Source organism: Massilia sp. 01N417 (genome assembly GCF_056399645.1).
In genome coordinates this window covers 1-89278 of record NZ_JBFTRS010000027.1, presented here as the reverse complement: position 1 = coordinate 89278, position 89278 = coordinate 1, and the positions used below count along the sequence as shown (strand labels likewise).

The following is an 89278-nucleotide window of genomic DNA, read 5'->3' as shown; positions in this document are numbered from 1 at the left end:
GCGCAGCTCCACGATGGTCAGCGCTTTTGCTGCGTCGATGGCACGTGGGCTGCAAGCTGGACGGGACGACCGGTCGACCAGCGCAGTGCGTCCTTCGGCCAGAAAACGGCCAACCCACTTGCGAACTGTGGCGCTACTGACGCCATACAACTGGGCGGCTTGAGCGGCCACCAGCCCACCTTTGAGGACGTCTTCGACCATTTCGACTCGACGGATGAAAGTCAATCGGGCATTCTTATGGATGTTCATTCGGTTGGTCACTTTGAAAACTGGGGGTTTGGCGATTTCCAGTTTCTCAAATCCAATCCGAATGAACCAGAACAACCTATTGAAACATCACACCTAGGCCATCGCCGAAGGCTGGCTGAAATGCTCGACCAGGAAATCAATGAACACCCTGCTCCGCGCCGCCTGGTTCCGCCGGTTCAGGTAATACACGAACAGATCCGCCGACGGCAGCCGGTACGCCGGCAGCACGATCTTCAGCCGCCCGCTCTCCACATAGCGCGCGAGGTCCCACTCCGAGCGCACCAGGATGCCGTGCCCGTCCAGCGCCCAGCCCAGCACGATGTCGCCGTCGTTGCTCGACAGCGCGCCTTGCACCTTCACCACCTCGCTCTGCTCCTCCCCTTCGCCTGAATAAAAGCGCCAGACGCCGTGCGCCTCGTCGTTCTGGCGGTGCACGATGCAGCGGTGCCGCGTCAGGTCGCCCAGGCAGGTCGGCACGCCATGCCGCTGCAGGTAGAGCGGCGAGGCGCACAGGAAACGCCGGTTGCTCATCACGCGGCGCGCGTTCAGGCGCTTGTCCGGCAGCGCGCCGAAGCGGATCGCCAGGTCGTAGCCACTCTCGACCAGGTCGACCGGGCGGTCGGTCACTTCCATCTGCACCTCGACCTGCGGGTAGCGCTTCGCGAATTCCGAGACGATCGGTGCGATCGTGGTGCGGCCGAAGCCCAGGGTCGCGTTCACGCGCAGCAGGCCCTTGGGCGCCGCGCGGCCGCTCGACACCGCATCCTCCATCTCGCGGATGCTGGCGAGGATGCGGCCGGCGTGCGCCAGGTAGGTCTCGCCTTCGCTGGTCAGGCTGATGCGGCGCGTGGTGCGGTTCACCAGCCGCACGCCGAGGCGCGCCTCCAGCTGCGCCAGGCGCTTGGTGGCAGCGGGGGGCGTCAGGTCGAGGGCGCGCGCGGCCGCGGCCAGGCTGCCGTGGCGCGCCACCAGCGTGAAGAATTCCATGTCGGCCGTGTGGTCGGGTTTCATCCGGCATTCACCTCAAGTTAATAATCAATTCGGCGCGGGGAAATTATAGACGGCCCGGCAAGAGCTAAGCTGGGGACTTCATTGACACACACCCAGGCAGCCATCATGAGAATCGTCGAGATCCGCGAACAGACCCTCCCCATCAGCTCTTCCATCCGCAACGCCTACATCGATTTCAGCAAGATGACGCTGAGCCTGGTGGCGGTGATCACCGATGTGATCCGCGACGGCAAGCCGGTGGTCGGCTACGGCTTCAATTCGAACGGCCGCTACGGCCAGGGCAAGCTGATGCGCGAGCGCTTCATCCCGCGCATCCTCGAAGCCGACCCGGCATCCCTCGTCAACGACAAGGGCGACAACCTCGATCCGCACAAGATCTGGGACTGCATGTTCACCAACGAGAAACCGGGCGGCCACGGCGAGCGCTCGGTGGCGATCGGTACCATCGACATGGCGGTGTGGGATGCGGTCGCCAAGATCGAAGGCGTGCCGCTGTTCCAGCTGCTCGCGGACCGCTACGGCAACGCCCAGCCCGACCGCAAGGTCTTCGTCTACGCGGCCGGCGGCTACTACCATCCGGGCCAGGATCATGAGGCGCTGAAGAACGAGATGCGCAGCTACATCGACCGCGGCTACACGGTGGTCAAGAAGAAGATCGGCGGCGCCTCGCTCGACGAAGACCTGCGCCGCATCGACTCCATCCTGTCGGTGCTGCAGGACGGCCAGAAGCTGGCGGTGGACGCCAACGGCCGCTTCGACCTCGACACCGCGATCGCCTACGCCAAGGCGCTGTCGCAGTACGACCTGTTCTGGTACGAGGAAGCCGGCGACCCGCTCGACTTCGAGCTGCAGGCGACCCTGCGCAACTACTACGACAAGCCGATGGCCACCGGCGAGAACCTGTTCTCGATGCAGGATGCGCGCAACCTGATCCGCTACGGCGGCATGCGCCCGGACCGCGACTGGCTGCAGTTTGACTGCGCCCTGTCCTACGGCCTGGTCGAGTACCTGCGCACGCTGGACATGCTGCACCAGCATGGCTGGTCGCGCACCCGCTGCATCCCGCACGGCGGCCACCAGATGTCGCTGAACATCGCGGCCGGCCTGGGCCTGGGCGGCAACGAGTCCTATCCGGACCTGTTCCAGCCGTTCGGCGGCTTCCCGGATGGCGTGAAGGTGGAGAACGGCTATGTGACGATGCCGGACCTGCCGGGCATCGGCTTCGAGGGCAAGGCGGACCTGTTCCGCGAGATGCAGAAACTCTCGGATTGAGTCGTCCCGCCGGCCTCATTCCCCGACGTCGGCATCCTCGTCCAGCGCGAATTCTCCGCGCTGGAAAGCCTCCAGCACGGCCTGGGCTTCCTGCACGTGTTCCTGCGGCACCAGGATGCGCACCCCACCCAGCGCCGGCGCCAGCAGCATGTGGGCCTGCATCAGGTGGGCGTCGGCCAGTACCGCCGGGATGCCGGCGGCGACCAGGCAGCCCTGGGCCAGGCTGGCGTCCATCGGAACCAGGTAGCGCGCGACCTCGAACAGGTCGCGGCCCGGCAGGAGTTCCGCTTCGGGTACGCCGGCCAGCAAGATATTCGATGCCTGTGTCATGACGTCTCCCATCGGTGAATCGATCGGACTGCTCTGCCGCTCATCTTAACGCTGATCCAGGTGAACATGCCGCCGGGTTCGCCGCCCTACACTGGTCCATGGTCGACCACATATGGAGGTGACGATGGCCCAGCTGCAGAAAATCGCCATACTCGGCGGCGGCGCAGGTTCGCTGGCGGCGGCGTTCTACCTGAGCGCCCGGCCCGGATGGCGCGAGCGTTACGAGATCACAGTCTACCAGCAGGGCTGGCGCCTGGGCGGCAAGGGGGCGAGCGGGCGCAACGCCGCGCTGGCCCAGCGCATCGAGGAACACGGCCTGCATATCTGGTTCGGCTTCTATGCGAACGCCTTCGCGCTGATCCGCGCCGTCTACGACGAACTCGACCGCCCGCCGGAGGCGCCGCTGGCGCGCTGGGACCAGGCATTCAAGCCGCATGACTACGTAGTGCTGGCCGAGCAGGCCGGCGCCGAATGGCGGCCCTGGAACCTGGTACTGCCGCGCCGTCCGGGCGAGCCGGGCACCGGCATCGATCCGGTGTCGCCGTGGCGCATGACGCTCGAGGCCCTCATCTGGCTGCGCCGCTGGCACAGCGAACTGCGTACCCAGGCGCCCCCAGCGCTTTCCCTGGACGGCGACCCGTTCGGCGAGCTGCAGGCGCTGGCAAGCGCGCTCCCGCCGGACCCGCAATTTCACACTGAAGCCGACCATGCGCGCCTGCGCGATGCGCTGCGGCGCGCCGAGCTGGATGTGCGCACCCTACCCGCCGCCCTCGTCGACGACGACCGCACGCGCCGCATCCTGGTCGCGCTGAACATCGGCATCACCGTGCTGCGCGGGATGCTGGCCGACGGCGTGTTCGCGCGCGGCTTCGACGCCGTCAACAGCGAGGACCTTCGCGCCTGGCTGCGCCGGCATGGCGGCGATCCCGAGCTGTGCGTGGACGCTGCGCCGACCCGCGCCATGTACGCCCAGCTGTTCGCCTTCGAGGACGGCGATCCCGAAAAACCCAACCTCGAAGCCGGCACCGCGCTGCGCTGGATCTTCAGGATGTCCTTCGCCTACCGCGGCGCCCTGATGTACCGGATGCAGGCCGGCATGGGCGACGCCGTGTTCGCGCCGATGTACGAGGTGCTGGCGCGGCGCGGGGTGCGCTTCGCCTTCTTCCACCGGGTCGAGGAGATCACGGCCGGCGCCGGCGGCGTCGATGCGGTCAGGATGTCGGTGCAGGCCGGGGTGCCCGGAGGCGCCTACCGGCCGCTGGTGACGGTGAAGGGCCTGTCCTGCTGGCCGAACGTACCGGACTACAGCCAGCTCGATCCGGCCCAGGCGGCCCTGCTGCAGGCCCACGCGGTCGACCTGGAATCCTGGTGGAGCGACTGGCCGGCGCTGTACCGGCAAGCCTTCGGCAAGGAACTGCCGCAGCGCGTGCTGCAGCGTGGACGCGATTTCGACCAGGTGGTGCTCGGCCTTCCGGTCGGCACCCTGCCCTTGCTGGCGCCCAGCCTGCTGGCCGCCAGTCCGCCGCTGCGGGCGAGCAGCGATGCGCTGCGCAGCGTCGTCACCCAGGCCTGCCAGGTCTGGCTCAACCGCGACACCCATGGGCTGGGCTGGAACACCCTGCCGGGGGGCGAGGAGCCGATCCTGACCGGCTTCAGCCAGCCCTACGACACCTGGGCCGCGATGAGCCAGGTCTTGCCGGCCGAGGACTGGGCGCCGGCCTCGGCGCCGAAGAGCGTTCAGTACTTCTGCGGCGCGATGGCGCTGGCCGGGCTGCCGCCTCCTGCCGATACCGGCTTCCCCGCGCGCGCCGCCGCGCAGGCCAAGGCCAACGCCGTCGAGCTGCTGGGCGTCCGCATCAAGGCGCTGTGGAAGGAAGCGTGCAGCGGCTTTCCCTGGCAGTGGCTGGTCGATCCGCTCGGCGCCGAGGGCGAGGCGCGCATCAACCGCCAGTACTGGCGCGCGAACGTCGACCCGTCGGAACGCTATGTGCTGTCGGTGGCCGGCAGTAGCGCGCAGCGCCTGGGCAGCAAAGGCAGCGGCCTGGCCAACCTGTTCCTGGCCGGCGACTGGCTGCGCACCGGCCTGGACTCCGGCTGCGTCGAGGCGGCGGTGATGGGCGGCATGCAGGCCGCGCGCGCCATCGGCGGCTACCCGGCGGTCATCCTGGGAGACAACGACGTTGACTAAAGGAAGGGCAAGGTCGACAGCAGGTACAGGACCACGCCGATCAGGCCGCCGACCACCGTACCGTTGATGCGGATGTACTGCAGGTCCTTGCCGATGTTGAGCTCGACCTGCTCGGACATCTCGCGGCTGTCCCAGTTCTTGACGGTGTCGGCGATGTGGCGCGTCAGGAAGCCCGCGAACTCGGGCGCCGCGCCGCGCGCCGCCAGCTCCAGGTTCTCGTTGAGCGAGGCACGTAGCAGCGGATCCTCGGCCAGCGTGCGCCCGACCCAGGCGCCGGTCGCTTCCAGGCGCCGGCGCAGCACCGAATCCTCCTTCTCGAGGTCGGCCTTGATCCAGGCTTTCAGGTCGCTCCACAGCGAGCCGAGATAGCCGTTCAGGGTCTCGTCGCCGATCAGGTAGCGCTTGATGTCCTCGCCCTTTTCCTGGAAGGCGGGGTCGTCCTGCAGGCGCGCGATGAAGTCGGCCGTGAAGGCGTCGAAGCGCTGGCGCAGCGGATGTTGCGGATCCTCGCTGACGCGCTTGAGGATGCCGGCCGCCAGCTTGACCGTGAGGTCCGCGCCCTTCCTACCGATGAGTTCCGAGGGCAGCATCTTTTCCATGAAGGCGTATTCCTCGCGCAGCCAGTCGACGATGCCCTGGCCGATGACGGCCTGGGTCTCCTCGTTGGCCAGCAGTTTCGCCAGCTGGAGGATGCCTTCGTCGAGCAGCTCCTGGTGGCGGCCGTCGCGGGTCACGCTCTCGAGGATGGTGCCGGCGGTCTTCGACAGGTCGACGCCCTGGATCATGCCGTGCACGGCGCGGCGCACGAAGTTCTGCACCGCGGCGTCCTCGATGAAGTCGAGCGCCCAGCCGGCCGTCCGGACCAGGTAGCGTCCCAGCTGCCGGGTGTTCTCGGGATGCGTGAGCCAGTCGGCCACCTTCTGCGCCGGGTCGTGGCGCTGGATCAGGCGCACGATGGAATCGGTGTCGAGGAATTTCTCGTGCACGAAGGCGGCCAGGTTGTCGGCGATGCGGTGCTTGTTGGCGGGGATGATCTCGGTGTGGCGCGAGACGAAGGGAATCGGGATGCGCCGGAACAGCGCGGCGACCGCGAACCAGTCGGCCAGCGCGCCCACCATCGCGGCTTCGGCGAAGGCTTTCAGCAGGCCGGTCCACCAGTTCTGCGGAAGGAACAAGGACAGCACGAACAGCGCGGCCGCGCCGCCGAAGAAGGACAGCGCCAGCCGCTTCGACTGGCGAAGTTCCGCACTCTTTGTATTCATGCCCCCATGTTAGCTCAGCCTACACGACGCCGGCGCGCCGCAGGGCCTCGACGCTGGCCGCGCTCCAGCCCCAGTCGGCCAGCACGGCGGCGCCATCCTGGCCGGGGCCGGACGGCGCCGCACCGAGCTCCGCGGGGGTGCGCGAAAAACGCGGCGCCGGCGCCGGCTGGGTCACGCCGTCGCGCTCGACGAAGGTGGCGCGCGCCGCATTGTGCGGGTGGCGCGGCGCCTCGTCCATGTCGAGCACGGGGGCGAAGCAGACGTCGGTTCCTTCCAGCAGCGCGCACCATTCGTCGCGGGTGCGGGTGGCGAACAGCGCGGCGAAGCTGCGCTTCAGCTCGGGCCAGCCGGCCTGCCGCCATTGCTTGCGGAATTGCGGATCGTCGGCGCCGCTCAGCTCCAGCAGCCGGGCATAGAACTGCGGCTCGATCGCGCCGATCGAGATGAATCTGCCGTCGGCGCAGGCATAGCAGTCGTAGAAGGGCGCGCCGCCGTCGAGCAGGTTGGCTTCGCGCTCATCGCTCCAGGAACCGAAGGCGCGCAGGCCGTACATCATGGAACCCAGCAGCGCGGCGCCGTCCGTCATGGCGGCATCGACCACCTGGCCCCGGCCCGAACTCTTCGCTTCGAAGGCGGCGCAGATCACGCCGAAGGCCAGCATCATGGCGCCGCCGCCGAAGTCGCCGACCAGGTTCAATGGCGGCGACGGCGGACTGTCCGCGCGCCCCATCGCATGCAGCATGCCGGACAGCGCCACATAGTTGAGGTCATGCCCGGCCGCCTGCGCCAGCGGCCCGGTCTGGCCCCAGCCGGTGACGCGGCCATACACCAGCCGCGGGTTGCGGTCCATGCAGGGGTCGGGGCCGAGCCCCAGCCTCTCCATCACGCCGGGGCGGAAGCCTTCGACCAGAACGTCGGCCTTCGCCACCAGGTCGAGCAGCAGCTGGCGGGCGCGCGGATCCTTCAGGTCCAGCGCCAGCGAGCGCCGGCCGCGCGCCATCACGTCGAACTTCGTGCCCAGCACCGGATAAGGGTTCGGCGCCGCCGGATCGGGCTTGCGGTCGATGCGGATCACGTCGGCGCCCATATCGGCCAGCATCATGGCGGCGAAGGGGCATGGGCCGATGCCGACCATTTCGATGACTTTCAATCCTTTCAGGGGTCCTGGCATGTATGTCTCACTTCACAAAGATCGGGCGATGATCTCTTTCATGATCTCGTTGGCGCCGCCGTAGATGCGCTGCACGCGGGCGTCGACATACATCTGCGCGATCGGGTACTCGAGCATGTAGCCGTAGCCGCCGAACAGCTGCACGCACTGGTCCACGATCTTGCACTGCAGGTCGGTGATCCAGTACTTGGCCATCGAGGCCTGCACCGAGTCCATGCGGCCGGCAATCACATCCTGGATGCAGCGGTCGACGAATACGCGCGCAACGAAGGCCTCGGTCTTCGCCTCGGCCAGCACGAAGCGGGTGTTCTGCATCTCGATCAGGGCCTGGCCGAAGGCCTTGCGCTCCTTCGCATGCTCGACCGTCAACCTGATGGCGCGCTCGATCGAGGCCACGCCGCACACGCCGACGATGGTGCGCTCGTAGGGCAGCTCGGTCATCAGCTGGGCGAAGCCGTGGCCTTCCTCCCCGCCCAGCACGTTCTGCAGCGGCACGTGGGCGTCGTCGAAGAACAGCTCGCAGGTGTCCTGGCCCTTCTGCCCCACTTTCTCCAGGATGCGGCCGACGCGGAACCCGGGATTGTCCCGCGTCTCCAGCAGCATCAGCGACACGCCCTTGGCGCCGGCCGCCGGGTCGGTCTTGGCGACCACCAGGACCAGGTCGGCCATGTAGCCGTTCGAGATGAAGGTCTTGGAACCGTTGAGGCGATAGCCATCCTCGCTGCGGACGGCCGTGGTGCGGATACCCTTCAGGTCGGAGCCGGCGCCCGGTTCGGACATGGCGATGGCCGCGATCATCTCGCCGCGCGCCAGGCGCGGCAGGTATTTGACTTTCTGCTCTTCCGTGCCCTGGTTCAGCAGGTAGTGCGCGACGATGGCATGCACGTGCAGGCCGAATGCGGTGTCGCCGGCGTAGCAGAGTTCTTCGAACACCACGCACTGGTGGGCGAAGCTGCCGCCCGAGCCGCCGTATTCCTCGGGGATGTCGGCCAGCAGCAGGCCCATCGCGCCGGCCTTTTGCCAGACTTCGCGGTCGACGTGCTGCTGCTCGCGCCAGCGCTGCTGGTGCGGAACGATTTCATGGTCGGCGAAGCGGCGCACGGCATCGCGAAAGCCGTCTAGCTCGGCGTCCATCCAGGGAGAGACGTAGTCCATGCGCCCTCCTTACACGCGGTACATGGTGACGACGCAGGCGCCGCCCAGGCCCAGGTTGTGCTGCAGCGCGACCCGTGCGCCCTCCACCTGGCGCGCGCCCGCGCTGCCGCGCAGCTGGTGGGTCAGCTCGAAGCATTGGGCCAGGCCGGTGGCGCCCAGCGGGTGGCCCTTCGACAGCAGCCCGCCGGACGGATTGGTGACGATCTTGCCGCCGTAGGTGTTGTCGCCGTCGCGGATGAATTTGTCGGCGCCGCCTTCCGGGCACAGGCCCAGGGCTTCATAGGTGATCAGTTCGTTGTGGGCGAAGCAGTCGTGCAGCTCGACCACGTCGAGGTCTTCGGGCCCGAGGCCGGCCTGGGCATACACCTTTTGCGCGGCTTCCCTGCTCATGTCGTAGCCGACCAGGCGCATCATGTCGTCCGCATCGAAGGTGCCCGGGCGGTCGGTGGTCATGGCCTGGGCGGCGATGTGGACGTCGGCGCGCAGGCCGTGCCTCTTTGCGAAGGCTTCCGACACCAGCACGGCGGCGGCCGCGCCGCAGGTCGGCGGGCAGGCCATCAGGCGGGTCATCACGCCGGGCCAGATCTCCGGTGCGTCCAGTACGTCCTGTTCCGTCACCTCCTTGCGGAACAGGGCCAGCGGGTTGTTGACGGCGTGGCGGCTGGCCTTGGCGCGGATGCGGGCGAAGGCGTTCAGGGGCGTGCCGTATTTTTTCATATGGGCCAGGCCGGCGCCGCCGAAGTAGCGCAGCGCCAGCGGAAGGTTAAGCGACCGAGCGGGCTCGCCGACCAGGCGGTCGGTGACGGCGTCGAAATCGTCGAAGGGCGTCGGGCGGTCGGTGAATACCGAGGCCAGCGCGCCGGGGCTCATCTGCTCGAAGCCCAGCACCAGCACGCAGTCCGCCGCGCCGCTCTGCACCGCCTGGCGCGCCAGGTACAGCGCCGTCGACCCGGTCGAGCAGTTGTTGTTGACGTTGACGATCGGGATGCCGGTCATGCCGACGCCGTACAGGGCCTTCTGGCCGCAGGTCGAATCGCCATACACATAGCCGACATAGGCTTGCTCGACGTCTTCGTAGGCGATGCCGGCGTCTTGCAGCGCGGCGCGGGCCGCCAGGGCGCCCATCTCGTGATACGGGCTGCTTCCGCCCGGCTTGGCGAAAGGGATCATGCCCACCCCGCTGACGAATACTTTCTGGCTCATCGCTGTCTCCTCCTTATTCTCGGTCAGGCGACCGGTTTTGGACGATTATAGGTCAACTGTACTATTCCATAAAGTATAATCGCGACATGGAAACGACACTCGACAGCACGCTGAAGAACAAGGTCTCGGGCACCACCGAGAAGGGCCTGGGCCGGGCGCAGGACATCCTGCAGGCGGCGCGCTCCCTGCTCGCCGCCGAAGGCTATGCCGGGCTGTCGATGCGGCGGGTGGCGGCGGAAGCCGGCATGAGCCTGTCGAACGTGCAGCACTACTACGGCAGCAAGGACCTGCTGCTGGAAGCCCTGCTGCTCACCACCATGGACCTGGTGCAGGGCAAGATGGACGCCATCGCCGCCGCCATGAGCGAGCGCTCGCAGCTGGAGCGCTTCCTGACCACGGTCGACATGTTCCTCGAAGAGATCACCGATCCGGTCACCCACGCGCTGTTCTTCGAGATCTGGGCGCTGGCCTCGCGCAACCCCTTCGCCTCGAAGCTGATGGACAAGATGCTGGGACGCGAGCGCAAGACCGTCTACAACCTGATCCGCGGCCTGAACCCCGCCATTTCCGACGACGAGACGATGCGGCGCGCGGTGCTGATGGTGGCCCAGATCGAGGGCCTGATGCTGTTCAGGCTCGACAAGCGCCGCCGCCGCGCCCAGTTCGACGAGGTGCGCGCCGCCTTGCGCCAGGCCCTGCTGACGCTGGCAACCATGCCCTAACACGCCGTCATTTGCCGCGTTCGCATCGGATCGCCCCTTCATCCGCAGTTATTTTTTTCATCCCCGCGGCCGGATGCAGGCCCATCGTCGCTTATACTGGACAGGTTTAACTTTACAAGGAGGGCCTCGTCCGCATGCACCACAACATCAGTCTGATCACCACCATCGCCGCCGCTCTCGGCTTCGGCTTGCTGTTCGGGATGCTCGCCGTCCGCATGCGGCTGCCGGCCCTGGTCGGCTATCTCGCTGCCGGCGTCCTGATCGGCCCCGCCACGCCCGGCTTCGTGGCCGACGTCGCGCTCGCTTCCCAGCTGGCCGAGATCGGCGTGATGCTGCTGATGTTCGGGGTCGGCCTCCACTTCTCGCTCGACGACCTGCTGGAAGTGAAGGGCATCGCCCTGCCCGGCGCGGTCCTGCAGATCACGGTGGCGACGCTGATGGGCATCGGGGTCAGCCATCTGTGGGGCTGGGGCCTGGGCGCGGGACTGGTGTTCGGCCTGGCGCTGTCGGTGGCCAGTACCGTGGTGCTGCTGCGGGCGCTCGAAGACCGCGGGCAGCTCGATTCCTTCAACGGCCGCATCGCGGTCGGCTGGCTGGTGGTCGAAGACCTGGTCACGGTGTTGGTGCTGGTGCTGCTGCCGGCGCTGGCCGGTCCGCTGGGCGGCAACGCCGGCGGCGACGGCCATGGCGCCGGCGATTCGCTGTGGCTGGCGCTCGGCAAGACCCTGCTGTCGGTGGGCGCCTTCGTCGCCTTCATGCTGGTGGTGGGCCGCAAGCTCTTCCCCTGGTTCCTGTGGCGCGTGGCCAAGACCGGCTCGCGCGAGCTGTTCACCCTGTCCGTGATCGCGGCCGCGGTCGGCATCGCCTACGGCTCGTCGGAGCTGTTCGGCGTCTCGTTCGCGCTGGGCGCCTTCTTCGCCGGCATGGTACTGCGCGAATCGGCGCTCTCCCACCGCGCGGCCGAGGAGACCCTGCCGCTGCGCGACGCGTTCTCCGTGCTGTTCTTCGTCTCGGTCGGCATGCTGTTCGATCCGCGCGTGCTGGTCGAGCATCCGTTCGAGCTGCTGGCGGTGGTCGCCATCATCCTGTTCGGCAAATCGCTGGCCGCCTTCGTGCTGGTGCTGGCGCTGCGCTATCCGCTCAACACGGCGATTACCGTCTCGGCCAGCCTGGCCCAGATCGGCGAGTTCTCCTTCATCCTGGCGGCGCTGGGCATGTCGCTGGGACTGCTGCCGGACCTCGGCCAGAACCTGATCCTGGCCGGCGCCATCATCTCGATCGCGGTGAACCCGCTGATGTTCAAGGCGATCAACCCGCTGCAGGACTGGCTGCGTTCGAAATCGGATCTCGCGCGCCGGCTGGAGCGCTCGACCGACCCGCTGGCCGAACTGCCGATGACGGTCACCCACGAACACCTGACCGGCCAGGTGGTGCTGGTCGGCTATGGCCGCGTGGGCCGCCGCATCGCCCAGGAGCTGAGCAAACAGGGCATCCATTACGTGGTGGCGGAACAGAACCGCGAAGTGGTGGAAGACCTGCGCCGCAAGGACCAGCCGGCGGTGGCCGGCAACGCGGCCGACCCGGCAGTGCTGATCCAGGCCCACATCGCCCGCGCGTCGATGCTGGTGATCGCGACGCCGGACACCTTCCACGTGCGCGCCATGGTCGAGACGGCGAAGGCCCTGAACCCGGGCATCCGCTGCGTGGTGCGCAGCCACAACGAAGAGGAAGCGCGCCTGCTGCGCGAAGACACCGGCGGCACCGTCTTCATCGGCGAGCACGAACTGGCGGCCAGCATGTCGCGCTACGTGCTGCAGGGCCTGGCCGAAGCGCCGGTCGCGGCGCACTGAGGCATCGTCCAGCGCACGCTTGTCCGGGCGGCAAGCGTGCGTGCCGGGCTCTTGTCATCTTGTACAGTAGCTGCTCGGCCACTGCCGGGCTTCGCCTTTCGAGATGCATCGCGCCCATTATCTGATCGCTTATTTACTCGACCTCTTCCTCGCCTCCGATCCAGCCCTGGAACGGCTGCGCAGCGGACTGCGCGCCCTGCTCACCGCCGGCATCCTCGCTGTCCTGTTCCTCCTCGTCCCCCGCCTGCTGGGTCTTGAATACAAGCTGACACTGGCCGGCATCCTGGTGGCGGCGATCGCCGCCGTCGCCCTGCAGGACCCCGGACGCAAGCAGCAACAGCAGACGATGGCCTGGACGCCCTTCCTCGCCAGCGCCGTCCTCGTCCTCGGCAGCCTGGTGGGCGACCGTCCGTGGCTGAGCGGCGGCTGCTTCCTCCTCATCATCTTCGCCGCCTTCCAGGCGCGCCGCTTCGGGCCGCGCGGCAGCGGCCTTGGCGCCCTCGCCTACCAGTCCTATTTCTACGCGCTGCTGCTGAAGACGCCACCGGACAAGGCGCAGTGGCTGCCCCTGTTCGTGTTCGTCGGCTGCGCCGTCGCCTATGCGGTCCGCTTCTGGCTGGTGCCCGAGCATCCGGGCCGCATGCTGCGCAGCGAGCTGCGGGCCTGGCGCGCCCGCATCAGGGCCCTGCTGCACGGCCTGGCGGGCCAGCTGGAGCAGGGCAAGGAAGCCGGCCGCAAGCGGATCGACGCCCACCTCGAGCGCCTGAACGCCCAGTCGCTTGGACTGGAAACGCGGCTCGCCGACTTCGCCTGCGACGCCGACCGCGACGGCAGCCCGGCCGACCGGCTGCGCGGACAGGTGCTGCGCGGCGAACTGGCCGCGGAAGCCCTGGCGGCGGTCGTGCGTGCGGCCGCCGGGGCCGGCGTCGGCGAGCGGCAAGTGCTGGCGAAGCGCCTGCGGACGCTGGAACGCGATCCGGGAGGACAAGCCGCTGCCGATGCGGACGACAGGGCCGAAGCCGGCCCGGCCTTGCCGCCTGCGCTGCGCTGGCGGCTGGCGCAGGCGCTGCGGGTGCTGGCCTGCCTGCCCTCGCCGCGCGAGGCCTTGCCGCCGATGCGCGACGAGCGCAAGCCGCCGCCCGCCGAAGGCGCCGGCAAGAAGGCGAACGACAAGGACGGGAAGCCGTCCCGGTTCGACGACACCACCCGCCGCGCGCTGCAGGCTTGCGCGGCCGCCCTCGGCGCCATCGTGGCCGGGCGTGCCCTGTCGCCCTCGCACTGGTACTGGGCGGTGTTCGCCGCCTTCGTCGTCTTCACGCGCACCGTCACCATCGGACAGACGCTGTCCGGCGCGTGGCGCCAGGTGCTGGCCACGGTGGTGGGCGTCTGCGTGGGGATCGCCGCCGCGGAGCTCGTGCACGGCAACCGCGCGCTCGAACTGGCCCTGCTGTTCGTCTTCGTGGGAACCGGCTTCTATGCGTTCCGCGGCCTGCAGAACGTCTATGTGGTGCTGCTGAGCGCAATGCTGGCGATGCTGTACGAATTGATGGGGATGAACAGCCCGGGCCTGCTGATACTCAGGCTCGAGGAAACCCTGATCGGCGCGGCCACCGCCGTCCTCAGCGCCAGCCTGGTGCTGCCGGTCCACACCCGCGACGCTTCGCGCGGCAAGAGCGCCGAACTGCTGCGCGCCGCCGGCCGCCTGCTGGATGCGGCATGGGCGGATCCGGATTCGCCGCCGCGGCGCGAGGAGATCCGCGCCCTGGACCGCAAGCTCCAGGCGCTGCGCCAGACGCTCGGTCCGGTCACCGGCGCCGAGTATCCGGGATCGAAAAAGCATCGCCGGCAGCATTTGCGGCGGCTGTCGCGCATTGCCTATTGCGTGCGCCACTGCTGCGACCTGGTCGTGAATTTCGCACCGCAGCTGACGCGGTCGCCGGCATTGCACGCGGCTGCCTGCGCCCTGGCGCCCAGGATGGAACGGACGGCCGCACTGTTCGAAGAGCCGGCGCGGCGCGATCCGCCGGATGCCGAAGAAGCGATCCGGCCCGCGGCCGACGATACCATCCCATCCCTGCTTGCCGCGCGCTGGCTGGCGGACATCGACGACACCCTGAGCGCACTGCGGGCCGAGACCGCGAGGCCGGACAAACCATAAAAAAAGGCGGACATCGCTGTCCGCCTTTCCAGCCGGGCCGGGCCCGGGATCCATCAGCTATCGTTTGCTCAGGCCACCGCTTCGCCGGTCTCCCCGCACAGCTTCAGGCTGGCGTGGCGCTGGGCCTTCAGGCCGGCCATCAGCGCATCCTTGTGCTCTTCCAGCAGGGCGAACACGGCATCCTTGGACAGCACGTACTGCTCGAGCAGGGTGTCCTTGATGGCGACGATCACCTTTTCGTAGTCGCGGATCGCGTCCAGGGTATAGCTGTACAGCTCATCGGATTTCTCCTCGACCTGGCGCAGGGTGTGCTCGCCGGAAGCGTCGTTGGCAAGCTGGCTGTAGTCGATCTTGGCGCGCGAGTACATCGACAGGCGGCCGACCATCAGGTTCAGCATCTTGGTGATCTTCTCGATGTCGTTCTGGCTACCGACCGAGATGCCGCGGGCGCCGTAGAACAGCTCTTCCGCCGCCACGCCGCCGTACAGGCCGATCACGTCGCGCTCCAGCTCTTCCAGGGTGCGCAGCGACATGTCGTCGCCCGACTGCAGCACGTAGCCCAGGGCGCCGATCTTCGACACGGCCTCGGTGCTGATCTTCAGCAGGTGCGATTTGTCCTTTACTTCGTCCAGGCTCATGCCGGCGCGCAGGAAGGGGTCGATCTGCATGAAGAAGTGGCCCAGCTCGTGCACGGCGATGCGCTCGCGCTGCTTGTGCTTCTCGGCGGTCGTGGCGCGGTCGGTCAGGCCGATGGTGGCGCGCTCATACGCACGGAACAGCAGGTCGGTGTTGATGATGACCTTTTCCTGGATCGACAGCATCGATGCGCGCTCGACCACGGATTCCAGCAGCGCCGGGCTCAGGTTCTGGGTGATCTCGGCCACCTGTTCCAGGTCGAGGTCGTTCCAGTCGACCAGGCCTTCCTTCTTGCGCGACAGGAAGCTCTTCAGCAGTTCGCGGCGCTCGCCCTTGTTCGGCAGGCGGAAGTTGATCTTCACCGAGAAACGGCGCAGCATCGCTTCGTCCATCTCGGTCGAGGCATCGTCGAAGTTCGAGGCGACCACCCAGATCACGCCCTGGCCCTTGTCGCTCTTCACGCCGTCCAGCAGGCCCAGCAGGGTGTTGGCGGTATCGTCTTCCCATTTCTTTTCGCTGCGGCCGCGCGGCATGAACAGGCTCTGCGCTTCATCCAGGAAGATGATGCAGCGGCCCTTGCTCGAGGCCTTGCGGTAGAGGGCGTTCAGCGCCTTCGAACCGCCGCCGACGTACCCCGATTCCAGCGCCGAACCCGACGCCTGGATCAGCGGGATGTCCAGGCGCTTGGCCAGGTAGCCGACCAGCTTGGTCTTGCCGGTACCGGCAGGACCGGTCAGCATGACATTGAAGGGCTTGTCGATGTTGTGCTCTTTGTACAACTCGCGGTTGCGGATCATGTCTTCCAGGTGCAGCACTTCCTGCTTGATGTCTTCCATGCCGATCAGGTCGTCCATCGAGCCTTTCAGCTTGTCCGGCGAGATCAGCTGGGCGTTGCCGTTCATGCCCGGGATGCCGAACTTCAGGGCGTACAGGATCAGCACCAGCACGGTCAGGTCGAGCGCATGGCGCTTCATGAAGGAGACGACGTCGGAGAACAAGCCTTCGTTCTCGTCCTGCAGCACGGCTTTATGGGAAGCCAGGTAGTCGTCCTTGGCGATCGAATACGGGATCGCGTTCTTCAGCAGGACTTCGCGCTCGAGCGACAGGTGGGAGGTGCTCGGCACCTTCACCACGTGCAGCTGCGGCGCGCCCTTGAACTTGTAGATATAGCGCGGCGCATCGGACAAGGGATTGGCCACCAGCAGGTAGTCCAGGCGGTCCTTCTGGGAAGCCAGCTGGGTGATCTCGGAGATGTTCTGCGAATAGACCACCGGCGACGGGTCTTGCGGGACGTCGGACTTGTAAATGCCCCAACCGACCAGCATGCCTAGCGCAACGGCAGTCAGAATACGGACATAAACATTCTTGAAGGCAATTTGAAGTCGAGCAAAATTGGGCATATATCAGTACTCTTTAATCTGAAGGTGCTTCACGACATTGATAGTGCGTGCCTTCCGAAGTGCCGAGTGGACGCGAAAGGCGGCGGTGCATTGCGACCGCTATGGGATGCAAACGTATGCGTCTGCTATTGTTTTGATGCCCGAAGGCAATGGGGATATGGAGACTATACCCCCAAAGAAAAGAGAGGTGTATACCGTGCGGTGAAAAAACTTTGGAGCGCAACACAACTGATCAACTTGATATCGATTTTCTTTGTGATTTCAATAAGTTAGCCAATCAAATCGCAAAGTTTCGATGATTATTTGCCTGTTAAATAAGTAATTGAGGAATCACCGATTCTATTTCCTCAATTAAAAATTATTTAATTTTCAATTGCAGAGTTATTCCGGCTTGATTCGTTTTTTTATTGCTGAGTAACAGGTAACAAGACGTAACGAGCGCTTTTCCCACTGTGTTTTTGTTATGCTGGATAGGTACCCGGATGCGCTGTCCGAGGTGGACATTTGGAAGGAATGACCGTGAAACGAATCTTTCTTGCCGCAGCATTCAGTTCAGCCCTCAGCCTGCTCTTCGCCGGCGCCGCCCAGGCGGCTGCCATCGACCTCGACTCCCACGCCATCCGCTCCAATCGCATTGCCGATGTCTCGGCGGTCGCGCGTACCGAAGTGGTGTCACCGCCCTCGCCTTCCATGTCCGAATTGCCGGAACCCGAAGTGTTTGCGATGATGCTGGTGGGACTGATCCTGATCGGCTACCGCGCGAGCCGCGACAGCAGCGAAAAATTCAAGAAATAGGTTCAAGAAGCAGGTCGAGAAACACGCCTGGCCGGAAGGCCGGGAGAAGAAACGGCGCCTGCGGGGCGCCGTTGTCGTTTGGGCGGCAGCGCGCCCAGCTTCCATCCATGGGGATGGGATCGGTAATTACAGGGGTCCGGCGCACAGGGCGTGCAGCTTGAGCAGCGTCCCCCAGTTGCGCGAGGTGGTCGCATCGCCCAGCTGTTTGCCGAGCGCGGCTGCGGCGGCACTGTCGAGAATGCCTTCCGGGCACCATACATAGGCGGCACGCTCGCCCAGCGCGACGGCGCCGGGTTGCCAGTCGCGGCCGCACAGGTCTTCGAGCGCCTCGCGCGCCTGCGGCGTGGCATGTGGACTGGACAGGACGAAGGTGAGCAGGCGCGAGTGGTCGTCGGCCTGGCCGAGCAGGGGATTGCCGGCGACGATGGCCGCCAGCTCGCCGGCATCGAGTACCAGCACACGGGCGGCCACGCCCAGTTTCAGCACCAGGGCCTCCTCGATCTCGCTGGCGACCTGGTCCTGCGGCTTGGCCGGGCCGCTGAAGACCAGGTTGCCGCTGTTGAGGACGCTGCGTACCTCGTCGTAACCCAGCTCGCCGGCCAGCTTGCGCAGGTCGGCCATGGCGACGCGTTTCGCGCGGCCGACATTCACGCCCCTCAGCAGGGCAACGTAGCGTTTGCTTTTCATGGCGCGCATGGTACCGTGGCCGCGCCGTCGACGGCGCAGCGCACGGTCCTTATCGGATTACTTGAGCAGGCCTTCGTCGCGCAGCGCCTGCTGCACCGCCGGACGCGCGGCGACGCGCTGCGTGTAACCGGCAAACACCGGCCACGGCGACAGGTCGAAGTGCACGAAGCCAGCCCAGCCCAGTACCGTGAACAGGTAGGCATCGGCCACCGTGAACTGCGAACCCATCAGGTAGTCGCGGCCTTCCAGCTGGCTGGCCAGCCAGCCGAGGCGGTTGCCCAGGTGGGCGCGCGCCGCTTCCTTCATGTCCTCGGTCGAGGTCGGGCGGAACAGCGGGCTAAAGGTCTTGTGCAGCTCGGTCGAGATGAAGTTCAGCCATTCGACCAGGCGGTAGCGCTCCAGGGTGCCGTTGGCGGGCGCCAGCTGGCGGTCCGGGACCAGGTCGGCGATGAACTGGACGATGGCCGGGCCTTCGGTCAGCACGGCGCCATCCTTCAGCTCCAGGGCGGGCACATAGCCCTTCGGGTTGATCGCCAGGAAATCGGCGCCGCTGGCGGTCTGCCTGGCGCGGATGTCGACTTTTTCGGTCGTGAAGTCCAGTCCTGCCTCGAGCAGTGCGATGTGGGGAGCGAGCGAGCAGGCGCCGGGGCTGAAATACAGTTTCATGCTTGTCCTATCAAATTCAAACCGGTCGAGAATACAACAGTTTGTCGCATCTTGCCGGCTGGCACGGGACCTTGGTCCGTGCCGGATGGTAATATAAATACGTTAACAAAAGGCAAGAGGGAAGAATGAGCGGGGCTTACCAGCTGACACCTCTCGCAGAGGCCACGCCGGGCATGGTCCTGGCAGAGGTGCTGCGTGACGAAAAAGGGAATGTGCTGCTGGCGCAGGGCGTGGTGCTGACCGAAGGCATGCTGGCCTCGCTGGCACGCCACGGGATCGAGTTGCTGCCCATCCTCGGCGCCGGGCGCGCCGAAGCGCCCGTCGACCCGGTCCTGGGCCGGGAAAGGCTGGACCGGGTGTTCCGCAAGCACGAGCGCGGCAACCATGGCGACTGGGCAACCGGCATCCTGCGCCAGTACATCGAGGATTTCCGCCTGGGCCGCGAGGTGGGACCATGAGCATGCTGTCTCCGGAACAACTGGCCTCGAGCGTACAAGACCTGCCTTCCCTGCCAGCGGTCGTGATGGAACTGCTGGGCAGCATCGAGCAGGAAAACATCGATATCTCGGTGCTGGCGAAAAAAGTGTCCTACGACCAGGCGCTGACGGCCAAGACCCTGCGCCTGGCGAATTCCTCGTCCTATGCCTTGCAAGTCAAGGTGGCGACGATCCAGCAGGCGATCACCTTCCTGGGCTTCCAGACCACGCGTAACCTGATCACGGCGGCGGCCGTCACCGGCTGTTTCCCGAATGGCAAGTGCCCCGGCTTCAACGACAAAGCCTTTTGGCGCCATTCGATCGCCACCGCCGTCTGCGCCCGTTCGCTGGCGCGGCGCCTGCGCTTCAACCAGGATGTCGCCTTCACGGCGGGATTGCTGCACGACATAGGCCGCCTGGTACTGGTGACCGGCCATCCCGAGGCGTATGGCGAAGTGCTGGCCTGGCACCGCAGGCATGATGGCGAATGGCTGGAGGCCGAGCGCGCCGTACTGGGCATCGACCATGTGGACGCCGGCGTGGCGCTGGCGGAGCACTGGAATTTTTCGGACACGATGCGCCAGGCGATCGCGTTTCACCACAGCCCCGAGACCCCGGGCGCGGGATTTCTTGCCGCCATCGTTCACGTCGCCAACGCGGTCGTCCATGCGCTCGACCTGGCGGGCGAGGAAGATGAACTGGTACCGGCGCTGTCCAGCATCGCCTGGGACGCAATGGGCTTGAACGAAGACGCTTATCTGGATCTGTTCCGCGAGACGGAACAGCAACTGGAAGAGATGTCGGCCATCCTGATGGCGTGAGGGTTTTCACCCTCCAGGCTCAGGACGGCCTGTAAGTGACGGCAACGGAGGCGTTCCTGACGGACGCGAACCCGCTGCCGGGTCGAGCCGGAGGCATGACAGGACCGGCCGTCATGCCTGCGGCATCAGTGCGCATAATTACCGGACTTGGATGCGTCGCTCTGCTCTTGCGGCTGAGCTTGTTGCTGTTGGGCGGCAGCTTGCTGTGCAGCGGCCTCTTTCGCAGCTTTTTCTTCAGGCTTCGGGCGGCCTTGGGCATCCGACAGGCGATATTTGGTGCGGCGATCGCCCATCAGGTCGCGCAGGTCGCGAATGCTCATGCCGGTCACTTCGTGCATACGGATCAGCAGCGACGCGCCGACCGGCAGGCGATGGTGACGGATCTTGCTGATCACCGGTGGAGCGACTTCCAGCATGCGCGACAGCGCGGCGTCGTTCTTCAGCTGCATCTTGCCGAGCAGGATGTCCAGCAAGTGGTTCGGGTTGTAGCTTTCCTGTGAAGACAGAGCGTGATGTGCCATGATTACCTCGTGAGTGGTTAAAATAGTTCTCTTACGAACTTTGTTAAAGACTTCGTTTCGTCAACATAAGTTCCCGGACACGTTACCGAACGATCAATCGACTGCGCGTCGACAACGTCACCGGACCCCGTGCGCTCCCTAACTCGCTTCCGTTACACACTTGTATTTCGAACAAATTATCAAACTCATACGTCGCGTTCACACTCGACCTGAGCACTGAAATCATTGGCCGAAATCAAGCTATCGTCGGGAAAGCTTGTCATACAGTCATTTCAGCACATGGTGACAGATTGTGGCGCACGCAAGAGTTTTCTTGAACTAATTTTGCAATTTCCGAAACACAGGAACTATTTGATTTACAAGAAGAAATAAAAAAATCGTTCCGACAATCACAAACATAACAGTTAGCAACCAGAAATCAAGATTTAACAATGTAACTGACTGTATCAGAAATTTTAGTTTGGAAATTAACCATTCCCAGCAGCACCAAAACCAGGCGCACACGCCCTTTTCCGGGCATGTTTCCGATTTGCGGTAAACTGGAATTCACTTGTCAAAGCATCAGCCATGCAGAAAAAAGTATTCATCAAGACCTTTGGTTGCCAAATGAACGAGTACGACTCGGACAAGATGGCGGACGTGCTCGGCGCGTCCGAAGGACTCGTACGCACCGACAGCCCCGAGGATGCCGACGTCATCCTCTTCAATACCTGCTCGGTCCGCGAAAAGGCACAGGAAAAGGTCTTCTCCGATCTCGGCCGCCTGAAGGAGCTCAAGCGTGGCAAGCCGGACCTCGTGATCGGCGTCGGCGGCTGCGTCGCCTCCCAGGAAGGCGAGGCGATCGTCAAGCGCGCGCCCCACGTCGACGTGGTGTTCGGCCCGCAGACCCTGCACCGCCTGCCGCAGATGATCCAGGCGCGGCGCGCCAGCGGCTCGGCCCAGGTCGACATCAGCTTCCCGGAAATCGAAAAGTTCGACCACCTGCCCCCGGCCAAGGTCGAAGGCCCGGTCGCCTATGTCTCGATCATGGAAGGCTGCAGCAAGTACTGCAGCTACTGCGTGGTGCCCTACACCCGCGGCGAGGAAGTCTCGCGCCGCTTCGAGGACGTGCTGACCGAAGTCGCCGGCCTCGCCGCCCAGGGCGTGAAGGAAATCATGCTGCTGGGCCAGAATGTGAATGCCTACCGCGGCCTGATGGAGGGTGGCGAGGGCGCGCCGCAGTTTGCCGATTTTGCCCTGTTGCTCGAATACGTGGCGGCGATCCCCGGCATCGAGCGCCTGCGCTTCGTCACCAGCCACCCGAAGGAATTCACCCAGCGCCTGATCGACGCCTATGCGAAGATCCCGCAGCTGGTAAATCACCTGTATCTGCCGGTGCAGCACGGTTCCGACCGCATCCTGCAGGCCATGAAGCGCGGCTACACCGGCCTCGAATACAAATCCATCATCCGCCGCATCAAGGCGGTGCGCCCGAACATCTCGATCTCCTCGGACTTCATCGTCGGCTTCCCCGGCGAGAGCGATGCCGACTTCGAAGCGATGATGAAGCTGGTGGAAGACGTCGGCTTCGACAACAGCTTCAGCTTCATCTTCAGCAAGCGCCCCGGCACCCCGGCCGCCAACCTCGAAGACGACACCCCGCACGAAGTCAAGCTGGCGCGCCTGCAGCGCCTGCAGGCCCAGATCGACCTGAACACCCGCAAGACCAGCGCGAGCATGGTCGGTACCGTGCAGCGCATCCTGGTCGAAGGTCCGGCCAAGAAGGGCCAGGGAGAGCTGGCCGGCCGCACCGAGAACAATCGCGTCGTGAACTTCGCCCCCGGCGAGCCTGGTGAAACGCTGGTCGGCCAGCTGGTCGACGTGCGCATCACCGAAAGCCTGGATTACACCCTGCGCGGCGACCTGGTCGCCAGCCTTGACTCGATTGCCAAAGCCAGTTGAAAACACCTACCCAGCCTTCGTATTTCTTCCCCGAGCCGCTCGATAACACGCGGCTCGCCCACCTCTGCGGCCCGCTCGACGAAAACCTGCGCCAGATCTCGGCCGCCCTCGACGTCACGATCTTCCGCCGCGGCGAGAAGTTCATCGTCAGCGGCACCAATGCCGAACGCGCGGTCGAGCTGCTCGAACGCTTCTACGCGGTGGCCAACAAGGTCGTGCCGATCGAGGAGGTGCAACTGGCCCTGGTGGAGCAGCGCGCCGGCCTGAAGCCGGCCGCCGCCGATGCCCCCGCCGCGCCCGAAGCGAAGAAGGTGCCGGGCGAAACCGTCAGCGCGGAAGCGGAGAACCTCGAACGCGACGAATCCGGCGAACTGGTCAGCCCGATGCTGAAGACCCGCCGCAGCGACCTGCGCGGCCGCACACCGCACCAGATCCAGTACCTGAAGGCGGTGCTCGAGCACGACATCAGCTTCGGCATCGGCCCGGCCGGTACCGGCAAGACCTATCTCGCGGTCGCCTGCGCCGTCGATGCGCTGGAGCGCGACGCCGTCAAGCGCATCATCCTGACCCGCCCGGCCGTCGAAGCCGGCGAGCGCCTCGGCTTCCTGCCGGGCGACTTCGCGCAGAAGGTCGATCCCTACCTGCGTCCGCTGTACGACGCGCTGTACGACCTGCTCGGCTTCGACCGCACCCAGAAGCTGTTCGAGAAGCAGGTGATCGAGATCGCCCCGCTGGCCTTCATGCGCGGCCGCACCCTGAACCACGCTTTCGTGATCCTGGACGAAGCCCAGAACACGACGGTCGAGCAGATGAAGATGTTCCTGACCCGGATCGGCTTCGGCAGCAAGGCCGTGGTCACCGGCGACGTGACCCAGGTCGACCTGCACAAGACCCAGCGCAGCGGCCTGGTCGACGCCATGCACGTGCTGAAGGACGTGCGCGGCATCGCCTTCACCCAGTTCTCCAGTGCCGACGTGGTGCGCCATCCGCTGGTCGGCCGCATCGTCGATGCCTATGAAAAATCCGCGTCGATGCAGGAGCTTGGCGCCCTGCCCGGCGTGGCCAAACCCGTGACCCGAAATGCAAGAAAAAAAGCATAAACTCGAACTCGACGTCCAGTACGCCGACACCCGCCTGGAAGCCTCGATCACGCCCGCGATGATCGAACGCTGGGTCCAGGCCTCCCTGCTCGGCCCGGCCGAACTGGCGATCCGCTTCGTCGACGCCGCCGAAGGCCAGCAGCTCAACCGCGACTACCGCGGCAAGGACTACGCGACCAACGTGCTGACCTTCGCCTACAACGAAGGCGCCGAGATCGACGACGACGAGCCTACCCAGGCCGACATCGTCCTCTGCACCGACGTGCTGGAGCGCGAGGCCGAGGAACAGAAGAAGACGGTCGAGGAACACGTGGCCCACCTGGTGGTGCACGGCGTGCTGCACGCGCAGGGCTTCGACCACGAGAACGACGAAGAAGCCGAGGAGATGGAGCAGCTGGAGCGCGACATCATGGAGGCGCTGGAGTATCCGGATCCTTATTCCGAGGACTAAGTAACCGTAGGGTGGGCACCCCGTGCCCACCCTACATCGTCAAGCTTTTTTCAGCTGCTCCCCGATCGGCAGCTTCCGCACCCGTTTCCCCGTCGCCGCAAACACCGCATTCGCGATCGCCGGCGCAATCCCCGAGGTCCCCGGCTCGCCGATCCCGCCCGGCTCGTCGTGGCTGTTGACGATATACACCTCCACGGTCGGCGCCTCGTTCATGCGCATCACGCGGTAATCCCCGAAATTGGTCTGCTGCACCCGGCCCTTGTCGAGGGTGATCTCGTCCCACAGCGCGGCGCTGGCGCCGAACACGATGCCGCCTTCCATCTGGGCGACGATGGTGTCCGGGTTGATGTTCTGGCCGCAGTCGACCGCGCACACCACGCGGTGCACGCGCACGTCGCCGCTTGGCCCGACCGAGACTTCCGCCACCTGCGACATATAACTGCCAAAGGCGAACTGCGCAGACACCCCGCGGCCGACCTTGCGGCCGGCGATCGGTTTCAAAGGCCGGCCCCAGCCCGCCTTCTCGACCGCCAGGTTCAGCACCGCCAAGGTGCGCGGCGACTTCTGCAGCAGCGCGCGGCGGAACGCGACCGGGTCGGTCTTGCTCGCATACGCCAGCTCGTCGATGAAGCTCTCGACCACGAAGATGTTGTGGGTCGGGCCGACGCCGCGCCAGAACGCGGTCGGCACGCCGGGCGGCTCGTGGCGCACGTACTCGACCCGCATGTCGGGAATCGTGTACTGCAGGTCGGCCGCCGCTTCCACGGCGTCCGGGTCGACGCCGTTCTTGACCATCGGCGGCGCGAAGCGCGCCATGATCGAGGAACCGGTCACGCGGTGGAACCAGGCCAGCGGCATGCCCTTGTCATCGAGCTTGGCCGACAGGCGGTCATAATAGTAAGGGCGGTACATATCGTGCTGGATGTCTTCCTCCCGGGTCCAGATGACCTTCAGCGGCCCCTTGGCCAGCTTGGCGAAGGCCACCGCCTGGATCACGTTGTCGACTTCCAGCCGGCGCCCGAAGCCGCCGCCCAGGTAATGGTTGTGCACCTTCACCTTCTCGATCGGCAGGCCGGTGATCTTGGCCGCCGCGCCCTGCGCCAGCGCCGGCACCTGGGTGCCGACCCACAGCTCGCAGGCATCCGCGCGCAGGTCGACCGTGCAGTTCATCGGCTCCATGGTCGCGTGGGCCAGGAAGGGCATCTCGTAGATGGCGTCGATGCGGCGTCCGCCGTCCTGGCCCAGCACCTTCAGGGCATCGCCCTTGTTGGTGGCGACCGCGCCGGTGCCCTGAGAGACCTTGGCCATGTCGGCCACGATCGAGGCCGTGCTGACGTTGGCGTTGGGGCCGTCGTCGAAGCGCGGCGCCGCGGCCAGCAGGCCCTGCTTCGCGGTCCAGAAATTATCGGCGACCACCGCCACCGCGCCTTCGATGCGCAGCACCTGGCGCACGCCCTTGACCGCCATCGCCTTCTGCTCGTCCACCGCCGCCACCTTGCCGCCCGTGACAGGCGAGGCCATCACCGCCGCGATGCCCATGTTCGGCAGGCGCGCGTCGATGCCGAACAGGGCCTGGCCATTGACCTTCACCGGCGAATCCAGGCGTTTCATCGACTTGCCGATCAGGGTGAAGTCGGCCGCGTCCTTCAGGGTCACGGTCTTGGGGAACTGCAGCTTGGAGGCGGCGTCGACGAATTCGCCGAAATGGCCCGAGCGGTTCGAGGCATCGTGGCGCACGGTGCCGCCGACCACCTTCAGCTCCTTCTCGTCCACCTTCCAGGTCTGGGCGGCCGCCTGGACCAGCACCGTGCGGACCTTGGCGCCGGCCTCGCGCAGCGGCTTCCAGGCGCCGCGCACCGACGTCGAGCCGCCCGTCACCTGGCCGCCCAGCATCGGATCGGCATACAGGCCGTTGTCGGCCGGCGCCTGCTCCAGCTTCACCTTCGACAGGTCGGCGCCCAGCTCCTCGGCCAGCAGCATCGGCATCGAGGTGAAGGTGCCCTGCCCCATCTCGACCTTGTGGACGATGAGGGTGACCAGGCCGTCGCGGTCGATGCGGATGAAGGCGTCGTGGGCCAGGCCGGCCGGCTCGGAGGCCGCGGTGGCGGCCTGGCCGACCGCCGTCTCGGACGGCTTTTCCTTGCGGTCGTTGTGCCCATCCTTGCCGTCGCGGCTGCAGCCGAACAGCGAGAAGCCGAACACCAGGCTGCCGCCCGCCACCGCGCCGGCCTTCATGAAGCCGCGGCGCGAACCCGATACTTTTTCCTTGGTTTCCATGTGCGTTCCTCGGTTCAGGCCTTGCGCGGCGCTTGCGGTTGTGCGGCGGGGGCCACCGCCGGCGACGGGATGCCGGCCGCGATCTTGATCGCCTTGCGGATCCGCCCATAGGTGCCGCAGCGGCAGATATTGCCGGCCATGGCGCTGTCGATGTCGGCGTCGCTCGGCTTGGCGTTCGACTGCAGCAGCGCGGTGGCCGACATGATCTGGCCCGACTGGCAGTAACCGCACTGCACCACGTCGACCTGGCGCCAGGCGTCCTGCACCTTTGCGCCGACCGGATCGTTGCCGATCGCCTCGATGGTCGTGATCTTCTTGCCGGCCGCCGCCGAGACGGGCGTCACGCAGGAGCGGATCGGCTGGCCGTCCAGGTGCACGGTGCAGGCGCCGCACAGGGCGGCGCCGCAGCCGAACTTGGTGCCGGTCAGTCCCATCACGTCGCGGATGGCCCACAGCAGGGGCATGTCGTCGGGGATCTCGAGATTGGTGGTGGTGCCGTTGATGTCCAGGGCGGGCATGAAGAACTCCTTCGGTAGCGAATGAGCAACTATAAGGCAAGCGGCGGACCGGAGGGCGCACACAATTGCCGGGCCAGGCGAGCTGCATAAAAAACAGGCATCCGCGCTTTTGGTGTATCCTAATGCCCATCGCAACAACGGCTTCACGCCAACTATGCCCGAGCACCCTGCTGACGTCCGTAACGACGTCAAAACCCACCGGTCGCTGTTCGAACGGCTGACCGCCCTGATCTCCCCCGAGCCCGAAAATCGCGCCGAGCTGCTCGAAGTGCTGCACGACGCCCACGAACGCAACCTCATCGACGCCGATGCCCTCTCCATGATCGAGGGCGTGTTCCAGGTATCCGACCTGTCGGTGCGCGACATCATGGTCCCGCGTTCGCAGATGGACGTCATCGACATCACCAAGCCGATCGAGGAATGGCTGCCGATCGTGCTCGAGACGGCGCACTCGCGCTTCCCCGCCATCGAGGGCGAGCGCGACAAGGTGGTCGGGATCCTGCTGGCCAAGGACCTGCTGCGCTACTACGCCGAGGAATCCTTCGACGTGCGCGACATGCTGCGCCCGGCCATCTTCATCCCCGAATCGAAGCGCCTGAACGTACTGCTGCGCGACTTCCGCGCGAACCACAACCACATGGCCATCGTGGTCGACGAGTACAGCGGCGTGGCCGGCCTGATCACCATCGAGGACGTGCTGGAGCAGATCGTCGGCGACATCGAGGACGAATACGACTTCGACGAGGAAGAGGACAACGTCCTGTCGATCAAGGAAGGCCAGTTCGGCCCGCGCTGGCGCGTCAAGGCCCTCACCGAGATCGACCAGTTCAACGAAGAAATCGGGGTCGACCTGCCCGAGGACGACGTCGACACCATCGGCGGCCTGGTGGCCAGCCACCTGGGACGCATGCCGCACAAGGGCGAGGTCTTCGACCTGGACAACCTGCGCTTCGAGGTCCTGCGCGCCGACGCGCGCCAGATCCACGTGCTGCTGGTCGAAAAACTGCCTTCGCGCGACGGCGACGTCGATCACGACTGACAATATAATCCGTCGTTCCCGCAATGACTGCCGTCGTTCCCGCAATAACTGCCGTCGTTCCCGCGCAGGCGGGAACCCAAGTTGGACGAGCAGGCGATACGCATGCAAACTTGGATCCCCGCCTGCGCGGGGAGTCGTTTCCGGCAATGCCGGGAACGACGAACTAACAATGCGGGGACGACGAGCTAATGAATTGGACCCACGCTTGATCCTGCGCCGCCGTACCCAGACCGCCACCGCGCCCGACCCGGCGCTGCGCGGCACCCGTCCCTCCTTCGCCGGCCTCGCCCTTGCCGCCATCGCCGGCGCGGCGAGCCTGTTCTCCTTCGAACCCTTTGGCTGGTGGCCGCTGCAGTTCCTCTGCCTGGCCTACTTCTTCTACCAGGTCGGCATGGGCAGCTCGACCCGCCGCGCGCTGTGGCTCGGCTGGGCCTTCGGCTTCGGCTGGTCGGTGGGCGGCATGCACTGGCTGTATATCGCCCTGAACCGCTTCGGCGGCCTGGCCGCGCCGCTGTCGGCCGCCGCCATCGGCCTGCTCGGCCTCTACATGGGCCTGTTCGCCGCGTTTGCGGCAGGCGCTTCGAGCTGGCTGCGCAAGCGCTGGTCGCTGCCGGTGCCGGCCTTTCTGCTGCTGGTGTTTCCGGTGCTGTGGGGGGTGTCGGAATGGATGCGCGGCTGGGTCTTCACCGGCTTCCCCTGGGCCGCTTCCGGCTATGCCCACAACACCGCGCCCCTCGCCGGCTTCGCGCCCATCCTCGGCGTGTACGGCATCGGCGTGCTGGTGGCCCTGTGCGCCTCCTGCCTGGTGATGCTGACCCAGCGCCGCCGCTGGCCGGCACTCGGCCTGGCGTCCGGCGTGCTGCTTGCCGGCTGGGGCCTCGGCCACGTCGAGTGGACCCACCCGGCCGGGCAGCCGATCAGCGTGCGACTGCTGCAGGGTGACATCCGCCAGGACGAGAAATTTGCCTCCGCCTACCTGAACCAGATCCTGACGCGCTACCGCGACATGGTCACGGCCGCGCCGGCCGACCTGATCGCGGCGCCGGAGACCGCCATTCCCGTGTTCCCGCAGCAGCTGCCGCCGGACTACCTGGCCGGCTTCGGCGACTATGCGAAGCGCAGCGGCAGCTTCCTCATGTTCGGCATCCCGCTGGCCGACGGTCCCGACGCCTATGCCAACAGCGTGGCCGGCATCGGTCCGCAGGGCCAGGCCTACCGCTACGACAAGCACCACCTGGTGCCCTTCGGCGAATTCATCCCGACCGGCTTCCGCTGGTTCACGAACCTGATGCACATCCCGCTGGGCGACTTCACCCGCGGCCAGGCGGTGCAGGCGCCGTTTGCCGTGAAGGACCAGCTGGTGCTGCCCAATGTCTGCTACGAAGACGTGTTCGGCGAAGAGATCGCCAAACAGCTGCGCGACGCCCCCCGTCCGGCCACCCTGCTGCTGAACGTCTCGAACCTGGCCTGGTATGGCGAGTCGGTGGCGATTCCCCAGCACCTGCAGATCTCGCGCATGCGCTCGCTCGAGACCGGGCGGCCGATGCTGCGCGCGACGAACAACGGCGCCACCGCCATCATCGACGGCCGCGGCAATGTCCAGCAGGTGCTTCCCTATTACCGCCAGGACGTCCTGACGGCCAGGGTGCAGGGCATGGCCGGCAGCACGCCGTATATCCGCTTCGGCAACCTGGCCTTCCTGGCGCTCGGCGCCCTGATGCTGCTGGGTGCCTGGCTGGCCGGACGTTCGCGCCGGATGCCGAAGAAAAGTGACCAAACCGCCGGCTGATTTCGCGATTCGTTTCGAGTCAGCCGTGAAAACCCGCTAAAATTGGCCTTTTAGCAAACTCACCGCGGTCGCGGCCAGCGTGCCCGACGCCGATACATAGCTCCACGCCCAAAAATGCTTACATTCCAACAAATCATTTTGACCTTGCAAACCTACTGGGACAAGCAAGGTTGCGCCCTGCTCCAGCCGTACGACATGGAAGTCGGCGCGGGCACCTTCCACACCGGCACCTTCCTGCGCGCGATCGGCCCCGAGCCCTGGCGCGCCGCCTACGTGCAGCCGTCGCGCCGCCCGAAGGATGGCCGCTACGGCGAGAACCCGAACCGCCTGCAGCACTATTACCAGTACCAGGTGGTGCTCAAGCCCGCGCCCGAAAACATCCTCGACCTCTATCTCGGCTCGCTGGCCGCGCTGGGCCTGGACCTCAAGAAGAACGACGTCCGCTTCGTCGAGGACGACTGGGAGAGCCCGACCCTGGGCGCCTGGGGCCTGGGCTGGGAAGTCTGGCTGAACGGCATGGAGGTGACCCAGTTCACCTACTTCCAGCAGGTCGGCGGCCTCGATTGCAAGCCGGTGCTGGGCGAGATCACCTACGGCATCGAACGCCTGGCGATGTACCTGCAGGGCGTCGAGAACGTGTACGACCTGGTCTGGACCGAGTGGGAAGAGAACGGCGCGGCCGGCGAACCGGTTACCAAGCGCCTGTCCTACGGCGACGTCTTCCACCAGAACGAAGTCGAACAGTCGACCTACAACTTCGAGCACTCGAATACCGAACTGCTGTTCCAGGCTTTCAATAACCACGAGAGCGAGGCCAAGCGCCTGATCGAACTGGAGCTGACCCTGCCGGCCTACGAGCAGATCATGAAGGCCTCGCACAGCTTCAACCTGCTGGACGCGCGCGGCGCGATCTCCGTCACCGAGCGCGCCGCCTACATCGGCCGCGTGCGCACGCTGTCGCGCCTGGTCGCCCAGGCCTATTACGACTCGCGCGAGAAGCTCGGTTTCCCGATGCTGCCGAAATCGCCCGAAGTCGATGTCGCCGAAGTCAAAGTCGGCTGAGCCCCCAGGAACGGACAAGAACAGAATCATGAATCAAACCCTACTCGTCGAACTGCAGACCGAAGAGCTGCCGCCGAAGGCCCTCGTCAAACTGGGCGCCGCTTTTGCGAACGGCATCGCCAATGGCCTGAAGGCCCGCGACTTCCTCGATGCCGGCAGCATCGTCACCGCCTATGCGACCCCGCGCCGACTGGCCGTGTCGATCACGAACGTGCGCCCGACCTCGCCGGACAAGGCGATCCGCGAAAAAGTGCTGCCGGTTGCGGTGGCCCTGGACAAGGACGGCAAGCCGACCGCGCCGCTGGCCAAGAAGCTGGCCGCGCTGGGCTTCCCCGACCTGAAGATCGAAGACCTGGAACGCGCCCAGGACGGCAAGGCCGAGAGCTTCTTCTACAGCCATACCGCCCCGGGCAGCAATCTGGCCGACGGCCTGCAGCCGGTGCTGGAGGAAACCGTCGCCAAGCTGCCGATCCCGAAAGTGATGAGCTACCAGCGTCCGGATGGCGAGACCGTGCAGTTCGTGCGCCCGGTCCATTCCCTGCTGGCCCTGCACGGCGACGCCGTGGTGCCGCTCTCGCTGCTCGGCCTGGCCAGCGGCCGCGCAACCCTCGGCCACCGCTTCCTGTCGGATGGCCAGCCCTTCGACATCGCACACGCCGAGCAGTACGCCGCCGTGCTGAAGGACCAGGGCAAGGTGGTCGCCAGCCCCGAGGACCGCAAGGCAACCATCCGCACCCAGCTGCTGGCCAAGGCCGGCGGCGACCAGGTGCTGATGCCGGAATCGCTGCTGGACGAAGTGGCGGCCCTGGTCGAGTGGCCGGTGGTCTACGAATGCCGCTTCGAGGACGTGTTCCTGTCGGTGCCGCAGGAATGCCTGATCCTGACCATGCAGACCAACCAGAAGTACTTCGCGCTGACGGACAGCGCCGGCAAGCTGCGCTCGCGCTTCCTGATCGTCTCCAACATCGAGACCGACGACCCGGGCGCCATCGTCGGCGGCAACGAGCGCGTGGTGCGCCCGCGCCTGTCGGACGCCAAGTTCTTCTTCGAGCAGGACAAGAAGAAGTCGCTGGAATCGCGCCTGCCCCTGCTGGCCAACGTGGTCTACCACAACAAGCTGGGCACCCAGCTTGATCGTACCCAGCGCGTCACCCGCCTGGCCGGCGCCATCGCGCGCCGCCTGGGCTACGACGTGCTGCTGGCCGAACGCGGCGCCCAGCTGGCCAAGGCCGACCTGCTGACCGACATGGTCGGCGAGTTCCCGGAACTGCAGGGCATCATGGGCACCTACTACGCCCGCAACGACGGCGAGAACGAGGAAGTGGCGCTGGCCGCTTCCGAGCACTACCAGCCGCGCTTCTCGGGCGACGCCCTGCCGTCGACGAATACCGGCCTGGCCGTGGCGCTGGCCGACAAGCTGGAAACCCTGGTCGGCATCTGGTCGATCGGCCTGCAGCCGACCGGCGAGAAGGACCCGTTCGCGCTGCGCCGCCACGCCCTGGGCGTGATGCGCATGCTGGTCGAGAAGCGCCTGCCGCTGGGTATCTCCGAGCTGCTGAAGGACGCCACCGGCGTGTTCGACTACATGGCGTCGTTCAAGGACCCGAGCGTGGAAGTCGGCGCCTTCATGCTGGACCGCCTGCGCGGCATGCTGCGCGACCGCGGCTTCTCGCCGAACGAGGTGGAAGCGGTGCTGGCCCAGAACCCGGACCGCGTCGACGACGTGGTGCAGCGCCTGGAAGCCGTGCAGGCCTTCGCCGCGCTGCCGGAAAGCGCTTCGCTGGCGGCCGCCAACAAGCGCATCACCAACATCCTCAAGAAAAACGAGGAAGCGCTGGCGCAGGCAGGCTCGGTGGATCCCGCCCTGCTGCAGGACGAGGCCGAGAAGAAGCTGTACGCCAGCGTGCAGCGCGTGCAGCCGGACGTCGATGCCGCCTTCGCGCGCGGCGACTTCAGCGGCACGCTCAAGACCCTGGCCCAGCTGCGCGACGACGTCGACGCCTTCTTCAACGACGTGATGGTGATGGCCGAAGACGTCAAGCTGCGCAACAACCGCCTGGCCCTGCTGGCGATCCTGCACGGCATGATGAACCGCGTGGCCGACATCTCCAAACTGGCGGCATAAGCAGGACGCACCATGAAGCTGATCATCCTCGACCGGGACGGCGTCATCAACCATGACTCCCCCGAGTTCATCAAGTCGCCGGCCGAGTGGATCCCGATCCCGGGATCGCTCGAGGCGATCGCACGCCTGAACCAGGCCGGCTACCGCGTGGTGGTGGCCTCGAACCAGTCCGGCATCGCGCGCGAGCTGTTCGACATCACCACCTTGAACGCCATCCACCAGAAGATGCACGCGGCGGCCCAGCTGGTCGGCGCCGACATCGACGCCATCTTCTTCTGCCCGCATGCGGCGATCGACAACTGCGACTGCCGCAAGCCGAAGGCCGGCATGTTCGAGGAGATCAGCAAGCGCTTCAAGCTCAGCCTGAAGGGCGTGCCGACCGTCGGCGACTCGCTGCGCGACCTGCAGGCCGGCTTCATCAGCGGCTGCTCGCCCTACCTGGTCCTGACCGGCAAGGGCGAGAAGACCTATGCCACCGGCGGCCTGCCGCCCGGCACCCAGGTCTTCCCCGACCTGGCGGCGATGGTCACCGCCTTCCTCAAGCAACCTGCCTCTAGCCCACCAGCCGCCTGATCTGCTAAGCTGAGCTGAGCAATCATTGCCGATCCATCCGGAGACCGTTCCTTGCGTACTGCCATCCTGTTCCTGCGCTCCCTGTTGTTCACGATTGTCATGATCGTCGCCACCGTGGTCTGGGCCTGCGTCTGCTTCCTCGCCGCGCCTTTCAAGTACAACACGCGCTTCTGGGTGACCTCGCGCTGGAACGTCTTCGTCATCTGGCTCGCCAAGGTCCTGTGCGGGATCCGCTATGAGTTCAAGGGCTACGACAACCTGCCGCAAGGCCCGGCGATCCTGCTGTCGAAGCACCAGTCGGCATGGGAGACGATCTTCCTGCTGCCGAACATGACGCACCCGCTGGTGTTCGTCTTCAAGAAGGAAATCCTGTACATCCCCTTCTTCGGCTGGGCCATGGCCCTGCTGCGCATGATCCCGATCGACCGCAAGCGCGGCAAGCGCGCCTTCGCCGACGTGATCCGGCACGGCAAGCGCCGGCTGGCCGACGGCCAGTGGATCATCATGTTCCCGGAAGGGACCCGGATCCCGGTCGGCCAGAAAGGCCAGTACAAGAGCGGCGGCACGCGCCTGGCGATCGCCACCGGCGCCGTGGTCGTGCCGATCGCGCACAATTCGGGCGAATGCTGGCCCAAGAACTCGTTCATCAAGCGTCCGGGCCTGATCACGGTCTCGATTGGCAAGCCGATATCGCCGGAAAACCACACTCCCGACAGTCTGATGCAAGAGGTCGAAAATTGGATAGAATCGGAAATGCGCGTCATTTCGCCCCACGCCTACTGAGGTACCTGGACGAACTGGGCGCGCAGACCACAGCACCATCCAGAGTACCAACGCTGCAGCCCTCCATGACCTCCCCGAAGATCGACGCGACACAGCTCGAGCTGTTCGCGCAAGAATTTTTTGCGGCGCTCAAACCCGTCGCATCGCCACCGGCGGCGCCCAAGCCGCCGGCCCCCTTGTTCAAGCCGCCGCCCACGCCGACCCGCAGCCTGCCGATTCCGCCGGTCGGTCCGAACGACGGCCCGCTGCGCAAGATCCAGCTCGGCTCCCACACCGTCCATTACCTGCTGCGCCGCTCGGCGCGGCGCTCCCACGGCTTCATGATCAGCGACGATGGTCTGCACGTGACCTCGCCGCGGCGCGCGCCGATGGACGACGTCGAACGTGCCATCCGCGCCAAGCAGAACTGGATCCTCACCAAGCTGTTCGAACGCAGCGAGCGGCGCAGCATGCGCGCCCAACGCGCGCCGGTCGAATGGGTCGACGGCGCCAGCCTGCCCTACCTGGGCTTTGATGTCGTGCTGCGCCTGGAGCCGGCCACGCGCAGCCACTGCGTGTTCGATGCGGATTCGCGCGAGCTGCGCCTCGGCGTGACGCCGGGACTGGAGGAATGGCAGATCCGCGAACGGGTCAAGCTGTGGTTCCAGGACGAAGCCAGGAAGCTGTTCCGCGAACGCCTGGACCTGTATGCGCCGCGCGTCGGCGTGCGCTATAGCGCCTTCGCGCTGTCCTCGGCCGGCACGCGCTGGGGCTCGTGCACGGTGGCCGGCAACATCCGCCTGAACTGGAAGCTGGTCCACTATCCGCTGGCGCTGCTGGATTACGTGGTGGTGCACGAGCTGGCCCACCTGCGCGAGATGAACCACAGCCCGGCGTTCTGGGCCGTGGTGGGCGAAGTTTTCCCGGATTACGAAGGCGCCAAGGCGGGCCTCAGGAAGCGCTCGATCGAGATGCCGGCGTTGTTCCCCGACGAGTGACGTAGGGTGGGCACACCGTGCCCACGCATCGCCACCATTACGCGGCGCCGCGTAATTGCAACTCACCCGCCGCGCGCGCCGCGGCGATCCCCTTCATCGCATCGACCTCTTTCGAGCTCAGGCAGCGGAAGGGAATCGGCAGCGTGCCGCGCTTGAGCACCATCATGAAGCCGTTCGTGTAAGTACGGATGCGCGCCACGTCGTCCCAGCCGATCAGGGTCACCCCGGTGTCGCTGGTGCGCACGATGCCGTGCTGGTCGATGGTGAATTCGTAGGTGCGGCGTCCGCGGCGCAGCAGCACGAAGTGGGCGGCGGCCGCCAAGGTGCTCTTGATGCGCAGGTAGAGGCCCATCGGCCAGCCGATGCGGCGGCGGCGGATCAGGTAGCCGCCGTGCTCCCACATGAAGCGTATGTACTCCATCAGCGAGTAGCGAACCCAGAAATGCAGGCTGTAACGCGCTGCGGGAGGATGCACGACCGGAATCGGCGCCGGCGGCATTGCGTCGGCTCCAAGATCCCTCATTTCAGGTGCGTCCATGAGCGCGGCGCCGCCATCCACGTTGCCGCCCGCTCGCGCACGATTAGACCACAACATGTGCATCCCCTTTCGTTTACCAAGCTAAAGAGAATGGTAACAAAAGCTATGCAATAAGTTGTCGCAAGAGTTCAACAGTGCGCGCGGTCGCGCCGCGATGGCGTCCGGCGAATGCCAGCGCCTGCTCGCCCATGCGCGCACGGGCGGCGCCGTCGCCCAGCAGGCGGGCCGCCTCGCTCATCAGCGCGCCGGCATCCGGTACGCGCAGGGCCGCGCCGGCCTCGACGGCCTCCTCGGTGGCTTGCAGGAAGTTGAAGGTGTGTTCGCCGACCAGCACCGGTTTGCCGACGGCGCAGGCTTCGATCAGGTTCTGGCCGCCCAGCGGCATCAGGCTGCCGCCGATGAAGGCGCAGTCGCAGGCCGCGTAATAGGCGAACATCTCGCCCATCGAATCGCCCAGCAGCACGTCGGCATCGACCTCATGGTTTCCTCCTGCAGGAAGGGCCGACCTGCGCGCCAGGCTCAGGCCGCGCTCCTCGACCATGCGCGCGACCTCGTCGAAGCGCTGCGGATGGCGCGGCACCAGCAGCAGCAGCATGCCCGGCGGCTTGTTGGCCAGCGCGCGCCAGGCGTCGAGGATGAGCGCCTCCTCGCCTTCGCGGGTCGAGGCGCACAGCAGCACCGGACGCCCGATGAAGTGCGAACGCAGCATGGCACCGGTCTGCAGCGCGCTGTCCGGCGGCACCACATCGAACTTGATGCTGCCGGTGACGGCGACCTCGGGCGCGCCCAGCGAGGCGATGCGGGCCGCGTCGGCCTCGGTCTGGGCCGCGGCCAGGGTGATGCCGCGCGCCGCCTCCATCATCAGTCCGCCGAAGCGCTGGCCGCGACGCAGCGAGCGCTCCGACAGGCGGGCATTCACCAGCGCCACCGGCACCGCGTGGCGATCGCAGACGGCAACCAGGTTCGGCCACACTTCCGTCTCCATCAGGATGCAGATCGAGGGCTCGAAATGGCGCAGGAAGCGGCCGACCATGAAGCCGGTATCGTAGGGCAGGAAGGACTGGACCACGCGGTCGCCGTGTTTGCCGAACAGTGCCTTGCCGGTGGCGCGGCCGGTCGGCGTCATGTGGGTCAGCAGGATGCGGCAGGCCGGCCATTCGCGCAGCAGGGCTTCGACCAAGGGCTCGGCGGCACGGGTTTCGCCGACCGATACCGCATGCACCATAATGGTGCGTTTTAGTTGCCGGTCGGGCCCCGGTTTCGGGCCGTAGAAGCCGAGCCGTTCGCCCAGGTGCTGGCGGTAGCCGGGCTCCCGGCGTCCGCGCCACCACAGGCGGCCCAGCACCAGCGGCAGCGCCAGCCACCACAGCAGGGAATACAGCAGTCTCATCGCGCTTGCTCCAGCAGGCGCCGCGCGGCGGCGATGACCTCGTCGCTGGAGGGCGGATGCCCTGTATCGCCGAGATTCACGATGCGCGGCGACCAGTTGCCCTCGGTCTTCCAGCGCGGCGAATCGCAGTAGATCTCGACCGTCGGCCGGACGAAAGCCGCGGCGATGTGGGTCAGGCCGGTATCGACGCCGACCGCCAGCGCCGCGTGGCGGGCCAGCTCGACCGCGTCCATCATCGACAGCTTCGGCAGCACGCGCGCATTCGGCAGCGCGGTGGCCAGGCGGTCGGCTTCGTCCTTTTCCTTCGGCGAGCCCCAGGGCAGCAGAATCGTCATGGGCGCCAGCGCCTGGCCGAGCGCGATCCAGTTGGCGGGCGCCCACTTCTTGGCATCGCGCGCGGTGCCGTGGAAGAACACGGCGTAATCCGCGGCCGGCATCCAGTCGGGGCGCCTGGCCGGGTCGGGCGCGGGCAGGCCGAAGTCGGGCGGGGTGTCGGCCGCATAGCCGAGGCTTGCTGCGGCAATTTCGCGGCCGCGCTGGACCGCATGGGTGCGCAGCGCCACCGGAATGCTGCGGCCATGGAAGATGCGCGAGGCGCCCTCGTAGCCGGAATCCTCGGTGCCGTTCGCCATGCCGATCTTCTGGCCGCCGGGACGCACGCGCGCGGCCGCCATCACGAGGCCGGTCTTGATCAGGCCCTGGGTATCGAACACGTAGTCGTACTGTTCCGCGCGCAGGTCGCGGAAGAAGGCGCGCACTTCGGCGCGCACGGCCTTGTCTCCCAAGCCTTTTTTCCAGCGCCGCAGCGCGAACGGAATCACCTTGCGCACATGCGGGTTCAAGCGCACCAGGCTGACATAGCCCTCTTCCACCACCCAGTCGATCTGGGCGTCCGGATGGTGGCGCAGGATGTCGGCCACCATCGGCAGGTTGTGCAGGACGTCGCCGAGGGACGACACCCGCACCAGAAGGATCTTCAACTTGGACTCACTCAGAACGGCAGTTTGGCGTCGGGCTTGGCGGCCAGGATCACGCGTGCGAATTCCTTCTGGATGCGCGCCAGGGCTTCCGGGGTTTCGCCTTCGAAGCGCAGCACCACCACCGGGGTCGTGTTCGAGCCGCGCGCCAGGCCGAAGCCGTCGGCATACTCGACGCGCAGGCCGTCGATGTCGACCACACGCTCGGCGCCCGGGAACTGCGCATCCGTGCGCAGCTTCTCGATCAGCGCGAAGTTCTCGCCTTCCTGCAGGTGCAGGTGCAGTTCCGGCGTACTGCTGGCCTTCGGCAGCGCGTTCAGCACGGCGGACGGATCGGCCGAGCGGGTCAGGATCTCGAGCAGGCGCGCGCCGGTATAGAGGCCGTCGTCGAAACCGAACCAGCGGTCCTTCCAGAAGATGTGACCGCTCATCTCGCCGCCCAGCGGGGCGCCGGTTTCCTTCAGCTTGGCCTTGACCAGCGAGTGGCCGGTCTTCCACATCAGCGGGCGGCCGCCGTGCTCGGCGATCCAGGGGCCGAGGTGGCGCGTGCACTTGACGTCGTAGAGGATTTCGGCGCCCGGGTTGCGCGACAGGACGTCGGCCGAGAACAGCATCATCTGGCGGTCCGGGAAGATGATCTGGCCATCCTTGGTGACCACGCCGAGGCGGTCGCCGTCGCCGTCGAAGGCCAGGCCGATCTCGGCGTCGCCGTCGCGCACCGCCGCGATCAGGTCTTCCAGGTTTTCCGGATGCGCCGGATCCGGATGGTGGTTCGGGAAGTGGCCGTCGACTTCGCAGAACAGTTCCGTCACCTCGCAGCCCATCGCGCGATACAGCTCGCCGACGAAGGCGCCGGCCACGCCGTTGCCGGCATCGACCGCGATCTTGATCGGACGGGCGATCCTGACGTCGCCGGCGATGCGCTGGATGTATTCATCCTTGATGTCGTGGGTGGCATAGGCGCCCTGGCTTGCTGCCGGCTTGAAGTCGCCGCGCTCGATCGACTGGTAGAGAGCCTGGATGGCGTCGCCGTAGATGGCCTCGCCGGCGAGCACCATCTTGAAGCCGTTGTAATCCGGCGGGTTGTGGCTGCCGGTGACCATGATGCCGCTGTGCGCGTCCAGCACATTGGTGGCGAAGTACACCATCGGGGTGGCGACCATGCCGAGGTCGATCACGTCGACGCCCGCTTCGCGCAGGCCATCGGCCAGGCTTGCGGCCAATGCGGGGCCGGACAGGCGGCCGTCGCGGCCGATCACGACCTTGCGCTCTCCCTTGGCCAGCGCTGCCGCGCCGAAGGCCTGCCCGATCTTCCTTGCGATGCCTGCGTCGAGTGTGCTATCGAGCACGCCGCGGATGTCGTATGCCTTGAAGATCGTTTTGGAGAGAGGGACCATTGCCTATACCTTGGTGGAAAAAGAGCTTCATTGTAATGGCAAGCACGAGGCTTGGGAACGATGCGTCCCTGGAGTGCGGCGGCCAATCGGGAGTGAAGCGCGGGAGTGAAGCGCGGGAGTGTAACGCGGAGAGTGTAAAGCGGGGGTAATGCGGGGATACGGCAGAAATGATCGGCAATCGGAATCGATACCGGAAATCCGCCGCCGCGGATCAGGCGGCGGCGAGCGCGGGATTCAGATCAGACGCGCAGCTTGTCCAGCGATTTACCGCCTTCGACCCATTCCTTCACCCATTTCGGCTGACGGCCACGGCCGGTCCACTGCTGGGATTCATTGTCCGGATTACGATAACGAACGGCGACCGAGCCCGTACCCGATTTGGCACCGGCCTTGGCGCTGCGGCCGGCGGTGGCGATCAGGTCTTTCAGGGGAACGCCAACGCTTTGCGCGATCGCAATGATCTGTTCGCGGGCTTTTTGTACTTCCTGCTGCTCACGCTGTTTCATTTCCTGCTTGATCTGCTCCTGCAGGTTACGCAAATCGCCCAAGGACATATTAGACAGATCCATCATCGTTCCTTTATCAATGTTAAGTTGAAACAGATTTTATCGAAATCTCACCAATTGTCGCAATATACACCATTTGCAATAATCTGTTAGTTCTTTTTGTTCCAAATCAGCCAACGCGGGGACTTGAATCGAACAATACGCGCGTACAACCAAACGTAACTGATAATGAACAACAAACAGAAGAATATCAGGGCGCCTGTATTCCGCCAGAACACGGTTGCCGGAATAACCGCAGTCAATGAAAACAGCCACAGGTAAGGCGAAGTACGGGCATTCCTTTTCATGAGTGCGCGCGCCTCCTTGCGACCGACAGTCCATTGAACGATGCGCCGGAAAATCAGGCTATGCAGATGAATACCATCCGGCATTGCGGGAGATTTGCCCCGTACAAACATGCGTCTATAAGCAGAGAACAGGGTTTCGAAAGCCGGATAAATCAACAGTAATGCCGCATACCAGGTCGACACCGAGGGATTGCGCATCACCAGCAGCAGGGCCAGTTCGCCCAGCATGAATCCGATGAAGTAAGCGCCGCCGTCGCCAAGGAAAATCAGGCCGACCGGATAATTCCAGATGAGGAAGCCGGCGGTCGCGCCGGCCACCGTCAGCGCCGCCACCACGATGAACATGTCGCCCACCTGCATGGCGACGTAGGCCAGCGATACCAGCATGAATATCGTGACCACGCTGGCCAATCCGTTGAAGCCGTCGATGATATTCACCGCATTCGCGATCCCGGCCACCGCCAGCACCGTCAGCGGCAGCACGATCCATGGCGAGAGCAGGCTCCAGCTCATGAACGGCATATCCAGCCGCGCGATTTTCGCGTCCAGTACCAGATAGCCGAACAGGGCCGCGATCATGGTTAATACCAGGCGCCGCGACGCCCTCACCTTGCCGGTATAGTCTTCGACGATTCCGCCGGCGAAGGCGATCGAGGAGCACACCAGCAGCGCCAGCAGCCAATAACCGAGGGAGGGCTGGCGCCATACCGAAATGCCGGCGCTGATGGCAACCGCCAGGAAAATCGGCAGGCCGCCGATCCTCGCCACATCGTGCAAATGGACCTTCTGGACGCCGCTGAAATTGTTGTCGAGCGCAGGTCCATGCAATTTCGAATGCTTGATGACCAGCAGGGTCAGCAGTGCAGAGGAGACAAAGCTCACAAGGAATGAAAACATTTATTATTCTTCAAATGCAATAGCCGACCAGGCGATCCGCATACAAGCCGCGCATCGGGCCCGAATATTTTGCCGGCTTCCGCTTCATTGCACATATTCGATGCAGACTGCGGCAAAACGCCATTGTACTGGATTAAGCGAAGCGTCCCGAAACCGGGCAGTTTACGCGCACATGGCCGGTTCCGATTGACGGAGATCGGTATTTTCCCCGGCACCGCCGGGCAGCGGTCGACTAGTTACATTTAGAAATGAACTCATGAGGGCCCTGCATCAATTCGTCCAAATACTTTAGTATGGCTTCATGATGAAAACTTATGTGATTGGCGACCTGCAGGGGTGCGCCCATGAAGCCGGCCTGCTGCTGGAACGAATTGCCGCCGATGCGCACTCGATGGAGGAAGCGCGCGTCCTGTTCGTCGGCGACCTGATCAACCGTGGTCCGGCATCGCTGACCGCGCTGCGGCGCATGAAGGCGCTGTCCGAAACCAGCGGCGGCCGGGTCGAGGCCCTGCTCGGCAACCACGACCTGCACCTGCTGGCGGTGGCGGCCGGGGTGCAGAAGACCAGCCGCTCGGACACCCTCGACGAGATCCTGGCCGCGCCCGACCGCGACGAACTGATCGCCTGGCTGCGCCGGCGCCCGCTGGCGATGTTCGTCGATGCGCACCTGCTCGTGCATGCGGGCGTGCCGCCGCAATGGAGCGCGGAGCAGACCATGCGGCTGGCGGCCGAGGTCGAGGCGGTGCTGCGCGGCGACGGCTGGGCCGATTTCCTGGCGCAAATGTACGGCAACGAACCGGACCGCTGGGACGACGCGCTGACCGGCATCGACCGCCTGCGCTGCATCGTCAACGCCCTCACCCGCATGCGCCTGTGCTGGCCGGACGGCCGCATGGACTTCCAGCACAAGGAAAGCGACAAGGGGCCGGAAGGCTCGAGCCTGCTGCCCTGGTTCGACGTACCTGGCCGCCACACCGCCGACGTCACCGTGGTGTTCGGCCACTGGTCGGCGCTGGGCCTGGTGCTGCGTCCGAATCTGGTGGGCCTGGACAGCGGTTGCGTGTGGGGTGGGAAGCTGACTGCGGTTTGTCTGGATGATCGGACTTTGCTGCAGGTGGATTGTCCGGAGTATCGGGAGCACAGCGGGAAGAAGTAGGCTCTTGATACGTCGTCCCCGCGAAGGCGCGAGTCTGCGCCTCGCCCCAAGTTCTGCTTGAGCTGTCGAAACGCATGCAAACTTGGATCCCCGCCTTCGCGGGGACGACGGTCAGGTGGTGCGGGCCTTAATGCGCCGTATCTTGCGCACTCACGCCCAACGCTGCCCCAATCGCCCCATGCGCCGCCCGCGCCAGCTCGCGCCGGTGCGCGCCCTGCGTCTCGATCGGCGCCAGGCAAGCCAGCCGCGCCCGCACCGGCTCGCCACCCAGGATGCGCAAGATGCTGTCCACGAACGTGGTCTCGCCGGTGTAGTCCACGGCCGGATGCCAGTCGCCTCCCGCGTCGAGGTAGGACAGCGCCACCGGCTGCACCGGGACCCGGGCGTCGATCGCCGCTTCGAACAGGTTGGCGTGGAAAGGCAGCAGGCTGCCCTGGCTGGCCGTGGTCCCTTCCGGGAAGAAGGCGACCCGCTGGTGCTGGGCCAGGGCGTCCACCAGTCCCTTGAAGATGTGGCGCAGGTCGCGCCGGTTGCCGCGCGCGATGAACACGGTGCCGGCCTGCGCGACCAGCCAGCCGACCACCGGCCAGGCGCGGATCTCGGCCTTGGCCACGAAGCGGCAGGGGTGCAGGGAATTGATGACGAAGATGTCGAGCCAGGAAATGTGGTTCGACACGATCAGGGCGTGCTGCAGCGGCCTGCCTCCTGAGCCGCGCTCGAGCTCCACCCGGCAGATGCCCAGCAGGCGCGCCGACCAGCGCCGCACCAGGCGCTCGCGCAGCGGCGCGCCGGCCCAGGGGAAGACCAGCGCGCAGGTAAGCAGGCCTTGCAGGAGGTGGAGGACGAGGCGCGCGAGGCGCCACGCGAGACGGATCTTCACACCGTGGCGACGCTGTTCAACGCTCCCAGGCGAGGTGGCCGGCAACGACGGTCGCCTTGACCTGGCCGGAGAGCTCGTAGCCGAGGAAAGGCGTGTGCTTGCCCTGGCTGGCCAGCGCCGACGGCGCCACCAGCCAGCGTGCCTGCGGATCGAACAGCACCACGTCGGCGCTGGCGCCGACCGACAGCGTACCCGCCGACAGGCCGGCCGTGCGCGCCGGGTCGGCGGTGATCTTGCGGATCGCCTGGGGCAGCGCATCGGCCTGGCCGTGCTGCTCTTCGGCCCACTTCAACATCAGCGACAGCAGCAGCTCGAGGCCGGTGGCGCCGGGCGAGGCTTCGGCGAAGGGCAGCAGCTTTTCGTCGTCGTCGACCGGGGTGTGGTCGGAGCAGACGGCATCAACGGTGCCGTCCAGGACTGCGGCGCGGATCGCCTCGCGGTCGCGCTGGCTGCGCAGCGGCGGGGTCAGGCGCGCGTTCGGGTCGAAGAAGCCGATGTCGGCATCGGTCATGTGCAGGTGGTGTACGCCGACGTCGCAGCTGACCGGCAGGCCTTCCTTCTTGGCTGCGCGGATCAGCTCCAGCGCGGCGGCGGACGAGATGCGGCACAGGTGCACGCGCGCGCCGGTCGCGCGCATCAGTTCGAAGATGGTATGCAGGGCGATGGTCTCGGACATCACCGGCACGCCGGACAGGCCCATGCGCGAGGCCAGCGGGCCGGCGTGGGCGATGCCGCCGCGGCCGATGTGCGGATCCTGCGGACGCAGCCAGACCGTGTAGCCGAAGGTCTTGGCGTACTGCAGGGCGCGCAGCAGCACCGTGGTGTCCTCGATCGGCTCCTCGGCCTGGGCGAAGCCGATGCAACCGGCCTCGGTCAGCTCGGCCATCTCGGTCAGGGCCTTGCCCTTCAGGCCGACGGTCAGCGCGCCGAGCGGATGCACATTGGCCTGGTTCAGGATGCGCGCGCGGTGCTTGAGCATCTCGACCAGGCCCGGCTCGTCGAGCACCGGGTCGGTGTCCGGCGGGCAGACCAGGGTGGTCACGCCGCCCTGCACCGCCGCCTGCATCTCCGATTCCAAGGTCGCCTTGTATTCGTAGCCCGGCTCGCGCAGGCGCGCGGACAGGTCCACCAGGCCGGGCGCGACCACCAGGCCGCCGGCGTCGATGGTGCGCTCGGCGGCGAAGCCTGCCGGCGCGCTGCCCACGGCGGCGATCCTGCCGTCGGCGATGAAGAGGTCCTGCACGGCGTCGATGCCGTTTGCCGGGTCGATCACCCGGCCGTTCTTGATATGTAGTTTCATGCCCGAGTTCATCCGTGAGTACCTGCCAGAATGCTCATCACCGCCATGCGCGTGGCGATGCCAAACGTCACCTGCGGCAGGATCACCGCCTGCGAGCCGTCCGCCACCGCGGAGTCGATCTCGACGCCGCGGTTCATCGGTCCAGGGTGCATCACGATCGCGCCAGGTGCGGCCAGCGCCAGGCGTTCCGGGGTCAGGCCGTAGCTCTTGAAGTATTCGCCGGCCGAGGGCAGCAGCGCGCCCGACATGCGCTCGTTCTGCAGCCGCAGCATGATGATCACGTCGACGTCCTTCAGGCCCTCTTCGATGTTGGTGAAGACCCGCACGCCCATCTGTTCCAGGCCGCCCGGCAGCAGGGTGTACGGGCCGATGGCGCGCACTTCCGGCACGCCCAGCGTGGTCAGCGCATGGATGTCCGAACGCGCCACCCGGCTGTGCAGGATGTCGCCGACGATCGCCACCCGCAGGTTGGTGAAGTCCTTTTTATAGTGGCGGATGGTGTACATGTCGAGCAGGCCCTGGGTCGGATGCGCATGGCGCCCGTCGCCGGCGTTCACCACGTGCACGTGGTTTTGCCTGGTGTCGTTCAGGTGCTTGGCGATCAGGTAGGGCGCGCCGGACTGCGAGTGGCGCACCACGAACATGTCGGCGTGCATGGCCGCCAGGTTGTCGATGGTGTCGAGCAGGGACTCGCCCTTGCTGGTCGAGGAAGCCGCGATGTTCAGGTTGATGACGTCGGCCGACAGGCGCTTCGAGGCGATCTCGAAGGTGGTGCGGGTGCGGGTCGAGTTCTCGAAGAACAGGTTGAACACGCTCTTGCCGCGCATCAGAGGCACCTTCTTGACCTCGCGGTCGGAGATGCTCACGAAGCTCGATGCGGTATCGAGGATGTGGTTGATGATGGACTTGGGCAGGCCTTCGATGGTGAGAAGGTGCTGCAGCTCGCCGTTCTTGTTGAGTTGCGGGTTATGCATTGTCGTCTTCGATCGTGAGCGAGAGTTGGCCGGCGGCGTCGCGCGACAGGGACAGCGACTGGCCGGCTTGGAGCGTGGCGTGGGCGCCGACGAAATCGGCGGCGACCGGCAGCTCGCGGCCGCCACGGTCGGCCAGTGCCGCCAGCATGATGCGCTGCGGGCGGCCGTAGTCGAACAGCACGTTGATCGCGGCACGCACCGTGCGGCCGGTGTACAGGACGTCGTCGACCAGCACGATGGCCGCGCCGTCGACATTGAAGTCGATGCGGGTCGGCTTCACGTCCGGGTGCAGGCCCTTCTTCGCATAGTCGTCGCGGTAGAACGAGACGTCGATGAAGCCCAGGCGGTTTTCCAGGCCGAGGTCGGCGGCGAGCCGTTCGGCCAGCCAGGCGCCGCCCGAATGGATGCCGACGATGGCGGCATCGGGCAGGCCGGCAAGCCCGGCGCGCACCTGCTCGAGCAGGGTCCGGTACAGGGCCTCCGCATCGAAGTCCGGTGTTTCAATAGTTGTTGGCATGATCGTCAAAGTATTGTTGCAAAATGATGGCGGCGGCCTTGGCGTCGATGATCTCGCCGCGCTTGGCGGGGATCACGGCCGACGAGTAGCGTTCGTCGACCAGCTCGACGGGCAGGTTGAAACGGCCGTGCAGCTGGTTGGCGAAGCGGCGCGAACGCAGGGTCATCTCGTGTTCGGCGCCGTCGGGATGGCGCGGCTCGCCGACGACGAGAAGCGCCGGCTTCCATTGCTCGATGAGTTCGCCGATAACCTTGAAACGGCTTGCGTTGTCGATGGCCTTGATGACGGACAAGGGCTGTGCCTGTCCGGTCAGCGTGTTGCCCATCGCGATGCCGATCCGCTTCACGCCGAAGTCGAATCCGAAAACGATCTCTACCATTACAGGGACGCGATCCCCTTCCGGATCCCTTTATGCATGGCCGGCTTCCGATGCGAGCATCAGCGGGTCGATGCCCAGCAGCTTGATGGCGGCGACGTAGCGCTCCTCGATCGGCAGGTCGAACAGCACGCGGGCGTCGGCGCCCACGGTGAGCCAGCCGTTGCGGGCGATTTCCTCTTCCAGCTGGCCCGGGCTCCAGCCGGCATAACCGATCGAGACCAGCATGCGCTGCGGCCCGGTACCGTTGGCGACGGCTTCCAGCACGTCGATCGAGGTGGTGAAGGCGACATCGTCGGTGACACTGAGCGAGGACGAATAACGGCCGCCCGGCGAATGCAGCACGAAGCCGCGGTCGTCCTGCACCGGGCCGCCGAACATGATGGGTTCGTCGACCACGTTGGGGCGCAGGGTGTCGGTGACCTTGAGGTCGATGCGGTCGAACAGCACGTCCATGGTCATGTCGGTCGGCTTGTTGATGACGACGCCGAGCACACCCTTGTCGTTGTGTTCGCAGATATACACGACCGTGCCGCCGAAAATCGGGTCATTCATCGACGGCATGGCGATCAGGAAATGATTAGCCAGGTTCAGCTCGGACTGGACCGAAACCGGTTGCATCAGGCTCTCGGGAGCCTCCTGGGGCATCCCGGGCATGGTTAGAGGCTTGCCGACCTTACTTTTCTTCATACTCATACTCTCTGTTGGCTCACTCTCTCCGACCGCTGGTGGTCCACACGCTAAGCTTGGGTTTTTCGCTAGTTTACACCCATTTGCTTACGCGGCCATGAAGGCACGTTCGGACGCCCCTCCAGGTCGAAAGAATGGTAGACAGTAAAATTGCCCTTTACCTTGACTGCGCACACAAAGATGACTCTAAGAAACTCCCTGGTCTGGTTCCGGCGCGACCTGCGGGTCGAGGATCATGCTGCGCTGCACCATGCGCTGAGATCGTCGGATCGTGTGTATTGTGCCTTCGTGTTCGACAGCGACATCCTGGCCGGCCTGCCGCGCGACGACCGCCGCGTGCAGTTCATCCATGCCAGCCTGGGCGAACTCGACGCCCGCCTGCGTGCATGGGGAGCTTACCTGATCGTGCGACAGGGGCGCGCCGCAGACGAGATCGTCCGCCTGGCCGCCGAGCTGGACGTGGAATCGGTATTCGCCAACCGCGACCACGAACCGCAGGCGCTGGCGCGCGACGCCGAGGTCCAGCAGCGCCTGCGCGAAGCCGGCCGCAGCCTGCAGACCTTCAAGGACCAGGTGATCTTCGAGCAGGACGAGGTGCTGACCCAGGCCGGCGGCGCCTTCTCGGTCTTCACGCCGTACAAGAATGCCTGGCTAAAACGGCTGGCCGCCCATCCGGAAGCGGCCGATGCCTGGGAGACCGCGCCCTGGGCCGGTCTACTCGCACCCGTCCCCGCGGGACATGCCCTGCCCACCCTGGACGAGCTCGGCTTCGCGCCGCATGCCGACCCCATCGTCCCGACCGGCATGTCCGGGGCCCAAGCGCTGCTGGATGCCTTCCTTGACCGCATCGATGGCTACCATGCCGAGCGCGACTTCCCCGCCCTCGACAGCACCTCGCGCCTGTCGGTGCACCTGCGCTTCGGCACCCTGCCGGTCCGCGCCCTGGTGCGCCTGCTGCGGGAACGGAGCGGCATTGGTGCCGGCACCTGGCTGTCGGAGCTGATCTGGCGCGAGTTCTACATGGCGATCCTGCAGCGCCATCCGCGCGTGGTGACGCATTCCTTCAAGGCGGCCTTCGACAGGCTGCGCTGGGAACAAGGTCCTGAAGCCGACGCCGCCTTCGCCGCCTGGTGCGAGGGCCGCACCGGCTATCCGCTGGTGGATGCGGCGATGGCGCAGCTGAACCGCAGCGGCTTCATGCACAACCGCCTGCGCATGGTGACGGCCAGCTTCCTGACCAAGGACCTCGGCATTTCATGGGTACACGGCGAGCGCTATTTCGCGCAGCGCCTGAACGACTACGAGCTGGCGTCCAACAACGGCGGCTGGCAATGGGCGGCATCGACCGGCTGCGATGCCCAGCCCTGGTTCCGCATCTTCAATCCGGTCACGCAATCGAAGCGCTTCGATCCGGACGGCGCCTTCATCCGCCGCTGGCTGCCCCAGCTGGCGGGACTCGACAGGACGGCCATCCACGCGCCCTGGCTGGCCAAGCCGGCGCTGCTGGAGCAAGCCGGGCTGGTACTGGGACGCGATTACCCGCATCCCATCGTCGACCATGAACAGGCGCGCGAGCGTACCTTGGCACGCTTCGGAGTCCTGAAAACGTAGGGTGGGCACACTGTGCCCACGGGTTCGCGCCATGCCTGCTCATCGTGGGCACAGCGTGCCCACCCTACGCCAGCAGGCCCTCGATCGCGGCCAGCAGCACGTCTTCCTGGAAAGGCTTGCCGAAGTAGGCATTCACACCCAGGCCGAGCGCATAGTTGCGGTGCTTGTCGGCCGTGCGCGAGGTGATCATGATGATCGGGATGGCCTGCGTGGCGTCGTTGCCGCGCACGTTGCGGGTCAGGTCGAAGCCGTCCATGCGCGGCATCTCGATATCGACCAGCATCAGGTCGGGGCGGGTGTCCGGCGCCTGCAGCTGTTCGAGCGCCTCGACGCCGTCCTTGGCCAGCAGCACGCGGTAGCCTTCGCGCTCCAGCAGGCGCTGGGTCACGCGGCGCACGGTCAGCGAATCGTCGACCACCATGATGGTGGCGCGGTGCGCCGGCAGCGCCGCCGTCTCCGGCTGCGCGTAGGCGTGGTCCAGCCCGTGGTCGGGCAGCAGCAGCGGGTTCAGGATCAGCACGATCTCGCCCGAACCCAGCACGGTGGCGCCGGCGATGCCCGGCATGCGCGCCAGCTGCGGACCGACGTTCTTGATCACCACCTCGCGGTTGCCCAGCACTTCGTCGACCTGCAGCGCCAGGCGGTGGGCACCGGCGCCCAGCACCAGCACCGGCACGGAACGCTGTGCGGTAGCGCCGCCCGGCTCGTTCAGCAGCTCCGCCAGGTGCCGCAGCGGCACCGCCTCGCCCTGCACCTGGATGGCGCCGGCCGCGCGCGCCGCATGCAGCTCGGCCTCGCGCACCTGCAGAACCTGGCCGACCAGGTTGGCCGGCAGCGCATGGGTCCTGGCGCCGCTGGCCACCAGCACGACCTGGTTGACTGCCAGGGTCAGCGGCAGGTGGATGGTGAAGGCGGCGCCCTTCCCGGCCTCGCTGTCGACCTCGACCCGGCCGCCCAGGGCGCGCGCTTCGGAACGCACCACGTCCATGCCGACCCCGCGGCCGGCCAGTTCCGTCAGCGTGTCCGCGGTCGAGAAGCCCGGCTCGAAGACCAGGTCCGCCACCTCGTGATCGGACAGCGCCTCGCCGGCGCCGAGCAGGCCGCTGGATTCGGCCTTGGCGCGGATGCGCGCCAGGTCCAGGCCGGCGCCGTCGTCGGCGAAGCGGATCTGCACCTCGTTGCCCTGCTGGCTGACCTGCACCAGCAGCTCGCCGGTTTCTTCCTTGCCGCCCTCGACGCGGCGCGCGCGCGGCTCGATGCCGTGCACGATGGCGTTGCGCAGCAGGTGTTCGAAGGGCGCCGCCATCCTTTCCAGCACGCTGCGGTCGATCTCGACCGCAGCGCCGCGGATGTCCAGGTTGACGCGCTTGTCGGTCTCCTTCGCGGTCTGGCGCGCGACCCGGAACAGGCGCTCGGACAGGCTGGCGAAAGGCACCATCCGCACCCGCATCAGGTCGCGCTGCAGCTCGCGCGTCAGGCGCGACTGCGCGCCCAGGTCGTCGACGGCGGCATCCACCGTGCGGCTCAGGCCTTCGTGGAAGGAGGCCACGTCGTTGACGCTCTCGGCCATCATGCGGGTCAGTTCCTGCAGGCGCGTGAAGCGGTCGAATTCGAGCGGATCGAACTCGCGCTCGCCGGCGATCGACAGCCGCGACGCGATCTGCGACTCGGCCTGCATCTCGACCTCGCGCAGCTGGCGGCGCAGGCGCCCCAGATTGTCCGAAAAATCGGCCAGCGCCGACTTCAGCGAGCCGACCTGGGTCTCCAGCTTGGAGCGCGTGATCGACACTTCGCCGGCCTGGTTGACCAGGCGGTCGAGGATGTCGGCGCGCACCCGCACCAGCGGCGTGCGCACGTCGTCCTGCCGGCGTTCCTGGCGGCGGTCCTGAAGCGGCGCGGCGGCCGGCGCCTGCGCGGCTGCCGGGGTTTCGGCAGGCTTCGCCTCGGCCGCCGGCTGCTGCAGCTGTTCGAACAGCAGCACGGCCTGGTCGTAGTTGGCCAGCAGTTCGTCGAAGGCCGCCGGGCTGGTGGTGCCGGCGTGCAGCATGTTCTCGATCTGGGTTTCCAGCGCATGCGTGTGCTGGCCCAGGCGCATCGCGCCGGCCATGCGGGCGCTGCCCTTCACCGTGTGCAGGGCGCGCAGCAGGCCGTGCGCCACCGCGTTGGCGGCCGGGTCCTGCTGCCACTGGCGCAGGTCCTTGCCGATCTGCGGCAGCAGGTCGGATGCCTCTTCCATGAAGACCGGCAGCAGGTCCGGGTCGAGCTCGTCGGTGAAGACGGGCTCGGTGGCCAGCACCGGCTCCGGCGCGGCCTCCTCGGCCTCGGCATCGAAGGCGATGGCTTCGAGTTCGGGTACGGCGGCCAGGAATTCGTCGTCGAGGACGGCGTTGTCGGATGCCGGCTCGGGATCGGGCTGCTGCTGCTCCGGCGCCGGTTCGGGTTCCGGCACCGGCACCGGCTTGTCCGTAATCGGCTCGGGCGCAGGCGCCACGGCCTGCTCCAGGCTGGGCGCGGCAAACGGGTCGTCGAAATAGCTGTCGAACAGGTCGTCGACGGCGGCCACGGCCGGGTCGACCGGCGGCGGCTCGGCCGCCTGCGGCGCGGGCGCCGGCATGTCGGACTGCGGCACCGGCAGCGGGCCGGCCGGCAGCGGCGGATCGGCCAGGATGCTGTCGTAGGTGGCGGCGAACAGCGCGTCCAGGCGCTGCGCCAGCTCCTCGTCGGCGCCGTCGAACACGCTGTCGGCCTTCTTGCGTCCGAGTTCGTCGCGCATGAGTTCCAGGCGCGCCAGCAGTTCCGGCTGCGGCGGCGCCAGTTCGCCCAGCGAGAACACCTGGCGCATGATGCGCACGCGCTCCACGGTTTCCTCGATCAGCTGGAACTGCTCTTCGTCCAGCGGCGGCGTCACCACCTGCAGCGCCTCTTCCAGCGCGAAGGCGATCTCGCGCAGCGCATGGAAGCCGACCGTGGCCGAGGTGCCGCCCAGCGTGTGCGCAGCCTTCAAGGCCTGCGCCGACACCGCGCGCAGCGGCTCTTCGCGCCACTGGGCAAAGTCGCGCGCCAGCGTACCGATCAATTCCTCGGTCTCGCCCAGGTAGATGTTATACAGCGGCAGCGGGATCTCGAGCCCGGCGATGCGCTTGATGTTCTCTTCGGCCAGCGGGAAAGCGACCACGTTCGGCGGCCGCGCGGCGGCCTCTTCCAGCGCGAAGGTCCCGCCCTCCTGCACCCGCGCCGCGGCCTCGGCCAGCGGCTCGCCGCTGCGCGCAGGCTGGGCCCCCGCGGCCAGCTCGGCCACCCAGGCGGACAGCTCGGCATGCGCATGATCCAGCAGCGCCAGCAGGTCCGGCGTGGCGGCGCGCGATTCGGCCAGCCACAGGTTCATGGTTTTTTCGATGGCGGCGGCGGCATGCGCGAACTGCTCCAGGCCCACCATGCGGCCGCTGCCCTTCAGGGTGTGGAAGGCGCGGCGCAGGCGGGTCAGGGTTTCCTGGCTGTCCGGATCGGCGTGCGCGGCCGGCAGCGTCTCGGCCACCACGGCCAGCACTTCCTGGGCTTCGCCGATGAAGATCTCCAGCAGTTCGGCTTCGACGGCCGCGTCGGCCTGCGCCGTGCCCGCGGGGGCCGCCGGTTCGGGCGCGGCGGGCGCCGGCGTTTCGGCCGCAACGGCGGCGTCGGCAACCGGCGTGCCCTGCTCCGCCACCGCATCGAAAGGCTGTTCGCGGAACAGCTGCTCGCCGGCGTCGAAGCGGAAGCGCCGGCGCGCGCTCTCGGGATTCTGGGCCAGCGCGTCGATGAAGAAGCCGAGCGCGCCCACGTTCTGGGCCAGGTTTTCCAGGACCCGCTTGCGGGCGGCGTCATCGATGCCGCCGGCGGCCAGCTCGCGCACGCGTTCGCGTACGTGGCCGACGGTCAGGGTGGCCTGCTCCTGGTCGAGGATGGACAAGGCGCCGGCCAGCTGGTGCAGCAGCGGGTCGGCCTGCTCCAGTGCAGCCACGCGGGCCGGGTCTTCGTAGTATTCGTCGATCAGCTTCTCGACCTGGCGCAGGCCGGTGCGGATCTCGCCCGCCAGCACGGCCACGGTCTGGCCCTGCTGCAGTTCGCGCGCCAGTTCGCCCTGCCAGACCGGCGCTTCGGGCGGGGTCCGGCCCTGGGCCAGCGCCAGCAGGCGCTGGCCGACGGCGTCGGCGTGCTGGCCGAAATCCTCGGGCAGCTGGCGCACCTGGTCGAGTCCGTGCTCGACGAACAGCATCGCCGCCGCCATCTCCATGCTGAACTGGTCGCTGCGCCCGCCGGCCATGGCCTGGCGCGCGGCCTGGCCCAGTTCGCGCAGCAGCTGTGCCAGCGGAGGTGCGCCCAGCTTTTCGCTGGCGCCGGCCAGCCTGGACAGGGCAGCGTCGAAACCGGCTTCCTGCCCGGACGCGCCCTCGCTGGCGATGCGGTCCCAGCCTTCCTTGGTATGGGCCAGCGCCTCTTTCGCATCCTTCAGCGCTTCGCGGTCGATGCGCCCGTAGCGGCGCTCCATGTAATCGCGCGGCACCTGGCCCTCCAGGCCGTAGGCGTCGCGCAGCCGATGTGCATCCTGGCTCGGCTCCGCCGCCTGGGCGATGAAAAACAGGGCGTCGCGCAGCATCGCTTCCGGCAGGCTGGTGTGGCCTTGCACCAGGCGCCGCAGCTGCAGGTTGATCTGGCCGAGCAGCTGCTTCAGATAGATGTCGGCGGTCAGCTGGCCGCGGGCGGCCAGGTCGGCGACGGTCTGCATCGCCAGCCAGAAGGCGTAGGGACGCGTTTCGCGCTGGGCGCCCGCGATCGGCGCCAGGGCCTCGCGCATGTCGGCGGCGGCGTCCAGGCTGCCGCTCTTCAGGAAAGGCAGCAGCGCCTTCTCGAAACGCGCGCGGCAGGCCGCCAGGTCGGGCGACTCCGCAGCGCCGATTGGTGCCGGCAGGGCCGCGCCCGAGTCCAGCGCCAGCATCTCGCCCGGATGCACGCGTTCGGCGCCCAGCAGTTCCTGCAGCGCGCGGTAATAGGGGAACAGGCGCACCGGCTGCTGGCGGCTGGTGCCGGCGCCGGCCAGCAGCTCTTCCAGGTATTCCACCAGCGCCTGGTAGGCCTGCGCCACCACCACCGCGTGTTCGTCGTTCACCGCCAGCGCCCCGTCCTTGAAGCGGTCGAGCGCCTTCTCGGCGGCGACGGTGATGCGGTCGACGCCCTCGACGTCCACCATCTGCAGCGCGCCGTGGGCCTGGTGCAGGTGGGTCTTGGCGTGCAGCAGCAGGGTCGGCTGGGCCTCCGCACTGCGTCCCGCCGCATCCTGCAGCGCCTTGGCCGAACGCTCGAGGGCGTCGCGGATCTCGCCGATCACCCAGGACAGGGGACCGGTATCGAACGGGGCCATGGACGTGGACTGGATCGAAGGCAGGGACGAAGAGTGGGTCATGGATTGTTCTTAAGCGGCGGAGACGCGGAAGCGCGACACCGAGTTTTTCAGCTCCTGCGCGAGCATGGCCAGTTCGCGGATCGACTGCGCGGTCTGCTGCGTGCCGTCCTGCGCCTGTCCGGTGATCGCCAGGATGTGCTGCATATTGTGCGCCACCCCGTTCGCGGACGTCGCCTGCATGCCGGTCGCGGTCGAAATGCCCTGGATCAGCTCGGCCAGGCGGTTCGACACGCGCGAGATGTCGGCCAGCGCGGCGCCGGCGGCGTCCGACAGGCGCGCACCCTCGACCACGCCCTGGGTCGACTTCTCCATCGCCGCCACGGCGTCGTGGGTGTCAGTCTGGATGGTACGCACCAGCGCGCCGATCTGCTTGGCCGCCTCGCCGGAACGTTCCGCCAGGCGCTGCACCTCTTCCGCCACCACCGAGAAGCCACGTCCTGCCTCGCCGGCCGACGCCGCCTGGATCGCCGCGTTCAGCGCCAGCACGTTGGTCTGTTCGGTGATGTCCGAGATCAGCTCGGTGATCTCGCCGATCTCCTGCGAGGATTCGCCCAGGCGCTTGATGCGCTTCGAGGTTTCCTGGATCTGCTCGCGGATCTCGCCCATGCCCTTGATCGCGTTCTGCACCGCGGTCGCGCCCTGCTCCGCCGCCGCCACCGATTGCCGCGCCACCTCGGCCGATTCGTTGGCCGACTGCGACACGCCGGTGATCTCGCCCGCCATCTGCAGCATGGTCGACGAGGTGTCCTGGATCTCGCGGGCCTGCTGGCCGGCCGCGACCAGCAGGTCGCTCGAGATCTTCTGCGCCTGGTTCGACGCCTGCGTGACCTTTCCGGCGGTGTCGATGACGCGCACCACCAGGCCGCGCAATTCCTCGACCGTGTAGTTGACCGAGTCGGCGATCGCGCCGGTGATGTCTTCGGACACGGTGGCGTAGACGGTCAGGTCGCCGTCCGCCACTTCCTGCAGCTCGTTCATCAGGCGCAGGATCGCGGCCTGGTTCTGGTCGTTGGTGGCCTTCGCCTCCTCTTCCTTGGCCTGGGCCAGCAGACGCATCGCTTCCGCTTCCTGGCGGCGGGCGTCGGCGCCGCGGGTGCGGTTGCGCGAGTCCTGCAGCATCACGCGCGAGATGCTGCCGGCCATCGCCAGGGTGAAGATCGAGGCCGCCACCAGCAGCCAGAACCACGGGCCCTTGACGCTTTCGCCGGTACGGAAATCGCCCTGCAGCGCGGTCAGCTGGGCACGCAGGTCTTCGTTGTCGCGGAAGATGGTCTGTTCGGCGGCCTTGGCGGCGGTCAGGTCGGACAGGTTGTTCAGGAAGGACGCCACCACCTTCTGGCAGACCTCGAACTTGGACTGGACTTCCTCCAGCTTCGCGCGCAGGTCGTCCTCGCGCAGCGGCGCCAGCCCGAGCTGGGCGTTCCCGTGCAGCAGGCCGTCGACGGTGGCGCGGAAGGTGGCGGTGTCGCGGCCCATCTGGAACGCGGTTTCCGGGCTGATACCGCCCGAGGTCAGGAATTCGCTGGCGCTGCGCGACAGGCGCTGGGTCAGCATCATCAGGCGGCCGAGCGCGGCCAGTTCGCGCGGGCTGCCGCCCTTCGCGGTGCGCTGGGTCAGGATCTCTTCGGTCAGCGCCAGCATTTCCGGCGACAGGATGTTGAGCTGCTTGAGGCTCTTGTCGAAGCCGACCAGCTCGGGTTTCATCTTGAGGATGCTGGCGGCGGCATCATCCGAGCCCTTCCACTTGGCGCGTACCTTGGCCAGCTGGCCCAGGGTGTCGCCGGACGCGGCAGGAATCTCGTGGCCGTTGTATTCGCCGCCCTTGGCCAGCAGGACCAACTGGCGTCCCAGGGCCAGCTGGCTGTCCTGCAGCTGGGCGAAGGCGTCCGGGTGGCCCTGCATCGCGTTCGGCGCCGCCTTGCCGACGCGCTGCGAGTGCATCAGCGCTTCGCTGGCGATCTGGGTCTGACTGGACGCCACCGCGCCGCTGCCGGCGTTGCGCCACAGCGAGAAGATGGTGACCAGGATGCCGACCGCGAAGGCCACCAGCAGGATCCGCAGCTGGCGCGGCAGCGACAGGTGGCCGATCAGCGGCAGGCGCAGGTCCTCGTCGTCGCTCCCGGTGGCGGCAGCTGCTGCGGCGGCGCGCTGCTTGCGGCCGGCCAGGTTGCCGAGCCGTTCGGCGGCCTCGTCGGCCGAACCGGAGGACGGCGCAGGATCGGCGATGCCGGCGGCGGGCATCACGCCGACGCCGAACTGGGTGTCGGGCGAAGCCAGCACGGTGGCGCCGTCGTCCTTGTCCTTGGGGAGAAAATTCACCGAGAGTTTAGATGCGAATCCCATTCCAGCTCCAGTCCTGAACCTGTTGTCGTTATTTGTTTTTAAAGGCCAACCTGCAGGAAGCGCTCGTCCTGCGCCAGCGCGGCCAGCGCCAGCGGCGTCCAGGCATTGCCGTCGGCGTCGACCAGGCGGCCGTCCTGCGGGGTCATGTCGGCCGCCTGGCGCAGCCCGTGCACGCGCGCGGCCAGGAAGCCGCAGGGCAGGCCGAGGCTTGGTGCGAAGGTGACCAGGCGCGTGGCCGGGCCGATGGCGGCGCCTTCCTGGGCACCAAGAAAACGCGCCAGGTCGACCACGCCGACCAGGCTGCCGCGGATGTTGGCCAGCCCCAGGTACCAGGGCTGGGTCAGCGGCACCGTGGTGAGCGCCGGCACCGGCACGATCTCGCCGGCTTCGAGCAGGTCGAGCAGGTAGCGCTCGCCGCCGATCTCGACGCCCAGTTCGTGCGTGCGCTGGCCGCTGCCGGTGCGGGCGGCCTGCACGCGCTCGAGCAGCTCTTCCTGGTACTGGCGCAGCCGGGCGCGCCGGGCGGCGGGATCGAGGCCGGCCATGGTCAGGCGCCGAGGGCGGCGATCCTGGCCAGCAGCGCTTGCGCGTCGACCGGCTTGACGAAGTAATCCTTCGCGCCCTGGCGCATGCCCCAGATGCGGTCGGTTTCCTGGTTCTTGCTGCTGCAGATGATGATCGGCACCGAAGCCAGTTCGGGATCGCGCGTGATCGAACGCGTGATCTGGAAGCCGTTCGCACCCGGCATGACGACGTCCATCAGGATCAGTTCAGGACGCTCGGCGCGGATCTTGGCCAGCGCCTCCTCGCCGTTCTCGGCGGTGGTGACGGTGAAGCCGTTGCGCACCAGGATGTCGGTCAGGTAGTAGCGTTCGGTCGGGGAATCGTCGACGATCAGGATCTTTTGTATGGCCACGATGGGCTCCGGAGTATTCATGCCGCCGCGGCCGTGTGATCGCGCACGGCCGCCAGCAGGCTGTCTTTGGAAAACGGTTTGGTGAGGTAGGCGATCGAGCCGACCATCGCGCCGCGCGCGCGGTCGAACAGGCCGTCCTTGGAGGACAGCATCACTACCGGGGTCGCATGGAATTTCGCGCTCTTCTTGATCAGGGCGCAGGTCTGGTAGCCGTCCAGGCGCGGCATCAGGATGTCGCAGAACACCAGCGCCGGCTGATGGTCGTTGATCTTGGCCAGCGCATCGAAGCCGTCTTCCGCCAGCACCACCTGGTACCCGGCCTGGGTCAGGAAGATCTCGGCGGAGCGGCGGATCGTGCTGCTGTCGTCGATCACCATGATCTTCAGGCCTGTCGCTTGGGTCGTCATATTAGTTTCACTTCAGCATGAACCCGCACGATAGCATAGGGCGCTGGCCTTGTGCGCGAAGTGTTGCTATACGTCAACTAGGTGAAAACCGTTGCGATGATGGATTGGCAAGAAGCTTGGCAAGAAGGCATTGCCGAAGGCGGAAATGCCCCAGTTTTGCTGGCTAAAACGAGAACTCAGATGGCGGTCATTTCGAAATCGTCCTTGCGCGCGCCGCATTCCGGGCAAGTCCAGTTCATCGGCACGTCGGCCCAGCGGGTGCCGGGCGCGATGCCGTCTTCCGGGCTGCCTGCGGCTTCGTCGTAGACCCACCCACAAATCAGGCACATCCAGGTTTGGTAAGTCTGCGTTTCGTTGCTCACGTCGAATCCTTCTATATAAAATTAGGTAAAGCATCAGGGACCTCCATGACCGTAGCGAGCGGAAGCTGGAGCGTCCTGCGACGCGTAGTAGGTTATGGCGGTTCCCATCTAGTAAAATGGGAGTCAGGTATCTTAATCTAACGCCTGTGCAAAACCAACCGTCTCCACTCATCCTCACCTTCGGGCCGGCCGATCCGGTCGGCGCAATGGGCATCCAGTCCGACGTGGCCGTCTTCGCCATGCACGGTTGCCATGGCCTGTCGGTGGTAACCGGGCTGCTGGTGGCCGATTCCGCGCGCGTCGACGACATCCATCCCATCGAGTCCAGCAGCGTGGTCGAACAGGCCCGCATGCTGCTCGAGGACATGCCGATCGCGGCGATCAAGGTCGGCACCATGGCCAGCCTCGAGCAGATCGCCGCGATCGCGGAAATCGTTTCCGACTATGCCCAGGTGCCGCTGATCCTCGACCCCTTCACCTCCGGCCTGCCGGACTGCGGCGTGCGCGACGACGACATCCTGACCCTGATCCACCAGCTGCTGGTGCCGCAGGCGCACGTGCTGGTGATGTCCCAGCCCGAGCTGGCGCGCTTCGCCGACTGCTGGCGCGACCCGGGATCGATCGCCACCGTGGCCGAGGACGCGGCCGAGCTGACCGGCTTCGGCTGCGGCCACGTGCTGGTCACCGGCATCGGCGGCGGCGACGGCGTCCGCGCCGACAACCTGTACGATCCCGACGGCCTGGCCGTCAGCCTGTCCTGGAACCAGCATTTGCCCGGCCCCTTCGTCGGCGCCGGCAACACGCTGTCGGCCGCGCTGGCGGCGCGCATGGCGCGGGGCATGGACGCGATCGAGGCCCTGGCCTGGGCCCAGGACTACACTTTCGGCACCCTGCAGCATGCCTGCCGCTTCGGCATGGGCAGGCTCATTCCCAACAAACTGTACAAGAAGAACAATCATGACTGAACATACCGAACACACCTCCAGGAACGACACCCTGTTCGCCCGCGCCCAGCAGACCACGCCGGGCGGCGTGAACTCCCCGGTCCGCGCCTTCCGCTCGGTCGGCGGCACCCCGCGCTTCATCACCCGCGCCGAAGGTCCCTACTTCTGGGACGCGGACGGCAAGCGCTACATCGACTACATCGGCTCGTGGGGCCCGGCGATCGTCGGCCACGCCCATCCGCAAGTGGTGAAGGCGGTGCAGGACGCCGCCGCGCAAGGCCTGTCCTTCGGCGCCCCGACCGAAGGCGAGATCGAGATCGCCGAAGAGATCTGCCGCCTGGTGCCTTCGATCGAGCAGGTGCGCCTGGTCTCCTCCGGCACCGAAGCGACCATGAGCGCGCTGCGCCTGGCGCGCGGCGCCACCGGCCGCGACAAGATCGTCAAGTTCGAAGGCTGCTACCACGGCCACGCCGACTCCCTGCTGGTGAAGGCCGGTTCCGGCCTGCTCACCTTCGGCAACCCGACCTCGGCCGGCGTGCCGGAAGACTTCGTCAAGCACACCCTGGTCCTCGACTACAACAACATCCCGCAGCTGGAAGACGCCTTCGAATCGATGGGCGACACCATCGCCTGCGTGATCGTGGAAGCCGTGGCCGGCAACATGAACCTGATCCGCGCGACGCCGGAATTCCTGCGCCGCATGCGCGAGCTGTGCACCGAGTACGGCGCGATCCTGATCTTCGACGAAGTGATGTCGGGCTTCCGCGTCGGCCTCGGCGGCGCCCAGGCCCTGTACGGCATCACCCCGGACCTGACCGCGCTGGGCAAGGTGATCGGCGGCGGCCTGCCGGTGGCGGCCTTCGGCGGACGTGCCGAGCTGATGCACAATATGGCGCCGATCGGCCCGGTCTACCAGGCCGGCACCCTGTCCGGCAACCCGGTGGCGGTGGCCGCCGGCATGACCACCCTGAAGCTGGTGCAGGAACCGGGCTTCTACGAGAAGCTGTCGGCGCAGACCACCCGCCTGGTCGACGGCCTCACCGCGGCGGCAAAGGAAGCCGGCATCGCCTTCTGCGCGGATGCCGTCGGCGGCATGTTCGGCATGTACTTCTCGCACCACGTCCCGTCGAGCTACGGCCAGATGATGGCCGGCGACAAGGAGCGCTTCAACCGCTTCTTCCACGGCATGCTGGACGAAGGCGTCTACTTCGCGCCGGCGATGTTCGAAGCCGGCTTCGTCTCCGCGGCCCACGACGATGCCGTGATCGACGAAACGATCGCCGCGGCGCGCCGCGTGTTCGCGCGCATCGCTTAGTCGATCGCTCGGTCGATCACTTAGGCCTGGCTTATTTTCACGGCGGCGGCCCCGTCCGGGGTTCCCGCCGTGCTACACTCCGCGCCGACCCATCCTCGTCGGCCGCCATGAAGTCCAAGTTCAAGCTCTTCCGCCGTCTCACCGACAACGCCACCCTCAAATCCCTCGGCCCCGGCCTCATCACCGGCGCAGCGGACGACGATCCATCCGGCATCGCCACCTATTCCCAGGCCGGCGCGCAATTCGGCTTCAATACCCTGTGGACCCTGGTGCTGACCTATCCCTTCATGGTCGGCATCCAGCTGGTGTCGGCGCGCATCGGCCGCGTCACCGGACGCGGGCTGGCCGCCAACATCCGCCGCGCCTATCCGCCCTGGCTGCTGTACGTGGTGGTGCTGCTCCTGCTGGTGGCGAACGTGATCAACATCGCCGCCGACATCGCCGCCATGGGCGAAGCCCTGCGCCTGGTGACCGGCGTCGGGTCGCAGCACATGTATTCGCTGGGCTTCGGCATCCTGTGCCTGCTTCTACAGGTCTTCCTGCCCTACAGCACCTATGTGCGCTACCTGAAATGGCTGACCCTCGGCCTGCTGGCCTACGTTGCCACCGCCTTCGCCGTGCACATGCCCTGGACCGAGGTGCTGGCGCGCACCGTGTGGCCGCACTTCAGCTTCACCAAGGACTCGGTGGCCCTGGTCGTCGCCGTGTTCGGCACCACGATCAGCCCCTACCTGTTCTTCTGGCAGGCCTCGCAGGAAGTCGAGGAGATCCGCAACGATCGCAACACCCGCGCCCTGCGCACCCGGCCCAAGGATGCCAAGGCCCAGCTCAGGCGCATCCGCGCCGACACCCTGATCGGCATGGGCTTCTCGAACCTGGTCGCCTTCTTCATCATCCTGACCACGGCGGTGACCCTGGGCGCGCACGGCATCACCGACATCCAGTCATCGAGCCAGGCCGCCGAAGCCCTGCGTCCGGTGGCGGGCGAATTCGCCTTCCTGCTGTTCGCGCTGGGAATCATCGGCACCGGCATGCTGGCGGTGCCGGTACTGGCCGGCTCGGCCGCCTATGCCGTCACCGAAAGCTTCCGCTGGCGCAATGGCCTGGACCTGAAGGTGGTCGAGGCGCGCGAGTTCTACGGCATCATCGCGCTGGCGACGCTGGGCGGCGTGCTGCTCGACTTCGCCCCGATCGATCCGATCGCGGCCCTGGTGCTGTCGGCCCAGATCAACGGCGTGATCGCGGTGCCGATCATGACCGTCATGATGATGCTGGCGCATAACCGCAAGATCATGGGCAGCTATACGCTGAGCACCCGCCACACCGTGATCGGCTGGTTCGGCGTGGCCGTCATGCTGGTGGCCGTGGTGGCGATGTTCGCGACGATGTGAGCCCGGCTAGCTGCACTCCTCCATGAGCTGGACCTCGGCCCAGCGGCCGGCATAGACATCGTCGATGCGGCCCTTGATGGTCTCGAAGCGGATGGCGTTGGAGCCGGCGTGACGGGTGAGGCTCTGCTCGTTCTCGACGTAGGCGCGCGGCGTCGCTTCCAGGCCGGGATAGGCCTGCAGCACCCGTGCCACGGTATCGCCGGGGCCGACGCCGCGCGTGGTAAGCAGCCCGGGCTGGGACAGGTCGATGCGCCGCAGCCTGCCGTCGATGAACATCAACCCCACGCCGCGGTGTCCGGGCAGGGACAGGTAATCGCAGCCCGGGCTGACCTGCAGCGAGGCTTCGGTCGGCCGCAGCCGCGGCGCCAGCTTGCGCACCTGGGCGAAGCGCATGCCGATCTTGAACGGGCCGTAGCCCTCGGGCGACAGGCGCCACGACGACGCCGGCGTCGCTGCGGGGGCGGCCGTGGCCAGGGTCAGCGCCATGCATGCCAATGCGAAACCCGACTTCCTGATGCGTTGCATTTTCACCCTTTCGGCAAACGGTAGCGCGCCATCCCCCACGTATGGGGCTGCACCGCGGCGGCATCCCTGACTACGCTGTATGTACTGGGGGATCGGTTCGCGATCCAGATTCCAAAACTACATCGTACGGGAAAAATATCATGCAAAGCACTGTCACCTCTTCCGCAGCCCGCTTCTCGACCGCCGGCATCGTCTGGCTGAAGCTGTCGGTGGTCTACCTCATCATCGGCATTTCGATGGGCATCGCCATGGGCGCCAGCCAGAACTTCACGCTGCGCCCGGTGCACGCCCACATCAACCTGCTGGGCTGGACCACGATGGCGCTGGCCGGCCTGATCTACAGCGTGTTTCCGAAGGCCGGCGAAAGCCGCCTGGCGCGGCTGCACTTCTGGCTGCTGAACCTGGCGCTGCCGGTGATGATGTCGGCGCTGGGCCTGCTGCTGTTCGGCCAGGTCGGCGTGGCGCCCGTGCTGGCGCTGGCGGAGATCGTCGCCGCGCTGGGGATCGTGGCCTTCGCGGTCAATATGTTCATCAACCTGAAGCATTGAGGCCGGCGGCGCGGCCAGCGTCTTATTTCAGCCAGCCGCGGTGGCGGAAATACAGGAAAGGCGCGATCGCGCTGATCAGCATCAGGCTCAGCGACCAGCCATAGCCGAATTTCCAGTCCAGCTCGGGCAGGAACTTGAAGTTCATGCCGTAGATGCTGGCGATCAGGGTCGGCGGCAGGAAGGCCACCGAGGCCACCGAGAAGATCTTGATGATCTTGTTCTGGTTGATGTTGATGAAGCCGACGGTGGCGTCCATCAGGAAGTTGATCTTGTCGAAGAGGAAGGACGTGTGGCCGTCCAGCGATTCGATGTCGCGCAGGATCTGGCGCGCTTCCTCGAACTGTTCCGCATTGAGGAGGCGGCCGCGCATCAGGAAGCTGACCGCGCGCCGGGTGTCCATCATGTTGCGGCGGATGCGGCCGTTCAAGTCTTCCTCGTGGGCGATCGCATTCAGCGCGGCGGCCGCATCCTGGTCGGTGAACTCCTTCTGCAGCACGCGCTGGCTGACCTCTTCCAGGCTCTCGTAGATGCCCTCGAGCGCGTCCGCCGAGTACTCGGCATCGGTCGCGTACAGGTCGAGCAGCACGTCCATGTAGTCTTCGATCGAGCCGGGACGCGAACGCGCGCGCAGGCGCACCAGGCGGAACACCGGCAGGTCGTCGTTGTGTACCGAAAACAGGATCTTCTTGGCCAGGATGAAGGCCACGGTGACGATGCGCGAGGGACCGTCCTCTTCCTCGCGCAGGAAGTCGGTGCGCAGGTGCAGGTCGCCGTTTTCCGCCTCGTAGTAGCGGGCCGAGGCTTCGATGTCGGATACTTCGTCCTCGCCCGGCAGGATCACGCCATACATGGCCTTGACCACGGCACGCTCTTCGTCGGTGGGATCGGTCAGGTCGACCCAGACGGGCGTTACTTTCTCCAGATCGGCGCGCGACGCAATCGCTACCTGGTTCAGTCGGCCATTTTGTAGGACAAATACATTGATCATGCGCTGCTTTCTCGGCCGGATTCGGAAACAGCGCAAGTGTACCCGTAAGCCCTGAGCCCGGCCACCCCGTAGGCAACAAATTTGCTTTACGACACCATCAATTCGGGGTCAGAGCACATTTCGCCAAAAATTCGGGGTCAGAGCACATTTTGGGGAAATGACGCCTCGGAATAATTGCAGCAATCGCACAACGTTTTTGCGCCCCAAGCCTCGGATAGGCAGCCAATGCGCGCCGCGTGACCAGGCCGCGAAATGTGCTCTGACCCCGAATCAAGCGAATAATGTGCTCTGACCCCGAATTTCAACCCCGAATTTCAGGGGAGGTCGGCGGCGTTCATGCGGCGCTGGATGACGCCGGTGCGGCGCGACAGGTAGTTGGTCTGGCGGTGGGCGTCGTAGTAGCGGGGGTTCGGCAGCATCACGGCCAGGCGCGCGGCCTGGGTCGGGTCGAGGCGGGCGGCCGAGGTCTTGTAATAGTGGCGGGCGGCGGCTTCGGCGCCGAACACGCCGCGGCCGAATTCGACCACGTTCAGGTAGATTTCGAGGATGCGCTGCTTGCTCATCACCGCCTCCAGCATGTAGGCGATGACCAGTTCCTGGCCCTTGCGCAGGTAGTTGCGCGAGCCGGACAGGAAAAGGTTCTTCGCCAGCTGCTGGGTGATGGTGGAACCGCCGCCGATCACCTTGTGACGCTTGTTGTTGCGCTGCCAGGCTTTTTCCAGCGCTTCCCAGTCGACGCCGTCGTGTTCGGTGAAGTTGGCGTCTTCGGAGGCGATCACCGCGCGCTTCAGGTTGTCCGAGATGCGCTCGTAAGGCACCCAGACCTGTTCCAGCTTCGCGTTCGGATTCTTTTCGCGCAACACCGACAGCTGCTGGCGCATCATGCTGGTCGACGATGGATTGAACTGGGTCCACCAGAGTATCGTCACGAAGAAGTACAGCTGGATCAGCAGCACCAGCAGCAGAGGTCCCAGGACGATCCATTTCAGCCAGCGGCGGCGGCTCTTGCCGCTGGCCGTGCTGGCAGTCTTGCCACCGGCGGCAAGACCCGCCCTGAGCGCTTTCATCATAGCTGTCGCCGCATCTGTTCCAGGATGGTGGAGGTCTGCGGCCGCACCCCGCGCCAGATGGCGAAGGCTTCGGCGGCCTGCTCGACCAGCATGCCCAGGCCGTCGCGGGTCGCGGCGCCATGGCTGGCGGCGAATTCCATGAACGGGCTCGGCATTTTCCCGTACATCATATCCAATGCCAGCGTGTCCTGGCAAAACGCCAGCGCCGGCACCGGCGGCATCGCGCTCGACAGGCTGGCGGAGGTGGCGTTGATGACGACGTCGAAGGCGGCGTCGATGTCCTCGAAGCCGCAAGCGGATACCTGGTCCGGATGCGCAGTCTGCGCCGCGAACTGCGCAACCAGGGCGTCGGCGGTGGCACGGGTGCGGTTGGCGATCACGATCGTTGCGGGGCCGTGCTGCAGGATCGGCAGCACCACGCCGCGCGCCGCGCCGCCCGCGCCCAGCAGCAGCACCCGCTTGCCGGTCAGGGGCACGCCCGCATTGCGTACGATGTCGGCGACCAGGCCGGGGCCGTCGGTATTGTCGCCGACGATCTCGCCATCCTCGAAGCGCAAGGTGTTGACGGCGCCGGCCAGGCGCGCGCGCTGTTCCAGCCGGGTGGCGAGGGCCGCCGCTTCCAGCTTGAAGGGCACGGTGACGTTGGCGCCGCGGTAGCCGCGCGCGATCAGCCCCTGCACGGTGTCCCTGAAGCCGTCCAGCGGCGCCAGGCAGCGCTCGTAGACGATGTCCTGGCTGGTTTCGAGCGCGAAGGCGGCGTGGATGTCCGGTGACTTGCTGTGGGCGATCGGATTGCCGATCACGCAGTATTTATCGCTCATCTAAGCTCATGCTCCCTTTTCTTCGCGCAGTTCGGCCTGCAGCTTGCCTTCCCGGGTGAAGGTGAAGGTCGTGATGACGATCCACAGGTCGTCCTTGTCGGTGGAGCGCATATTGGCCGGGAATTTGCCGAACGGCGCCGCGCGCCGCACGATGCCCAGCGCGGCCTGGTCCAGCGCGCGGTTGCCCGACGAACGCTCGATGCGCGGTCCGCCTTCCTTTTCATAGATGCTGCCGTCCTGGAATACCGGGATGTACATCACCAGCTCGCCGTACAGCTTGCGGCCGTTCTGCTGCGGAAAGCCGAGGGTGCCGACCTCCTCCACCCGCTTCTGCAGCGCCTTGTAATAGACGGCGTAGCCGACCCCGCGCGTGCTCGGGCTGATGAAAGTCTTCTTCGGGCGCTTGTTCTGGTCGGCGATGCGCTGGGTGATCTCGGCCGTCTGGCGCGCGATGGCGCGGCTGGTCTCGAGCATGTCGGCGCCGTTGCGCGAGGGATCGGGCTTGTCCTGCTGGGCGATCGGCGGCGCGACGAACGCGGACGGGTGGGTCTGGGTCAGCAGTTTCTGGCGCTGTTCCAGGTCGGCGATGCGGCGCTGCAGGGCCTTGATGCTGTCGCCGTCCTCGATCTTGCGCAGGTCCGGCAGCGGCGACTGGGCGCGGCCGGCATCGGCATTGCCGCCGCCGTCGAGGTTGGCCTGGGCCAGCGCCTCGGCCTTGACCGGCGCGCGCTCGTGCTTGGCATTGACCAGGATGACTTCCAGCCCCGGATCGGTCGGCTGCAGCCGGAACGCGTCCGGCGCGGCGAAGCGGATCGCCAGCAGGGAGGCGTGCGCCAGCACCGAGAAGGCAATGGCGATCGTCAGGGGGCGGTTGTGTCGAAGGCTCTTCACGTGCTGCGGGACGGGACGGTTGGGAGTACGGAACTACCCATTCTACCGTGGGCGGGAAGGAGTTTGTTAGTCCCTGCGGCAACAAACAGTCTTGCTAGCAACAGTGGGTTGTTGGGGTTTTAAGTTCGGTTATTCAACAGCCAACAGTGAATGCATAAGTATTCACTGTTCGACGGACTTGGATTCCCGCCTTCGCGGGAATGACGGCAGTAGGTCGTCGTTCCCGCGCAGGCGGGAATCCAAGTTTGCACGATCAGCCGCAAATCAAGCCGCAGGCACGTCAGTCTGCGTCACCGGATCCGTCACGGTAACGGAACCCTCAGCCTCGACCGCCTCCGCAGCCGCCGCCTCGCCGGTATCCTCGGCCGTCGACGCCGCCTCTTCCTCCTCCTCGAACTCGAGCGCCGCGGCCGCATCCGGCGCCGGCTCGGCCACCTCGAGCAGGCGGGCTTCCAGCGACAGGTCGACCTCGTCCCAGCGCACGATGTCCAGGCGGACCTGGGCGCCGCGGGCCACCTGCGGCATGCCCGGCAGGCGGATCACCAGCGGGATCTCGACCAGGCGCAGCACCTCGTCCTTCAGCACCACCGCTTCCACCTGGCGCGCGTTTTCCTGGCCCAGCCAGCGCAGGCACCAGTAGCGTTCCATGTTCTGCTGGAATTCGTTATAGGCCGCATAGGCGGCGTCGAAGGCCGAGACGATCGAGAACAGGGTGGCGTCGCGCGGCTTGAACGGGGCCACCAGCGGCGCCGTCACGCCGTGCTCGGCGCAGGCCAGGATCTGCCACTGGTTGACCAGGTCCGTATAGCGGCGTAGCGGCGAGGTGCTCCAGGCATACTGGTCGACGCCCAGGCCCTGGTGCGGGGCCGCGTGGGTCACCATGCGCACCTGGATCTTGGCGTTCCAGCCGCCGGCGCCCGGTCCCTGCGAGCGGTAGATGCCCGGCACGCCGGAGTCGTGCAGCAGCTTGCCCCAGGTGCTGTTGGCGAAGATCATCAGCTCGGCCACGATCTTGTCCAGCGGCGCGCCGCGCTTGCGGCGGACGATGGTCACCACGTCGTCCTCGACGTAGAAGTTGAAGTCGACGCGGTTGCCCTGCTCCGGCTTCAGGCCGAAGGCTTCGCGCTTCTTCATGCGGCCGGCCTCGAGCTGCAGCGCCCACTTCCACAGCAGACTCAGTTCGTCCTTGTGCGGGTAGTCGCCGCTGCCGCTGTCCAGCACCTCCTCGGTCACCAGCGCATCGAGTTCGTTGAGGCGCAGGTTGGTCTTGATCGGCACGCGCTCGGCGCGGGTCTCGGTCGACAGCACCGACCAGGTGTCCGGATCCAGGGTCGCGTACAGCGACAGCGCCGGGCAATCCCTGCCCTCGGCCAGGGTATAGGCTTCCACCACTTCGTCCGGCAGCATGGTGATCTTATCGCCCGGCATATACACGGTCGACATGCGCGCGCGCGCGATCTTGTCGAGCGCGTCGTCGGGGCGGATCGCCAGGCCCGGCGCGGCGATGTGGATGCCGACCCGCACCGTGCCGTCGTCCAGGTGTTCGACCGACAGGGCGTCGTCGATCTCGGTGGTGGTCACGTCGTCGATCGAGAACGCCGCCACCTTCGCCAGCGGCAGCTCAAGCGGCACGCCAGGTACCGGCACCGGCGGGAAGCCGGCGCCGCGCGGGAAGTGCTCGAACAGGAAGCGCGACATGTGCAGGTCCTTGGCCGAAGCGATGCCGCCCGTGCTCAGCATCAGGCGCTGGGCGGTGGTCTGCAATTCGCTGGCGGCGGTTTCCAGGGCCTTGTATTCGATGCCGTTCTTATCCGGCTTGAACAGCAGTTGCTGCACCAGCGGCTGCATGGCGCCAGGGAGGCGGCCCGCCTTCAGTTCCTCGACGTAGGAAGCCTGCACGAGGGCCTGCTGCTTTTTCTTTTCGATACCGGCCAGGGCCGCGCGCAGCGACTGTTCCGGCGCGGCCTTGTAGCGGCCGCGGCCCTTTTTGTAGAAATAGATGGGCGCGTTGTGCAGCGCCAGCACCAGGCCGGCGGCCTCGAAGGGCAGCGGCGCGTGGCCGAAGTATTCGGCGCCCAGCTCGGCAAAGCCGAACTCTTCCTGGCCTGCGACTTCCCACAGGAATTCGAGGTCGACGTCGCCGGCCACCGTCTTGGCCTGCTCCAGCAGCGTGGCAGGATCGGGTTTGTCGAACTGCAGCAGCACGTCGCGGGTCTTGACCTTGGTGCGCTTACCGCTCGGCATTTCGACCTGGTAGGCCTCGCCCGCCTGCGACAGCACGGTGCCGACCTTGAAGTCGCCGGATTCTTCGAAAAAGAGGTTCATGTTATTTCGTGTTCAAATTGGTTGCGACCGCCGCCAGGTTCAGCACCGCGGGCAAGAATACCTCGGTGACCAGCAGCAGGCCTTGACGGCGGCGATAGACGCAACGCCGTGCATGGTAGACGGTATCGGACCCCAGGCTCCGGCCCTCCCGGGCGAGCGCCGCTTGCACGCGCGCCAGCAGGGGATGGCCCGGGCGGATCCGGGCAAACTCGAGCTGGCCGCGCCTGACCAGCGGATCGTGGAACAGGGTGGTGCCGAGCGAGCGCTCGCCCAGCGCCGAGAACAGCGGCCAGTCCTGCGCCGTCGCGCTCATCGGCACCACGGTATGGCCGTAGACCACCGGCTCGCCGTCGCAGCGCAGCAGCACCTCGCGTTCCCACACGCGGCGCGGCCGCGCGAGGCCGATCGCCGCGGCTTCGTCCGCCAGGCACAGATTAGTCTCCTGGCGCAGCTTCTGCACGCGGAACTGGCGGCTGTGCGCGATCAGGCGCGCGGTCAGCGAACCCGGCGTGGTCAGCCAGTCGCGCATGGCGGCGCCGGCGCCCACGCCATCCGGATGCCCCAGCCAGCGGGCCCGGCGCAGCGACGCCGGCCTCACGATGCCGGGCCCGATCTACAGAAGTCCAGCACCTCGCCGACATACTGTTCGAATTCCGACACCGCATGGTCGCTGCCCTCGATCACGTGCTGGCGGGCGCCGGCGTAGTGGGCAACCATGTCGCGGTAATCCAGCACCTCGTCGCCGGTGGCGGCCAGCAGGAAGTAGCGTTCGGGACGGGTGATCCGCGCCACGCGCAAATCGGCCAGCTCGTCGATGTACTCGCGCCTGAACTCGAAGGGCTCGTCGGAATGCCAGGCGGTGGTCACGCCGACATGCTTGTCCAGGTCCTTCAGCGGATCGACCGCCGGATTGATCAGCACCGCGCGGCAGCCGAAGCGCTCGGCCAGCCAGGTGGCGTAGAAGCCGCCCAGCGAGGAGCCGACGATGGCCAGGTTGTCCCGGTGGCGTTCGACCAGGGTCAGCACCAGTTCCATTGCCGCTTTGGGCGAGGCCGGCAGCTGCGGGCAGATCAGCTGCGATGCGCAGCCAAGCTGCGCCATGCGCTGCTGCACCACCCGCGCCTTGAAGGATTTCGGCGAGGAGCGGAAGCCGTGCAGGTATAGCAAATGCGCTGCACCGCTCATTCGCCCAGCGCCTCCAGCAGCTTCTGGTGCACGCCGCCGAAGCCGCCGTTGCTCATCACGAGGATGTGGTCGCCCGGCTGGGCGGCCTGCACGACGGCCTTCACCAAATAGTCGAGCTGGTCGAAGCTGTGGGCGATGCCGCCCAGCGGTTTCAGGGCATCGGCCAGCGACCAGCCCAGCGCCTGCTGGCTGCCGAAGCCGAACACCAGGTCGGCATCCTTCAGGCTGCCCGGCAGCGCATCCTTCATCGCGCCCAGCTTCATGGTATTGGAGCGCGGCTCGAGCACGGCCAGGATGCGGCCCGTCGTCCCGATCTTCTGGCGCAGGCCGGCCACCGTGGTCGCGATCGCGGTCGGGTGGTGGGCGAAGTCGTCGTACACGGTCACGTCCTTCACCACGCCGCGCACTTCCATGCGCCGCTTGACGCTCTGGAAGCGCGCCAGCGATTCGATCGCCTGGGCCGGCGGTACGCCGACGTGGCGGGCGGCGGCGATCGCGGCCAGCGCATTGTTGCGGTTGTGGTGGCCGGTCAGGTCCCAGTGCACGGTGCCCTGGACTTCTCCATTGAACAGCACGTCGAAGCTGGAACCGCCCGGATGCTCGACCAGGCTCCAGTTCACGCCTTCGGATGCGCCGAAGGCTTCTTTCTCGCTCCAGCAGCCGCGCTTGAGCACGCGCGCCAGCGAGGCTTCGTCGCCGTTCACGATCAGGCGGCCGACGCCGGGCACGGTGCGCACCAGGTGGTGGAACTGGGTCTCGATGGCGCCGATGTCCGGGAAGATGTCGGCGTGGTCGTATTCGAGATTGTTCAGCACCGCCGTCTTGGCGTGGTAATGCACGAACTTGGAGCGCTTGTCGAAGAAGGCGGTGTCGTACTCGTCGGCTTCGATGACGAAGAAGTCGGATTCCGCTTCGCCCGACAGGCGCGCCGAGATGCCGAAGTTCATCGGCACGCCGCCGATCAGGAAGCCCGGCGAATAGCCGGCATCTTCGAGGATCCAGGCCAGCATCGAGGTGGTCGTGGTCTTGCCGTGGGTACCGGCGACGGCCAGCACCCATTTATTACGCAAGATATGTTCACCGATCCACTGCGGGCCCGACATATAAGGAAGGCCGCGGTTCAGGATTTCCTCGATCAGCGGATTGCCACGCGTCATCACATTCCCGATCACGTAGAGGTCGGGCTCGAGGGCCACCTGGTCCGGGCTGTAGCCCTGGATCAGCTCGATGCCCTGGGCTTCGAGCTGGGTGCTCATCGGAGGATAGACGTTGGCGTCGCACCCGGTAACGCGGTGGCCGGCCTCTTTTGCCAGGACTGCCAGCCCGCCCATGAAGGTGCCGCAAATGCCGAGGATGTGGATGTGCATGTTTGTTGGCGCTACTGCCGGGAAAATTGCGAATACGCGATTTTACCCGACACGATGCCATTTTCCGTTCAAGAGTATGATCACGGACATGATGCCAACGCCAAATGACGACCTCCAACAGTTACGCGCACGCATTGCGGCCACCGCCGCGCGCATGATTGCGCAGGACGGGGCCGACTATGCCACCGCCAAGGCGAAGGCCGCCCGCCAGGTGCTGGGCGTGGACCGGCCCTCCCCCAACTATTTACCGGACAATCTCCAGGTCGAAGACGAAGTGCGCCGCTACCAGTCCCTGTTCCAGGGGCCGGCCCAGGCCGCCCGCCTGCAGCATCTGCGCGGCACCGCCCTCGAAGTGATGGAGCAGCTGGCCGAATTCCGGCCCTACCTCACCGGCGCCGTGCTGAACGGCACCGCGGGCGAGCACGACGACATCCACCTGCAGCTGTTCGCCGACAGCGCCAAGGAAGTCGAGATCTTCCTGTTGAACCGCAACGTCGACATCGACATCTCGGAAACGCCGCACTTCAAGGGCGGCCGCCACGAGCCGGTCGAGACCGTCAGCTTTCAATGGAAGAAGGAGACCGTCCACGCCGAGCTGTATGAAATGAACGACTTGCGCGGCGCCCTGAAACCGCGCGCCGACGGCCGCCTGCAGCGCGTGGACGCGGCCGGCCTGCGCGCCCTGATGATTACCGATGAAACCCTGGAGCAAGATGAATAGGAAGAACCTGGCCGGCTACGCCATCCTGGCCGCCGCCTTTGCCGTGTTCGGCGCCATCGCCGCCGTCAAGCAGGAAGCCAAGGGGCCGCTGACCACGGCCTATTCGCCAACCAGCGACGGCCGCCCGCACAGCGCGGTCAGCAATCTATATGCACAGTCGCTGAACGACCTGTCCGGCAAATCCCAGTCCCTGGGCCAGTGGAAAGGCAAGCCGCTGCTGGTGAATTTCTGGGCATCGTGGTGCGCGCCCTGCGTGCAGGAGATGCCGGAACTGTCCGAGCTGGCCGCAAAGGATGGCGGCAAACGCTTCAATGTGATCGGCATCGGCATCGATTCGCCGGCGAACCTCGCCGAATTCGTCAAGAAGACGAAGGTGTCCTACCCCTTGTACGTAGGCGGCCTGAGCGGCACCGATCTGTCCCGCGAACTCGGCAACGTGAATGGCGGCTTGCCGTTCACGGTGCTGATCGGCCCGGACGGCCAGGTGCGCAAGACCTATCTGGGGCGTTTGAAGTTCGATCAACTTCGGGCAGATCTCGCTAAGCTGTAGGCATCCGGCATGTTGGCGGCGCCCAAGCGAACGGTCGTTCACTTATATTCCTGGCGCTTTTTATCGCTTGCCAACACACAATGTTGGCGGCAAAATGCCTGTCTTTCGGGCAAATAGACGGTTCATCATGGCGAAAAAGCTACTGCTGCTCAATGGCCCCAACCTGAACTTATTGGGGACGCGCGAGCCTGCGGTGTACGGCGCAACGACCTTGGCCGACATCGAGCAGGCCGCCACTGCCCAGGCAGCAGCGGTGGGAGCAAGCATTAATTGCTTCCAGAGCAACCATGAGGGAGCGTTGATCGACCGTATCCATGCCGCCAGGCAGGAAGGGGTGGATGCAATCGTCATCAACCCGGGCGGGCTGACCCATACCAGCGTCGCCCTGCGCGATGCGCTGGCGGCGGTGGAGATCCCGTTCGTGGAAGTCCACCTCTCCAATATTTATAAGCGTGAGGAGTTTCGTCACCACTCGTTTTTATCTGCGATCGCGCAAGGGACGATCTGTGGACTGGGAGCTGATGGATATCGCTTTGCCATCGACTTCGCGCTCAAAGAGCGTTAATCTACGTCAACTTCACGCATTCTGTGCGGACTCGCGCTAACCACCTGACGCGCCGCATTCAACTACAAATAATTCCAAGGGGTTTCACATGGATCTAAGAAAACTCAAGACATTGATCGACCTCGTCGCCGAATCGGATATCGCTGAACTCGAAGTGACCGAAGGCGAAAGCAAGGTTCGCATCGTCAAATCCTCCGCAATCCCCCAGAATCAGATGGTCATGGTTCCGCCGCAAGGCGTCCAGCAGTACGCCGCACCGGCCGTCGCCGGCGCGCCGGCACCTGCAGCCCCGGCCGCAGCGCCGGCAGCCGCCGAACCGACCGGCCACGTCGTCAAGTCGCCGATGGTCGGCACCTTCTACCGTTCGTCGGCGCCGGGCGCTCCGGCCTTCGTCGAAGTCGGCGCCACCGTCAAGGAAGGCGACACCCTGTGCATCATCGAAGCGATGAAGCTCCTGAACGAAATCGATTCCGACATCTCCGGCACCGTCACCAAGATCCTGGTGGAAAACGGCCAGCCCGTCGAATTCGGCCAGCCGCTGTTCGTGATCGGCTAAGTACCAAACATCAAGGCCCGGACTCTCAAACGAGGGCCGGGCCCGATTCATTTCTTCCTGTTGCATCCGGCTCCGCCGGCACTCACAGAAACACCGCATACCATGTTTGAAAAAATTCTTATCGCCAATCGTGGTGAAATCGCGCTGCGTATCCAGCGCGCCTGCCGCGAGATGGGCATCAAGACGGTCGTCGTGCACTCCGAGGCCGACAAGGACGCCAAGTACGTGAAACTGGCCGACGAATCCGTCTGCATCGGTCCCGCGCAGTCCGCGCAGAGCTACCTGAGCATGCCGGCGATCATCAGCGCGGCCGAAGTGACCGACGCCGAAGCGATCCACCCGGGCTACGGCTTCCTGTCGGAAAACGCCGACTTCGCCGAACGCGTCGAGAAATCGGGCTTCGTCTTCATCGGCCCGCGTCCGGAATCGATCCGCATGATGGGCGACAAGGTGTCGGCCAAGCAGGCGATGATCCGCGCCGGCGTCCCCTGCGTGCCGGGTTCCGAAGGCGCCCTGCCGGACGAGCCGAAGGAAATCATCCAGACCGCGCGCAAGATCGGCTATCCGGTCATCATCAAGGCCGCCGGCGGCGGCGGCGGCCGCGGCATGCGCGTCGTCCACACCGAGGCAGCCCTGCTGTCCGCCGTGCAGATGACCAAGACCGAAGCCGGCACAGCCTTCGGAAATCCCGAAGTCTATATGGAGAAGTACCTGGAAAATCCGCGCCACATCGAGATCCAGGTGCTGGCCGACGAGCACAAGCAGGCCGTCTGGCTGGGCGAGCGCGACTGCTCGATGCAGCGCCGCCACCAGAAGGTGATCGAGGAAGCGCCGGCACCGGGCATCCCGCGCAAGCTGATCGAGAAGATCGGCGAGCGCTGCGCCGAAGCCTGCCGCAAGATCGGCTACCGCGGTGCCGGCACCTTCGAGTTCCTGTATGAAGACGGCGAGTTCTACTTCATCGAGATGAACACCCGCGTGCAGGTCGAGCACCCGGTCACCGAGATGATCACCGGGATCGACATCGTCCAGGAACAGATCCGCATCGCCTGCGGCGAGCGCCTGCGCTTCAAGCAGCGCGACATCATGCTGTCGGGCCACGCGATCGAGTGCCGCATCAACGCCGAAGATCCGTTCAAGTTCATCCCGTCGCCGGGCCGCATCACCAGCTGGCATCCGCCGGGCGGCCCCGGCATCCGCGTCGATTCGCATTCCTACGCCGGCTACTACGTGCCGCCGCACTACGACTCGATGATCGGCAAAGTGATCGCCTACGGCGCGACCCGCGAGCAGGCGATCCGCCGCATGCAGATCGCGTTGTCGGAAATGGTGGTCGAGGGTATCCTGACGAATATCCCGCTGCACCGCGAACTGATGGTCGACGCCCGCTTCATCGAGGGCGGCACCAACATCCACTATCTGGAGCAGAAGCTGGCCCACAAGCCGGACCTGCCGAAGGATGGCGCGATCGGTTCCAAATCCGAAACCAAGGCCGCGGACGTTAAAGGCTGAATGATGAGCTGGATTGAAGTCATAATCGAGATCGCCCGCGAGCACGCCGAGGGCATGTCCGACGCCCTGATGGAAGCGGGTGCGCTGTCGGTCTCGGTCGAGGACGCCGACGAAGGCACCGAGCAGGAAAAGCCGCTGTTCGGCGAGCCGGGCATGGTGCCGACCGAGGCAGCCTGGGATCACAGCCGCGTGGTCGCGCTGACGGACGTCGACGCCGACCAGGCCGCGATCGTGGCCGAGGCTTCGGCCGCGATCGGCCTGAACACCGTACCGTCGTTCACCACCCGTCCGGTGGCGGATGCCGACTGGGTGCGCCTGACGCAGTCGCAGTTCGAACCCATCCACATCGGCAAGAACATCTGGGTCGTGCCGAGCTGGCACGAAGCCCCGGACCCGAACGGCCTGATCCTCGAAGTCGATCCGGGCCTGGCCTTCGGCACCGGCAGCCACCCGACCACCCGCCTGTGCATGGAGTGGCTGGAAACCCATCCGGCACCTGGCAAGTCGGTGCTGGACTACGGCTGCGGCTCGGGCATCCTGGCGATGGTCGCCAGGAAGCTCGGCGCGCAGGACGTGGCCGGGGTCGACATCGACCCGCAGGCGATCGAATCGGCCAAGCTGAACGCCGAACGCAACAACTGCGAGATCGACTTCTACGTGCCGGAAGAATTCGGCGCCTCGAAGTATGGCAGCAGCTGTTTCGACATCGTCGTCGCCAACATCCTGTCGAGCCCCCTGAAGCTGATGGCGCCGATGCTGTCCGGCCGCGTGGCGCCCGGCGGTTCGCTGATCCTGTCGGGCGTGCTGGCGCGCCAGGCCGAGGAAGTGGCGGCTGCCTACGCACCCTTCATCAAGCTGAGCGTCTGGGCCGAACTGGACGGCTGGGTCGCTCTGTACGGCACCCACGGCGCCGACTAAGCGGCATGGCGCTCGCCACCCAGTGCCCGCATTGCCACACCACGTTCCGGGTCGCCGCGGACCAGCTCAAGCTCCGCGGCGGCATCGTCCGCTGCGGCGCCTGCCAGAGCATCTTTGACGGCAACGCCCACCTGATCGACCTGGATGCGCTGGCGGCCGGCAAGGCCGGCGGCGCACAGCCGCAGGACGATGCAGCCGAGGAGCTGCCCGTCTACACCCTCGATTTCGACCGCACCTTCGACCCGCTCGGCATCTTGCCGAAGCCGGCGCCCGAGGAGCCGGCGGCCGCGCCTGTGCCTGTGCCTGTGCCGGCATCGACGCCGGCACCTGCGCCGCGCGCGCAGGTCTGGCGTACCGGCGGCGGCATGGCGGCCGCCCAGCTTGCGTCCGAGCCCGAAACGATTCAGGCAGAGGAAGCGGCGCCCGTAGCGGAACCGGTGCCCGAACCGGCGCCGGAAGCCGAACCGGCCATGCCGGAAGAACCGGCTGTAGAAGCCGATGTCAGGCCCGAAGCGGCCGAGACGGCGCCCGCTGCCATCGCCGAGCCGGCGCCTGCCGAAGCCCCCGCCGAAGCTACGCCGCCGCTCCCGACTGCTTCCGCCTACGCGCCCCAGGACCGCATCGAGCCCAGCTTCGAGCTGCCGGTGGACGAGGAACTGGTCGCCCGCCCGCTGCCCGGCGACGAGGACGCCCATCCTGACGAGGCGCCCGCAGAGCCGGCCACGGACGCCGCCGGCATCCCGACGGACGACATTCCACCCGCCGCCCTGCCCCTGCGCGCCTCGGCGGCCGGCGTCGACACCCTGATGCCGCCATCCGCGCCGGCGCCCGCACCGGCGGTGAAATCGGCGCGCGCCAAGGCCGTCGAGGCCCGCACGCGCCGCTCCAGGCTCACGCCCACGAAGATCGATGCGCCCAAGCTGCGCGTGCCGGCGTCCCTCGAGTCCGACGAGCCGGAGTTCGTCAAGCGCAGCCGCAAGCAGGAAGCGTCGGGCCGGACCCGGCGCCTCCTGATGATCGGCGGCGCCGTGGTGCTGGCGCTGCTGCTGGCGGCCCAGCTGGTGATCGACTTCCGCAACGTGCTGGCGGCGCGCTATCCGGGCGCCAGGCCGCTGCTCGGCAGCGCCTGCGCCGTGCTGGGCTGCCGTGTCGGTCTCCCGAGCCAGGTCGAGAACCTGTCGATCGAGACCGGCGAACTGACCACCCTCGGCGTCGACAGCTATTCGCTCAACACCCTGCTGCGCAACCAGGGCAGCCTCGCCCAGGCCTGGCCCAGCATCCAGCTCGAACTGACCGACGCCAACGACAAGCCCCTGCTGCGCCGCGTATTCGGCCCCGCCGACTATCTGCCGAAGGGCGTGCCGGTGGCCGCCGGCTTCGCTGCTCGCTCGGAACAGCCGGTCCGGCTGAACTTCGCGCTCACGGACCTGAAGCCGTCCGGCTACCATATGATCGTTTTTTATCCCTAGCTTAGTTTCACCACCTTCAGGACCCAACATGACCAAGACTGCGCTGATCTGCGGCTCGATTGCCTTCGACAAGATCATGCAATACCAAGGCCGCTTCGGCGAAACCCTGCTGGCCGACCAGCTCCACCGCGTGAACGTATCCTTCCTGGTGCCGACCCTGCGCACCGAGTTCGGCGGCTGCTCCGTCAACATCGCCTACAACCTGAAGATGCTGGGCGGCGATCCGCTGATCATGGGCACCATCGGCCAGGACGGCGGCGGCTACCTCGAACGCATGGAAAAACAGGGCCTGGCGACCAACGCGATCCGCACCATCGGCGACGCCTACACCGCCCAGTGCTTCGTCACCGCCGACCTGGACAACAACCAGATCAACGCCTTCCACCCGGGCGCGATGCAGTTTTCGCACGAGAACAGCCTGGCCGACTACCTGCCGCTGCGCGTCGCGATCGTTTCGCCGGATGGCCGCGACGGCATGATCAAGCATGCGCGCGACTGCGCGGAGCGCGGCGTGCCGCTGATGTTCGATCCGGGCCAGCAGCTGCCGATGTTCAACGGCGACGAGCTGCTGACCTTCCTCGAGCAGGCCAGCTACCTCGCCTGCAACGATTATGAATTCGAGATGGTGATGGACCGTACCGGCCTGACGCTGCAGGACATCGCTTCGCGCCTGGACGCGCTGATCGTCACCCGCGGCGAGCAAGGTTCGGACATCTACGCCGGCGGCGAGCACCACAAGATCCCGGCGGTGCCGGCCAGCAGCGTGGTCGATCCGACCGGCTGCGGCGACGCCTATCGCGCCGGCCTGCTGTACGGTATCGCGAACGATCTGGACTGGCCGACCAGCGGCCGCCTGGCCAGCCTGCTCGGCTCCATCAAGATCGCCCACCAGGGCGGCCAGAACCACAGCTTCACGCCCGAGGAGATCGCGGAGAAGTTCGAAGCTGCATTCGGCTACCGCTTCTGATCAGCGGGTCAGGACGTCAGAACAGCGCCTGGCCCAGTAGGTACTTGATGATCTGCAGCAGGATCAGCGCAACCAGTACCGACAGGTCCAGGCCGCCCACCGGCGGGATCACACGGCGCAAGGGCCGCAGCAGCGGGTCGTTGAGCGCCCGGATGAAGGGCGCCAGCGGCGCATGCGGATTGATCCAGCTGAACACCACTTCGATGATCAGCAGGCCCATGAAGCCGTAGATGATCCAGTTCAGGAAGCGGAACACGGCGTACAGCACGACGGTGTATCCGCTCCACCCCGCCAGAAACATCACCGAACTCGCCACCAGCACGATCAGGAAAGCGCCGATCAGGCTCGCCCAGTCATAGCCGCCGACACCCGGCAGCAGACGGCGCAGCGGGCGTACCAGCCAATCGGTCAAGGTGAAGATGAATTGGGCGATCGACATGGGCGGCCGCACGCGGATCGCCTGCATCCAGAAGCGCAACAACAAGACTCCACCGACGACGCTGGCCGCGGTATCGACGATCAACTGAAGAATGGGCAGCACAAGGACTCCTTAAAAAAAAACCGCTGTGTGAATTTCTCACACAGCGGTATTTTGCCTGAACCAGGCAAGAAAGGTATTACGGACGGCTGCTGGTCGGGAACGGCCATGCTGCCGGCACCGGCACCGTCTTGGCGGTCGACTGGGCTGCCTGGCCTGCCGAAGCGCTGTCCTGCTTGGCTTCGGTTTTCGCTTCGGTCTTGGTGTCGGCCTTGGCTTCCGGCTTGGCTTCCGCTTTCGCTTCCGACTTGGCTTCCGGCTTTGCTTCGGCCTTCGGCGCAGCAGCTTTCTTTGCGGCCGGCTTGGCTGCCGGCTTGGCGGCGGCCTTCACTGCCGGCTTGGACTCGGCGGTTTTGGCAGCAGCCGGAGCCTTGGTGGCAGCAGCGGTTTTGGTGGCAGCAGCGGTCTTGGTGGCGGCAGCCTTGACCGGAGCTTTGGCAGCGGTCTTGGTTGCGGCAGCCTTGGCCGGAGCTTTAGCAGCGGTCTTGGTTGCGGCAGCCTTGGCCGGAGCTTTAGCAGCGGTCTTGGTTGCTGCAGCCTTGGCGCCCGTCTTCGCCACTGGCGAAGCCGAGCCCTTGGCAGCGGTCTTGGTTGCGGTAGCCTTGGCCGGAGCTTTGGCAGCGGTCTTGGTAGCGGCGGCTTTCTTGGCCGGTGCGGCTGCCTTGGCGGTGGTCTTGCTTGCAGCCTTGGCCGGAGCTTTGGCAGCGGTCTTGGTTGCAGCAGCTTTCTTGGCCGGAGCTTTAGCGGCGGTCTTGGTTGCGGCAGCTTTCTTGGCCGGAGCTTTGGCGGCGGTCTTGGTTGCAGCAGCTTTCTTGGCCGGAGCTTTGGCGGCGGTCTTGGTTGCTGCAGCTTTCTTGGCCGGAGCTTTGGCAGCGGTCTTGGTTGCAGCAGCTTTCTTGGCCGGAGCTTTGGCGGCGGTCTTGGTTGCTGCAGCTTTCTTGGCCGGAGCTTTAGCAGCGGTTTTGCTTGCAGCGGCTTTCTTGGCCGGTGCTGCTGCTTTGCTTGCAGCGGCTTTCTTTGCCGGTGCAGCTGCTTTAGTTGCAGCGGTTTTCTTTGCCGGAGCTTTAGCAGCGGTTTTGCTTGCAGCGGCTTTCTTTGCCGGTGCAGCAGCTTTGCTTGCAGCAGCTTTCTTGGCCGGAGCTTTAGCGGCGGTCTTGGTTGCAACGGCTTTCTTGGCCGGTGCTGCAGCTTTCTTTGCAGCCGGTTTTGCAGCGGCTTTAGCGGCCGGCTTGGCTGCCGGTTTTGCTGCGGCTTTTGCTGCCGGTTTAGCTGCCGGTTTAGCTGCAGCTTTTGCTGCCGGTTTAGCGGCGGCTTTAGCAGCCGGTTTCGCTGCCGGTTTAGCGGCGGCTTTAGCGGCCGGCTTGGCGGCTACCGTCTTTTTAGCGGCGACGGTTTTTTCTGCGGCGGCCTTTGCGGCCGGCTTTGCTGCGGTTTTCTTAGCGGCTGTTGCCATTTTATGTTCTCCTTCTCTGCGATGAGAAAATACGCTACAAGGTTTGAACCCGTCCAACCCGGTCTGCTTGGTCGGGCGAATTATTCATCGGCGCACACTCGGGTCTGCGTCAATGAATCCGGCACCAGCTGAACTGCTGCAACTCCTCAAGTCTGCAGCACTTCAGCTATCGTCGTCGCCGACGACCGAAACGACAAAAGTTCGATGGTTCACTGCGCTGTCCACACCGCTGCCCGCGAGAGCGCGAAAAGAAAAAGCCGCCATGCCCGACATTAATCAGGCAATGCGGCTTGTTCTTTTCGCGAAGCTTACGTGCATACTGAATGAATCAGCGTCCCATTTTTTGATCGGTTTGCCACCCGTTAAACACGCTTAAAAATTTGCGTGTTCACGTTTTGACAAATTCAATCACGTAAAGTACACGAAAACCTTGTCAGTGCGCAACCCGCACACAGTATTTTTCATGTCTTTCCGCTTGGGCGAAGTGCTATCGGCAGCTTTCAATCGATCGTCGCGATAACGTTTGATCCCATTCGTACTTCAGCTCCTTCAAAAACAAGCGCGCACCTGCCGCGCATTCCATTAAATCTTCATACCAATACGCAGCAAATCCATCTTGCAAAGCCACGCCAATCCGCGCAGCAAAGTCGGCCGATCGCAAGGCCCAAGCGCGTCGAGCAATTCATCGACCTGCGTCGGCCGCGATTCGATCGAACCGAAGATCTGGCCGAATTCTTCGAGCGTCGGCAAGGACGACGCGGCGAAGCGGTTGATTCCCAATTCGCGATATTCGCGCAGTTGCGCGAGCGATGCATCCGGCGCCAGTTCGACGATCGATTCCGGCGTCAACTGCGCGCTCGGATAGCTCGCGAACACCGCGAAAGGATCGAGCCGGTCCGGCACCGATTGCGGCAGCGCCGGCACCAGCGCGGCATCGGCGCGGCGCCGCTCATCGAGCTCGCTCCACAGCGCGCGATAGCGCCCGAACACCACCCCCCAGTCTAACTCCTCGCCTGCGCGCCGGCGTCCGTTCTCGCCCAGCTGGCGGCGCAGTCCGGCATCCTTGATCAGGCGCTCGTACGCCTGGGCGAGCTGCGCGCCATCCACCGCCACCGCCTGGCTGGTATGACCGCAATACTGGTCGTAACTGTCGACGCCGTCGTCGTAACGCTGCGCGAGGTCAAGGCCGGCGCCCGCGCCGGGCATGGTGGTCGGGATGCGATAGCCGTCGACGCCGTCGCGCACCGTGTCGCGGTAGCCGTTCCAGTCGCTCACCACGCAAGGCAGGCCGGCCGCCATCGCCTCGAGCGGCGTCAGGCCGAAGCTCTCCTGCAGATTGTCCGCCAGCGAAGTGAAGACGTCGGCGGCGGCCCAGGCGCTGGCCTGGCTGTCCGCTGCGCGGCCGTCGAGCACCGTCAGCCGCACCGATGGGCACAGCAGCGCGGCGGCCTCGCGGAAGGCCTTCTCGATCGCCTCGCTGGCAAACCATCCGCACAGGATCAGGTGCACCTGGCGCCCGGCCTTGTCGGCGCGCTCCAGTGCGCTGAACATCTGCTGCGGATGCGCCTTCGCATGGAAGGACAGCCGGCCCGGGAACAGGAAGGCGACGTCCTCGTCTTCGATGCCGAGCCGGCGCCGCGCCGCGCCGCGGCCGGCTGCGTCGAATGCGAAGTCGCGGCCGTGCACGCCGAGCGGAATCAGCGGCAGCTGCGGCAGCTCGAAACGCTGCGCTCCCAGCCGCGCACGCAGGTAGTCGGCCTGGCGCTCCAGCACTTCGCGCACGCTGTCGCGCACCACGCGCGAGGTGCAGATCACCGCATCCCAGCTGCGTACCGGCGCCACCAGCAGGTTGGCGATCGCGCTCATCACCGCGTGGCTGGACGTGGTGTGCGTGATGCCGCACAGGCTGTAGCGGCGCTCGCCGATGCCCAGGCGGCGCCAGGCCAGGCGCTCGATGCCGGGCGCCGGATGGTAGAGCGTGCCGAAACGCTCGAGCTGCTGCGGCCTGCCCTGGCTCACCCGCTCGACCTCGCCTTTGAAGCCATGCTCGCGCAGCGCGCGCTCGCATTCGCCGCCATGGGCTTCGCCGGCGGCGAAGCAGCCGATCGTGGACAATCCGCTCTGCGCGACGGCGCGCATCAGGGCGGCGCCGGCCGCCTGACGTCCCATCGGTTTCGGTCCCGCGACGGAATAAGCCTCGGGGACGAAATGCAGTGCGAAGCGGTCCTTCATCTGTCTCCCTCTTCAGCGGGCTGCCGCAATGGCTTCAGCAGCTCGAGGCAGGCCGGCAAGCCCACCGACTCGAAATCGTAGTTGCGCAACACCGTCCACCGCCATCGCTTTCAGCACCGACCACGAGAGCACGAACGGATAAGTGAGGTAAATGTGCAGGCTCGAGACCTGCAACACCGTGCGGTAGCTCGCATATGGCAGCTTGCCGAGGAAATGAACGCGCGACCGGTCGACGGAATCCGCCAATTCCGCGCACGGCATCTCGCGATAGCTGGCGACTCCTTCGGGCGGACGGCGGCCGTAGCTGACGCCGTCGATGGCCGCCAGCAGCGACTGCATCAGCACCGGATTCTTGATGCGGATCCGCAGACGGTCGTCGAAGCTGGCCGGGCAAATTCTGATGGATGAAGAGGATGCGTAGCATGGCAGGCATGATAGCTTTACTGGCAAGCCTGTGGCGCAAGGGATGATGGCATCCCTTGCGCGAATCGCGATCAAGGCGCTGCGATCGCGATCACCGACCACTGCACGTCGACGATCGGGGTGCGCGTTTCGCGGTCGCGGCGGTAGCTGTGATAGACGAAGCGGCCCTCGTCGCCGCGCGCGCACATGGTGCAGTCGAGCCGGGCCGACACGCGTTCGAAGCCGGCCTGCGCGAGCTGCCGGCGCACGATCGCCGGCAGGTCGAGCCGGCGCGGCCGCGGCGCGACGGTCTCCCGCGGCAGCCCGGTACGCTCCACAAATGCGTCGACCAGGTCTTCCGACACTTCATAACAGCAGGCGTGGGCCGCCGGCCCGATCGCCGCGATCCAGTCGCCGGGATCGCCGCCGCGCTCACGCACCATGGCCGAAAAACGGTCGACGATGCCGGCGTGGGCGCCGCGCCAGCCGACGTGCAGGGCCGCCACCTCGCGCCCGTCCTGCCGCGCCAGCAGCACCGGCACGCAGTCGGCGGTGGCGATCGCGAGCAGCAGCCCGGGACGGTCGGTGAGCATGCCGTCGGCTTCGCCGCAATCCTCGTTGGGTTCGGTCGCGACGGCGATATGGGTGCCGTGGCGTTCGTGCTGGATCGGGCGGAGGGGCCAGTAGGCGGGCAGGAGCCGGGCCATGTCGTCGTGGCGGGTGCCGAAGCCGTGGACGATGGCGGGATGGTCGAGGTGCGGGCTGGTAAACATCGTGAGGCTGCCAAGCAAAGGTGCGGGCAGCATAACAGACAGTCCGCGGACTGTCCGGCGCGGCAAATAAAAAGCCCGCCGGGCGGCGGGCTTGCAGGAGGGGACGGCTGTCCGGGATCAATCCCAGCTCAGCGCACCACCGGTCTGGTACTCGGTCACGCGGGTCTCGAAGAAGTTGCGTTCCTTCTTCAGGTCGATCATCTCGCTCATCCACGGGAAGGGGTTTTCCTCGTTCGGGAACAGCGCATCCAGGCCGATCTGGACGGCGCGGCGGTTGGCGATGAAGCGCAGGTAGCCCTTGAACATCGGGGCGTTCAGGCCCAGCACGCCGCGCGGCATGGTGTCTTCGGCGTAGCGGTACTCGAGTTCGACGGCCTTCAGGAACAGCTGCTTGATCTCTTCCTTGAACTCGGCGGTCCACAGCTGCGGGTTTTCCATCTTGATCGTGTTGATCAGGTCGATGCCGAAGTTGCAGTGCATGGACTCGTCGCGCAGGATGTACTGGTACTGCTCGGCGGCACCGGTCATTTTATTTTGACGACCGAGCGCCAGGATCTGGGTGAAGCCGACGTAGAAGAACAGACCTTCCATCAGGCAGGCGAACACGATGATCGAGCGCAGCAGCTTCTGGTCGTTTTCCAGGGTGCCGGTCTTGAATTCCGGATCGTTGATGACCTCGATGAACGGGATCAGGAACTGGTCCTTGTCGCGGATCGACGGGATTTCGTTGTAGGCGTTGAAGATTTCCTTCTCGTCCAGGCCCAGCGATTCGACGATGTACTGGTAGGCATGGGTGTGGATCGCCTCTTCGAAGGCCTGGCGCAGCAGGTACTGGCGGCATTCCGGCGCCGTGATGTGGCGGTAGGTGCCCAGCACGATGTTGTTGGCGGCCAGCGAGTCGGCGGTCACGAAGAAGCCGAGGTTGCGCTTGACGATGCGGCGCTCGTCTTCGGTCAGGCCGTTCGGGCTCTTCCACAGCTCGATGTCGCGCTGCATGTTCACTTCCTGCGGCATCCAGTGGTTGGCGCAGCCGGCCAGGTATTTGTCCCAGGCCCACTTGTACTTGAACGGCACCAGCTGGTTGACGTCGGTTTTGGCGTTGATGATGCGCTTGTCGTCGGCGTTCACGCGCTTGGCGACAGCGGCGGCGCTGACGCCTTCCGCGATGTTGCTTCCTGCGGTGGCGGCCGGTGCGCCCGTGGTCGGTTCATCGTCCCATGACAGAGCCATGATCTTTTCCTTCTATTGTTAACTTAGAAACGTCGCCCCCGCGGAGGCGGGGACCCAAGTTATTTAGCGTAGCGCGGACAAACTTGGATTCCCGCCTTCGCGGGAACGACGGGGTGTCTTTACTGGCAGGCTTCGCACTCGTCGAAACCGGCATCGCCCGGACGCAGGTAGCAGGCGGCGCCTTCCACCACATCCGCCGAAGCTGCCGGAGCTGCCGCCGGAGCCGGAGCTGCCGCCGCCGCTGCCGAGAGGCCGCCGTCGACCGGCACGGCGTTCAGGGCGCCGGTACGGGTGGTCGACTTCTCCATGTGGGTCGCGGCGATGGTGCGCAGGTAGTAGGTCGTCTTCAGGCCGCGCAGCCAGGCCAGTTTATAGGTCTCGTCCAGCTTCTTGCCCGAGGCGCCGGCCATGTAGATGTTCAGCGACTGGGCCTGGTCGATCCACTTCTGGCGGCGCGATGCGGCTTCCACCAGCCACTTCGGCTCGACTTCGAAGGCGGTCGCGTAGATCTCGCGCAGGTCTTGCGGTGCGCGGTCGATGCGCGACAGCGAGCCGTCGAAGTATTTCAGGTCGTTGATCATGACCTCGTCCCACAGGCCGCGCGCCTTCAGGTCGCGCACCAGGTAACCGTTGATCTCGGTAAACTCGCCCGACAGGTTCGACTTCACGTACAGGTTCTGGAAGGTCGGCTCGATGCAGGCAGACACGCCAATGATGTTCGAGATGGTCGCGGTCGGGGCGATCGCCACGCAGTTCGAGTTACGCATGCCGAACTGCTTGATGCGGTTGCGGACGATGCTCCAGTCCATGGTTTCGGACGTATCCTGCTCCAGGTAGCCGCCGCGCTCTTCCGCCAGCAGCTTGATCGAGTCCTGCGGCAGGATGCCGCGGTCCCACAGCGAACCCTCGTAGGACTGGTAACGGCCGCGCTCTTCGGCCAGCTCGGTCGAGGCCAGGTAGGCGTAGTAGCAGACGGCCTCCATCGAGCGGTCGGCGAATTCCACCGCCTTGTCCGAGGCAAACGGCACGCGCATCATGTGCAGGCAGTCCTGGAAGCCCATGATGCCCAGGCCGACCGGACGGTGGCGCAGGTTCGAGTTCTTCGCCTTGTCGACGGCGTAGTAGTTGATGTCGATGACGTTGTCCAGCATGCGCATCGCGGTGCGGATGGTCTTCTGCAGCTTGACCGCGTCCAGGCCGTCGCCCTTCATGTGGGCTGGCATGTTGACCGAACCCAGGTTGCAGACGGCGATCTCGTCGGCGTTGGTGTTCAGCGTGATCTCGGTGCACAGGTTCGAGGAGTGCACCACGCCCACGTGCTGCTGCGGCGAGCGGATGTTGCACGGATCCTTGAAGGTGATCCACGGGTGGCCGGTCTCGAACAGCATCGACAGCATCTTGCGCCACAGGTCGAGCGCTTCGATTTTCTTGTACACGGACATTTCGCCGCGCGCCGCCTTGGCTTCGTAGCCCAGGTAGGCTTCTTCGAAGGCCTTGCCGACCTTGTCGTGCAGGTCCGGCACTTCGGACGGCGAGAACAGGCTCCACGAGCCCTTCTCCATCACGCGCTTCATGAACAGGTCCGGAATCCAGTTCGCGGTGTTCATGTCGTGGGTGCGGCGGCGGTCGTCGCCGGTGTTCTTGCGCAGGTCGAGGAATTCCTCAATGTCCAGGTGCCAGGTTTCCAGGTAGCCGCAGACCGCGCCCTTGCGCTTGCCGCCCTGGTTGACCGCCACGGCGGTGTCGTTCGCCACTTTCAGGAACGGAACCACGCCCTGCGATTTGCCGTTGGTGCCCTTGATGCGCGAACCCATCGCGCGGACCGGAGTCCAGTCGTTGCCCAGGCCGCCGGCGAATTTCGACAGCAGCGCGTTTTCCTTGATCGCGTCGTAGATGCCTTCCAGGTCGTCGCTGACGGTGGTCAGGTAGCACGAGGACAGCTGCGAGCGGCGGGTGCCCGAGTTGAACAGGGTCGGGGTCGAGCTCATGAAGTCGAAGCTCGACAGCAGGTTGTAGAACTCGATCGCGCGCGCTTCGCGGTTCTCTTCGCGCAGGGCCAGGCCCATCGCGACGCGCATGTAGAAGGCCTGCGGCATCTCGATGCGGGTTTCGCGGATGTGCAGGAAGTAGCGGTCGTACAGGGTCTGCAGGCCGATGTAGCCGAATTGCAGGTCGCGGTCGGCAACGATGGCCTTGGCCAGCTTCTGCAGGTCGAACTTGCCCAGTTCCTCGTCCAGCAGCTCGGCGTCGATGCCCTTGGCGATGTACTGCGGGAAGTAGGTGATGTACTCGGCGGCGGCGCCGGCTTGCGGCACTTCCCTGCCGAAGACTTCCTTGCGGATGGTGTGCAGCAGGATGCGCGCGGTGACCTGGCTGTAGGCCGGATCCTTTTCCATCAGGGCGCGGGCGGCCAGGATGGCCGACTTGTGCAGCTCCTCGACCGGCACGCCGTCGTACAGGTTCTTGACGGTTTCGGCCAGGATGGCGTCGGCGTCGACGTGCTTTTCCAGGCCCACGCAGGCGGCGCCGATCAGGGACACCACTTCGTTCATGTCCAGCGGACGGCGCACGCCGCCGTCGACCACGGTGAACTGCGGCGCGGCGACCGCGGTGGCGCCGGCAGCTTCCTTGGCGGCGCGGCGCTCGTCCATGCGCTTGGCGCGGTACAGCACGTATTCGCGCGCGACGTCATGCTCGCCCGAGCGCATCAGGGACAGCTCCACCTGGTCCTGCACATCTTCGATGTGGAAGGTGCCGCCGTTCGGCTGGCGGCGCACCAGGGCGGCGACCACGTTATTGGTCAGCTGCTCGACCAGGTCGCGGATGCGCGCCGACTCGCGGCCCTGCTCGCCGTTCACGGCGAGGAAAGCCTTGGTCATCGCGACGGCGATCTTGTTCGGAGCAAACGGCACCACGGCGCCGTTACGGCGGATGATGCGGTAGTCGCCGGTCGCGACCAGTTCGGCCGCGCTGGTGCCGGCAGCCGTTCCTGGTTGCGGATTGATGGAGATGTCCGAAGATGTTTGCATTGAGCCTCCCAGGATGGCAGCGCGCCACCGACTAAAAACGATGAATGCCAACTGATAAAAGTTGGCAACCTAATAACTTTTTGAGAATAATAAAGAGGAGAGCCATGTTGGAAAACGCCTGCATGCGCCCCTCCTCTTACTGATCTGCCTTTCGACACTGACCACTAGATATAGTGTCCGACAGCCGTATGAACCTAATTGTAGTCGATATTCGCCAATATCAAAGACTCTGCTGAGCGGTTTTTTTTCTAGCGCCGAGCTTGACATTTGCCGAGGCGAATCATCATGGGCCTCGGAATGAAAGTAAGCACTAACATAACGATTTGGGGGCCCCGACGTGGTGCGGCCAGGCGTTGACGGAGTCGGCGTTCAGGCCATGTTGCAATGGCGAAAAGACAACAGCTCACCCGCTCAACCATGATCCGAATCAGGGTTCGGGCGCGTGGATCTCCAGTTTCTGCATCTGGTAGCGCAGCTGGCGCACGTTGATGCCGAGCAGGCTGGCGGCCTGGGTACGGTTGAACTGGGTCTGCTGCAGCGCGCGCAGGATGATGTCGCGCTCGACCTGGCTRAGGTAGTCCGGCAGGTTGCTGGGCAGTTCGCCGGCGCCCAGGCTCGGCATGCCGGACGGCGCGTCGGCCGGCGCCGGCGCCGGCGTGGCAGGTGCGATCGGTGTCGCCGGTGCAGCGGGCTGCTCGCGGTCCTTGCCCTGCTGCCGGGATTCGTCTTTGCGAACGAAGGCACCWTCCCGCTCGACGCTCGAC

Annotated in this window: 80 protein-coding genes; 32 read left to right on the top strand and 48 right to left on the bottom strand. The window is 66.0% G+C overall.

The window, feature by feature from the left end; all coding sequences use genetic code 11:
• A partial coding sequence (locus AC1DOQ_RS23670) for a leucine zipper domain-containing protein (protein ID WP_477369742.1) occupies nucleotides 1-249 on the bottom strand: 249 nt, incomplete at its 3' end.
• A 93-nt stretch (nucleotides 250-342) separates the two neighbouring features.
• A complete protein-coding gene (locus AC1DOQ_RS23665; RefSeq protein ID WP_477369740.1) occupies nucleotides 343-1260 on the bottom strand; it encodes a LysR substrate-binding domain-containing protein in 918 nt (305 codons plus the stop codon).
• Between the two features lie 105 nt (nucleotides 1261-1365).
• Between AC1DOQ_RS23665 and AC1DOQ_RS23660 the strand changes: the two genes are divergently transcribed.
• Nucleotides 1366-2532: a mandelate racemase/muconate lactonizing enzyme family protein gene (locus AC1DOQ_RS23660; protein WP_477369738.1), complete on the top strand. Its 1167-nt coding sequence runs from the start codon at nucleotides 1366-1368 to the stop codon at nucleotides 2530-2532.
• Nucleotides 2533-2547: 15 nt separating this feature from the next.
• On the opposite strand, the gene AC1DOQ_RS23655 is transcribed toward AC1DOQ_RS23660, so the two are convergent.
• Nucleotides 2548-2862: a putative signal transducing protein gene (locus AC1DOQ_RS23655; RefSeq protein WP_477369736.1), complete on the bottom strand. Its 315-nt coding sequence runs from the start codon at nucleotides 2860-2862 to the stop codon at nucleotides 2548-2550.
• 124 nt (nucleotides 2863-2986) lie between these two features.
• On the opposite strand from AC1DOQ_RS23655, the gene AC1DOQ_RS23650 reads away from it, so the two are divergent.
• Nucleotides 2987-5050, top strand: coding sequence for an NAD(P)-binding protein (locus tag AC1DOQ_RS23650; protein ID WP_477369734.1), 2064 nt, complete (start codon nucleotides 2987-2989; stop codon nucleotides 5048-5050).
• Here the strand turns inward: AC1DOQ_RS23650 and AC1DOQ_RS23645 are convergent.
• Genes AC1DOQ_RS23645 through AC1DOQ_RS23630 form a run of 4 tightly spaced genes read right to left on the bottom strand, consistent with a single transcriptional unit; the run spans nucleotide 5047 to nucleotide 9841 of the window.
• The gene (locus tag AC1DOQ_RS23645; protein ID WP_477369732.1) at nucleotides 5047-6312 is read right to left on the bottom strand and encodes a DUF445 domain-containing protein; all 1266 of its coding nucleotides are present in this window, start codon (nucleotides 6310-6312) and stop codon (nucleotides 5047-5049) included. The two genes, AC1DOQ_RS23650 and AC1DOQ_RS23645, sit on opposite strands and share 4 nt — an antisense overlap.
• Before the next feature lie 19 nt (nucleotides 6313-6331).
• Nucleotides 6332-7483: a CaiB/BaiF CoA transferase family protein gene (locus tag AC1DOQ_RS23640; RefSeq protein ID WP_477369730.1), complete on the bottom strand. Its 1152-nt coding sequence runs from the start codon at nucleotides 7481-7483 to the stop codon at nucleotides 6332-6334.
• Nucleotides 7484-7495: 12 nt separating this feature from the next.
• Complete coding sequence (locus AC1DOQ_RS23635; RefSeq protein ID WP_477369728.1) at nucleotides 7496-8638, bottom strand: acyl-CoA dehydrogenase family protein; 1143 nt, start codon at nucleotides 8636-8638, stop codon at nucleotides 7496-7498.
• A 9-nt stretch (nucleotides 8639-8647) separates the two neighbouring features.
• Nucleotides 8648-9841, bottom strand: a complete 1194-nt coding sequence (locus AC1DOQ_RS23630; RefSeq protein WP_477369726.1) for a lipid-transfer protein — start codon at nucleotides 9839-9841, stop codon at nucleotides 8648-8650.
• An 86-nt stretch (nucleotides 9842-9927) separates the two neighbouring features.
• On the opposite strand from AC1DOQ_RS23630, the gene AC1DOQ_RS23625 reads away from it, so the two are divergent.
• From AC1DOQ_RS23625 to AC1DOQ_RS23615, 3 genes are all read left to right on the top strand, one after another.
• A complete protein-coding gene (locus AC1DOQ_RS23625) occupies nucleotides 9928-10563 on the top strand; it encodes a TetR/AcrR family transcriptional regulator (protein ID WP_477369725.1) in 636 nt (211 codons plus the stop codon).
• 134 nt (nucleotides 10564-10697) lie between these two features.
• Nucleotides 10698-12413 (top strand): cation:proton antiporter domain-containing protein, encoded by a 1716-nt coding sequence (locus AC1DOQ_RS23620; protein ID WP_477369723.1) that lies wholly within the window; start codon nucleotides 10698-10700, stop codon nucleotides 12411-12413.
• A 103-nt stretch (nucleotides 12414-12516) separates the two neighbouring features.
• Nucleotides 12517-14571, top strand: coding sequence for an FUSC family protein (locus AC1DOQ_RS23615; protein ID WP_477369721.1), 2055 nt, complete (start codon nucleotides 12517-12519; stop codon nucleotides 14569-14571).
• 68 nt (nucleotides 14572-14639) lie between these two features.
• Here AC1DOQ_RS23615 and AC1DOQ_RS23610 read toward each other — a convergent pair whose 3' ends face one another.
• Nucleotides 14640-16607 (bottom strand): AAA family ATPase, encoded by a 1968-nt coding sequence (locus AC1DOQ_RS23610; protein ID WP_477369719.1) that lies wholly within the window; start codon nucleotides 16605-16607, stop codon nucleotides 14640-14642.
• Nucleotides 16608-17126: 519 nt separating this feature from the next.
• Here AC1DOQ_RS23610 and AC1DOQ_RS23605 point away from each other — a divergent pair.
• On the top strand, nucleotides 17127-17402 hold the full coding sequence (locus AC1DOQ_RS23605; RefSeq protein ID WP_477369717.1) for a hypothetical protein: 276 nt from the start codon (nucleotides 17127-17129) through the stop codon (nucleotides 17400-17402).
• Nucleotides 17403-17528: 126 nt separating this feature from the next.
• Here the strand turns inward: AC1DOQ_RS23605 and AC1DOQ_RS23600 are convergent, their stop codons facing one another.
• On the bottom strand, nucleotides 17529-18089 hold the full coding sequence (locus tag AC1DOQ_RS23600) for a DUF1697 domain-containing protein (RefSeq protein WP_477369715.1): 561 nt from the start codon (nucleotides 18087-18089) through the stop codon (nucleotides 17529-17531).
• A gap of 57 nt (nucleotides 18090-18146) precedes the next feature.
• Nucleotides 18147-18755, bottom strand: a complete 609-nt coding sequence (gene gstA, locus AC1DOQ_RS23595) for a glutathione transferase GstA (protein WP_477369713.1) — start codon at nucleotides 18753-18755, stop codon at nucleotides 18147-18149.
• 125 nt (nucleotides 18756-18880) lie between these two features.
• Between gstA and AC1DOQ_RS23590 the strand changes: the two genes are divergently transcribed.
• Complete coding sequence (locus AC1DOQ_RS23590; protein WP_477369711.1) at nucleotides 18881-19213, top strand: hypothetical protein; 333 nt, start codon at nucleotides 18881-18883, stop codon at nucleotides 19211-19213.
• Nucleotides 19210-20052, top strand: coding sequence for an HDOD domain-containing protein (locus AC1DOQ_RS23585; RefSeq protein ID WP_477369709.1), 843 nt, complete (start codon nucleotides 19210-19212; stop codon nucleotides 20050-20052). The genes AC1DOQ_RS23590 and AC1DOQ_RS23585 overlap by 4 nt, the downstream gene beginning before the upstream one ends.
• A 125-nt stretch (nucleotides 20053-20177) precedes the next feature.
• Here AC1DOQ_RS23585 and AC1DOQ_RS23580 read toward each other — a convergent pair whose 3' ends face one another.
• Nucleotides 20178-20573, bottom strand: coding sequence for a hypothetical protein (locus AC1DOQ_RS23580; RefSeq protein ID WP_441934708.1), 396 nt, complete (start codon nucleotides 20571-20573; stop codon nucleotides 20178-20180).
• Nucleotides 20574-21140: 567 nt separating this feature from the next.
• Here AC1DOQ_RS23580 and miaB point away from each other — a divergent pair.
• The 3 genes from miaB to ybeY are packed head-to-tail and all read left to right on the top strand — an operon-like array spanning nucleotide 21141 to nucleotide 24065.
• The gene (gene miaB / locus AC1DOQ_RS23575) at nucleotides 21141-22514 is read left to right on the top strand and encodes a tRNA (N6-isopentenyl adenosine(37)-C2)-methylthiotransferase MiaB (protein ID WP_477369707.1); all 1374 of its coding nucleotides are present in this window, start codon (nucleotides 21141-21143) and stop codon (nucleotides 22512-22514) included.
• A complete protein-coding gene (locus AC1DOQ_RS23570; protein WP_477369705.1) occupies nucleotides 22511-23614 on the top strand; it encodes a PhoH family protein in 1104 nt (367 codons plus the stop codon). The genes miaB and AC1DOQ_RS23570 overlap by 4 nt, the downstream gene beginning before the upstream one ends.
• Complete coding sequence (gene ybeY / locus AC1DOQ_RS23565) at nucleotides 23595-24065, top strand: rRNA maturation RNase YbeY (protein ID WP_477369703.1); 471 nt, start codon at nucleotides 23595-23597, stop codon at nucleotides 24063-24065. Before AC1DOQ_RS23570 ends, ybeY begins: the two co-directional genes overlap by 20 nt.
• Nucleotides 24066-24104: 39 nt before the next feature.
• On the opposite strand, the gene AC1DOQ_RS23560 is transcribed toward ybeY, so the two are convergent.
• Together AC1DOQ_RS23560 and AC1DOQ_RS23555 are read right to left on the bottom strand one after the other, a co-directional pair.
• Nucleotides 24105-26342: a xanthine dehydrogenase family protein molybdopterin-binding subunit gene (locus AC1DOQ_RS23560; RefSeq protein ID WP_477369701.1), complete on the bottom strand. Its 2238-nt coding sequence runs from the start codon at nucleotides 26340-26342 to the stop codon at nucleotides 24105-24107.
• Between the two features lie 14 nt (nucleotides 26343-26356).
• The gene (locus AC1DOQ_RS23555) at nucleotides 26357-26860 is read right to left on the bottom strand and encodes a (2Fe-2S)-binding protein (protein WP_477369699.1); all 504 of its coding nucleotides are present in this window, start codon (nucleotides 26858-26860) and stop codon (nucleotides 26357-26359) included.
• 154 nt (nucleotides 26861-27014) lie between these two features.
• On the opposite strand from AC1DOQ_RS23555, the gene AC1DOQ_RS23550 reads away from it, so the two are divergent.
• The 7 genes from AC1DOQ_RS23550 to AC1DOQ_RS23520 all read left to right on the top strand — a co-directional run bounded on the left by AC1DOQ_RS23550 (nucleotide 27015) and on the right by AC1DOQ_RS23520 (nucleotide 35208).
• The gene (locus tag AC1DOQ_RS23550) at nucleotides 27015-27899 is read left to right on the top strand and encodes an HlyC/CorC family transporter (RefSeq protein ID WP_477369697.1); all 885 of its coding nucleotides are present in this window, start codon (nucleotides 27015-27017) and stop codon (nucleotides 27897-27899) included.
• 169 nt (nucleotides 27900-28068) lie between these two features.
• Nucleotides 28069-29688: an apolipoprotein N-acyltransferase gene (gene lnt / locus AC1DOQ_RS23545; RefSeq protein WP_477369695.1), complete on the top strand. Its 1620-nt coding sequence runs from the start codon at nucleotides 28069-28071 to the stop codon at nucleotides 29686-29688.
• A 114-nt stretch (nucleotides 29689-29802) separates the two neighbouring features.
• Complete coding sequence (glyQ, locus tag AC1DOQ_RS23540; RefSeq protein WP_477369693.1) at nucleotides 29803-30750, top strand: glycine--tRNA ligase subunit alpha; 948 nt, start codon at nucleotides 29803-29805, stop codon at nucleotides 30748-30750.
• 28 nt (nucleotides 30751-30778) lie between these two features.
• Nucleotides 30779-32875 carry a glycine--tRNA ligase subunit beta gene (gene glyS / locus AC1DOQ_RS23535; RefSeq protein WP_477369691.1) on the top strand — a complete coding sequence of 699 codons (2097 nt, stop codon included), beginning with the start codon at nucleotides 30779-30781 and terminating at the stop codon, nucleotides 32873-32875.
• 12 nt (nucleotides 32876-32887) lie between these two features.
• Entirely contained in the window at nucleotides 32888-33448 is a 561-nt protein-coding gene (gene gmhB, locus AC1DOQ_RS23530) for a D-glycero-beta-D-manno-heptose 1,7-bisphosphate 7-phosphatase (protein WP_477369689.1), read from the top strand.
• Between the two features lie 51 nt (nucleotides 33449-33499).
• Complete coding sequence (locus tag AC1DOQ_RS23525) at nucleotides 33500-34231, top strand: lysophospholipid acyltransferase family protein (RefSeq protein WP_441934697.1); 732 nt, start codon at nucleotides 33500-33502, stop codon at nucleotides 34229-34231.
• A 65-nt stretch (nucleotides 34232-34296) separates the two neighbouring features.
• A complete protein-coding gene (locus AC1DOQ_RS23520; protein WP_477369687.1) occupies nucleotides 34297-35208 on the top strand; it encodes a M48 family metallopeptidase in 912 nt (303 codons plus the stop codon).
• Nucleotides 35209-35245: 37 nt separating this feature from the next.
• Here AC1DOQ_RS23520 and AC1DOQ_RS23515 read toward each other — a convergent pair whose 3' ends face one another.
• From AC1DOQ_RS23515 to AC1DOQ_RS23490, 6 genes are all read right to left on the bottom strand, one after another.
• The gene (locus AC1DOQ_RS23515) at nucleotides 35246-35731 is read right to left on the bottom strand and encodes a YcxB family protein (RefSeq protein WP_477369685.1); all 486 of its coding nucleotides are present in this window, start codon (nucleotides 35729-35731) and stop codon (nucleotides 35246-35248) included.
• A 118-nt stretch (nucleotides 35732-35849) separates the two neighbouring features.
• Nucleotides 35850-37136 carry a lipid IV(A) 3-deoxy-D-manno-octulosonic acid transferase gene (gene waaA / locus AC1DOQ_RS23510; protein ID WP_477369683.1) on the bottom strand — a complete coding sequence of 429 codons (1287 nt, stop codon included), beginning with the start codon at nucleotides 37134-37136 and terminating at the stop codon, nucleotides 35850-35852.
• Nucleotides 37133-38116 carry a lipopolysaccharide heptosyltransferase I gene (gene waaC, locus AC1DOQ_RS23505; RefSeq protein WP_477369681.1) on the bottom strand — a complete coding sequence of 328 codons (984 nt, stop codon included), beginning with the start codon at nucleotides 38114-38116 and terminating at the stop codon, nucleotides 37133-37135. Before waaC ends, waaA begins: the two co-directional genes overlap by 4 nt.
• An 11-nt stretch (nucleotides 38117-38127) precedes the next feature.
• On the bottom strand, nucleotides 38128-39510 hold the full coding sequence (locus tag AC1DOQ_RS23500; RefSeq protein ID WP_477369679.1) for a phosphomannomutase/phosphoglucomutase: 1383 nt from the start codon (nucleotides 39508-39510) through the stop codon (nucleotides 38128-38130).
• Nucleotides 39511-39749: 239 nt separating this feature from the next.
• Entirely contained in the window at nucleotides 39750-40079 is a 330-nt protein-coding gene (locus AC1DOQ_RS23495) for an H-NS histone family protein (protein ID WP_477369677.1), read from the bottom strand.
• Between the two features lie 86 nt (nucleotides 40080-40165).
• Nucleotides 40166-41260, bottom strand: coding sequence for an MraY family glycosyltransferase (locus AC1DOQ_RS23490; RefSeq protein WP_477369675.1), 1095 nt, complete (start codon nucleotides 41258-41260; stop codon nucleotides 40166-40168).
• 304 nt (nucleotides 41261-41564) lie between these two features.
• Here AC1DOQ_RS23490 and AC1DOQ_RS23485 point away from each other — a divergent pair, with 304 nt between their 5' ends.
• A complete protein-coding gene (locus AC1DOQ_RS23485; protein WP_477369756.1) occupies nucleotides 41565-42416 on the top strand; it encodes a symmetrical bis(5'-nucleosyl)-tetraphosphatase in 852 nt (283 codons plus the stop codon).
• A gap of 127 nt (nucleotides 42417-42543) precedes the next feature.
• Here AC1DOQ_RS23485 and AC1DOQ_RS23480 read toward each other — a convergent pair whose 3' ends face one another.
• From AC1DOQ_RS23480 to AC1DOQ_RS23455, 6 genes are read right to left on the bottom strand one after another with little or no spacing between them, the layout of a single operon-like run.
• Complete coding sequence (locus AC1DOQ_RS23480; RefSeq protein WP_477369673.1) at nucleotides 42544-43296, bottom strand: lysophospholipid acyltransferase family protein; 753 nt, start codon at nucleotides 43294-43296, stop codon at nucleotides 42544-42546.
• A 16-nt stretch (nucleotides 43297-43312) separates the two neighbouring features.
• Nucleotides 43313-44596: a dihydroorotase gene (locus AC1DOQ_RS23475; RefSeq protein WP_477369671.1), complete on the bottom strand. Its 1284-nt coding sequence runs from the start codon at nucleotides 44594-44596 to the stop codon at nucleotides 43313-43315.
• An 8-nt stretch (nucleotides 44597-44604) separates the two neighbouring features.
• Complete coding sequence (locus AC1DOQ_RS23470) at nucleotides 44605-45570, bottom strand: aspartate carbamoyltransferase catalytic subunit (protein ID WP_477369669.1); 966 nt, start codon at nucleotides 45568-45570, stop codon at nucleotides 44605-44607.
• Nucleotides 45563-46087 carry a bifunctional pyr operon transcriptional regulator/uracil phosphoribosyltransferase PyrR gene (gene pyrR / locus AC1DOQ_RS23465; RefSeq protein WP_477369667.1) on the bottom strand — a complete coding sequence of 175 codons (525 nt, stop codon included), beginning with the start codon at nucleotides 46085-46087 and terminating at the stop codon, nucleotides 45563-45565. The genes AC1DOQ_RS23470 and pyrR overlap by 8 nt, the downstream gene beginning before the upstream one ends.
• Nucleotides 46071-46466, bottom strand: coding sequence for a Holliday junction resolvase RuvX (gene ruvX / locus AC1DOQ_RS23460; protein WP_477369665.1), 396 nt, complete (start codon nucleotides 46464-46466; stop codon nucleotides 46071-46073). The genes pyrR and ruvX overlap by 17 nt, the downstream gene beginning before the upstream one ends.
• A gap of 30 nt (nucleotides 46467-46496) precedes the next feature.
• Nucleotides 46497-47111 (bottom strand): YqgE/AlgH family protein, encoded by a 615-nt coding sequence (locus AC1DOQ_RS23455; RefSeq protein ID WP_477369753.1) that lies wholly within the window; start codon nucleotides 47109-47111, stop codon nucleotides 46497-46499.
• 222 nt (nucleotides 47112-47333) lie between these two features.
• On the opposite strand from AC1DOQ_RS23455, the gene AC1DOQ_RS23450 reads away from it, so the two are divergent.
• Entirely contained in the window at nucleotides 47334-48764 is a 1431-nt protein-coding gene (locus AC1DOQ_RS23450) for a cryptochrome/photolyase family protein (RefSeq protein WP_477369663.1), read from the top strand.
• A gap of 64 nt (nucleotides 48765-48828) precedes the next feature.
• Here the strand turns inward: AC1DOQ_RS23450 and AC1DOQ_RS23445 are convergent, their stop codons facing one another.
• The 6 genes from AC1DOQ_RS23445 to AC1DOQ_RS23420 all read right to left on the bottom strand — a co-directional run bounded on the left by AC1DOQ_RS23445 (nucleotide 48829) and on the right by AC1DOQ_RS23420 (nucleotide 58196).
• Nucleotides 48829-54201 (bottom strand): hybrid sensor histidine kinase/response regulator, encoded by a 5373-nt coding sequence (locus AC1DOQ_RS23445; protein WP_477369661.1) that lies wholly within the window; start codon nucleotides 54199-54201, stop codon nucleotides 48829-48831.
• Between the two features lie 9 nt (nucleotides 54202-54210).
• Nucleotides 54211-56442 carry a methyl-accepting chemotaxis protein gene (locus tag AC1DOQ_RS23440; RefSeq protein ID WP_477369750.1) on the bottom strand — a complete coding sequence of 744 codons (2232 nt, stop codon included), beginning with the start codon at nucleotides 56440-56442 and terminating at the stop codon, nucleotides 54211-54213.
• A gap of 140 nt (nucleotides 56443-56582) precedes the next feature.
• Entirely contained in the window at nucleotides 56583-57089 is a 507-nt protein-coding gene (locus AC1DOQ_RS23435; RefSeq protein WP_477369659.1) for a chemotaxis protein CheW, read from the bottom strand.
• Nucleotides 57090-57091: 2 nt separating this feature from the next.
• Complete coding sequence (locus AC1DOQ_RS23430; RefSeq protein ID WP_477369657.1) at nucleotides 57092-57460, bottom strand: response regulator transcription factor; 369 nt, start codon at nucleotides 57458-57460, stop codon at nucleotides 57092-57094.
• A gap of 17 nt (nucleotides 57461-57477) precedes the next feature.
• The gene (locus AC1DOQ_RS23425; RefSeq protein ID WP_477369655.1) at nucleotides 57478-57867 is read right to left on the bottom strand and encodes a response regulator; all 390 of its coding nucleotides are present in this window, start codon (nucleotides 57865-57867) and stop codon (nucleotides 57478-57480) included.
• A gap of 176 nt (nucleotides 57868-58043) precedes the next feature.
• Nucleotides 58044-58196: a rubredoxin gene (locus AC1DOQ_RS23420; protein WP_477369748.1), complete on the bottom strand. Its 153-nt coding sequence runs from the start codon at nucleotides 58194-58196 to the stop codon at nucleotides 58044-58046.
• Between the two features lie 179 nt (nucleotides 58197-58375).
• On the opposite strand from AC1DOQ_RS23420, the gene thiD reads away from it, so the two are divergent.
• From thiD to AC1DOQ_RS23405, 3 genes are all read left to right on the top strand, one after another.
• The gene (gene thiD / locus AC1DOQ_RS23415) at nucleotides 58376-59194 is read left to right on the top strand and encodes a bifunctional hydroxymethylpyrimidine kinase/phosphomethylpyrimidine kinase (protein ID WP_477369653.1); all 819 of its coding nucleotides are present in this window, start codon (nucleotides 58376-58378) and stop codon (nucleotides 59192-59194) included.
• Nucleotides 59187-60488: a glutamate-1-semialdehyde 2,1-aminomutase gene (gene hemL / locus AC1DOQ_RS23410; protein WP_477369651.1), complete on the top strand. Its 1302-nt coding sequence runs from the start codon at nucleotides 59187-59189 to the stop codon at nucleotides 60486-60488. The genes thiD and hemL overlap by 8 nt, the downstream gene beginning before the upstream one ends.
• Before the next feature lie 107 nt (nucleotides 60489-60595).
• Entirely contained in the window at nucleotides 60596-61879 is a 1284-nt protein-coding gene (locus AC1DOQ_RS23405; protein ID WP_477369649.1) for an NRAMP family divalent metal transporter, read from the top strand.
• Nucleotides 61880-61885: 6 nt separating this feature from the next.
• Here AC1DOQ_RS23405 and AC1DOQ_RS23400 read toward each other — a convergent pair whose 3' ends face one another.
• Entirely contained in the window at nucleotides 61886-62404 is a 519-nt protein-coding gene (locus tag AC1DOQ_RS23400) for a hypothetical protein (protein WP_477369647.1), read from the bottom strand.
• 140 nt (nucleotides 62405-62544) lie between these two features.
• On the opposite strand from AC1DOQ_RS23400, the gene AC1DOQ_RS23395 reads away from it, so the two are divergent.
• Nucleotides 62545-62952: a hypothetical protein gene (locus tag AC1DOQ_RS23395; protein WP_477369645.1), complete on the top strand. Its 408-nt coding sequence runs from the start codon at nucleotides 62545-62547 to the stop codon at nucleotides 62950-62952.
• Nucleotides 62953-62974: 22 nt separating this feature from the next.
• Here AC1DOQ_RS23395 and corA read toward each other — a convergent pair whose 3' ends face one another.
• The 8 genes from corA to mpl form a co-directional block, all read right to left on the bottom strand.
• The gene (gene corA / locus AC1DOQ_RS23390) at nucleotides 62975-63940 is read right to left on the bottom strand and encodes a magnesium/cobalt transporter CorA (protein WP_477369643.1); all 966 of its coding nucleotides are present in this window, start codon (nucleotides 63938-63940) and stop codon (nucleotides 62975-62977) included.
• A gap of 314 nt (nucleotides 63941-64254) precedes the next feature.
• Complete coding sequence (gene mtgA / locus AC1DOQ_RS23385) at nucleotides 64255-65007, bottom strand: monofunctional biosynthetic peptidoglycan transglycosylase (RefSeq protein ID WP_477369746.1); 753 nt, start codon at nucleotides 65005-65007, stop codon at nucleotides 64255-64257.
• The gene (aroE, locus tag AC1DOQ_RS23380) at nucleotides 65007-65831 is read right to left on the bottom strand and encodes a shikimate dehydrogenase (RefSeq protein WP_477369641.1); all 825 of its coding nucleotides are present in this window, start codon (nucleotides 65829-65831) and stop codon (nucleotides 65007-65009) included. Before aroE ends, mtgA begins: the two co-directional genes overlap by 1 nt.
• Before the next feature lie 6 nt (nucleotides 65832-65837).
• Nucleotides 65838-66722 (bottom strand): TonB C-terminal domain-containing protein, encoded by an 885-nt coding sequence (locus tag AC1DOQ_RS23375; RefSeq protein WP_477369639.1) that lies wholly within the window; start codon nucleotides 66720-66722, stop codon nucleotides 65838-65840.
• Nucleotides 66723-66986: 264 nt separating this feature from the next.
• On the bottom strand, nucleotides 66987-69047 hold the full coding sequence (locus AC1DOQ_RS23370) for a ribonuclease catalytic domain-containing protein (RefSeq protein ID WP_477369637.1): 2061 nt from the start codon (nucleotides 69045-69047) through the stop codon (nucleotides 66987-66989).
• 1 nt (nucleotide 69048) lies between these two features.
• The gene (locus AC1DOQ_RS23365; protein ID WP_477369635.1) at nucleotides 69049-69645 is read right to left on the bottom strand and encodes a chorismate--pyruvate lyase family protein; all 597 of its coding nucleotides are present in this window, start codon (nucleotides 69643-69645) and stop codon (nucleotides 69049-69051) included.
• Nucleotides 69642-70232 carry a YqiA/YcfP family alpha/beta fold hydrolase gene (locus tag AC1DOQ_RS23360; protein ID WP_477369633.1) on the bottom strand — a complete coding sequence of 197 codons (591 nt, stop codon included), beginning with the start codon at nucleotides 70230-70232 and terminating at the stop codon, nucleotides 69642-69644. The genes AC1DOQ_RS23365 and AC1DOQ_RS23360 overlap by 4 nt, the downstream gene beginning before the upstream one ends.
• Nucleotides 70229-71599 carry a UDP-N-acetylmuramate:L-alanyl-gamma-D-glutamyl-meso-diaminopimelate ligase gene (gene mpl, locus AC1DOQ_RS23355; RefSeq protein ID WP_477369631.1) on the bottom strand — a complete coding sequence of 457 codons (1371 nt, stop codon included), beginning with the start codon at nucleotides 71597-71599 and terminating at the stop codon, nucleotides 70229-70231. Before mpl ends, AC1DOQ_RS23360 begins: the two co-directional genes overlap by 4 nt.
• Nucleotides 71600-71687: 88 nt before the next feature.
• On the opposite strand from mpl, the gene AC1DOQ_RS23350 reads away from it, so the two are divergent.
• The 8 genes from AC1DOQ_RS23350 to AC1DOQ_RS23315 all read left to right on the top strand — a co-directional run bounded on the left by AC1DOQ_RS23350 (nucleotide 71688) and on the right by AC1DOQ_RS23315 (nucleotide 78857).
• Nucleotides 71688-72320, top strand: a complete 633-nt coding sequence (locus tag AC1DOQ_RS23350) for a hypothetical protein (protein WP_477369629.1) — start codon at nucleotides 71688-71690, stop codon at nucleotides 72318-72320.
• Nucleotides 72313-72870, top strand: coding sequence for a TlpA family protein disulfide reductase (locus AC1DOQ_RS23345; RefSeq protein WP_477369627.1), 558 nt, complete (start codon nucleotides 72313-72315; stop codon nucleotides 72868-72870). Before AC1DOQ_RS23350 ends, AC1DOQ_RS23345 begins: the two co-directional genes overlap by 8 nt.
• A 127-nt stretch (nucleotides 72871-72997) precedes the next feature.
• On the top strand, nucleotides 72998-73435 hold the full coding sequence (aroQ, locus tag AC1DOQ_RS23340; RefSeq protein WP_477369625.1) for a type II 3-dehydroquinate dehydratase: 438 nt from the start codon (nucleotides 72998-73000) through the stop codon (nucleotides 73433-73435).
• An 88-nt stretch (nucleotides 73436-73523) separates the two neighbouring features.
• Nucleotides 73524-73991: an acetyl-CoA carboxylase biotin carboxyl carrier protein gene (gene accB / locus AC1DOQ_RS23335; RefSeq protein WP_477369623.1), complete on the top strand. Its 468-nt coding sequence runs from the start codon at nucleotides 73524-73526 to the stop codon at nucleotides 73989-73991.
• A gap of 102 nt (nucleotides 73992-74093) precedes the next feature.
• Entirely contained in the window at nucleotides 74094-75503 is a 1410-nt protein-coding gene (accC, locus tag AC1DOQ_RS23330; protein ID WP_477369621.1) for an acetyl-CoA carboxylase biotin carboxylase subunit, read from the top strand.
• 3 nt (nucleotides 75504-75506) lie between these two features.
• On the top strand, nucleotides 75507-76421 hold the full coding sequence (gene prmA / locus AC1DOQ_RS23325; protein WP_477369744.1) for a 50S ribosomal protein L11 methyltransferase: 915 nt from the start codon (nucleotides 75507-75509) through the stop codon (nucleotides 76419-76421).
• A 5-nt stretch (nucleotides 76422-76426) separates the two neighbouring features.
• Nucleotides 76427-77890 (top strand): DUF3426 domain-containing protein, encoded by a 1464-nt coding sequence (locus AC1DOQ_RS23320; RefSeq protein ID WP_477369619.1) that lies wholly within the window; start codon nucleotides 76427-76429, stop codon nucleotides 77888-77890.
• 28 nt (nucleotides 77891-77918) lie between these two features.
• Nucleotides 77919-78857 (top strand): carbohydrate kinase family protein, encoded by a 939-nt coding sequence (locus AC1DOQ_RS23315; protein WP_477369617.1) that lies wholly within the window; start codon nucleotides 77919-77921, stop codon nucleotides 78855-78857.
• A gap of 16 nt (nucleotides 78858-78873) precedes the next feature.
• Here AC1DOQ_RS23315 and AC1DOQ_RS23310 read toward each other — a convergent pair whose 3' ends face one another.
• From AC1DOQ_RS23310 to AC1DOQ_RS23275, 8 genes are all read right to left on the bottom strand, one after another.
• Nucleotides 78874-79398, bottom strand: a complete 525-nt coding sequence (locus tag AC1DOQ_RS23310) for a YggT family protein (RefSeq protein WP_477369615.1) — start codon at nucleotides 79396-79398, stop codon at nucleotides 78874-78876.
• Between the two features lie 76 nt (nucleotides 79399-79474).
• A complete protein-coding gene (locus AC1DOQ_RS23305; RefSeq protein WP_477369613.1) occupies nucleotides 79475-80848 on the bottom strand; it encodes a transcriptional regulator in 1374 nt (457 codons plus the stop codon).
• A 582-nt stretch (nucleotides 80849-81430) separates the two neighbouring features.
• Nucleotides 81431-83080: a glycosyltransferase family 4 protein gene (locus AC1DOQ_RS23300; RefSeq protein WP_477369611.1), complete on the bottom strand. Its 1650-nt coding sequence runs from the start codon at nucleotides 83078-83080 to the stop codon at nucleotides 81431-81433.
• 12 nt (nucleotides 83081-83092) lie between these two features.
• A complete protein-coding gene (locus AC1DOQ_RS23295) occupies nucleotides 83093-83578 on the bottom strand; it encodes a hypothetical protein (protein WP_477369609.1) in 486 nt (161 codons plus the stop codon).
• Nucleotides 83575-84255: a purine nucleoside phosphorylase YfiH/LACC1 family protein gene (locus tag AC1DOQ_RS23290; RefSeq protein WP_477369607.1), complete on the bottom strand. Its 681-nt coding sequence runs from the start codon at nucleotides 84253-84255 to the stop codon at nucleotides 83575-83577. The genes AC1DOQ_RS23295 and AC1DOQ_RS23290 overlap by 4 nt, the downstream gene beginning before the upstream one ends.
• Nucleotides 84256-84372: 117 nt before the next feature.
• Complete coding sequence (locus AC1DOQ_RS23285) at nucleotides 84373-85485, bottom strand: ribonucleotide-diphosphate reductase subunit beta (protein WP_477369605.1); 1113 nt, start codon at nucleotides 85483-85485, stop codon at nucleotides 84373-84375.
• Nucleotides 85486-85604: 119 nt separating this feature from the next.
• Nucleotides 85605-88514, bottom strand: coding sequence for a ribonucleoside-diphosphate reductase subunit alpha (locus tag AC1DOQ_RS23280; RefSeq protein ID WP_477369603.1), 2910 nt, complete (start codon nucleotides 88512-88514; stop codon nucleotides 85605-85607).
• Between the two features lie 427 nt (nucleotides 88515-88941).
• The coding region (locus tag AC1DOQ_RS23275; RefSeq protein WP_477369601.1) for a helix-turn-helix domain-containing protein at nucleotides 88942-89278 on the bottom strand (337 nt) is incomplete at its 5' end.

What these genes read in the sequence shown, in the direction of transcription:
- AC1DOQ_RS23450 (WP_477369663.1), top strand. Translation starts at nt 47,334, where the DNA reads ATGACTCTAAGAAACTCCCTGGTCTGGTTCCGGCGCGACCTGCGGGTC.
- AC1DOQ_RS23550 (WP_477369697.1), top strand. Translation starts at nt 27,015, where the DNA reads ATGCCCGAGCACCCTGCTGACGTCCGTAACGACGTCAAAACCCACCGG.
- AC1DOQ_RS23400 (WP_477369647.1), bottom strand. Translation starts at nt 62,404, where the DNA reads ATGCAACGCATCAGGAAGTCGGGTTTCGCATTGGCATGCATGGCGCTG.
- mtgA (WP_477369746.1), bottom strand. Translation starts at nt 65,007, where the DNA reads ATGAAAGCGCTCAGGGCGGGTCTTGCCGCCGGTGGCAAGACTGCCAGC.
- AC1DOQ_RS23645 (WP_477369732.1), bottom strand. Translation starts at nt 6,312, where the DNA reads ATGAATACAAAGAGTGCGGAACTTCGCCAGTCGAAGCGGCTGGCGCTG.
- gmhB (WP_477369689.1), top strand. Translation starts at nt 32,888, where the DNA reads ATGAAGCTGATCATCCTCGACCGGGACGGCGTCATCAACCATGACTCC.
- aroQ (WP_477369625.1), top strand. Translation starts at nt 72,998, where the DNA reads ATGGCGAAAAAGCTACTGCTGCTCAATGGCCCCAACCTGAACTTATTG.
- glyS (WP_477369691.1), top strand. Translation starts at nt 30,779, where the DNA reads ATGAATCAAACCCTACTCGTCGAACTGCAGACCGAAGAGCTGCCGCCG.
- AC1DOQ_RS23455 (WP_477369753.1), bottom strand. Translation starts at nt 47,111, where the DNA reads ATGCCCCAGGAGGCTCCCGAGAGCCTGATGCAACCGGTTTCGGTCCAG.
- lnt (WP_477369695.1), top strand. Translation starts at nt 28,069, where the DNA reads ATGCGGGGACGACGAGCTAATGAATTGGACCCACGCTTGATCCTGCGC.
- AC1DOQ_RS23515 (WP_477369685.1), bottom strand. Translation starts at nt 35,731, where the DNA reads ATGAGGGATCTTGGAGCCGACGCAATGCCGCCGGCGCCGATTCCGGTC.
- AC1DOQ_RS23475 (WP_477369671.1), bottom strand. Translation starts at nt 44,596, where the DNA reads ATGAAACTACATATCAAGAACGGCCGGGTGATCGACCCGGCAAACGGC.
- AC1DOQ_RS23635 (WP_477369728.1), bottom strand. Translation starts at nt 8,638, where the DNA reads ATGGACTACGTCTCTCCCTGGATGGACGCCGAGCTAGACGGCTTTCGC.
- AC1DOQ_RS23615 (WP_477369721.1), top strand. Translation starts at nt 12,517, where the DNA reads ATGCATCGCGCCCATTATCTGATCGCTTATTTACTCGACCTCTTCCTC.
- prmA (WP_477369744.1), top strand. Translation starts at nt 75,507, where the DNA reads ATGAGCTGGATTGAAGTCATAATCGAGATCGCCCGCGAGCACGCCGAG.
- AC1DOQ_RS23640 (WP_477369730.1), bottom strand. Translation starts at nt 7,483, where the DNA reads ATGCCAGGACCCCTGAAAGGATTGAAAGTCATCGAAATGGTCGGCATC.
- glyQ (WP_477369693.1), top strand. Translation starts at nt 29,803, where the DNA reads ATGCTTACATTCCAACAAATCATTTTGACCTTGCAAACCTACTGGGAC.
- waaA (WP_477369683.1), bottom strand. Translation starts at nt 37,136, where the DNA reads ATGAGACTGCTGTATTCCCTGCTGTGGTGGCTGGCGCTGCCGCTGGTG.
- AC1DOQ_RS23305 (WP_477369613.1), bottom strand. Translation starts at nt 80,848, where the DNA reads ATGGCAACAGCCGCTAAGAAAACCGCAGCAAAGCCGGCCGCAAAGGCC.
- AC1DOQ_RS23280 (WP_477369603.1), bottom strand. Translation starts at nt 88,514, where the DNA reads ATGCAAACATCTTCGGACATCTCCATCAATCCGCAACCAGGAACGGCT.
- AC1DOQ_RS23405 (WP_477369649.1), top strand. Translation starts at nt 60,596, where the DNA reads ATGAAGTCCAAGTTCAAGCTCTTCCGCCGTCTCACCGACAACGCCACC.
- AC1DOQ_RS23630 (WP_477369726.1), bottom strand. Translation starts at nt 9,841, where the DNA reads ATGAGCCAGAAAGTATTCGTCAGCGGGGTGGGCATGATCCCTTTCGCC.
- AC1DOQ_RS23590 (WP_477369711.1), top strand. Translation starts at nt 18,881, where the DNA reads ATGAGCGGGGCTTACCAGCTGACACCTCTCGCAGAGGCCACGCCGGGC.
- AC1DOQ_RS23500 (WP_477369679.1), bottom strand. Translation starts at nt 39,510, where the DNA reads ATGGTCCCTCTCTCCAAAACGATCTTCAAGGCATACGACATCCGCGGC.
- AC1DOQ_RS23285 (WP_477369605.1), bottom strand. Translation starts at nt 85,485, where the DNA reads ATGGCTCTGTCATGGGACGATGAACCGACCACGGGCGCACCGGCCGCC.
- ruvX (WP_477369665.1), bottom strand. Translation starts at nt 46,466, where the DNA reads ATGGTAGAGATCGTTTTCGGATTCGACTTCGGCGTGAAGCGGATCGGC.
- accB (WP_477369623.1), top strand. Translation starts at nt 73,524, where the DNA reads ATGGATCTAAGAAAACTCAAGACATTGATCGACCTCGTCGCCGAATCG.
- AC1DOQ_RS23440 (WP_477369750.1), bottom strand. Translation starts at nt 56,442, where the DNA reads ATGCCCGCCGCCGGCATCGCCGATCCTGCGCCGTCCTCCGGTTCGGCC.
- AC1DOQ_RS23580 (WP_441934708.1), bottom strand. Translation starts at nt 20,573, where the DNA reads ATGGCACATCACGCTCTGTCTTCACAGGAAAGCTACAACCCGAACCAC.
- AC1DOQ_RS23650 (WP_477369734.1), top strand. Translation starts at nt 2,987, where the DNA reads ATGGCCCAGCTGCAGAAAATCGCCATACTCGGCGGCGGCGCAGGTTCG.
- AC1DOQ_RS23315 (WP_477369617.1), top strand. Translation starts at nt 77,919, where the DNA reads ATGACCAAGACTGCGCTGATCTGCGGCTCGATTGCCTTCGACAAGATC.
- AC1DOQ_RS23395 (WP_477369645.1), top strand. Translation starts at nt 62,545, where the DNA reads ATGCAAAGCACTGTCACCTCTTCCGCAGCCCGCTTCTCGACCGCCGGC.
- AC1DOQ_RS23345 (WP_477369627.1), top strand. Translation starts at nt 72,313, where the DNA reads ATGAATAGGAAGAACCTGGCCGGCTACGCCATCCTGGCCGCCGCCTTT.
- AC1DOQ_RS23435 (WP_477369659.1), bottom strand. Translation starts at nt 57,089, where the DNA reads ATGGCCGGCCTCGATCCCGCCGCCCGGCGCGCCCGGCTGCGCCAGTAC.
- pyrR (WP_477369667.1), bottom strand. Translation starts at nt 46,087, where the DNA reads ATGCCAACAACTATTGAAACACCGGACTTCGATGCGGAGGCCCTGTAC.
- AC1DOQ_RS23320 (WP_477369619.1), top strand. Translation starts at nt 76,427, where the DNA reads ATGGCGCTCGCCACCCAGTGCCCGCATTGCCACACCACGTTCCGGGTC.
- AC1DOQ_RS23490 (WP_477369675.1), bottom strand. Translation starts at nt 41,260, where the DNA reads ATGTTTTCATTCCTTGTGAGCTTTGTCTCCTCTGCACTGCTGACCCTG.
- hemL (WP_477369651.1), top strand. Translation starts at nt 59,187, where the DNA reads ATGACTGAACATACCGAACACACCTCCAGGAACGACACCCTGTTCGCC.
- AC1DOQ_RS23300 (WP_477369611.1), bottom strand. Translation starts at nt 83,080, where the DNA reads ATGAAGGACCGCTTCGCACTGCATTTCGTCCCCGAGGCTTATTCCGTC.
- AC1DOQ_RS23350 (WP_477369629.1), top strand. Translation starts at nt 71,688, where the DNA reads ATGATGCCAACGCCAAATGACGACCTCCAACAGTTACGCGCACGCATT.
- mpl (WP_477369631.1), bottom strand. Translation starts at nt 71,599, where the DNA reads ATGCACATCCACATCCTCGGCATTTGCGGCACCTTCATGGGCGGGCTG.
- AC1DOQ_RS23620 (WP_477369723.1), top strand. Translation starts at nt 10,698, where the DNA reads ATGCACCACAACATCAGTCTGATCACCACCATCGCCGCCGCTCTCGGC.
- AC1DOQ_RS23625 (WP_477369725.1), top strand. Translation starts at nt 9,928, where the DNA reads ATGGAAACGACACTCGACAGCACGCTGAAGAACAAGGTCTCGGGCACC.
- AC1DOQ_RS23445 (WP_477369661.1), bottom strand. Translation starts at nt 54,201, where the DNA reads ATGACCCACTCTTCGTCCCTGCCTTCGATCCAGTCCACGTCCATGGCC.
- AC1DOQ_RS23560 (WP_477369701.1), bottom strand. Translation starts at nt 26,342, where the DNA reads ATGGAAACCAAGGAAAAAGTATCGGGTTCGCGCCGCGGCTTCATGAAG.
- AC1DOQ_RS23520 (WP_477369687.1), top strand. Translation starts at nt 34,297, where the DNA reads ATGACCTCCCCGAAGATCGACGCGACACAGCTCGAGCTGTTCGCGCAA.
- AC1DOQ_RS23420 (WP_477369748.1), bottom strand. Translation starts at nt 58,196, where the DNA reads ATGTGCCTGATTTGTGGGTGGGTCTACGACGAAGCCGCAGGCAGCCCG.
- AC1DOQ_RS23425 (WP_477369655.1), bottom strand. Translation starts at nt 57,867, where the DNA reads ATGACGACCCAAGCGACAGGCCTGAAGATCATGGTGATCGACGACAGC.
- AC1DOQ_RS23655 (WP_477369736.1), bottom strand. Translation starts at nt 2,862, where the DNA reads ATGACACAGGCATCGAATATCTTGCTGGCCGGCGTACCCGAAGCGGAA.
- ybeY (WP_477369703.1), top strand. Translation starts at nt 23,595, where the DNA reads ATGCAAGAAAAAAAGCATAAACTCGAACTCGACGTCCAGTACGCCGAC.
- aroE (WP_477369641.1), bottom strand. Translation starts at nt 65,831, where the DNA reads ATGAGCGATAAATACTGCGTGATCGGCAATCCGATCGCCCACAGCAAG.
- AC1DOQ_RS23585 (WP_477369709.1), top strand. Translation starts at nt 19,210, where the DNA reads ATGAGCATGCTGTCTCCGGAACAACTGGCCTCGAGCGTACAAGACCTG.
- AC1DOQ_RS23495 (WP_477369677.1), bottom strand. Translation starts at nt 40,079, where the DNA reads ATGGATCTGTCTAATATGTCCTTGGGCGATTTGCGTAACCTGCAGGAG.
- AC1DOQ_RS23470 (WP_477369669.1), bottom strand. Translation starts at nt 45,570, where the DNA reads ATGCATAACCCGCAACTCAACAAGAACGGCGAGCTGCAGCACCTTCTC.
- corA (WP_477369643.1), bottom strand. Translation starts at nt 63,940, where the DNA reads ATGATCAATGTATTTGTCCTACAAAATGGCCGACTGAACCAGGTAGCG.
- AC1DOQ_RS23600 (WP_477369715.1), bottom strand. Translation starts at nt 18,089, where the DNA reads ATGAAAAGCAAACGCTACGTTGCCCTGCTGAGGGGCGTGAATGTCGGC.
- gstA (WP_477369713.1), bottom strand. Translation starts at nt 18,755, where the DNA reads ATGAAACTGTATTTCAGCCCCGGCGCCTGCTCGCTCGCTCCCCACATC.
- accC (WP_477369621.1), top strand. Translation starts at nt 74,094, where the DNA reads ATGTTTGAAAAAATTCTTATCGCCAATCGTGGTGAAATCGCGCTGCGT.
- AC1DOQ_RS23660 (WP_477369738.1), top strand. Translation starts at nt 1,366, where the DNA reads ATGAGAATCGTCGAGATCCGCGAACAGACCCTCCCCATCAGCTCTTCC.
- miaB (WP_477369707.1), top strand. Translation starts at nt 21,141, where the DNA reads ATGCAGAAAAAAGTATTCATCAAGACCTTTGGTTGCCAAATGAACGAG.
- AC1DOQ_RS23610 (WP_477369719.1), bottom strand. Translation starts at nt 16,607, where the DNA reads ATGCCCAATTTTGCTCGACTTCAAATTGCCTTCAAGAATGTTTATGTC.
- AC1DOQ_RS23370 (WP_477369637.1), bottom strand. Translation starts at nt 69,047, where the DNA reads ATGAACCTCTTTTTCGAAGAATCCGGCGACTTCAAGGTCGGCACCGTG.
- AC1DOQ_RS23485 (WP_477369756.1), top strand. Translation starts at nt 41,565, where the DNA reads ATGAAAACTTATGTGATTGGCGACCTGCAGGGGTGCGCCCATGAAGCC.
- AC1DOQ_RS23665 (WP_477369740.1), bottom strand. Translation starts at nt 1,260, where the DNA reads ATGAAACCCGACCACACGGCCGACATGGAATTCTTCACGCTGGTGGCG.
- AC1DOQ_RS23555 (WP_477369699.1), bottom strand. Translation starts at nt 26,860, where the DNA reads ATGCCCGCCCTGGACATCAACGGCACCACCACCAATCTCGAGATCCCC.
- AC1DOQ_RS23360 (WP_477369633.1), bottom strand. Translation starts at nt 70,232, where the DNA reads ATGAGCGGTGCAGCGCATTTGCTATACCTGCACGGCTTCCGCTCCTCG.
- AC1DOQ_RS23290 (WP_477369607.1), bottom strand. Translation starts at nt 84,255, where the DNA reads ATGTTTACCAGCCCGCACCTCGACCATCCCGCCATCGTCCACGGCTTC.